This window comes from Allobosea sp. FG18 (assembly GCF_057809495.1).
In genome coordinates, this window is record NZ_JBMDKB010000020.1 from 56,432 (window position 1) to 146,531 (window position 90,100).

A 90,100-nucleotide genomic window follows, 5' to 3' on the forward strand; every position below is an offset into this window, starting at 1 on the left:
AGATGCAGAAGGCAGCCCCGAACCTTGGTCCGGCCGTCGGCGTCGACCTGGGCATAGATCAGCCGGTCACTCTCTCGGACGGGACTGTCTTCCAGCTGCCGCGCGTCTCGCCGCATGAGCGCCGGCGGCTCGCAGCAGCTCAGAAGAGTGTCGCCCGCCGGCGGAAGGGCTCCAGGAACCGCGCCAAGGCGCTGAGGCGCGTCGCGCGCCTGCAGGCGAGGTTCGCCAGACGAAGGAGGGATGCAGCTCACAAGGCCACGACGATTATCGCCAAGAACCACGGCACGATCGTCGTCGAGGACTTGAAAGTCTGGAACATGACGGCTTCCGCACGAGGCACTGTCGAGGAGCCTGGGTCAAGGACCCGGCAGAAGGCGGGGTTGAACCGGTCCCTTCTCGATATTGCGCCGGGCATGATCCGCTCGATGCTCGCCTACAAGGCGCCTTGGTACGGATCGAGGCTGGTCGCCGTCGATCCGGCCTACACCTCGCAGGAGTGCTCCTCCTGCCGCACGGTCGATGCAAAGAGCCGCATCAGCCGCTCGCAGTTCGTCTGCACGAATTGCGGCCTCATCGAGAATGCCGATGTCAACGCAGCCAGGTCGATCCTGGCGCGCGGGCTCGCATCAACCGGAGGACATCCGGGGGTGGCCTGTGGATCGAGCCGCGCTGGTGGCCGGAAACAGGAAATCAGGCCTGCGAAGGCACGAAGCTCGGTCCTTCAGGGCCGAGAGTAGTCACCGCCTGAGAACTTGTGCCTTTCAGGTACGCGCGGAAATCCTGCGGGATCACCTGCCAGGAATCCATCAATGCCGCACCCTCATCCGCTCGCCCTGGGAACCCATCTCCGCTTCAGCCGCCCCGTGATGGATGAGGGAGACTTCGGCGAGCGATATGCGCCGGCTGGAGCAGTTGGGGAGATCGTTGGCATCGATCCCGATGATGAGCACCGGTTCCGGTACCGCATCCAGTACCTTCCCAGCGGCATCCTCAACATCGACCTGGCCGGCGAGCTGGACCAGCACGGCACCGTTCTCCCGAGCCGATCCCCGGAGATCCCTTCAGCGAGCGCCAGGGAGCTCGCCAAAGCCGTCCTGGATGTCTTCTACGACTCGCAGGTGAATGAGGACGATGAGGTCGTCGACGTCGATCAGGAGGCGCTGTCTCGGCTGGAACGCGCCGCGAGCAATGCAGACCCTCACTCGCGCCCCGCAGTGAGCGCCATCCTGTCGGCGGACCGGACCGCTGTTCCCTTCGCGCTTCTCAACGATCTTGCGGCCGCAGCCGGTGTCGCCGATCGCCTCGCCCCCTCGACGCCGGGTCTCGTGCCGTGACCGAGCTCTCCGATCAGCAGTCGGCGATTTTGCTGGGCACTCGGGCGGCCGATGCCGCCGGCCGACCCCTGGTGCTCTGGCACGGGACACGACACGCTTTCGATCGCTTTGCATCCACCTCCGACCTGGGCTTCCATTTCGGATCCCGCCGACAGGCTCAGCGCCGGCTGCAGACATTGAACGTGGCCGAGATCAAGGCGGCGCCCGGTCCGGATCGGCTGATCCCAGTGGCGCTGAAAATTGCCAACCCCGTGTTTCTTCCCGACGATCCTCGTGCCTGGACCGGCGACTATCTGATCGGAGCCCTGCGTCGCTTCTTGCCGGCCGGCATCCAAGCCGAGATCCGCAAGCTTCTGCCGCGGGAGTTCTACGAGCGTCGAGCCATCCTTGACCTGTTCCGTCAGGGCCTCAAGGAGACCGGGCACGATGGCATCGTGTATCGCAACAGCTACGAGAGCTCGGCACGCTCGGTCTCCTGGAGCTGGCTGGCTCTCACCCCTGAGGACATCGTCATGCTTCCGCCGTGCACGGACGCCGCGGTTGTCGATTGGCCCGCTGGTGTCGTCAATGGGCCTGGTTTCGACGCCGACGCCGAGCTTGCTCGTGTCGGGGGCATTCGAACCCAGGCAGGGAAGCTGAAGCTGTCTTCTGACCGGCGGGCGGTTCTGGAAGCCGCCGCGGACGCGCTCGGCAAATCACTCCCTGGTGAGGTGCAGCTGATCGGCGACAAGGATCACGCCGAAGCGCGCTTCACGCACGCCGGTCGCCTCGTTCAGATCGAAGTCATGGGACGGATCGGGCGGCTGCGCGCCACCGTCGGCGCCTATCAGCAGGCTGAGATCGCCGAGCTCGGTCTGGTCTGGGGCACCCCCTCGTTCGACGAGTGGCGCCGCGCCGACACTTTCCTGGCATCGCTATCCGGCGCTCACTCGGACGACCGCGTGCGGACCGATCGCGACCACCACGGGATCTACCTGTCGTGGCAGCCTGGTCAGCCTCTCAAAGACTTCGTGAGAGAGTTCACGGAGCTGCTTAGCGTGTCCCTCGCCGCGTTGCCGCCTCCACCGGCACCAGGGCACGCCGCGCCCGCGCCGACCCTCTGAAACGCTTCCCTCGCAATTCACGGATCTCCCAATGACGAACTCGAATTGGCCCAGCTTCGAAACTGCGGACCTTGGCGACAGCGAGGCCGACGAAGTCGAGTTCACGCGCCGCTGGGAGGCCTATCGCGATGGCATGCAGGCGCTGATCGATAGCGGAACCGTACATCGAGACCAGGACGACTGGTGGGTCGATACCGCCACGGGAACCCTGATCGGGCCTGACCCAGAGCTCGTCCGAGCGCGATCTGCCGAAGAGCTTTCATCCTTCGGGCCTTGACTGACGCGGCTCGCATCCGACCCGCGAGGCTCGGATTTTTGGCAATAGCCGAAAGAGTGATGTACGGCGATTTTGGCAGACCCAATTAGATCTCCAGGTCGGCTTCCATCGCGTTGCTCAGCACCCCGTGGACGAGTTCGATGGTGTCGTCGACGGATCGCAGTGACTTCATATCCAGCCGCGCGAGCTGCCTGAACACCTCGTCGGCAAGGCTGCTGGACCCATGGACATTCAGCAGGAAGCTCGTCGTCGCCAGGGAGAGCGGAGAACCACTGCCGATCAGGGTACTGGCGACCGCATAGGAGACGCCACGGATCAGCGCCAGAAAGTCGTTGAAATCCTCTCCCTCGGAGCCGTCACGCGATGCGAGCGCGGCGCCCATCGCATAATCAGCAAGCATCTCACCTAGAGCGGCCTCCAGATTTGCCGGCGTCCAAGGGACGTCCGGAACCGTTACGATCCGGGATCGCTGCCCTCGACCAGGCTTCTCCTCGAGGCACCCAATGACGTGCCGGCGTTCAGCCGCGGGCATCCGCGCATCGACGATGATCTCTGAGATCACAGGCGAGCCCTGCAACGCCGTCGAGAAATAGGCCTGTTTGAAGGGCACCAATGAGAAGCGATCGTCGGGGAACGTCTTTGCGATGAGGTCGATGAAAGCGCGGGACTTGGACCTCGGTCGCGCCGGCGCCTTGCCTTCCCAAATGATCCCGCTGCCGGCCTCCATCATGCCGATCAGCGTAGCGGTGCCGAGATCACCGATCATTGATTTCCCGAGCGAGCTCGGGAGACCGGGCGCCTTCTTCGTCGACAGTGTCGAGTAGACGACCACCTCACCAGAGCGGTTGCTCTTGAAGACGATGAAGGGCAGGCGGGTCGGCTTGCCTGCGATTTCACCTGCGGTCAGCCAGCGGCCTTTCACGAAGGTCGTCGAGCTTGGATCCAGATCGAGCGCGTTCCAGCCCTCTCCTTCGACATCGCCGAGATCGTCAAGCCGCTCCTCAAGATCGAGGGGGAGGGAGACGATTTTCGGGAGAGCGTGAACGGCGAGTGGCGACATACCGTCATCGATAACGACCTTCGGCACGATATAATCGATGTCGAGGGATTCCAGCATGTTCTCGCCCGGGCAGAGGGCGGCGAAGGCCCGAACATCGACCTCAATCTCTTCGACGTACCCCTCGATCTCGTCGAGCAGCGCTTCATCGGCGTGAATTGTCAGGCGGAGCCTGCGCGGGACGCCGGTCGGACGCAGGAAGGCGTTCCGAGCGAGCTTTTTGGCGAACTCCGCCATGTGCTCAGCCATGTGGGCGATGAAATCCGGATCGTCGTGATCACCCCAAACCTGGTCGCATTCCAGCGAGAGATTGACCGCGTCCCAACTCTCATGGGTTTCGAATTCGAGCGAGAGCCTCTGGGCGTAGACCGCGATCGGATACGATCCGGCCCCTTCTCCCGACAACGAGGCGACGGCGATGTGATAGCTGCCGTCCTCCGTTGCCATCAACGCGCACGGGTTGCCATGACGCCATCCCGAGAGCGACCGGAGCTCGCCGAGCTCATCGTCGTTTGTCGCAACCCAGCTGCGGCAGCAATTCTCTTCGTCGATGTAGCCGAAGCGGGGGCTTCCTTCCGAGGTGATCGGGGACAGCCACTGCGTGGGAAGCGTCGTCTGCTGATGAAGGGCCTGCTGGCGCAGCTCTTCTGCCTGTCCTTGCGCGTCTCCTCCCCAATTGATCTCGTCGATGGTGACGAAGGGACCGGCTTGAGGGCCAAAGGAGCTGGCACCTTCGATGACCAGTCGCAGCACATCCCGCACCGCCTGCGCGAGCGTGGGTTCGAGGTCGGCCTTGGTGACGATATGGTGCTCCATAACCGCCGAGGCAGGTATCCCCTCTCCGATGACGTGCTTCCAGAGTTCGAGGACCGGGCTGACGCCGACAGCGAAGGCGAAGAGCGCGCGCAGTTCGGGCTGCACCCCATCTTCATCTTCGTCCTCGACTTCGATTTCCCCGAAGCCGCCCACCACCTGATAATCGCAGCGTGCGTGAACGAGCATACCCCGCTTGTCGAAGATCATCTCAAGGCGAGGAACGATCAGCATCGCCCATTGAGGGATATCGCTGTCGGTGTCAGACAGAACGATGCCGGCCTGCCCTTCATGGGCGCGGAGGGCCTCGATGAAATCGAGGACATCCTCTTGCTCGACGACCTCGTCCTCGAAATCGAGGCTTGCGACCACCTCAAAGCGGGCGATGTGCTCATCTCCGACCGTCGAGACGAAATTATCGATCGTCCCAGCGAACTCCTTCATGATCCCGACCAGCTGGTGGCCGTGGGATCCGGGAGCAAAGCTGTGGCGAACGGCAATTTCAACGGACATCAGACCTCCATTTCGGCAACGGCCGAAAGAACCAAGTGCATATTCCTTACCAATATGACCCGAGATCCATGAAGGGTTTCGTCCGGCCGTCCACGCAATTCTATCGAAGCGCAGGCTTTTCGCTCCTGCCTTTTCCCAGCCCTAATGTGGCTGGCGAGGGCTTCGAGCGCAGTCCAGATCGCTCGCCCGCATCACCTAGGGACATCCTGTTAGGGAACCAGGTGCGGGAAGCCTTCGATAATCATGGAATTACTGAGTGCGTCCCATTTGAGCTTTCAAAAGGTTAACAAAATATAAATGAACCAGAGCTGTTCGAGCTCGTTTTAGAGAATCCGTTTCTCCAGTTTTTCTCTTAGGTTTTAGGCTCTGTTGACTGGGATTCAGAGCGGGATGTCAGTCTCTTAGCGAAACGCCTCCGGATCGAAATACGGCGTTGCCGGATTGAAGTACGGCGCCGTCAGATCGAAGTACGGCGCCGCCCGGATTGAAGTACGGGCTTTTGGCAAACGTGAATGGGTCGGCGTGAAGGCCCATCGCAGCCGCTTGGAGCGACTCGGTCAGCTCCGAGACTCGATTTTGGCAATCGGAACGGGAGTGATCCACGGTATTTTTGACAGTCGCCGATTCTCGACCCCGTCCCGATTCGTTCGACCGAGCCTCGGACGGCTTTTTGGCAATGCCTCCTGGGCATCAAGTACGGTATTTTTGGCAATGTCCCTGGCCCGCCAAAGAGGCCGCATCCCAGCGCCAGAGTCCACTTTTCCGACGAATTGCCGTCGTTGAGCGGCCGAGGACATGATGCAGAGTCGGATTACCCGATCCGGCGGAGGCTCAGCTATCAAGGGAGTGTTCCACGGAATTTTTGACAGTGGCTTTGGGGACGATTTTGCGCCTTCCCATGGCGGCAATGACCCATTTTGGGGTCGGATGCGCCAGGTCACTCCCGGCGAACGACTCCAAATTCGGCCCGATGTACGGTATTTTTGGCAGCGGCGTCCTCGACCCCTTAAATTTGGCTCGCGCTTGAACCTGCGACACCTCGCACCGGAGCCAAATGCTCTCCCAACCACGGGCGCTCCGACGGCCGCATAGGGAGTGATGTACGGTTTGTCACACCCACTCTCTCTTTCTCGAATTCGTGCGTAAATCTCTGTTTTGAAGCGATTTTCTTAGCCGTCCGCGCCTTTTTGGCGCACGCTTTTGGCAATACCGGCCCGCGCTCCTCCTCAGGATTTTGGCAATTGCGGGGGAGTGAAATACGGATTTTTTGACGGCTCCCTTCACCCGCATCCCCGTCGATACCGTTCTCGTCAACCTCGAGGCAGGTGTGTCCGAAGAAGCCATCATAAAGGCCTACCCGACCTTGCCAAAGAACGCGGTGGCAGCTGCGAGGCGATGGGAACGCGAACTCAACCTCGCCGGTGGATCGGGCAAGAGCGATCCTTGATGCGCGCGTGATCCAGATGGATCATCCGTGATCCGGATTTGAAGGATCGCCCGTGCAGCTGCCTGATTGGATTGAGAAGGACGCGCATTTCAGCTCACCCCAGCACCGGGTTTGGCTGCGCCGGCGCCTCGGTGGGTTGTTCAGCAGCGGCCGACCGCTGGTGATGATCCTCCACAATCCGTCGACCGCGGGAGCGGATTCCGACGACCCAACCTCCCGGCGCGGGATCGGCTTCGCCAACACACTCGGCTACAGCGAGCTTGTCTTCGTGAACGCGGCGACCGGCGTGGCGACCGATGCCGACGATCTGGCCTCGATGGATGACCCGATCGGCCCGATGGCCGATGAGGCGCTGAGCGTCGCAGCCGAATTCTGCAGGCAGCAGGGCGGCGTTCTCGTTGCGGCTTGGGGGAGCGCAAAAGGCCGCGCGAAAACACGTCTCCTCATGGAGGAGCGCTTCGCGCATATCCGGCGATTGGGTCTCCCGCTTCACGCACTACGCTTGACGGCGAAGGGCGCGCCGGAGCACCCATTGTACCTGCCTTCCCACCTCGTCCCTTTCCCTTGGAATCCGGAATGACCAAGCCGTTGTTCGAAGGCGGCCGTGACGATGCCGACCGCTTCCTCGCCGGCCAGCGCGGCCTTTACTACGTCTACCTGCTCTGTCGCCCCGACGGACAGATTTTCTACGTCGGGAAAGGCACCAAGCGGCGTGCTCTGGAACACGAAGCTGAGGCTCGAAGGCCGCACACTGTCGGTCTCCAGAATCCGTTCAAAACGAACGTCATCCGCAAGATTCTTAGGCAGGGCGGATCGGTTACCTACCGTATCGACTCCGTCTACACGGAGGCGGAGCAGCTACGCTGCCTCCAACGCGAAGCCGAGCTGATCGGCTTGCACAAGCGGCTCCACGAAGGCGGCATTCTGACCAATCTGGCCGGCGGTGTCGGAAATCTCGCCGGCGCCGCGCCTTTCAGTCTAGAGCGGCACGCCGCCACTCTGTCCGGAGAGCCCGAGGACAATCCCGAGCGCCTGGTGCTGAACCGGTTCGCTCAGAGCGTGGGTGTCGTCAAAAGCGTCTACATCAAGCCTTCGAGCCAGCTCCTCGTTCGGAAGACCCATCCACACAGCCAGCCGCGATCGCCCAGTCCCCGGTGCGCCTACGCGCTGGTGGCCGCGGCGGCGGCCAACGGGGTGATGCTGACGCCTGGCGCAAAGATCCCGCGTTCGTTCCGCTTCCAGGACGTCGACGGCGTCATCGAGAACGGTGTGGCCTCCGACCTAGTTAAAGCCGACATGGCGGAGCTAATCCCTGCGGCGGACCCTCGTGACGAGGCATTCCGGCTGAACGAGCGACAGGCCAAGGCTCTCGTGAGCCTATACGGTCGCGAAAAGCTCGTCGCACTCGGCCTCCTGTAGTTGGACCAGCCGGCGCAGGCGCGCCGGCTGGCTTCTCGTCAACGATCCGGCTGGAAGCCGAGAAGTGCGGTCTTCGCGGCGGCATGTGCCGCCACTTGATCCGGCCACGCTCGTTCGAAAGCGCGCTCGCACGCATCGAAGATCTGTGCAGCAACCCGCCCGCCAGCTGGACCGGTCAGGAAGCGATCTTCGAATTCGAGCCAAGCATCACGCTTTCGATCCGCGGCGGCTTCTTCCGTAGCTCTTACCTTCTCCGCCGCCGCGATACCCGCCCTGAAGCCCTCGGCGAAGGCTCCAGGGGCATCCAGACGTCTCACGCGACCGCAGGCCGCCGAGCAGGCTCGACAGGCGCCACAGGCCTTGAGAGCTGCGGAGGAGGCCTGCGCCCCCTCCGCCAGCACACCGGGCGCCATCATGGCTCGATCCTCTTGAGGATCGCCTTGCCGCGGCGGTCGATCTGTTTCCACTTCGCCTTGAAGGAGTCAGTTTCGACGCCTCCAAAAAGAGCGCTATTGGCATGCACCTCGCTCAGGCCAGCAAGGATCAGAGCGATGGCCTGAGGGCGCTTCGCAAAGGCCTCGACTCCCGCATCCTTGAGGAGATGGATCGCCATATCGAGTCCCATCAATTCGGCCACCTCGGGGTCGCCCCCGATCTCTAGCCAGATGTCTCGACTCGCCTCAGCATGCCCGGGAAACCGGACACGGCCCTCTTCGTCGACCGTTCTCGTCGCCGTTTTTCCGATATCGTGGTACCGGAGATAGGTCCTGACCATCTCATCAGGCAGGAGCCGCTTGAGGATGATTGGATCATAAATCCAATCCGGCATCCGCCATTCGCTAATGAGCGGCACCCCGTCCCTGATGTGGGAGACGAGCTCAAGGTAACGAGCCTCGACCATTTCACCGTGAGCCAAAACGGATAGGCCCACCATCTGCTCGGTGTCCCGCATTTTCTGGATCAGGGAGGCGCACGGAACGGTCTGGTACTGCAACTGGTTCATGTTCATCTCCCTTCAAACGACCTGAAAGCGCTTCATCAGCGGACGCAGCTCTGCCTTCGTCCCGATGCAACCGAGTGCTGTCGGGATAGGAGATCCGTCGAAGAACGGCGGCAGGACGTGATCGCGGTCGATGATGAGAGCGTGCGGGACACCGGCTTCCTCGCATTCGCGCTTTGCGCGTTCGAGTGCTGCCAGGTTCTTCGCTTTGAGGGTGACTTTCGAACCACCAGCGCCTTCCCGCCGATAGCGGAGCGCGAGTTCGGGGTCCTGGTCGTATGCGGCCCACAGCGCGTCGGTGTAGGCGTGGCCGGCTTGGGAGCTCAGCTTCCCGGGCGGCATCTGGAGATCTGCGCGAACCAGCGCGTAGATGTAGAGCTTGTCGTCATTTTCCGTCTTCTCGACGGTGCGGCCGACCCGCGGCAGGTCAATGCGAGATCATGGTCATGGAAAACTCCTTTGGGTTGACGGTGCACCGCAAGGGATTCGAACCCTTGCAACCAAGTTCATTAGGCTTGGTGCTCTGAACCGCTAAGCTAGCGGTGCTTCCGTCCTTCCAAGCTGGAGCCTGGTGATCGAAGAATCAAGGGTGAGATTTCACGAAACGGTGGAGGAGCGTTAACGCGATCCTTTCAGCCCTCCCGGTTGTCGATTGCCTGCATCGAGACGATAGTCACCTCAGAACGAATCCGCGGAGACAACGCACCATGAAGACGATCCTGGAAACGGGGGCCGGGCGCTGGCACGAACTGGAAACCGAAGCAGACGGCTTCGAGGTCCAGACCGCCGGAGAGACCGCGATCGGAGTCTTCTTCCAGCGAGAACTCCAGGATCGCGGCGCCAACGAGGCCCGTGCAAGCAAGCCTGTCCGGTTTTTCGCGCTGGAGCAGCTCCTCAGCGAAGAGACCGCGTTCCCCGTCATGATCGGCGCGGACGCTCACGGCAACACGCCCTTGTTTCGGGGGTTCGAGAACACCCTCATCACCGGATACCAGAACCGCAATCCGTTCCCCGCCTTTGCCGAGGAAATCGAGGCTCTATCTACCGAGATCGGGATTCCCCTGACGCCTGACCACTACCCGTACCGGTCCCAGGAGAAAGAGCCGCTCGAACGCGGGGCCGCAGCCGAGAGCGTATCGGCTGCCCAGCGGCTCGCGACGGCAATCGAGACAATCCGCGATCGCTTGCTGGCGGAGGGCGTCGAGAGCGTGCAGGCGATCAATGCCGGGCGCTGTGCCTGCGTCGTCAGCGACGTCGCTGAGGAACTGGGTGGACTTGGCGATTTCTATGCGCTCGGCATGTCGGAAATGGGCATCGAGCAGCTCATGCTCCACTCCGACGATGAACCCTGCGGCTTCGACCGAGCTCTGATCGCTGAGCACTGGCCGAACATCCAGCCTCCGGACGGCATGGACTGGGACGACTTGGATGCGGTCGCGACGTTCTGCAATTTCGATGCGGGCACCCATGAATGGATCGTGTTCGACGGGAAGCACCACGATGCTGAAGCCCCAACCGGCGTTTCGAATCTTTGGTCCCTTCCTTTCTTCCGGCGTTGCATCGACGACTGGCAGGCTTCGCTTGCCCCGACGCCGGTCTAGCCGCGCAGCTGCCGGAAGCCGTACCAGGGCATGAGTGCGATCGCGTCCTGATACGGCTTGAACATGGCGCCGAAGCGCACGGCGCCCGCGCGGCCTCGGAAGCCGATAAACTCGCCGGCGATTGCGAATTCGAGATCCGCGCCGCGAGCCAGAAACACCTCACCGGGACGCCCGGCGTCGATGTGCCTAACCGAGCGGATGGCCTGGTCGAGTTGAACCGGCGTATCGCTCGCATCGACAGCGAGTTGCACCACACCACCGCTCAAAATGATCCGGAACGTGCGGCCGGCGCCGTTCGGCTTGGTGAGAGCTGCGCGCCACCCTGATCCCGCACGCGCAATGCGGACGTCGACTCCCGTAAAACAGGGAAGCCCATCGGGCTCGATTCGCGCGGGGTCGACGTGATGCATGGCGCCGCAAGTGTGCGGCGCAACAGAAGACCTTACAAGGTCTGGCGGGTCATTCCTTAGGGCGAAAGCGTCGGACCTGGGGCATCTTCATCCGCAGGAAGAGGAGGCGGATCGCCTTCGATGCCTTTGTCCTTTCGCAGCTTCCGCGCGAGCTTGCCCGCCTTGGCGAGCGCATCTCCCCGGTTGGTCGCGGATTGCCGCTTCTCAGGGTGCCAGACACCATCGGTGACCTCTCCACCACCGAGGACCTCGTATGTTCCGGAACGAGCACCCATCGCGGGTTTCGTCCACTCGGCGACCACGCGAACCGCGGGGTCGCTCCAGATGACAAGGCTGCCCATGACCAACTCCTGTTCGTTCCGCACTTTCAGCCGGACGGAGGCGAGGCACAAGGCCAACCGCCAGCCTGGAGGAGCCAGACTGGCGGCCGAGGGGATCAGACCGCCTTCTCGATGCGTGTCAGCCCACGCATATATGGCACCAGAACCGCAGGCACTGTGACCGATCCGTCGGCGTTCTGGTAATTCTCCATCACGGCGATCAGCGCGCGCCCGACCGCCGTGCCCGAGCCGTTGAGCGTATGGACGAAGCGGGGCACGCCGCCCTCTGCAGGACGAAACCGCGCATTCATCCGTCGAGCCTGGAAGTCGCCGCAGACCGAGCAAGAAGAGACCTCTCGGTATGCCTTCTGACCCGGCAGCCAGACCTCTATGTCCCACGTCTTCTGGGAAGAAAAGCCCATGTCGCCGGCGCAAAGCGTCATCACCCGATAGTGCAGATCGAGCTTCTTTAGCACCGTCTCGGCGGCCGCGAGCATGCGCTCGTGCTCTTCCCGGGACTTCTCCGGCGCCGTGATGGACACCAGCTCGACCTTCTCGAACTGGTGCTGACGCAGCATGCCGCGGACGTCTCGGCCGGCAGATCCGGCTTCCGCCCTGAAACACGGCGTCAGCGCAGTGTATCGGAGCGGCAGCTCTTCCTCATCAAGGACCGCCTCCCTGACGAGATTGGTCAGCGGCACCTCCGCGGTCGGAACAAGCCAGTGCTCCTCGCCAGCCCGGAACTGGTCATCCCGAAACTTCGGCAGCTGGGCCGTCCCGAACATCGCACCGTCGCGCACGAGCAGCGGTGGATTGACCTCGGTGTAGCCGTGCTCCTCGGTGTGGGTGTCGAGCATGAACTGACCGAGCGCCCGGGACAGCCGCGCGATTTGCGCCTGCAGCACCACGAAGCGAGATCCCGAGAGTTTGGCGGCTGCCTCGAAATCCATCTGGCCGAGCGCCTCGCCAAGCTCGAAGTGCTGCTTCGGCTCTGCGACATCGACAAGAAGCCCGCGTTCTTCCGGCTTCACGCCATGAACGTGAAGCACGACATTGCCGTGCTCGTCATCACCCTCGGGGACGTCTTCGAGCGGCATGTTCGGGATCGCCGTGAGCTTCTCATCGAGCGCTTCCTTCGCGGCCTTTTCCTGCGCTTCCAACGCCGGCTGCTGCTTCTTGAGCTCAGCAACCTCCGCCTTGAGCTTGTCGGCCAGCTCGACATCGTTCGCTGCCATTGCCCTGCCGATCTCCTCGGAAAGGGCGTTCCGGCGCTCTCGGGAATGCTCAGCTTGGCCAATCGAGGAGCGGCGAGCATCATCGAGTTCAAGCAGCGAGGACGACAGCGGCGCCAGGCCCCGTCGCATCAAGCTCCTGTCGAACGCGTAAGCGTTCGCGCGAATCCATCGAATATCGTACATGGCTCGACCACTAACTCGCTGCGGAATGCAGCTCGACCGGTCTAGGTCGCACCATTTGCAGATGCAAACGTCGGGCGTCCGCGATCCACCAAGATCTCGGTCTCAATCCGGCCCTCCGACTGGCTTCAGGAAGGATCAGTTAACGCGTCCACGCGGGTTAATGGCTCTGACCCTCGTGGCGAGCCAGACCTGACGCCTCAGGTTCCCAATCGTGGGCTGAAGACTACCACGCGAATTCGACCTATTCACCCTCTCCGGCAAGAACGCCGGCCTGCGATTGTTTGTTAGCGTTCCGCGAGTCAGAATAGCGTCGTGTTACGTGCGATCCTCACCGCTGCAATGGTTGCCATCGGAGCCTCTCAAGGCGCCGCGCAGGCTCCTGACTTTTCGGCAGCTCTGGATCCGAAAACTCGCGACTTCGTCAACTCGAACCATCCCGCCGCGCGCGCCGCCCGGTGCGTCGGCGAACTCGCTCACGAAGCCTATACTCAGCAGGATCTGTCTCTGCGGAAGAGGGCGGAAGAGCGGATGGCGAAGGTGTCAAAAGCGCTCCCCAGCATCGCCAAGGCGACGAATGTGCCACTAAACACGATGGCGGGGGCTATGGCGCTGGCGATGCTCCCAATGGGAGCCTCTTCGATTATGCCGGGAGCGCCGCGTGTGGCGCGCGAAGTCAGCGCAGCCTGTGTCGCGATCGCAGAGGACCCGGCGGCGTATATAGAGGCGATCCGCGAGGAACCTTAGACCCGACCGCCCTGGATGATCTGGAAGCGGCCGAGCGGCGCCGGCCGGGCCTGCTGAGCGCCGGCCGAGAACTCGGCGAAGTCGAGCAAGCGGGCGGGAGCGTCCCCGACGAACTCGGGCGAGATCGCCGACAGGCGCTGCGCGAAACCGAGGAGCCAGGCGGCCGGCTGAGCGAGCTCGCGAGCTTCGTTGGCGATCATCTTCGACTTGGTGTTCATGACAGGCACCCCTGCTGGGAAGCTTCGATACCCTGTCTTAGCGAACCGCGATGAAAGTCACGCCATGCCAGCAAACCCCCGTCCACGCTTTTTCGCCATGCGGTTTTGTGCCTTTCGAATCTGCCAGCCAGGGTGATGCCTGAAGGAGACTGCCCAATGCGTGACCCCATTCGCTATGAGATCGGTGACCAGGTCGTGATCACCGCCGAAAGCTTCGCTCGAATTCGAAACGACAACCGTAATCGAACAGCGGGGCGCTCGTGGACGGCAGACGGCGTAGTCGAAAATGCAGAGGCCATCCTCGCCGCGGGTGCAATTGGTGTGGTCACGCATGTCTTCCCGCCCGGCTACAGCACCAGTGTCCTCTTTGACAACGATCTCCACATGCATATGCGCGAGGACTTCATCGAACCTGCGTCGATCGAGCCACGCCCGGCCGCAGAACGCCTTTCAGAGCTCAGCGCTGAGATCGTGAAGGCGACCTCCCTCGGCAAGAATCCGGACCTGCGCGTTCTCTCGCTGATCGTTGCCGCGACGCGCGATCTGCAGAAGGAGCCGCGCCCCGAGGTTCTGATCGAGGTCTCCGACGGCATCGCGACGGTCGCAGCCGTGAGCGGATCCGTGACGGTCTCAATCGGCGATCTCGATGCCCAGGAGTTTCCTGATGATATCGACGACACGCTCGCCGGCGACGAATACACCGGCTCGGTAACCGAACTTGAAGCCGCGAAGGCGAAGTTCCGTGAGGAGCTCGAAGCGCGCACGGGTGGTCCAACTCCCTGACGAGTGACGCAACGAGAGATCCGTGGACGGGCAGCTAGTAAGGATTGAATTGCCCGTCCTGTCACGGAATCATCCCGCCTTTGATGACCAGCGCTTAACCTCTGGATCGAACGGGAATTCCCATGCGTCGCCGCGTCTCGCGACTCGCCATCCAACATCTTTCTGCCGGCTCGCGTATCCTTCTCGGATCCGCCAAGCCCTGGCCTGGCTTCGAGCACAGCCTCAAGTCGTATGTTCTGGTCGAGCGCGACGGCGACGCTATTAGCCTCCGCGACGACCATGGCGAGATCCACAAACATCCGCTCCAGGAAGGCCGGCCGACCGATCCGCTGACAAGCGAGATCTATTGGGCCGGCCCTCTGCCGACGCCGCAAACGGGGCTTTTCTCCATCGCGTGGGCCCGCCTTCTGAATTCGGCCGGACGTTCAGCTGTCATGCTGCACATGCTGCGCTTTGACGGCGCCCACGCAACCGCTGAGTTCGTCTTCCCAGCCTATGCTGCGCAATCGCATGAAGGATTGGATCACTTCACGAACTTGGTCTCCGAGAGAGACAAGCCGTTCGAGGGCGAGATCGTCGGGTCGGCCGCGTTCCACCGGCAGCACGTCCTTGTGACGTTGCCGAACGGCTTTCACGCTCGCCCAGGAGACTTGGTCGGCGCCACCTCGATCAAGCTGGAGATGACACCGGAAGGCGTCTTCCTCGCCGAGCTAGAGGCCCCCGTGATCCTTCGCTTCTTCAGGACCCGTGAGGAACTGGGCGAAGCGCTGCCCACTTGGTCCGTCTCGGCGGTCAATCCCTTCGAATTCGGCCCGGCGGACGACCGGGAGTTCGACCGTCTGCTCGGAGCCGCGCGCGCCAGGACGGAGCCAAACGAGGCGATCGTCTACCGGTTTGAGCACGATGGCACCCATATCGTAGCGGGGAGGGGAGCTCTCTTCTTCGATACCGGCGCGGCCGAGGACACGCTGTCGAATCATCGCTGCGCACCCGGCCTATGGATCGTCGAGCAGGCGACCGGCTGGTCGCATCAATGCCTCGAGGGCGAAGTCGATTTCGGGATCGACGCAACCTGGCGCCCGGCGACGTCGGCTAACGTGCTGCGCTTCGGTCTCACACCCGAACAGGTCTCGCAGACAATCGCCGAGCTGCGCGAGATCGATCCACTGCCCACGCTCTGTGATGAAGCGATCGACGCTGCATGCGCTGCCGGCGGACCCAGCCCGGGTCTCACGATCGGCTAATCAGGCAGCCGGCCTGCCATAGGCGTAGCGCGGCGTGCCGTACTGCAGCAGCTCCGGCGAGCCGACGACTTCCTTCCAAAGGGCAAGCGCCTCGGCAAGCGTGAATCGCGTCGCCTTCAGGTGCTCCTCGGTCCTCCCGGACGGAAGGCCTTCATAGACGAAGTCGCGATGCTCGCGATCAAGGACGAAGCCGTGTCGGGCGATCGCCCAGTAGTCCTCGTCGTGGTAGCCCCGACGTTCGAGGTAGACCTGTGGTGCTCCGCGGCTATCCGCGAGCAAAACGTAGGAGGCGACCGGCGGGAGCTCGGTTGCGGGGGCGTTGTCCTGTTGCATGGTACTCTCAGGCTAGTTTAGGGGCGTCTCGGCGCGGACGCTGACGGATGATCCTCGCGGGCATGCGAGGCTGCATGTGGCAGCAGCGAGGGTCGGGCGGCTCCATCACCGGGCCCAAAACGCAAGTTCGGAATACCCGGTCCGGATATCGTGGAGATCGAAGCCGAAGGGCGCGATGACCAGATAAATCAGGACAATCATCGCCTTCGCCATCGGATCGATCATGAAGATCAAGAATATCGCCGTGAACCCGGCGATCGACCGCGTCAGAGCGTCCGGCCGCCAAGCTTCCGGTAGCCACTGTTCGATCGCTCCAAAACCGTCGAAGGATGGCACCGGCAAAAGGTTGATCACGACCGAGCTCGCCTGAAGCCATGCCATGAGAACGACCGAAGACCGGAGTTCCACTGCAGCGTCATCCGACAGGCAGGCATGGAAAATGGCCAAAGCCCCCAGGAACGCGAAGTTCGCCGCCGGGCCGGCGAGATAGACGAGAGAGCGGTGCAGCCGCCGACTGATGGCGCCGAGATCGACATAGACCCGCGCGCCGGGCAACACGAAGAAGCCACCTAGCAGGAAAACCAGGGGAAGCAGGAACGTCCCGAGCGGGTCCGCAAAGCTCACAGGATCCAGCGCCAGATGCGATCTGTGACGACTTTCATCGTCGCCAAATCGTACCGCCGCCCAGGCATGCGCGCCCTCGTGGAAACAAAGACCGAGGAGCCAGCCGAAAACGACGAAGACAAAGACGAGCGGCATCCCTGGCAGCCAGCCGAGCGACAACGAGAGACCCGCTCCCGCGAAGACCCCAAGGACCAGCAGGAAATTCGGGCTCAACGAGCTGTCATCGCGGGTGACGGCGTCCACATGCGGCTCCGGCAAATCGAATCCACGCATCATCCATGAGAACTCTGAAAGCCAACAGGATTGCATATCGATTCCTTGAGGATTCGGTGGATAGCCGCTCTTCCCGGTGAATTTCTCCCCAGTCCACGTCTTTCTCCCCGTCACTCCTTGTGGCGCGCCCCGCAGCCACCGATGCTCGATTGCAACGAGTGAGGACCCATGCTGACTGACACCATCGAACTGGACGCCAACGCGAGCGACGAAATCCGCCGCTGCGCCGAGGAACTGAACCTGCCTCCGGAAGGCACGGCGCTGATCCTGGCGGCCGCACGCGCCGAGGCCGAATCCGAACCGGCTTCGGAGGCTTACGCTCGTCTCCTCGCTGAGATCGACGCGCGGACCGATCTCTCACCGATCGATCGAGATGCGCTGCTTCAGGCACTGAACTACTTCGGCCAGTTCGTGACGACGCTGCCGGTCATGGTGGTCGACCACGCCTGGCTTCCCGACACCGGGGGCGAGGGCATCTACATCGCTTCCAAGGCCATCCACGGGCCGCGCTGGCGCGATCTGCGCGCGTCTGGCGTTCCCATCATCTCGACCTGGATCGACGAGGCCGAGGTGGGGTTGACGAATGACTGGTCGGATCTCTGGGTCCGTTCGGCCACGGAGGCGGCCGCCGCGCGCGCACTCATCCTCTTCCGACTTCCGGACGAGCAGCACGCCGGCGCTCTCATCGAGGCTGGCTGCGCCATCCGGCAGGGGCGACCCGTCTTTGCCGTCGGCTGGGACCATGCCTCCTTCCGACACCACCCGCTCGTTCGAGCGGTTGACACGCTGGAGGAAGCGCTCGACCTGGCACTCGCTGTGTAGGACCAGAATTCGGCGCTTGATGCTCGCTTCAGGGCACCTCACCCTGAACGAAGGAAGAACGGCCTGAGAATCGACGGTGCCGGAACAACGAAGGCTTCATGACCATGACGCAGATCACCAATCAGATTGCCGCCGAGCTCGCGGTGCGGCCGGAGCAGGTCCAAGCGGTGATCGACCTCCTCGGCGAGGGCGCCACGGTTCCGTTTATTGCGAGGTACCGGAAGCATCTCCATGGCGATCTGGACGATCAGCAGATCCGCGTCATCGAGGAGCGTCGCGGCTACCTCGTCGAGATGAGTGAGCGCCGCGAGACCATTCTCGGAACCATCTCGGAGCAGGGAAAGCTCACCGACGAGCTCAAGGCAGCGATCCTTCGCGCCGCGACCAAGGCCGAGCTGGAGGATCTCTATCTGCCCTACCGCCCCAAGCGGCGCACCAAGGCACAGATCGCCCTGGAAGCGGGCCTGGGGCCGTTGGCGGATGCTCTGCTGGCTCACCCCGAGCGTGACCCGAATGTGCAGGCTGGCTGCTTCCTCAAGCCCGACGCGGCGATCGATACGCCGCAGGCGGCGCTCGAAGGCGCGCGTGCCATCCTCAGCGAACGCTTCTCGGAGGACGCCAAGCTGCTCGGCCGGCTGCGCGACCTCTACTGGCGCCAGGGCGAACTCGTCGCCAAGGTGAAGGAAGGCAAGGAGGAGGCTGGCTCGAAGTTCCGGGATCTCTTCGATTACGCCAGCCCGCTGATGAAGGCCCCTTCGCATCGCGTCCTCGCGGCATTCCGGGGCGAGAAGGAAGACTTCCTCGACGTCCGGCTGCGACCCGAGCCGGAGGAGGGCGCGGTCGGCTATATCTCGGCCATCGCAAGCCACTTCAAGATCGCCGACAAAGGGCGGCCGGGCGACCGCTGGCTTCTCGACACCGCCCGCTGGGCGTGGCGCACCAAGATCGAGCTCCACCTCAACGTGGCACTTCGCATGGATCTCTGGGAGCGAGCCGAACGCGAGGCGATCGAGCTCTTCGCTGTCAACCTCCGGAGCTTGCTGTTCGCTGCGCCGGCCGGATCCAAGCGTGTCCTGGCTCTCGATCCCGGCTTCAAGGCCGGTGTGAAGATGGCCGTGATGGATGCGACCGGTCGCGTTCTCGACTTCGCCACGGTCTATCCGTTCGTACCTCATCATCGGAGCGAGGAAGCGCAGCAGAGCATCCGCGCGCTCATCCGCAAGCACAGTGTCGAGCTCATCGCGATCGGCAACGGAACCGCGTCCCGCGAGACCGAGCGCCTGGTCGCCGAGATCCTCAAGCGCTGGCCGGAGATCAAGGCCACGAAAGTGGTGGTGTCTGAAGCCGGCGCCTCCGTCTACAGCGCCAGCGAATATGCTTCCCGAGAGCTTCCTGATCTGGACGTCTCGATCCGCGGGGCGGTGTCGATCGGACGCCGGCTTCAAGACCCGATGGCAGAACTGATCAAGATCGAACCGCGCAGCATCGGTGTCGGCAGCTACCAGCACGACGTCAGCCAGACCCTTCTCGCCAAGCGCCTCGATGCGACGGTTGAGGACACGGTCAATGCAGTCGGCGTGGAGCTTAACACCGCTTCTTCGAAGCTGCTCGCTCGTGTTTCAGGCATCGGCGAAAGCCTGGCCGAGAACATCGTCGCCTATCGCGACGCGAACGGCCCCTTCCGCAATCGCGAGGCGCTCCGGAACGTCCCGCGTCTCGGCCCCAAGGCGTTCGAGCTCGCGGCCGGCTTCCTGCGCATCCAGGATAGCGATCAGCCGCTCGATCGCTCCGGCGTCCACCCGGAAGCCTATCCCGTGGTGGACCGCATCCTCAGCAAGCTCGGCGACGAGCTGAAGTCGATCCTCGGCAACTCTGCCCGGCTCAGCAAGCTGCGCGCGTCCGACTTCGCCGACGAGAGGTTTCCGCCTGCGGCCGTGGCAGATATCCTGACCGAGCTGGCTAAGCCCGGGCGCGACCCGCGGCCCGATTTTCGGACCGTCGAATTCGCCGACGGCGTGGAGGACATCAAGGACCTGGAGCCCGGCATGGTCCTGCCCGGAATCGTGACAAACATCGTAAACTACGGCGTTTTCGTCGATTTGGGTGTTCATGAGGACGGCTTGGTACACATCTCCCAGCTCTCCTCGACGGGCTTCGTCAAGGACCCGAACTCGGTCGTGAAGATCGGCGAACCCGTGCGCGTTCGTGTGGTCGACGTTGACCTCCCTCGGAAACGCATCTCGCTCAGCATGCGCCTCGGCGAGGCGAACGAGCCGGCGCCGCCCAGAGCGGCCGCTGCCCCGGGCCGGATGCCGAAGAAGCCCATGCAGAGCCAGAGCTCCACCTCGGGCAATGCATTCGCAGAAGCGTTCGCCCGCGCGGGACTGCGCAAATGAGGGCGAAGGTTGAGCACGGCTTCTCGATCCGCTGGGGCGACAGAACGATCTCCGCCTCCGGCTTCGAAAGCCGCGAAGCCATGGAGGCAGCCCGCTCCGCCGAGTTCGCATCGATGCGCGAGCTCGGCTGGACTCTTCCGCGCTGGTGGCAGCTTTGGCGGCGCTGCGACACGCGACCCTGAGCCTCTTGCCGTTTGGCATATTTAAGACTACATTCTGCCAAAGTGAGGCAGAACGATGCTCGTTGAGATCCCCCGCACCGCTGCGCAACCGGACGTTCCGCAGATTTCCCCGGAAGAGGCCGCAGCAGCGGCCAGGGCCGTGATCAACCTCTTCGACAGGTGGAAGATCAGCGACGCGATCGCTCGCGAGATCCTGGGAGGCCTTCCCTCGCGGACCTACGCCAGGTGGAAGACGGGTGAGCTCGGTCGGATCGATCGCGATCTTGCCACCCGGCTCTCGCTTCTGATGGGCATCCACAAGGGGCTGCGCATCCTCTTCACGGATCCCGAGCGCGGCTACGCCTGGGTCAGCAAGCCCAACGACGCCTTCGGCGGCCGGACGCCGGTGGACATCATGGCCGAGGGCAGCATCTTCTCGCTGGCGCGCGTCCGCTCGTACCTCGACGCCGAGCGCGGTGGCTGGTGAGCACTGCAGCCCCCGCGATCACCCGCATCCAGTGGCCTCGCGCATACCGGATCATCCGCTCTGCCTTCCCGCCAATCGATCTGTTCGAGGACATCGCCGACCCGCGCGACTGGGAAGCGCTCGCCTCCATCGAGTCGAAGTCCAATCCACGCATTTGGGAGCAGCTCGGCCGGCTTGAGTTGGTGCCGCCCTCTCGCCGCGTGAACGGCCCAGGTGCCAGCCTGCTGATGGCACCTTTCGTCCATATCAGCACGGATCGGCCCGGCCGCTTCACCGATGGCACCTATGGCGTCTACAGCGCCGCCAATGCGGAGGAGGTCGCCATCCGTGAAGTCGCGCACCACTTCGGACGGGCGATGGCAAACAGCCGAGAGACGGCGGGCTGGACCTCGCAGTTTCGCGTTCTGATCAATGCTATCGATCTCGACTTGCACGATGTCCGAAGCTCGCCGGCGATGCATCATGCATCGAGCTACGAAGCGCCTCAGGCGCTCGCGCGCGGCCTGCGGGCAAACGGATCGAACGGAATCGTCTATCAGAGCGTACGGGCCGCCGGCGGGGAGTGTGCAGCCATCTTCTGGCCGAACCTGATCCCGATCCCGCTACAGGGCGACCACTACGATTATCACTGGGACGGCTCGCGCGTGGACATGGTCCGCAACTGCCGCACGCACGCGATCTTCGGGCTCTAGCTCAGAATCTGGGTGCCGGAGCTGGGCTTCGCTCTTTGATCAGCCCATATTTGACTCCGGATATGTAAACTGCGGCAGGCAGCATGTCTTCCGGCAGCGCGATCCTTGACCACTCACGAGCGGTCCGCGTCGTGCCCGGCTGGAAGGCGTCGCTCGGGCAGGTTTCGCCGGTCCTGAGAAGCTCGTAGCCGCGCTCGGTAATACTCACGACCTCCCATCCGCCTCGGAGAACCCCGCGGACGTAATCGAACAGACCCGCCCGGATCATCGGTAGGAAAGCCCTGTTCGAGACGCCCTCGGGATTCACATTGCCACGGCAGTAGACCAGCCATTCGTCGCGAGTGAGCGCGACTGCGATGCCATCGAGCGGCGGTCGCATGAACACGAACAGGCGTCCGCGATCCGGAAGAGCCTTGATATCGGGCACCGTCCATGCGTCGAAGAGGTGCTTGCGGAGGTAGCTCAGGCTCTCTCTCGACGTCGCCGGCAGATCCATCTCCGTGAACCTGGCACTCGGCAGCGGCGCGTCCCGCCCTGCTGTAAGATCCAGCTTGGCACCCTCCAGACCCGCCTTGTAGGCCTGCTCCATCATGCGCGCGATGGCTCCAGGCCCATCGGTGATCACACCCTCGCGCTTCGCGAGCAGAAAATCCTTCGCCATCGCGCGGAATACGTTCTTGCGGCGGCCGGCATCGGCAACATCCGGCGCGTCAATTTTATCTTTGAAATCGATATGGGTCATGACAGCTCCTGCTCGATGGCAGTGTGCTAGGCTTCCTTGCAAGTGACGATCTCTCGAACGCGCAGGATCGCCGCAACCAAGGCCCGCGCCAGCGTCTCGTCGGATCCAGGCCGCAGCTCGACCTCAAGCCCCTCGTTCCAGACATCGATCTCGGGCGGAAATTCTCGATGAAGACGCAGGGCATGCTCCGGAGAGCCATGATCCGGACAGATCCGAACCTCACTGGATACCCAGCACGAACCTCCCCGCCACCACCATCCCGGCAAAACCTCACGGAACAGTGCGAGGGCGGCATCGAAGCTCGTCAGGATCGCCGGTGAACTATCGTAGGCGACCAGGTCCTTCGGATCGCGCCGGAGCCAGCGATCCTCAAACTGGACCCAGACGTCGCCTTCCTTCGCGACGAGAACCCGCCACACGAGGGATTCCAGCTCAACGTCTGGCCCGCGGCCTTCCTCGACGCGCGAGATGAGGCTGGAAAGAGAGGATCTGCTCACTGGATCTCTCCGACGACCGGGAGAATGTCCTTGCGAGTTACCGCAATCGTCCCGGTGTAGCCCACGGCCCCGGCGATCGACAGCATCGCGCGCCAAGTCCAAGGCGCGTGACGCCATCTCGAAAAGCCTAAGAGATCGGCCGCGAACAGCCCGCGACCCGCGGACGGTCCGAGCTCAACGAACTTGTCCTCAAGGGTGAAGGCTGAGAGATCCAGGCGTTCGACGGGGATCGCGAAAACGATCGGGCGCGCGGCCTCGAACTCAGCCATGCAGAGCGCGTGATACTCAGCCGACTCGCGCTCGTCCGTCAGGCACGTCATCAGCACCGCCCCCGTCATATGGGACGGCAGCAGGCCCTCTCCGAGCTTCCGACGCAGGAATTTGGTCGAGGTGCCATGATAAAGGATTTGCGGAAGGCTCATTCGCCGATTGGCGCATGAAGCCGCGCCAAAGGCCACATCCCGCCCGGGCGCCATCCACGTCCTTCGCCCCTAATGCGTGGAGAATTCGCTGAGATCGAGACCCCATTCCAGTGCGCAGTACGCCTCAGCGAAGTGCTGCTCCAGCGGATCCTCTACCTCGACAAACTTGACCGTCATCGCGGCAACCAGCGCAACCTGGCGGCGGAACTCAATCGCGAAGGACTCCGTCTGCATAAGATGCCCTCGCGATCCTTCCTTCTTGTAGGTGGCGACATGCCCGAGAACACCTCTCGTCCTTTTGAAGGCATAGGTGGCTTTCAGGTGCGAGACGGCGCGATGCCCCTTGATGCGTTGCACGATATCGCGCGTCCGGCCGACGTGAACGCAAACTCCATCCTCGAAGAAGGCGTAGATCCCTGGCGCCTTGCGGCGACCGATCGATTTCAGATCGAGAGGCTCGCTGGCTTCGAGCTCGCGGAAAATTTCTGGGGCGCGAGCGACCGTCGCGGCGAATCGAGCATTCATTGGGGCCTCACTCCCCCATTCATGACGGGTGATGCTTCTTCGGCGCAAGCGGAGGGGAGAGGCGCGACGCCTAGTCGATGGATGATACTGATCTAAGGCGAAATCCGTGTCTGCCTTAGATCAGTATCACAGAGATGCCGGTCTCGCGCGGCCGAGCGCCTGCCCTTTCGACCGTCGCCAAAAAACAAGGGGACGACCGCTCGAAAACAGGAGCAGGGCCTGCGGGTACGCGCAATCTGACCTAATTGTTGCAAGCCGCCTGAAAGGATTGCCCGGCAATCCTTCACCCAGGAGCGCCTATCCTTGCCACTTCTGAAGAGCGCGAATTGACCCGCCCAGCCGACACTCCCGTAGCTCGCATCTTGCAGACGGTATTGCGTCTCGATGCAGACCAGGATCCGGCCACCCGCCGCATGTATCCTCGACACGACCTGCGCCTGAAGGGCCGCTGCATGTTCTGGAACATGAGCGAGCATCTTTGTGAGTCCGTGAACATCTCCGCGACAGGCCTTGCGGTTGCCTGCAGCCATCCAGCGCGCGCCGGCGACCGTGTCGTCATCTATCTGGATCGGCTTGGTCGTCTGGAAGGATCGATCATCAGGGCAACGAGTGGCGCCTTCGCCGTCACCCTGATCAATAGCGTGCGCAAACGCGTGAAACTCGCCAGCCAGATCGAGCATCTGGTGAGCCTCCCTGCTGCGCAGCGCGTCGAGCACCGCATGAACGATCGCTTCGTACCAGACGATCGTGCCGCAACCGTCGCGCACGGCAAAGACATCCGCGATGCCATGATCATCGACGTCTCCCGAACCGGCATCGCGCTCAAAACAACCCTATCCGCCGGCATCGGTGACACTGTGGTGGTCGGCAAGAGGCTGTTCGGTCGCGTCGCTCGCCAGTTCCCCGGCGGCTTCGCCATTGCCTTCTCCGTGCCCGTCCCGGAATCGATCCTGCTGGAGGGGAAGGCCTTCGTTGCCGACGACGACAGGATCGCCGCATGACCTCGATTTCAGTCGACAGCGAGATCAAGCGCAATCAGCTGCTGACCCGGGCTATCAGCGCAGCCTCGATGCTGCTCTCCGCAACCCGCGCCGCGGCGAACCGTACCCCGGCCTGGGCAACATCGATCGACCGAGCCACCTCCGACGCAACGTGCCTCGCCAAGGAAGTTCTGCCGCACGGCTATCCCGACGATGCGAGCGACCTCTGGTATGCGAGCGACCCGGACGAGGCCGGTCTGGTCGAGATCTGGCAGTGGAACTCCCAGGCGGCGGTTCAGGCCGGCTGCATGCCCATTTCAAGCATCGCCACGGGCATCCCCGGGGAAACCGCCGGCGCGCTGATTACCGCGCATAACGCGACAATCACACTCCGCCGCCTCGGCGCGTCTCCAGCTAGAGACGCGTAAAAATCGACACACCTGCGTAAAAACGCGAATATCTTCGCGACTCCGTGTAAAACTAATAATCTACCCGCTTACGGTTTGAACGTGTTCGAGGAAGCGTTATCGACGCTGTAGACTTCCTGCACCACGGCTTCCATGCCCTCAAGCTCATCGTCGGAGAGCTCCGAGAACATCTTCTCTCGCTTCGCCTTCGATAGCCGGCCATGGTTCTGCATCACGAGCTTGGCAAAGAGGTCGAGGCGCTCCGGTCGCATGTCGACCACCTCCCTCATGCCAGCGACCATCCTGTCTCGAAGCGCGATCGAGGTGATCTCCTCCGGGATGCTGTAGTCGAGACAATAGGTCAGGCGGTTCGTGATGAAGGCTGCCTGGTGGCTCGCGTCGAAATGCCCGTAGAGATCACGCGTGTCGTTCACGACCTCAACGTTTCCGTTTGCCGTTCGCTCCCATTTGATCAGTCCGATGCGCTTCTCGTCGAAGGCCGTCAGGGTTTCCCTGTAGCCATCCATGTCAGCGAAGATAGCGTTCGAGATCGGCAAGGTGATGCCCTGGGGCTTCAACCCGTGCTGATTGAGGATGTGGTTGAGGATGTAGCGGTGCGTTCGGCCGTTTCCGTCTGCGAGCGGGTGAACCATCAACCAGCCAAAACTGACCGCCGTCGCGTGCGCGACCGGGTCGAACCCAGGCGTGTCCAACATGCGGCCATCGGCTGCGAAGATGCCCTCGACGAGCTCCTTGAGGTCCTCCGGTTTCGCGCCAATCCAATTTGGGATCAGCGAGTTGTCGATTTCCTCGCCGAGCCACACCCCATTATGCCGAATTCCTGTGGTAATCCAGCGAGAGTCGACGATCATTTTCTGCAGCCCGACCAGGAACGGCAGGTCGAGACGCGTCTTGCCGGAGTCGCTGACGAGGTTGCTCCATTTTTCAAGCTTGTCGACGGACGGATTCTCGTTCTCGATCGCGAAAGTCGATCGTGAATCCCGCAGAAGAAGCCGACGCCGCAGACGCGTGATGATGCCTGGCGGACCTTCGGCCAAAGCTGCGCTGGCCTTCTTGTTACACTCCTCGCGCAGGTCCCCCTGAAAGGTTGCGGAGCGGCGAACGAGCGGTGCAAAAACCGGCGTACCGGGAATGTTGTCACGAACGCGATGTCGCGGCGAATTGATCGGGCTCGCCGTGTGCCAGACCTCTGGATCCAGCGCGTCGATGTAGCCGCCGCCGGCGGTGGGGACATCCAGCTTCAGCCCCGTCAGCCACTCGTAGAAGAAGAACGCCTGGCGTGCATAAGCCCCCGTCGGGCTCTGCCGGATCATTTCAGCGACGAGCTCGGGATCGACCTTTAGAAACAGCTTGCGGAGGACGTGGAGATCCGTCGCCTCGTGCTTCAACGCGAAGACCAGGTGCTCGGCGAACGTCATGTCGCCTCGCAAGAGCCGCCCTCGCTCGCGATCATCGGTCCCGCGATACGTGACTTCGTAGACGGCATAGCCGCCGGCGGCCATGGTGTGGTTTCGGCCTCGTTCCGTTCGCTGGCGCGCATCCGACGTCACCGCGAGGACATCCGGCATCGGGACTTCGAGATCGAAATGATGGATGAGCGCCGAATAGCCCGTCAAAACCGTCCCGGACGGCTGACGATACCCGTGGCGACCGGTCTCACGAATGGCGCGGATCAGCATGGCTTTCCCTCTGCGGAAAAATCGTAATCTCCGCGGAAAAAACGTAACACATCCCTTTGAAAGGCAGGAGGTGCCCTCCGAACCAGGCGACCGACACCGCGAAAGAGCCTGCTGCATCGGCACTGCGGAAGCTACGACCTCGCTCGCAGCCCGCCTAACTGATTTCCCGCACCTGCAGAACCGGACGCCCTAGACGCCGTCGCAGCTCGTTTCCTGGGTGGCGCAGATGCGGTTGAGCCATCCGCTGAAGCGGTGCTCAGGGCTCGACACCAATGCCCATTGCCCGACGCAGTCGTGCAGCCGCGCTGACCTGACGAAACTGTCACTGTCAAAGTCGACTGCAGCCCGCACCGGACGCCCTCTGGCGCTGGCGACGTCGCGCCCCATGGGTGCCTGCGACTTCACGCTCAGATGCCGTCCCGATACCCAGCCTGCGCCATTGAAGACCTTCCGCCCAGGTGGCGCGAGGAGCGCGTTGTCGCGCGCGTTGCGGATCCGAAACCAGCCGTTCTGCGCGGCAACGACCTCCACCTCGACGAAGGAACGGATGGGAGGGTCATCGTCCGAGAGTGCCGGCGGAGGGAGCTTACCAACGATCGGCGAGCTGACATCTGGCCCCGCGCGAACATTCAGACCAGCCGGATCACTGTCTGTCACGAATGCGCCGAACGAACAGCTCCTGAGGATGCCGATCTCGGTAGCCCGAGAGCTCACCGCTCCAACCACGCAGGCCAAAGAAATCAATACGGCGCATGCAATCTTCACAGGCAGATCCCGACTCGATGGCGACACCACAATGCTACCCGCTGTTTCGCCTTCGGCGAATGCGTCGGTGGATGAAGCCCACATGCCCACTAGATGCATTCAAGAATCGGGTCGACAATTCATGTCGCAGGCGGAAAGGAGCCTTCTCCATGCTCGCTACGGACTTCCATCTCACCCATGGGTCGTTCAAGGCCTACGACACGAGCCTGATCGCCTATATCGACATCCCGTATCGGGACGACGGCGAGAAGCGTCACAGAGAACTCGCCCACCGGACGATCGATCTGATGCGAGCCAACGGGTTTCACATCGAACCCGATCCAGAGGTTCTGAGGCGCCACCGCTGCATCAGCAAGAACTATTTTACCGGCCATCGCGGCGACCTGAAGGTCCGGGTCGAAATCTGCGCGGTGAGCGTCATCGTCGAGTTCTGGCAGGACTTGGTAGTCGTCAACCGCAACGGTGGCCGCTACGATTTCAATAAGGTCACTCGGATGCCCTACCTGGTCCGGAAGGCCTTTGAGGGCATTTCGCGCAAGATCCTGGCGAGCTGGGAGCGCGAAGGGATGGAATTGATCAATCCCCCTGCCTCGGCCAACCCAGACCCCCTCGCGTATTTCAACTCGACGTGGATCAGCAGGGATGACGTGCGCGCCGGCCGGAATCGCTTCCAGCGCCGAGAAGATGGATGGCCCGCCGACCGGGAGATCGACTGCTGGGATCGCAGCGATGCCGATGGCAACCGGCTGGAACACTGCGCGGTGCGCTATTTCCGGACGCGTAACGGATGCCTGGCGCGCGCGGTCGTCGCCGGCGGGATCAACTCCCGGTGGCTGGCTGTCTACGGCCCGGGCGAGCGGGATTTCACCTATCTCTCGCACTACGAGCTCTTCTCCTTCCGGCCTGATCTCCCGCGGCGCGACAAGGGCGCATCCCGGCGCGAATGCGGGCTTCGGCGCCAGCTGAAGAGATGCCTCGAGGCGGGTGAAGTCGCACGCGCGGAATCGATCTCTCGATTGCTCCGGACCGAAGGGTTCGAGGTCGCTTCCAGCGCTGCCTAGGGCCCTTGCGGTTGTCGGCAGAGCTTCGAACCGGCAATCTCGGCCTATGGATTCCGATTCGGCGACAACTTGGCTCCATGAGAGGCTTCTCTCCAGCGACTTGATGAGCCACTTCTTCGAGCTGCGCGACGAGCTCGGATTATCCGGTGATCTCGTCGCAAAGACCGTGTTCTCCCTGGCGCATAAATTCACCCTCGGGGACTGCCTCAAGCTCGCTGCAGTGCTGGGCGAGGTTTCAGGCGCCGATCATGTCGTCACGATCTCCCGACCGGACGGACGCCTCCTTCATGCCGTCTTCGCCTGCGCGCCGCAGTATCCGAACGAACGCCCGCGGGGCGACTGCGTCGACGTCATGGGCAGGATGAGCTTGAGCACCGCGATTGCTGGACTTGAGAAGGCCTTCGGCCAGGTAGAGATCGCCGTCGGCAAGCACTGGGACGACGACTTCCTCGACGCGGAAGAACGGGCGCGGATCCGCTCCATCGCCGCGGCCTTGCCGTGGACGAGGTCCTTCGCCCGGATCGAAGGGGTCACGCCGAAAGATCTGATGGATCTCACCGAGCCCTATCGCGCGGCCGCGAATGAGTTTTACGGCTTCGGAGAGGAGCCGGCGCCAACTCCCTCGTGGAGCGCCACAATCTGATCCGAGACATAGTCCTGGCGGTAAAAGCGATGCATGTCGCCGGCGTCGCAGTTGTTCGCCTCGCCATGAACAATGCAGCGGTAGACGCGATAGGCGCGGTCCAAGGTATCGACGAACGTTTCACCGGTCCGAGTCATCGCGAGAATCTCTTCCCACGCACTGCCGAATTCCGACGGATGCCGGTCGCCATATTTGAGCGAGAACAGAAACCCGTTCGAGGTGACCTTCACCGACATGCCGTGGAGCGTGCCGACGTCCTTGTGGACGGAATTGAGCGAGATCGCCATCTGCTTGCCGGCGTCATCCTTGCCGAACATCTCTTCGAGCCGCTTGTGGATGTCGGCCTCACAAGCGAATCCGAGATGCTTGGCACCATCGAACGGACGATAGACCCGATGCGAAATTACGAGCGACTGTGTGACGTCTATCTTATGGTCGCGACGCCACTGCGCTTGCCCATCGGAGGCGGCGCGCCCGAGCAACGCGCGATGAAATACATCACGAAGCCCGGCGATGCTGGTGATCGCTTCCAAGCCGGGGCTGCTCACGACGCCGCGCCCGTTCATGAGATCCCACGGCCCTGATCGGCCCCACTGACCGGGCGTTTGGTACTGAGGCTCACTGCCGGTCCGGACGAAGTGCTGCAGCGTGCAGAAGGCCTGCTCAAGGCTGTACGGGCTCGGCCAAAAACTGTCCGGCCTTACGAACTCGACCAGCTTCACCGAGAAACGGCGCAGGATATGAGGGCGCTCCGGCGCGGGCGAGAAAGGGCGATGCCTGGCGGCGGTAGCGTGAATTGCGTGCATCGACTCGGGTCCTTGGACTGCGATCAATGAAATCCCGCGGCCCTGAAAGGCACTAGGCTGAAGCGACCGAGCGTCGGCCGCGCTTTCGTCGATCCGCCTCGATCGCGTGGAGCATGCCTCGGCCGGCCGGGCTCAAAATGCTTGTCTGTGCTCCGATCGGGTAGGTCTCGGCGACATCGGCCGGCTCAAAGGTCAACCTGGCTCGCTTGAGCGCCCTCACGACCGCCGGCGTATTGTGCAGGACCGGTCCGGGGCCATCGATCGGCCTTTCCGGGATTGGCGGTGCGGCAAGCCTCCTGACGACTTCCGCGGGAACCGCCATGCGAACAATCCTGCGCCCCTCGCTCTTGCAGTAGGAACGCCGGCCGGACGCTATCTCTTCCAGGGCGTAGAGACCCGCCCAGGGCAACGACTGCGCGTAGCCCGCGTCATTCGCCCGCCACATGGTCAGGTAGGGCTCGGCTGCCCAGGCAGGGCGCACGTCGACGATGTAGAACTCAGACATCGGTGCCTCCGACTTTCTGCGCACGCGCGACCTTCTGCAGGATTCCATTGACGTCCGGCTGCGACAGAAACCCGTTCGAGAAATCCTCCAGCATCCCCCGCTCGAACTCGTTCGGCGCGTGCTCGGTGTCATCGGTCGAGTAGACGTAGCCGTCCAGGTAGCGCTCGGCCGCCTCCAGAAGATCCGAGCCGACCTGGCCTGGAGCAAAGACTGGGAGGAGGGGCTCTGACGTCGGCTCCGCCCCGCGCCGCCCGAACTTCTCGAAGTGATCGAGCAGCTGGCGCCGCGCCTGGTCTGTCGATGTCGAGGATTGATAGTGCGGCCGCAAGCGCGCGACCTCGCCGAGGAGAGCTGCGCTTCCGCCGGCGCCGGCCTTGTCGCCCTTCACCTTCGACGCAACCGCCGCGACCATGTCGATCAAATCAGCCTGGCCGCCCTGGAACTTCTGTCCTCCAAACTGCGCGTAGACCCACGGTCTGTGGCCGCGATCCGAAATGCGCCCGCGATCCATCCCGTTCCAGGCATATCCGATCCAGCTCGCGAGCGCCCTGGCCGCAGGCACAAGTTCCGCACGATCGACATGATCCGCCTGCGGAACCGGCTCGATCGCATAGTCGGCCACGAAGCGCTCGATCTCGTTGAGCGCTTCGTCGACCTCTGACTTCGCCTCCGAGGAAACGAACCGTTCCCTCAGACGACCAATCTCAGCAGTGAGATCTTCTCGCAAGGCCATTGGCGACCACTCTCCCGTCCAGGTGCTCAAAATGGTGTAGGCACGAAGGACCGGAGCCGCAATCAATCCGGTCTGCCCGTCCACGCCTTTCAAATTCAAGGAAACGCGCGGATGATCCATGACAGCCCCTCGAATCGTGGTTCGCCGAGGGCACCTATCATTGCTGCCATACTCGCGAACGCGAGGTGGCATTGCATAACCGAAGAGATTTCAGCTTGAGACATCAGGCCGCCTCCGCTGAACGCCCACACCCCTTGCGCTCGGAGGCGCTTCGGTTTGCAATTGCCTTTGGCTGCTTTGCCGCATTCGTCATTGCCAGCCAGATATTAGTGCCGGGTCTAGGCGTTCTCTGGCTCAAGGCGCTCTACTACGGCGCGATGCCAACCGTGTTCATCGGGATTGCCGCTGTCTCGGTTTGGCTTCGCTCGCCGGCGATCGCGGTCGCGCCGGTCATCTACACCCTCATCTCGACAATCGCGGTCGTCGGGCTATCCGGGCCTGGCCGTAACGCTTCCTCGGCGCCTCACCAAGTCCCGAACCTCCCGCAAGGCGTCGAGAGCGTTCTGGTGAAGTCGCAAGACGGCAAAGCGATCGCCCGCAAGATCGCCGAGAGCGGCAAGGTCGGGGCGGTATTCTATCTTCAGCGCCAGACCATTCTTAGGGTCCTGCCCACAATCGCCTGCGGCTCTGAGTGTGGCGACGAGGTCGAGGTCCCCTCGGTTTCGACCTCGAGGCTCGAATACTCGTCCCAGTGGCGCCCGGCATCCGGACTGGCCCGCGAGCGACTCATCGAAAGAATTGACCTTCGAACACCAACATCCCGGGTCAATGTCGCAACCGAAACGAGCTATGGCAGCCGCGACATCCTCTACCTCGCACCCATGCCAGTCTACGTTCTCGTCCCGTCGCTGGCGCGAGCTTTGCGCAAGCCGCAGATCCTGACGGCCGACCCGCCGCTCCTTCGAAACTGGCTTGCAAACCTCGGAAATCCTACGAAACCCGAAAGACCTCGTTAAGGGTTCTTGCTCGGCCTCTTGAACGCGACTGAGGATCCGGGAAACTTATGGGGACGCCACCGTGGAGAGCCTGCGTGCGTCCTCTGTTTTCCCGCTTCAAAGACACAATCACCCGCTTCGGGGTCGACGCCGCAACTATGCCTGGCGTTGTCGTCCAGCGCGACGCCGGGCATTATCTGGTTTACACGCCATTTGAGGGCGTGAATCCCCATGCACGGCTGTGCCTAGTTGGGATTACGCCGGGTCCCACCCAAGTCATCGACGCCTACGGATGCATTCGCTCGCTAGCGATCCGCGCCGAGGATCCCGCCGACTTCGAGAAGATCAAGCGCTACGCCACCTTCAGCGGCTCTGCTGTCCGCCCCAACCTGGTGAAACTTCTGGATGGGACCGGCGTAACCGACTTGATGGGCCTGGAATCCGGGCAGCAGCTCTGGGAGGACGCCGGCGCCCATCTTCTACACGCGACATCTGTCGTGCCACACGCCGCCTTCTCCCAGAGAGGCTCGCCATTCAACGGCTCCTTCGCCGAAGTCCTGAAATCGAAGGCGATGCGGTCGAGCTTCGAGAAGGACTTCGTACCCTCACTTCAGCAGCTGCCTGCCGATTGCCTCTTCATTGGCCTCGGGCCGACCCCGCATGAAGCGCTGAAATGGTGCGCCCAGCGAAAGCTGATCCCCGAGGGCAACATCCTCGGCTCATTCCCGCATCCGTCCGGAAACGGCGGATCGCAGACCGACCTTTATCTCGGCCTGCGATCCATGGATTCGCTGAAGCCCAACGACCCCGTTCGGCACCGCGGCTACCTATTGGAGTGGGCCGCGGAGCTTCGAGCTCGCGTCGATGAGCTCCGGGCAGCGCCTAGCCTCGCCCCGGCGGTTTGAGCCCATCCTGCGGCCCTTCGTCGTCGACGATGATGCGAGGCGGCGGCCGATCTCCGATCTTGATGAAGTGTGAGGCCCGTAGCACCGGCTTGGCCTCGGCTTCATCAAAGTGACCCGGAGGAAGCTCCGGGGGCACACCATCCGCCATGAAGACGACCCCGTCCGGCGATAGGACCTTGCAGCCCCGAAGTTGGAACAGGGTGCCCGGCGGGTTCACATCCAAATTGGTCGCGATCACCATGATACCCGACATCATGATCGGCAGGATCTCGGAGACCTCGCGCCCGGTCATGTCGACAATCACCGCATAGGCGTGACGACGCGCGGCCGACCTCAGGCCGGCGCTGAAGCCGTCGTCGGCAGGGATCACGGCGTAATCCAATCCCCCTGCCTCCAGCAGCTCGGCAGCCTTCGCCGCGCCGGCTCTATCCGTGGGCAACAGCTCCAGCTTGTCCCAATCGACCCCTTTGCCTGGTGCCAATGGGTCGAGCGCGTGAGAGGGGCGGATAAGCTGGCGTGCCTCTGACCATGAGACCACAGCTCCCGCGCCATTGACGATCCGAGTCCCGGCCGGCACACCGATACCAAGGGAGGCCTGCTGCAATCTCTCGGTCATCTGACGGAGCACCGCGTGCGAGACCCCGGTGCGCCAATGAGCCATCAGCGCCAGCCCGGTAAGATCGAGATAGGAGGCCTCGGCTTGCCCCGCCTCGAACAGGGAAAGCAGCTCTCCCGGCGCGAGCGACAACGAAATCGTCGGCACCTCCTTGATGCGAGGACGCTCGGGCTGGCCCACCGGCATGAGGCTCATCGGATCGACCGCCTGGTCCCAGGCAAGGCAAAGCGCATCGAGGTAGGCATTGATCCGGAAGCGCATGGCTTCGTAAATCCGATCTCCCCATTCAGCTTCCTCCTGCTCGCCGGCGGCAATGAGCCAATCGGCGAGGAAGGCCGAGATCTCCGGATCATAGTTCGGGTTGGCCTGGCAGGCCGCCGCGAGATGCAGATGGACAGGCACGATATCGGCATAGTCGGCGACGAAGTTCGCAATACCGGCGTTCATCATCCTCCAGCGCAACAGGAACGCCATGTACGCGAACCGCTCGGCATTGCTCATGTCCGGCGCGCGCCAGTCACCGACTTGGGACTGCCCGAAGAACTTCTCGCGCCCGGAATTCGAGAGCTCGTCATATCCCGCCGTGCGAACGGTCGCGCCCGCAGCATCCGCAGCTGCCGCAAGAGCCCCGTTGTCGCGGATCTCGGCTCCAGAGAGCTCGCTCAGCCGAGACTGGAAAGCTCCGTGGGCGACTTCGCGCACCCGCAGCTCGTGACGCGGCGTTGACGTCAGATAGACGAGGAGGGCCGCGTTGTTGCGGAAGCCGAGGCCAGCAGCGAGGGCTTCGGCACGATGGGACGCCTTTGTCCCGGGGAACGCCTTGCCGATCGACGCGCGAACGGAGGCAGCAATCTCATCAGAGAGCAGAATGCGCATGCAACACCTTTGAGGTCCGTCGTCTGCCGATTCCACAAAGGACCGCGAGGTCAAGTTGCAGCGAAATTCTTGGTGATCAGAAGGATCGTCTAACCCGGCAGCAGGTTGGGTGATCCAAAACCTGTTGCAAGGATGACAATCCTTCTGCGCGTGGTCAAGCCGGCGACCACCGAAAAGGTGGACGAGCAGTTCAGGCCGCGTGCGCCATCCGGGAGCGGCGCATGTTTTGCTGCGCGATTACTGCCATCACATCGGCCGCTTCGGCACCGATCTCGGCCGCGATCGACGAGGCACTCATGCCCAGCCCGAGGAAATGCCTCACCTTCACAGGGTCGACCTCCTCGTTCGCCGGCACAACCTCATGCTCAGCGATCTGGAAGCTCTTCCTGGCCGGCACGATCTTCTCGGCAGGCAGCTCAGCATGCGGCACCGGCTCAGGCTCCGCGGCCGCGCGGGAGAGGGCTCGTTTGAGCTTCTGCAACGCCTTCTGCTCGATCTGACGGATGCGTTCGCGGCTCACCCCGAATTCGAAGGAGAGCGTCTCCAGCGTCGCGACATCGTCGGAATCGACGAGGTAGCGCGCCTCGACCACCCGGCGGGAGCGCGCGTCGAGCTCGGCCACAGCCGACATGAGACCGGCGCCGCGGCGTTCATTGTCAATCTTGCGACCAACAACGACATCCGGCGTATCGGACGGGTCGACGAGGTAATCGCCGCGCTCAGCGCCATCCTCCGACTCACCCACCCGCAGATTCAGGGAAGTGTCGGCGTTGCTCAGCCGATCGAACATGGCAGCTGCCTCGGCGGGGAGGCAGTTAAGCTGCACAGCGGCCCGCTCGATGACCGCCCTACGGGGCAGGTGAGGGAACTCAGCCTCGATCGCGCGCACAGTCGCCTTCAGCTTGAAGAACAGCCGCTTCTGGACAGCGGTCGTGCCCATCTTCACGAGGCTCTGATTACGCATGATGAAGTCGTTGAGCATCGCCTTGACCCAGTACGAGGCATAGGTCGCGAAGCGATAGCCCGCCGCCGGTCCCGAAGCGCCTTCGACTTCCCCGCGCTTGCCGAGATCGAAACGCTTCAGCGCCTCGATCAGCCCAATCTGGCCTTCCTGGAAGAGATCAGTTTCCGACATGCCGTAGCCCGCCATCTTCTTGACGGCTTTCAGCACCAGGCGCCCATGAGACAGGACGATCCGATCGCGGGCACGGGTGCACCCGGTCTCCTGGAAGGCCTGAACGAGTTCGCGTTCTTCCTCGGGACCGAGGTACGGCGCGGACATGACCTGGGCGAGGACGAACTGGTCAATCGGTTCGAATACGGGCATCACGACACCTCTCAGGGCGCCGCAAGGAATGCGCCCTCAATCAATGATATTGATCTCTATCCCTATGCGAGACACAACCTGCCCGCCTCTGTTTGCCGGGGATGAGCATCACACGACGCCGACGAGGCGAGATGCCGCGATGAGCCGAGCGTCGCCTTCTCCACGACGCAGGCCTTGCCGGTAAACAGCGGTCAGAGCAGCCAAAAATCCGCGCTCGAACTCATTGGATGGTGGGTTCTTGAGAAAAATGTCGAGCGAAGTCAGCAGAAATCGCTCAGCTCTGCGTCCATCGAGGTCGACGATATTGGACTGCTCCGCGGAGATGACCCCGGGCTTCAGAGCAGGAAAGGGAACGACGGTCTGATTGAGCGCGGACATGGCTGGACCCTTAGCGAAGACCTTACCTTGGTAAAGGATTCGTTTCTTGGGTCCAACCAATGGCTGGAAGGTATCCACAGGAATGGGCGGACGATCCATGTAGGATGACAATCCATTCCTTCAAGCCCGTTCGCTCAAATTAAGATCTGGGGCGCAGACCTTCGCATTTGAGCTGAGCGCGCCCCGCCTCGTAACGGCGACGATTTCCGAAGCGCATATCCTTGCCGGGCCTGCTGCAGCCAGGCTGTTTGTGGGGCTTGCACAGCGCACAGCAGCGCCTGGTCGCCCGCGAAACACGTTTGTGATGCACGATGTCCTCCGACTTATGCCGGTGCGCCCCTATGGCGCCCGGCTGGCGAGCCGGGGAGAAGAACAAGAGCCATTGCCGAATCCCAGATTGAAACCTGCAACCAGAGTAGCGAGTATGGGTGAAACCTTGAAGCTCCCTGCTCGGAGACCCCATGATCGGCATCTATGTCCCGCGCCCCGGCTCGCCCACCGAGGCCTTGGTTCGTCCTCATAGTGCGCTTGTGGCCACGATCGAGGAGGGAGCCGAGATGACTTCATGCTTCTTCGAAGGCAACATCCACGGCGCACAGAATCTCCGCACGTTCCACGACCGGGTTGTCGTTGCCGCCGGCCGACTGACCTCCGACTATCCGACAACCGCGCGCGCCCTTGTATCCGTAAGCGATCTCATCAGGGTTGCCTCCTACGATCCCCGGTTCCTCGCAGTTCGTGACGTCACTGACGGTCAGCGCCTCTCCGAGTGGGCAGGTGAGCCAATCGAATCGATCACCGGCGTCACACTGCCTGTGGGCAGGAGAACCTGGTCCGAACTCTCGGCAGTCTCTGGGGAGCTCCGACCTGTCGGCGCGCGGTCCATGTTCGCGTTCCGCAGCCTGGCTGGCCAAATCTTGGTGTTCGGGCCCGACAAGGTCGCCGAGGTCCTCGCCGGCGACGACCCTCGCGCGCAGGCCTTCGCGATCGAGCCACACGCTCCCCAGCCCCGCTTCGGCTGATCGCCGCGGCCTGTTCTTTGCTGCTTTCGGATCTGCCCCATATCCTGCGCCCAAGGTAAGGAATCGATCCTGATTCCTTCGAATTGGTAGCGGGCGGCGAGATGGGCAGCTTCATGGTCAACGACGGCGTCACCGGCCTCGCCATCGACCGCGACGAGGAGGTCGTCGGCCTCATGGTCGAACGTCGCACTGGTGGCTATCCCGATGCGCTGACGGCTCTGGCGCTCGGTCCGCTCAAACCCACCGACATGTTCGAGCCCGCAAGCCTCCCGATCTTCGGGAAGATGGGCGACATGGGTGAAATCGTGCCGCATGCGGGGCAGGTCGCCGCTTCGCTTTTCACGAGCATGGTCGGTCTCCCCAAATTCGATGACGCCTTCGAGCTCGCAACCAATTTCCGCGACGGCGGCATCGCGTACCCGATCGATCGCATCTCTGCGATCATGGGCCAGAAGGAACCAATCAAGGAGATCCTCGGCCTTGCAGTGTTCGCTCGCTCGTCATGGGACAAGATTGTCTCGATGCGCTGGGCCCGGGGCGAGCGCGACGACGACGTCGATACCGTAATGGCCATTGCGGACGACCTCGCCCAACGTTCGGCGACGAAAGACGACCTCGCGACCATGCAACTCATCCTGCTGCGGGACCTGCGACTCGGCCGCGGTCGGCCCTACTCGTTCCTGAGTGGTCACGAGACCGAAATCCCGATGGTGGCCGGCGTGCTCGAACACCAGGAATGCGGCTCACCGGTGTCTGGGAATTTCGCTCGCTGGCTGACGACTGCGGGCCCGCTCGGAAAAACCCGGGACAAGCCAGACCGCGCTATCGTTGAAGGCCTGTGGGACCTCCTCGCCTTCGAACAGGGCCTCGACGTCATCGGCCGCACCCTTGGCCCTTCCAAGAAACACGGCCAGCGCGTCAACCATCTGGATGCGATCGAAGCCGGTCTCCTCGCAATCGAAAATGCCGGTGCGCAGATCATCGCTCGGGCTGAAGACGACCGCGAACTTCGAGATGGTGAAGTTGAGAGGCTTCAGGCCCAGCTCGCGAGCATGGACGAGATCCGCGAACGGCTTGAGATGGCGCTGACGAGGGCTGCGCCCCGGCCGTAAGCCGACACCCTATTTCCCAACCAGATGCCGCACATTCCGGCGATCGATCGCTTTCTCGACCTCCGCGCAGATCATGGGCAGGTCTCTCGCCGCTCCACCACGACACCAACGTCCAGCTTCGACGACGCCTTTTTCTGAGCCCCCGTTGAAGACGAACTGACCCATCCATTCGGTCGGCTCCCGCTTGTCAAACGAGACGACTTTCCCTCGAAGGGCGAACTGCACCCCGGTCGGCGCCGCGGGCCAGTCGATATTGACGAGCCACTGCGTCGCTTTCGGATGGGCCTGCCAGAGCTTTCTCGTCTGCTCGAAAGCCGCTGGGAACGCCGACGGTATCGGGTTCGTGTCGGAGGAGACCTTCACATTGACGACGGCCTCGCTTCCGATCACCCAGTCATCAGCCTGACCCGGCGATACCCAAGTCGCCAACGCGATTGAGATCAGGCCCCTCGATAGAGCGCGATTGTCCTTCGCCATCACGCACCCTCTCAGCGTTCCCTGCTATCGCTTCAAGCCATTCCTGAAGGCAATGCGGAGATCGAAGATTGCCCTGGTAAGCACCTCGATCTCGGCGTGCAAGGCATCTGCATGGGAGGCGAACCCCTCCCTCCCGAAAATGCGATCGAAGGCGTACATGATCAGAAGGCTCTCGCCTTCGCTGCGCTGCTTTCCGCCGCAGTGCAGGACTGCGTTTTCCCTCAAGGCGCCATGATCAGTGCCATAGCATCTCCGAGGCCGTCCTCGTCGAGACCCGGCTCGATCTTCTGAGGCGTCAGCGGCGAGCGATTGATCGACTCGATCGCGAGCTCGACGGTTCGGATGAGCTCGGCCATCGCCTCCCCACTCAGCCGCGGAATCCCCAGCCCGACGTTCCTGAAGCCTTCGAGCAGGGGGAGCGCATCGGACCCAGCCTCGATATCGCCGTCGCGAGCCCGGTCCCGCAACCGCGACATCTGCGCGAGCTGATCGATCCGTTCCGCCGGCATCTGCCCGATATAGGGACCGAAGCGATGGAGCATCACGCTCAGCATGCGTGCTGCATTGTGCTCCCGCTCACCCAACGGCCCGACCAGCTCGCGGTCCCATTTCCGGATTTCAAGCGTCCCCGGGAAAGGGGTGAAAATCTTGGCTCGGATCCCCGGCGCGCCCTCCTCGAGGAACTTGAACGCCTCTTGCGCCCTCAGGGGGCTGAACAGGACATCGGCTCGGTCCGGATCATCAGCAATCGTCGGGTAGCTCCCGTTTCGCATCTGGTGGTAGATCTCGATCTGCGGGGCCCGGCGCTCGCGGTGAAGCACTCCATCCACGAAGATGAAGCTCTCACCGAGAACCTTCATCACCAGATCGCGCGTCGAGGCTTCCTCGTCGTCAACGATTTTGGTCACGTTCGCGGGAAGAGCGTCGAGCGCGCCTTCGCCAGCCGGGAGAGGGGAGGTTCCCACGCGGTTTTCTTCGATAAGCGACCGTGTCAACTCCGCCGACCAAGCAGCGCTCAGGAACTCTCTCCAGTCGCCACCCTTTTCAAGGCGCTGAATTCGCCCGCCCGGCGCGGCCACCCCATACTGGACGCCGAGGTGAGGACCATAGAGCTTATCGTCCACCGCATATCGAACGTAGCGATTGATCTGCTTCCCCTCCTTGAGGTGGACGAGATCCACAGCCAGCTGAACCTGCTCCGCGGAGAAGCTTCGGATGTCGATATCGGCTTGGCCCTGCAGGACAAAGGTCACCGGCTCTCGCTTGCGCGGCTGTACGGCTCGGACGCGATAAGGGAAGCGAATTTTGAATCGAAGCGTGCTCATACCGGAAGCCTGCCATGCGAACATGCAAGTCTGAACGGCCGGCTGCTCTCGGGTGCGATCGTCCCTCTTAGACAAGGCGCGTCTGACCATTCGCCCAGGTGTCGAGCTCGCGCGCGATCGCATCCTCGATCGTGATGGGCGCTCCCCGATCCTCTGCGACAACGAAGGCGCGCATTGCGTTTCGAGTGAACAGCTCGGCGTCAGAGAAGTGGTCCGGCTGAATCCTCATGGCCGCGTCCAGCAGGTCGACCTTGCCTGGGTCGGGCTCGAAGCCATAGCGCTTGAATTCGTCTTCCATGAAGGGAGCGAAGCGCTCCAGCTTCGGACGCGGCAACTCGATGCGGATGTTGAAACGGCGCCAGATGGCCGAATCGAGCATTCCCGCGTGGTTCGTCGCGGCCATGCAGACGACGTGCGACGGCACGTCATCGAGCTGGACCAGCAGCGTGGAGACCACGCGCTTCATCTCGCCACTCTCCTGGTCGTTGTCGCGCTCGCGACCGAGAGCATCGAACTCGTCGAAGAAGAGCATGCTCGGCTGCCGCGCGGCGTACGAGAACAGGCGCAGGAGATTGCGCGATGTCTCACCTGGCGTCTTCGAGATCAGGTCGTCATAGCGGACCATGTAGGCCGGCAAACCGAGCTCCACCGCGATCGCCGTCGCCAACACCGTCTTACCGTTGCCGGGAGGACCGATCAGCAGCGCCTTGTGCCGCGGATCCAGCTTGCGCCGTTTCAATGCCTCCGCGTGGCGAACCTCGACCATGAACTCCTCGACGATCACCGCCACTTCGGGAGGCAGCTTCAAATCGGTGAGCGACTTCTTCGGCTTCAGGGGAGCCAGCCCGATCGGGAGCTCACGGCTCAACCCGAAGATCTCGTCGACCTCGGCCATCAGCTCGCGATCCCCCAGCTGCTCGGCCGCGGATTGAGCGAGCTCCTTCAGCAGGATCGTATCGCCGGCGACGCCAGCCGCGATCAGGTTCTTGAGCGTGTCGCGATTCATGCCTTCCTCGGTGTCGAGAAGAAGCGTCCGCTCAATCCTTCATGCCGTCAAGGATCACGCTCAAAATCGAGCAACCTAAAGCCCTTTCGCTTGCCCTTCATGCGCAACTGCATTTGGGCCCACCGACGACCATGCCCCTCACCACATTCGCCTCGGTGTCAACTGACCGACCTCGCGAACGCTGCCGTGTCAACTCGCTTTGCATCGCGCTTCCGTGTCAACACGGCAGCAATGACCACAATCCAGAAACGAGCCTCATAATCGGCCGCACAGCACCGTCGCCATGCTCTTTCGATCCAATCCTGTCGACACCGCCTGAGCCCCTCACGGGGCTTCTGTGGGGTTCCTCGCGCTCCTGCTCGCGCACACCCCATATCTCCAGACGCTCCATGCCATCGATCGGCCGGACGATGCGCTTTCGATCGCCACGAGCTCCCGGCCTCTCAATGTTGACTGCGCAGCTTTGCTCGCGACCTTTCGTCATGACGATGACGCGCTCGGCGCCCCGGATCTCTTCGACGGCCCCGCGACACCCCATCTTCGATAGGAGCCCTCGGTCCTGATCAACGACGATCTCAATGCGTGCTTGATCGCGCAATCCCGGCCAAGGCCTCGACCGCCTGCGTGAGAATCCGCCCGTCCCTGTGCGATTGCTCAGCTGGTGCGACGAATACCGTCCGGAGGGACGGCGTCAGCGATTACCCCGAAGCCCCGTCGGGCGCTCGATACCCATCGACGGGAGCCGAAAACGAAAACGCCGGCACGGCGCACCCGAGAGAGGGGCAGTCGCGCCGGCGCTATGGTTCGGCAGGTTGGTGGCGAGGCGACAACGCGCCTGTCTACAGCCTCAATCCGGCAAGGCGCCCTTGATCGCGTCGCTTCCGACCCTCTCGCCGCGAACGATACGGTCGAAGGTGATGCGATCCTGGTGGAACCTCAGCGTCCGCCTCACGCTCTGGACTTCCTCATGGATCGGGCGCGGACGCTCCAGGATACGATCGATCGACCAGGAGCTACGCTTCTTCCCATAGGTGTGCGCCGCCGTCTCATCGCTCACATGGCCGACCATCGCCGAAATCTCCTCAGGCAGGAGATCCAGCGCCTTCATGTTCGCGATGAACTGGTGCCGGAACGTGTAGAGGGAGATCTGGAGCTTCTTCTTCCGGAAGATCTGCTTGCCAGACAGATAGAGCGTCCTCGCCACATTCTCCATCTCGTCGCTGAAGCGCCCTTCGGCGTGCCAACGCCGGCCCGTTTCCGACATACGTCGGATCGCGCTGAGAGCAGCATCACTGCAGAAGGTCAGATCGAGTGTCCGGACCAGGCCGTTCCCGCGACCGTTCGTGGTCTTCGCGTTCATCACGAACAGGAAGGCCTTGCGCCGCTTGTCAGGCGGCACCCCGACGCCGGAAGACTCCGGCCCCGCCATCGGAAAGATGCGCAGCTCGGTCGCCTGCCACTCGCCCGGCCGCAAACCGGTGCTGATGCCCGCAATCATCCAGGCGCGGAGGATCTCCGCGTTCTTCGAGCGACGACGGACCTTGAGATAAAGCAGCAGGCGCTGGAACTCGTCGAAGCTGACCTGCTTGGCCTTCTTTGCCGAAGTCAGCCGCCGGCTCTCTTCCGGCACCGTATCGCTTGTGACCGCCTCCGCGGTTCCCATCTCGATGTCGCCGCGGTCATCGTTCTCGATAAGCGCGATCGCCTCCTCGACCTTCTCCGAGGCGAGCGGCTCCAGCACCATCAGGATCGCCTGCCGATACTGCCGCCAGGTTGACGGGGCGACGGAGTAGCGAAGCCCTCGGCACCAGTGGGCGAATTCGACAGGGTCGAAGGCCTCGACGTCGGAGCTGAGCCCGCGCTCGCGGCGGAACCGTTTGACGAGATCTTCCCCTCGCTTGTGATACATCGCGACCGTGCTCGCAGCCCGCTTAGGTGCAGTCGCGGTCCCGTCGTGGCCATCGCGACGCCTCTTCGCCGCGCGCTCCAGCTCGGCCTTGGCCGAATTCCTGATATCCCGCACGGCTTCGTCACTGGGCCGAACCGAAAACGGGGTCGGAGATCCCGGCTTCCGGGGCATGCCACCGGGAACGCGGCGAGGCTGAGGAGCCGATTCCGGCTTTACGTCTACGCCGCCCAGCCCGGGTATTCCCGGCACCTTGCCCGGCCGACCATTCGGCTTGGGCGAAGGCGAAGGCCTGTTATCAGAAGTCGCTGCACCTTCCGCATTCGTGTCAACATTGGGGAATTCCGCGCGCCCCTGGGCGACTTCCCGGCTTGCCGTGGTGTCAACATTGGAGAGATCGCGGCTGAGCTCGCCGCCGACGAGGGCGACGTCCCAGCCGATCGTGCCGGCACCGCGCAGCCGGGGCAGCAGGGCGCCTGCGACGGCCGGCCGGGCGGCGACAGCTGCCGGTCGTGGACGCGCCTGGCTGGGCGTGTTCGACGAAGGCTCTTGCTTGGGATTGCTGCTGCTCATGGGTCCTCGGAGAGGGGCCTAGGGGGCTGATTGATGAGGGCGATTTCGTGGGCTTCTTGGAAGCTCCATCGAAGAATCGTTTTCAGAGAGAAATTCTCGTCCCCCCGTTACTTCCCAAAAAAGTAACGCGTTTCCGCAATTGTGCAACAGATTACCGCATCCAATCCTTTACCGGGTCCTTCGGCACTCGCTCTCAGTCCTTGTCCATGGGGCGCCATGGCGGAAATCCGTTACAGATATGCGGAAACGCGTTACCGCTCCTCGACCTCCTCGACCCGCAAAGGATATGGAGCGGCACCACCTGGACCGATGAATCCATCGCCATGGGCGCCGAGATTGCTCCGAGATTCACGCATTGTTCTCATGGCGCCCATGGCCAAAAACACGAGGCTCTCGCGCCCCGTCAGGAGCTCATCGGACTCAGCCCCATCACCCCATGAGCGACCGATCCACTGCCACCATCGGACTCCGCAGCCACGAATTTCGCTCCGTGGCCCGAACGACCCCGACAGGATCGCTAAATCGGCACCGAGCGCCCATCGAAATCCCCATGAACTGCCATGGCTGGCCCATGGAATGACCCTAAAGCCCCATCACACGGCCGATTTTGGGTGCAAACCCCGTCGTTTCGTGAGGCGCAAATGCCGCGCCAGTTTGGCGTCGAAAAATCCGTGACGCACGGGCCCTCCAAGGGAATGAAGCCCCATGGAAGGCCCATGAGGTAACGCGTTTCCGCAACTTCGTAACGGGCTTCCGACAGAAGGAATCGGGTTCCCGCTAGTCTGCGCGAGATTTCCGGAACACTGCTCGGCTTTTCCGGCACATGGTAACGGCGCGCCGAGGGTTTGAATCGCGTTTCCATCAAACGGTAACGACATAGCCGAGGGTGCACATGTCGTGCACAGCACGCGCAGTGCGCAGGCACTGCGCGTGCTGTGCACCGGCTATCCACGGGGAGAAAGGAAATAAGGATTGCCAAATCGCGATCTTGCACGGACGATGAATCGTGAAATCGATCCTTCGTGATGAAGGATTGATCCTCGAATTTCGTTCGGTCCTCGAAGGACCAGGAGACTTGCATGATGCTCAACCGCAGAGCGCTTGTCGGCGCCGTGCTTTCGACAGTCGCCCTGACGGCGGCAGGATGCGCCAACAAGGTCCAGGTCGAACCGATCGCGGTCGAAGGGCCCGACGCCACCCAGCTCCTCGCCGAATCCGCTTCGCGTTCCGCTCGCGCCCAGGAGGAGCTCGCTCGCATCCAGACCGCCCGAACGGCTCCGGTGCCGAAGCCCGTTCAGGAGAGCCTCGCCGGCGTACCGGCCGATCTTCGTCGCACCACCACCATGGAATGGACGGGACCGGGTGAAGAGGCGGCGCGCCGCATGGCGGGTCTGGTCGGCTGGGACTTCCGCGTCATCGGCAACCCGCCGGCCACCCCCGTAATCGTCAACGTCTCGATGCGCGACGTCGCTGCGGTGAAGATCATGGAGAACATCGGCCTGCAGACCCAGCCCTTCGGCCAGGTCGCGGCAATCGAATCCGAGCGCCGTATCGAGTTCCGCTACCTGAATGCCGGTGTCCGGCCGCAGCGCGGCGGCTCGGCCTGGAAGATGACCAAGTGAGGCATCAGTGAGCGTTCGTCTCATTCCCACCGTTCGCACGTTCCTGCTGACCTCCGCCGCGGCGTTCGCCCTGGCTGGCTGCGCCGCGACGCCCATCAAGGTCGCTCCCGATCCGTCCGCGGTGAACCCGGGCTATCAAGCCGGCAAGCTTGAAATTCCGACCGAAGCGGTTCCGTCGCTGGAGGAGGTCGTCAACAAGGCGCCATCCGGCCAGAAGACCGTCAAGGAAGGCGAGGACAAGCTGCGTGGCGGCGCCATGAAGGACGCCGCCCTGTCCTACGGCGCTCGCGCCGGTCTGGCGTGGGAAAGCCGCACGATCAACCGAATGCTGCAGGAGCAGTCGAACAAGATCGCGCGGACCTATGATTTCCAGCGCACGATGATCAAGGGCCCTGACAACGTCATGATCCTGCCGCCGGTCATCGCCGAGGCCAAGGAGGCGTGGGAGACCAGCGAGGCGGGGAAGACGCTGCGCGTTGCCGACACCGTCTACGAAATCGTCGAGCAGGCACGCTTCACTGCCGTTCCGCCGATCTGGCAGTCATATCTCGTTCGCGACTACCGCACACCGGAGCCGCCGCCGGACAGCCTTCTGCCGCGCGACTCGACCGAGCGTGAGCAGTGGAAGCGCTGGGTCAGCGAAGGCTGGGCCATGGGCCAGAAGCAGGCTCGCGAGATCTTCCAGGCCGACCTGGAGCGGCTGGAGCGCGATTTCAACGGCATGGTCCGCTACAAGTCGCTGCTGGAGCAGAACAAGGTTTCGGCCCCGGTTGTCTCCGACGCCCGCCTCGGCACCACCGGCACCGGTCAGGACATGCGCGTCAACGATCGCGCCATCCGGATCACCCGCGATCCGAGCCTGAAGGTCGACGCGCCGAAGGACTGGCAGGCTGCGCCCACGACCCCGGGCCCGAACGGCACCACCACCGGGGCGACTCCGCCGAAGCCGGCGGCGAAACCGGCGTCGGAGCGCCCCAAGGCGCCGGCACACCGGCCTTCCGCGAACCGGAGGGTCTGGGACGGCCGTGCAGCGCCTTCCAAGCCTGCCACCGCGCCCGTGAAGGCAGCGCCCGCGAAACCCGCCCCTGCGGCCCCGGAGACGTTCTGATCGCCATGTCCCAGGAAGAGCTCACCGTCGAAGCCCCTGCTCCCGTTCCGCGCCGCGATGTTTTCGCGGGGCGGCACGATGGCAGCGTGCTGCCGATCACAGGGCGCTTCACCCGCGACAGCTTCGACGAGCTCCTGATTTGGGCCGGTGAGCGGAAGGCGTCTGACATCACCTTCCAGACGAACGAGTTCGTGAAGGCGGAAATCGGCTCGGAGATCGTTCGGATCACCCAGCGCCCGCTGACCAACGACGAGATGGAGGACTTGGTCCGCTACGTCTACCAGACGCACGGCCCCGGCATGGTTCAGGCCGGCTACGATCTCGACCCCTCGCACGAGGTTCGAATCCACGGGCGTCAGATGCGCTACCGTGTCAACGTCACGGGCATCCGCATCCCGCAGTCCACCGGCTACCAGATCACGGTTCGCACGCTGCCGAGCCGGCCGATCCCGCTTGTCGATCTCAATGTCGAGCCGGAGATCATCCAGAACATGCGCCCTGGCCAGGGCCTTGTGCTCGTCACCGGCCCGACGGGCTCGGGTAAGTCGACGCTGCTGTCCTCGCTGATTGGCGACATCGTGTCGAAGCCCAACGCGAACGAGAAGGTGCTCGAATACTCGTCGCCGATCGAATACGTCTACGACGGCATCGTCGATCCCTCGGCCTCGGTCGCGCAAACGGAAGTCGGTCGGCACCTGCGGCCGCACGACGGCGGCGGGGAGGACACGCAGGAGAGCCTCTACGCCTACGCGGTCCGCAACGCGCTGCGCCGCAAGCCCACGATCATCCTGATCGGCGAGGCCCGCGACAAGGCCACGATCTCAGGCTGCGTCGAGGCTGCGCTCACAGGCCATCTCGTCTACTCGACGACGCACGTCATTGGCGTGCCGGAAACGCTTCGGCGCCTGGTCCAGCCGTTCCCGGCCGAGGCCAAGCGAGCGGTCGGCTACGATATCATGCAGTCGCTGCGCATGGTCGTGACCCAGCTGCTGTTCCCGCGGGTCGGTGGCGGCCGCATCGCCTGCCGAGAATTCATGATCTTCGACAGCGCCACGCGCAACGCCTTCCTCGGCAAGGATCCGGACGACTGGCCAGCGCTTGCTCGGAAGATGATGCTCGGCAAGCGAGCCGTGTCCCGGACCCTCTCGGAATCGACCTATCTCGCCTACCGCGAGGGCTTGCTGTCGCAGGAGCACTGGCACGCCCGCGTCCGCGCCGATCGGGAGGCTGCATGATGTCCACGAGCAATCGCCACATCACTTGCGAAGCCTGCAACGACACGGGTTATCGCACCGTCCATTTTTCCTGCGGGACGCCGTGGCGAACCGACTGTGACCAGTGTGTCGCGGGCCGCCTCGCGCGGGCAAGGCGTGCGCGCCCCGTTCGTTCTGGTGCCACCGCGAAACGGAGTTCGCCTCTCATGCAAGTCGCCCCCTTCGCCGAGCAGGTTCGTAACGCGCTTCGTCGCGAGCCGTCGATCGTCAGGATCCTCGAGGCTCAGGACAAGGCAGTGATCGCCGGCTGCGTCGAGGCCGCCCTGACGGGACGTGTTGTCGGTCAGAGGTCCCCCTGATGGCTCACTGGCGCGAAACATCGAAGCCGGCGCGCTTCTGGAAGGTCGACGCCCGCGCGGGCGTCTTCGTTCTTTTCACCCTGATCCACTTTCGGGTCTGGACGGTCACGCTGACGGCGGCGGTCCTGTTCCTGTTCTGGTTCCTTGAGCGACGCGGAATGTCGCTCGGATCTGCCTTCCGGGCCCTGCGGGCCTGGCTCATCGGGGATCACCGCCCCGCTCTCGGCCGCTTCAAGGAACGCGGCCGCATCGATTTCCAACGCCGCCCGGACTGAGGGCTAGAGAGGACACCATGGCCAAGAATCCCTTTCTCGTCGCCATCGACGACGGCTACGCCCAGATCAAGATTTTCGGCTCGCCGCTCGATGGCAGCGAGCCCATCCGGAAGGTATTTCGCACCTCCGTTCGCTCGGGGCGCCATCGCATCGCATCGATCGACGGCGGCGGCTTCGTCGACTGCTACCGCGCCGAAGAGGGTGACGAGTACACCGTCTCGGAGGAGGTCGAGTCCGAGAACACGCAGTTCGACAGCTTCCACACCTCGACGATGAACCGGGTGCTGGCACATCACGGCCTCGCGCTCGCTGGCTATCGCGATCGCAATGTCGAGCTGATCACCGGCCTGCCGGTTGCTGACTACTTCTCGCCGGACGGCGCGATCAACGAGGAGAAGATCCGCACGAAAACGGGCAACCTGCTGAAGGCGGTCACCTCGATCTCTCCCGAGACGAAGCTCGCCCGCGTCGTCGGGGCTGATATCGGCTGCCAGGCGGTCGCGGCTCTTTTCGACTACGCGCTCGATGACAATCTGAAGCCGCGGCCTGGTGTCGATATCAGCGGCCCGGTCGCGATCGTCGACATCGGCGGGCGCACCACCGACATCGCCGTCATCTCCGGCGGCAGCAAGATCGACACCAAGCGTTCTGGCACCTCGAACCTCGGTGTGCTGGACGTCTACAAGGGGCTGGAGCAGGCGCTGCACAAGAAGTTCGGCTTCCGCGACAGCCTGCCGATCAAAGATCTCGACCTGGCGATCCGCACGCACAAGATCCGCATGTGGAACAAGGTCGAGGAGATCGGAGACCTCGTGAAGGCGGCCGTGCGCGAGATCGAGACGCAGATCGAGCGTGAGGTCGAGCGCAAGCTGTCCTCGGCCGCGACGATGAACGCTGTCGTATTCGTCGGCGGCGGCGCCGCGCTCTTCCCGAACGCGCCCAAGCAGCTGCGAAACGGCGTCACCGTGGAAGACCCGGAGTTCGCCAATGCGCGCGGTCTGTGGAAGTCCGCGCGCCTCCAGCAGCGCAAGCAGGGCCGCAACGCGGCCTGATCGAGAAGGCAGTCTCTTGACCAAGCGGACCATCAACCGGAAGGCCCAGCGCGTCAGCGTCTACTTCTGGCCCAATGTCGACGACGACAAGGCGGTCCTTGAGCTCGCGCAAGCCCTGTCGGCCGCCGGCAGGACTTCCGACATCATGCGCCAGGCCATCAAGCGTGGCCTGCGTGCCATGATCGAGGCCGGCGACATGCCGCCGAGCCTGGTCGATCGTCTCAGCCTGAAGCGCCGGCTCAATGCTCGCGAGAAGACGGACGGGATCACCATCGTCCCGCTCCCGGCGAGCTACATGCCCGTGGCACAACCCCATCCGGCTGCAGCTCAGCCGGCTCCCGCGCCCTACGACGCCGTCTCGGTCGCGCCGACTGCGGAGCTCCCGCCCGAGCCTGCTTTCAACATGCTCGACAGCCTCGCGAACCTGATGCCGTCGAGCCGTGTCGAGCTCCCGCAGGACGCGGACACCTGATCTGTCTCGACGCCCTTCCGGGCGTTGAGACCCAGCACGAAATCCCCAGGAGAGACTGATGGCAGCCCGCAACGACCAGACCGGCGGAAGTCATACCGAAGCCACCGGCATCGTCGCGATCATCGTCATCTCGATGGTGCTGATCGGCATCTGGATGCTTGCCAAGCCCGCGATCATCTACCCGGCTTTCGCCATCAATTGGGTTCTGATCAAGCTCATCCAGCTGACGATGGGGCTCGGCCAGACCGGGCAGAACATCCTCGCCTTCATCGAGGCGACGCTGAAGGGCAATCAGGACCCCTGGCTGATCAGCTTTTCCGACTTCTACACCTTCAAGTCGCTGATCGGAGAGCGCGCGAAATACATCGTTGCGACCATCACCGGGTCTCTCGCCCTTGTGGTGATGTTCCGGATGAAAGGCGATGGGTTCAAGCGCAAGCTCAACTTGGTCACGCTAGCGCAAGACAATGCCCGCCATTGGCGCACGGCGCTCTTTAGCGCTCGCTTCGATCCGAAGAAGCCCTGGACGGAGATGGCGCCTCAGCGCAAGCCCCACGACTGGCTCCTGGAGCGGAACATCGAGGTCGTCGACCGCAAGGTGAAGGATTACGCCAAGGCCGAGCAGGCGTTCATCGAACAGCTCGGTCTGCCGTGGCAGGGGATCGACAATCTCCCGCTCTACATGCAGTGCCTGGTCGCTATTATCGGGGCCCATTTCCATCTGCGCGGCAGCTCGGAGGCCGAGAAGCTTCGCGGCGACATCACCTACGTCTACGTCACCAAGGAAGGGGAGCAGCGGGACGAGGCGCTGAAGCTGCTGATCGACCCCTATCTGAAGAACCCGAAGATCCGCGAGCTCGTTGCCGAGCACACCGCGAACCATGCGTGGACCTCGACCGCGCTGATCCACCTGCTTTTCAAGGCCCGCGACGGCGCCGGCGTTCTGGCGACGAGCGATTTCCTTTGGCTGAAGCCGATCGATCGGAGCCTTTATTACGTCCTGAACAACGTCGGACGGCGCAAATTCCACATCGAGGGCGCAGGCGCGATCTCGCACTATTGGCACGAGAATATCGCCCGCAAGCCGATCAGCGAACCCAAAGTCGGCAAGGCCGTCGAGGGGATCACCCACTACATGGGTGAACGAGGCGTGGATGAGCTCAAGGTTCCGACCAAAAAGGAGTTGAACGCCCGCTCGTAGGGCGTCACCAAGGATAGATAGTGCGATCCTTCGGGTCGCGTCCGAATCGAACGGAGTCGCCGGTGTCCACCTCTCAGATCATCGAGCATGTCGCGGGCCAGCGCCTGACCATCATCGAGGCCGACGGCCTTCCGGCAGTGTTCTCGGTCTCCGGCGCCGACGGCCAGTGGGCCGTCGTTAAGAGCAAGGCCGGCGCCGAACAAAACGTCTTCAGCGGGCCTTCCGAGGCGGAGGCCGGCAAGACGCTCGATGGCATAGCGACGTTCCACGGTGCCTCGGTCGCATCGCAGAGCACCGAAAACACGCAGCCCTCGGTCTCGATTGCCCAGCCGCTGAGAACCGCCCGCTTCCCTCTGAAGGCGTCGACGGTGCTGCCCTGGGCTGCTGTGCTGATGCTCGGTGGCGTCCTGATTGCTGATCGCGTCATGCCCCGACAGTCTGCCGCTATTGCGGTCGCGACGGCGCCCGAGGTCATGACCCAGGCCAGCGAGCCCCTGCAGCAGCTTCCGGCCACCATTGCCCGGGTCAAGACGCCGGCGCCGGCCATCCCCCCGCTTCCCGGTCAGCCGGCCGCTGCGACCGCTCCCGAAAAGCCCACAGAGCCTGCAAAGGCCGCGGCCGATGGAAAGATCGATACCCAGACGGTCGTCGACAGCGCTCGCAAGCTGGTCGCCGAGAAGGGCGCCGAGGGTGCGAGCGGCGAGATGCAGCAGCTCCAGGCGGTGCTCGACCTCCTGAACAGTAACGAGAAGCTCACGCCGGAGCTGATCCGCAACGTGCCCCACGACCTCGCACAGAAGCTCAAGGAGGCGGGCGTCGTCGCGAGCCCTGAGGAGGCGGCTGCGGCAGCCAAGGCGCGCGGCCAGAAGGAGCTTCGCATTGTCCGCCTCGACAGCCTGACCCTCGACAGGATGCGCGACAAGGACGGCGTCTCGACGGTCCCAGAGGCCGGCACCTGGGCGCTGACCAACAATTCGGTCGTGATCCCGCTTCCAGGCGGCGGCGACATCCGCCGCCCGGATGACCTGAAAACCTTCCACCTGGAGCCGTGAGCCTACCATGTCACCCATCCAGTTCCTGGTCTTCCTGGCGATGATCGGTATCGGCTTCTTCTCAGTCTCGTCAGCACATGAGTTCGGAAGCCTGATGCGGCTCGGGAAGATCGCCTCGCCGGAGGCCATCGTTCACTTCCTGACGGCCGCAGCCGGGCTTGCCTGCATTACCGGCGGCTGCCGCTGGTTCCTGAAGCGCCTCTGAGGGCAACCGCGCATCTTCCCCTCTGGAAGACGTCGTTGAGCCCCTCAGCGCCTTCCAGCAGCTCTCAGCGGGCCACCGCCCCCTCGAACCGGACGCCTCCTACCGGAGCAGCTTTCTGGATCCGGGCGAAAACGAATCGTCGTTACCGGATAGTCCGTCTTCGACATTTCGCCCCGCATATGGCCGTCGATCCCGTAAAAGGCTCATCACATGAGGTACGCCGCTAACCCATGACCAAGGCACTCGCACCCCTCCTCGCGTCATTTTCGACACTCCTCACGCTCATCTGGTGGGCCGAAGGCGATGTCCGCGAACGAGCGATCTACGCTGTGGTTGGCATTGGGGTCGTCGTCGTCGGGTTGACGATCCACTTCGTGATTTCGGCCACTAAGCCGAATGAGATCGAGGATATCGGGGAAGGGCCCCGTGCCCGCCATGCGCGACGGCCATCATCCTCCGGCCGTACCCGCCCGCTGGCACCCTCCAGCTCCGATGGCGGCGCTCCTGTGACCTTCATGGCCTCCGATGGCTTCAGCGACTGCGGATCGGGCGGCTCCGATGGCGGCAGCTGTGGCGGCGGCGACGCCTGATACCCTGCCGCAGAACCGGCCCCTCGGGATCTGATCTGATCGCCATGGACACCATGGCTCCTCATGAGCATTGAGCCGAGGTCGAGGCGCTCCACCCGCGCGTCGCGATAATGCCATTTCGCGTAGAAAAATCCGTGTCACTCGCAGATTTCGACGACCCTCTGGCAGCCTCGCACAGCGCATCCTAGAGCTCGACCCACCCTTCGCTACCTGCCACAAAAGCCCCTCCAAAACGCCTTCCCATGGGGTTTTCATGGCGTTTTCTGCTGTGCACACCCTGTGCACCTGCAGTGCGCGTGCAGTGCAGGTGCAGTGCACCGCACTTTTCCCGAAGGCGACCTCAGGGCCGTTCGATCAGAGACCCGGATGGCCTTCATGGAGGGGGCTGAATAAAGGCGCTCCACCATGGCGAAGGCTACCATGAAGAGCGGCTCACTCATGGCGATCTGCGTCATCACCGGCCGATCGCAACCGGGCGGCGACTCGATCGTTGACTTGGCCTGGGGCGAGACCTGGCGGAAGCTTTGCGATGGCTGTCGCAGCTCAGGTTTCAGCGATGATGACACGGTAGCGCGCGCCGATCATGCGAAATGGAAGTGTGGAAGCGAAAAAATGCGATTTGCAAGGAAGAGCAAGCTAAGCCCGTTTAGCTTGTTCGATGAAATCGCCGGCATCGACACTGGCTATGGCGTCAAGATTGAAGCACGATGAGACCCGTCTGATGCGCCCTCTGCCCGAACTGACAGACGTCGACGACCCGGCCCTGCCGCTTATCCAGCAGTGGGCTGGATCCTCAGACGACGCGGTGATCCTCACACCTGATGAGGGCGCGCGCGAGAAGGTGCTTTGCGATTGCAGGTTACGACGCGATCGGTGCTCGGCGCGGTCGCCTACGAGACCGGCGGCATCTTGGTCGATGCCGGCCGCATCCGCCTGTTCGGCGCAGGAAGCGAGCGCTCACTTCTGACGGTCAACGAGGCGATCGATGGATTCGGAGATGTGGTGTTCGTCGCCAATGACGTGCTCGGCGGCATCTTCGCGCTGAACGGAGCGCGCTTTGGGCCAGCAGATCTCGGGCAGATCTTCCATCTGGCAGCCGACAGTGTCGCCTGGTCCTGCCTCGATATCGGTTACGCGGATTTCGTCGCCTGGTGCCTGACTGGCGACCGCGACGCACTCTATGATCGGTTCGCCCGGCTTCCGGCTTTCAGGGAGCCTGCGCCTGCCATCTCGATGGCTTGGTCGTTCTACCCGTTCCTCTGGACGAAAGAGGCGGGGGCTGCGCCGCCGGCGGCCCGGGTCGTGGCGGCGGATGAGGTTATGCGGCTCCGGATTGAGTTCTCCGGTTTCGAGATCGAGTCGGATGGCCCCTAAGCCGGCCGCGCCTGTCACATCGCCATTTCAGCCTGCGGCGCCGGCGCGAAGCGGGCTTCGAGCAGGGCCTGCGCCTCGGCGCTGACGTCGACAGCCAGGGGAGTGAAGTCGACAACAACATCCTCGCAGATTCGCGCGACGGCCTCGATACCTGTGCCCTTGCGCCGACGGAAGACAGCCAGATCGGTGCAGGAATCGGAGGGATCGAGATTGAGTTCTGTACGCAGCACCTGGCGCTCCGCCTCGCTGAAGGGCTTCATCCAGACACCGTTTTCGTCGCCCGCGACGACGGTCGCGACGCGAATCTCGCGGCGGTCTTCCGCCGGCGCCTGCACCCAGGCGCGGCGCAGGCCGTCAGTGCTGGTGAAGGCGCGGACGTGATCGACCTGGTGATGACGATTGAGGCCGGCGGCCGCATCTTCTGACGCCTTCCTCTCCGCGTCCTGGCCGCCATAGTAGCGGGTCGCGAACGTCGCGCCGACGGGGAAGGTTTCCGATGGGCCGGTCTCACGAAGGACGACGATGTGCTCGCGGCACACGGCGCGACGCTGGGTGGGTTCGTCAGCCTTCTGGCGCGTCTGGATCAGGAATGCGCGTTGCATATCGGGCTCCAATTCGGTCTCTGTGAGGACGATCAGATCGGAGCTCGAAAGTCACAAACCTACATCCCGGGCCGGCGTTCCTGAGGCTCGAACTGCGCCAGAGCCTCTTCGGCCTCCGCTTCGATCTCGGCAAGCTTTGCGCGCTCGTCAAAGAGGGCCTGGAGCTCCTCGCGCTTCTTGGCGATGTTCTCCTCGACCCGCAGCAGGTTGTTCGATGCAGCGATTGTCCCGGCTTCGGCAAAGGTGCGTGCGTTCTCCAGGGCAGCCGTTTCGACGGCCCCGCGCATCACTTCAAGCAGCTCACGAGATGTCCCGGCAGGGGCTTCTTCGTAGACGCGGTCGCTGCGCATTCCCTTGAAGGTGAAACGGGAGTTCGGCATCTCATTGCGGCCGGTGATCCCATCCTTCGTCATGACGAAGTGCTCGCTGCCGGTGACGGGAATCCCGCGGATCACGACGCCATCGTCATTCTCGACCCGGACATAGGCTTCGTTGCTGGCGATCGGCGTGACCTTTACCCGGCCCTTCGCGGTCTGGATCAGTAGCGGCTCGACCGTGTTGCGGAATTCGCGGGGCATCAGATTCTCCTTGCTTCCGGCAAGGTGGCGTGAGCCTCCGCATCCGACAATGGCCATTCTGGCTTGCAGCGCTGGATCGTAGGCTCCTTGCCGAACAGGGAGTCGAACACATGGCCAAGATCGTCGCCTGGGCGGACCACCGCTCCGCTGTCTTCGGACGGCGCAAGCGCGCCCGTCAGGAGCGCTGGCAGTTCATGCGCTCTTCGACCCCGGTTGAGATCCCGGTTGCCGAGGGTAACCCCATAAAGGCGCTGGAGCTGCAGTACGAGCGCCACACGGGTGAATGGGGCAAATCCCCGAAGCAGACTGTCTCGATCACTTTCGAAGGGCTCGATGGCGCCCTCCGCCGCGCCATGCGGCTTCAGGATCAGCGCCCGGTCACGCCCGACCTGCTTCACGACCCCAATGCATGGAGGTTCGAGAAATTCTGGCCCTTCGAGAAGCCGGTCGACCTCAAGGGCGACATTCTGCCCGATGAGGCCGTAGCGATCGCTCAGATGGCCGACATCTCGCGAGACGGGCGGGAATGGCAGCAGGCGAGGGCGGTTCGTGTCGCATCCGACCTGATGATGCGCGAGGGCAATCTCTGGAAGAGAGATCCCGAACCAGTCTGGCGAGTTGAGATGGTCGCCGGCAGGGGCGTTGTGGACTATGGGCGCGCCAACACGACGAAGACTGGCGCTTTCATCTTCCGGATCGACCAGCAGGCCGCGGCAAACGATCTCGCAAAGCAGCTCACGCTGAAAGGACGCCCCAAACTCAACTCGATGCGCCTGGCTCATGTCGACCCGGCCTACCTCACGGTCCCGGAAGCGGGCGCGACGCTCGAAACTGCGGCAATGGCGCTGCGCTCGAACCTTCGCAGGCTCATGAGCCACAAGAAGGTCGCCGAGGAGCTCAAGCCCTTCGAGCAGTCCCTGGTGAGCGCCTGGGCCAGCGGCGACACCGCAGATGTGATCGCCGCGCTTCAGACGCTCCTGCGGGTGTATGACGGCGTCTACGACCCTCGCTACGACGAGCGGAACGCGCATTCACCGTCCGAGGCTCTGTGCAGCTGGAGTGTCCTGCTGCAGATCGGGCTGGAGGCCAATCTCATCCCGTCGGCGCTCCCCGGCGAGACAACCATCGGTCGGCTCGATGAGGTTGCAGACGACGGCTTGGCCGAGCTCGGCATGGACCTGTGAAGGCCCGTCCACGGATTCCTTCATCAGACGGCGAGTTTGGTCTTCGAGATGGGCGGCGGTGACGGTAGCGTCCATGGATCGTCTGTTGGTTCTTGGTAAACGTCATGCCCTTCCTGGATTCTGCTACCCCGCAAGCCTCCCTCGCCGCGCTCATTCGCGCGGTCGAGTCAGCCCCTCAGGATTTCTCGGGCGGCGACTTCAACCAGGCGCTGGAGTTGGCTACGCTGGCGGCCGGCGCGTTCGGGCTCCGAGACGATGCATTCCGCTCGAACCTTCATCGCGCGCTCGCAGGCAACCTGATCTCCGCGACCAACCTGATGAGGGCGCTCCTCCCGAAAGGGAGCTGGTATCGCCTCGAAGGTCGGGACGATGCGATCGTCTGTTCGATCCACGATACCTCAGGTGCCACCCTCTCGGTCGGAGGCCATCTCGGCAACCCGGCGCTGGCCTTGTCACTCGCGACCTTCAAGGCGGTGAATATCGAAGCGGTCGCCCCGGCTCGCGTTGAGAAGCGCGTCCTGATGCCGGCACCCGTGTCAACACCGCCGCTCTCGAATGCCACCCCTCCAATCTCCGCCGCTCCGCCGACTGCAGATGGTCCGGCTCGTCCAGCTTCGGGTCCTGCCCCGCACGATCTCGGGCGCGTGGCCCCGGAGGTTCCTACGGCCAGCGCCGGCATTGTCGAGCAAATGGCCGCGCTCGAAGCCCTGCTTGGCCAGGATTTCGAGCAACGCCGCGCTTCCTGGCTCGCCTGAGGTGAGTACGATGACGCTTTCTTTCGAGGAGGCCAGGGCCGAGCATGCCCGCCTTGGCGCCGAGCTAGCTCGGCACGATGCGCTGTATCACGGCAATGACGCGCCGCTGATCACGGACGAGGCCTACGACGCGCTGCGGCGTAGCTTCAATGCACTGGAAGCGACCCATCCCGAGCTCGCCAACCTAACGTCTCCGGCACGCGCCGTCGGCGCGCCGGCCTCGACCGCGTTCGAACCGGTCCCGTATGCCGTGCCGATGCTGTCTCTCGGCAATCTGTTCGAGGAATCAGAGGTCGCCGAGTTTCTCGGCCGCATCGACCGCGGGCTTCGTCATCAATCCTCCGAGATGGTCGGCGAGCTCAAGATCGACGGCCTCTCTCTCTCGCTCAGATACGAGCGCGGCCTGCTCGTCCGCGCCTCCACGCGGGGCGATGGCTCGGTCGGCGAAGACGTCACAGCGAATGCCCGCACCATCGCTGATATTCCGCACCAGCTCCACGGCTCCGCGCCGGAGCTGCTCGAAGTCCGCGGAGAGGCCTTCATGACACGCGCCGATTTTGAGGCGCTCAATGCGCAGCAGGAGGCTGCCGGCAAGAAGACCTTCGCCAACCCTCGCAACGCGGCCGCTGGCAGCATTCGCCAGTCGCGAGAGGTCACGAAACGTCCCCTGCGCTTCTTCGCCTACAGCTGGGGTGAGGTGAGCGAAGAAGGTCTTCTCGCCACCCATCTCGACATGGTCCGCTCGTTTCGCGCGCTCGGCCTGCCGACGGCGCCGGAGACCTATCGCCTCGTCGGCGCCGAGCAGCTGATCGGCTACTATCGCCATATCGCCAAGGCGCGCGCGACACTCCCCTTCGACATCGACGGCGTCGTCTACAAGGTCAACGACCTCGCGGCGCGCGAGGTGCTCGGCTTCGTCTCGCGCGCGCCTCGCTGGGCAATCGCCCACAAATTCCCGGCAGAGCAGGTCACGACGATCCTGCGCGACATCGAGATCCAGGTGGGGCGCACTGGCGCCCTGACACCAGTCGCGCGCCTCGAACCGGTCATCGTCGGCGGCGTCGAAGTCAGCAACGCTACGCTTCACAACGAGGCTGAGATCCAGCGAAAGGACCTGAGGGTGGGCGACACCGTGGTCCTGCAGCGAGCTGGGGACGTCATCCCGCAGATCGTCGACCGGGTGCTGGAGAACCGCCCCGCCGGCAGCAAGCCCTACGTCTTCCCGAGCCACTGTCCGGTCTGCGGCAGCGCGGCCGAGCGTGAGGCCGATGTCGGGGACCAGGGCGGCGCAGTACGCCGCTGCACCGGCGGTCTCCTTTGCGAGGCGCAGGCGGTCGAAGGCCTGTTGCATCTCGTGTCGCGAGAGGCGCTGGACATCGATGGGCTCGGAGAGAAGCAGGTCTCTTTCCTTTTCGAGACCGGTCGCATCCGGACACCGGCGGACATCTTCCGCCTCGAAACGACCGATGCCTCGCGCGGAGATCCCCTGCATCGGTGTGAGGGCTTCGGCACGGTCTCCGTTCGCAAGCTCTTCGACTCGATCGCTTCGAAGCGGAAGTCGCCGCTCGAACGAATGATCTACGGGCTCGGCATCCGCCATGTCGGCCGCACGAACGCGCTGCGCCTCGCGCGCCATTTCGGCTCCTACCAGGCCTTCCTTGACGGGGCGTCGAGCTCCGAAGGCCGCGCCCGGCTCTACGGGGTCGAGGGTGTCGGCGATGCGGCGATCTCCTCGCTCTCGCGCTATTTCTCAGACCCGGCGAGCGCCGCGATCGCCATCGATCTCGGAAGCGTCGTCGAGGCAATTCCGTTGAAAGTCGCCCGGACTGACACGCCGGTTTCTGGCAAAACGGTCGTCTTCACTGGCACGCTCCAGCGCATGACGCGCGACCAGGCGAAGGCAGGAGCCGAAGAGCTCGGCGCCAAGGTCTCCGGATCGGTATCGAAGAAAACGAGCTACGTCGTCGCGGGCCCAGGCGCCGGCGACAAGCTGGAGAAGGCCGAGGCGCTCGGCGTCCCGGTGTTGACGGAAGATGCTTGGCTCGCGTTGATCGCTGATGCCGGCCCAGCCGCCGCAGAAGGATCCGAGGCATGAATTTCATCGACGAGCTCGGCCGCGCCATCGATCCAGAGGCGTTCGATACAGACCTCTTCAGCGTTCCCCTCGAAAAGGGTCAGGAACTAGCTGCGCGCCGGCAGAAGATCCTCACAGGCCTGACCACGGGCTTCGCCAGGCTCGATGAGCACTACAAGGTGGTGCAGCTCCCTGTCGCCGCGCATACGGGCGATTTCTACGAAATTGACGGCTATCGCGCCGGCAAGGGTCAGCATCTCGCCCTCAATGCAAAACGATTGGGAGAGTTCATGGTGACCCTCCTAAAAATGAAGGGCGATCTGGTCTCGGTCCACTGCCTTTCTCCAAATCACAGGAACGCACACGTCATGGCCATCGTGAAGCTTCATCCCGACCGAAAGGCCGAATTCGAGGCCGCCACGAACTTGGTCCTGAACGAGCCGACGCGGATCGCCCTCGCGTGACGATCCCGGCCAGCAGACCAACGCCTGTCGAGGCAGTCCAATAGATGGGCGCATCATTCGGCCATGGCTTCCGACTGCTGCCCGGTGTTGAAGCCGAAGAGTTCTTCGCACGCTTCCGGGGACAAGGCGATCAGCTAGCTTGCAAGCTGACGGCGGCTCGGCTCGCGCAACTTGCCCAGGCCACCGCTGATGACCGTTTTCTCGGTCGCGACCCGAAAACTTCCCCATCGCCCATCGAGCTCGCGATCGCACACATGAGGTCTCGGTACGAACAGTGCCAGGTTACGAAGCGGCGCGAGCCCGAGGACGATGTCCAGTGCGAAGCGTCCTATGTCGAGCGCGAAGGGCGCACATACGTTCTGCTCCACGCCGAGATGACGGACTATCACGACCTGCTGGCCGCGACCGATGGCATCGAGCGCTGGCCCTGGTACGATGCGGACAGCCCGCCCTCGGGTGTCTCCTGCGCGGAGTGGGACCGCCGGCGCGACGTTTGGTTCGAGATCATGAAGATCCATGGGTGGTCGATGCCGGGCGTCTTCAGACTCCTTGACGCTCTTCCCGAGGTCTCGGCTCACGACATCGTCGCGGCGGTGCCGAGCCTCGATCGACGTGCCCGCAGGGTTGCCTTGCCAAAATTGGTGGCCCGGCGTTGCGAAACACCTCCGAAGGACATGAGCGCTGCCATCGAAGCCGTTATCGAGGCGTCCAGCTGGATCAACGAAACCGAGGAGGGGCAGAAAGCCCTTAAGGCCGAAATTGCCTCAGTTGCCACACAGCTCGCTCGATCGACCTTTGGTCTCGACGGCGTCCCGGGGGAGAGCACAATGGATGCCGGCCATGTCCAACATGGACGCTGAGGTTTTCCGTGCGGCGTTCGAAGCGCACACGTCTGACCGGGTTCGCGGCGAGCCGAACTTCTTCACTCGCAGAATGGCTATCCTGCTGGCCGATATGGACGGAACGAAACCGCGCGACGCGGTCCTGCGCTGCGAGGCTCTCGGCCTGCTCAAAGCTGGCGCCTGGTCCTGGTTTGCCAGAAACGGAGGCATCACGGCCGCCCAGGTCGAGCAGGTGAGGATCGAAAGGATCGCCAGTGTCGCGTGAGAAGCTCCTATTCGACCACATCCCTCAGATGGCCGAGACCTTCGGTGAACCCTGCAGCAACTGCAATCTCTTCGACGGCCTCTGCCAGAAGGGGCACCGGACGAAGACCGTCGGCATCGCCACCGGGCACATCCCGGAAGCCTATGTGCGCCGCGTAGGCGGCTGCAGTGACCACGTCTTCCGAGAAGGCGACTGGTACGGCGAGGAGCCTGTCCGGCCGTTCAGTCGCGACTACGGAGGCACGAAGACCAATCTGTTGGCGTGACGATTTCGCCGCGCCTATATCAACGCAACCTCAAACGTGGCCCCGGTCGCTCCGGCCCTCGTGCCATGGTGATATCGAAGCCTTCAGGCAAGGGCTCCCGAGTTGGCCAAAAGGTCCCCTCGATCCAAAAGAGGGAGCCGCTGATGACCCGGTTGTACATCAGTCGGTAGAGGTTTTCGACGGTGACCTCGGTCTGATGGGGGTGAGACCTGTGAAGCTCGGGCGCCGACATGGGACGGCCCTCGTTCCGGATGATTTCAATCGCCTCTTCAACAAGGCGCTTATTGAATTGGCGCGAGTGATTCTGGTTGATTGGCAAAGGTTTCCGGCCGTGATCAGGGACCTCAGGCTTCTTTCTTCGCGGGATCCCGATGCGATGCTCGCCATCACGCTCGATGAGCCAGCCTGAATCTCGCCAACGAGCGTCAGGGTTCCTATCTCGCGCTCCTCCAAAGCGGCGGCCGCCTCTTGGTGCCGAAGGCGCCCCAATCCACGGGTGCGATCGGTGCGCTATTCCGTCCCGCCTATTCTCATAGTAGCCTGATCTCAGTTCGTGGCTAAGCCACGCTGAACCACCTACTCGTCGAGCAGGACATCATGAAAATCGTCGTCATCGCGGACAAACCGTCCGCCATTCGAGAATGGGCGCATACGGCCCGCATTGTGTTTCCCGAAATTGATGTGGAACGATCACTTTCGCTGAAAATCCACCCCTACTATGAGCGCATCTTTGCGTTTCCCAAACACTTGAAAGCGTCTGACTTCCCGTTTTCGGGGGCGCCGTCCTTCAACACCATCGATCTCGGCGCGCGCTCCGCGTATCACGGGACCCATGGCGAAATCAGCTCGCACAAGGTCGCTGATTTCGATGGAACGCCAATTCCGATAGGACATTCGGAGATCTTGGCTCGGCTTCGTGAAGCCGACGTGATCATCGACGGGGTCGATGCTTGGCCTTCTGACCAAGCGATGTTCGATTTGGTTTGGAACCAGGTATTCGGTGACGGCTCCGAGGATAAGATCGCGGCACCCTTTCTTACGAGCTATTCCTCCGACGCAATGGTCGCGGCGCTTGCCGTCGCGAGCCGGGAGCGCGGCAGATCTCGGGTCGCCCACCTCGTTCGTTACGGCCGTTCAAAATGGCGCTTCCAATATGGTTTCACGATCAACGCCAACGCGGTCCTCAGGCCTCTCCAGCGGTCGGCTGGAGTCGCGTCCGACGCACCTCCGTTATCGCCCTTTTCGCTGCAACTTCTCTACGCGCTCAAGAATTCTGGACCGCTCTCTGAGAGCAAAATCGTTGAGCTGATGTCGTACTGGACCGGGTCCGGCCGGTATCCGCGTCAGCGTGAAGGTTTCACCCGAATGACCCAATTCGGTAGCCCCGCTTCGAGGTCACTCATCATCAGGAACCTTCAGCTGGCCCAGCTCGTGACCAGCGGAGCAACCGAGCCCGTCGAGGTCTCGCCGCTTGGCAACCGCCTTCTCGAACTGCTTCATCCCGATTGCCAGGATCCAGACCTATCCTTCAGGCTCGACGAGTGGTTCAAGCTTCCGGAGCTTGAGGCACAGGTGAAGGTCGATCGCTACCTGCGGACATTCTTCGGCAAGCAGATGCGGTTTCAGGGCGGTCTATCGATCGCCTAGCCCTCACCGCGTGGTCGTTTCCGGCAGCGACCACCCGCCGGGTGAAGCGTTAGTGCAGAGAGGCCCCTGCCGATCTCGCACGGCCTTCGATCTTCTCCCGCCGTTCCACCGTCCCAGGCTTGCCTGCCCGCAGGCGAACAGTGCTGTCGGCGCCCATCGCGTTCGCCGCCAGCACAGGCTCGACGGCCGCGAACATGGCGTCGGCACTCGGCCCGTAGACGTATACGCTAGCACCGGTCAGACCGCCGCGAACGTCCGGCCCAAGCATCAGGCCGAAGTCATGGCCGTCGACGATCCCGAGACCATCTAGCGCAGCAGCGAGCTCAGCCTCGAGGCTTGCGATGTCGGTCACGACGCGATCCGCATCCGGGAGAGACGAGCGTGGGATTTCGATGATTAGCGCGTGCTCGTTCTCGTCAGCCATGTTGAGGCTCGCTCTTGTTGCGGGCCCCTACATTCGCCTGCCGATGCCGAGTCGATCAATGGCAGATCTCTGGCGGGATGATCGGGGGAGGAGGGTGCGATCACGGCGATGTCGACGCAGCCGATTTTTCCGCGCCGACTAGGTTCAGCATCGGGGCTGTGAAAGCAGCCCACGAATAATCGTCAGCCCATCTCCGGAGCAGGCACAAGGGCCGGCGCCGGCGCCATCGAAGCGTAGAGTCGAGCCAGCATCTTGTCCTGCGTCTGGGCGATGCGCTGGAGCTTCGCGATCGCAGTCGGCGACAGGCGCATCATGTTGTCGACCCACGCCTCGCCGAGGTGCTGCAGCTCCTCCTTCATGTTGCCAGTCCGGCGATGGAAGGCGGAGAAGAGGGCAAGGCGCGCGGCGTGGATCGGCAGCGTATCCCGGGCGTACTTCTCGATCCAGTCGACACCGGTGCCGTTTGGCACGACCTCATCGAGACCGCCGGCCTCGAAGAACGCACGCGCGGTCAATTCGTCGCCCGAATGGAGCAGCTTCAACGCCGCGCTGTTGCCCATCTTGCGACCGAGCACCGCGATCGCCGTGATCGGGAAGTGGTTGAACTTGACTTCAGGGTAGCTGAAGGACGCCTGCTCTTCGGCGATCATCAGGTTGCAGGAGCGGGGCGCGTCGATCCCGCCTCCGATCGCCTTGGCATGGATCGTCGAGAGCGTGATCGTCAGCCCGCCCAGGCAGCTGGCGTTGCGCGCGGCGTCCTTGCCCGAGACCCGTGCGTATTCCAGCATTGCCGGTCGATCGTTCTTGGCCAGGCAGTCGAGATAGAAATCGAGATCGCCGCCGAGCGTGAAGATCGGGCCGCGTCCGCGGAAGGCGAGGAACCGCACAGGGCAGTCGAGGTAGCGCGTGCCCCACAGATCCATGATGGCCTGCTGCACCTTCCCGAGGCTGTTGAGCAGCTCGAAGGTGAAGATCGGCTTTGGCTCGGGAACGATGGTCACCCAGAGGAGGCTCAGATCGGTGACGAAATCGAGCTCGACCTGCGGCAGGTGTCCGGCGTGCTGACGGATCATTCCGACGACGTCCTCGGCGAGCTGCGCCGGATTGGCTGCGACGGACTTGAGCAAGGCTGACCCCCAGGCAAACATCGACCAACCGGGCGATTCCCAGCGATCCTCCCAAAGGATCGATTCCCCATTCCTATCCGTCAAGCTCGCACATGCGAAATGGCGCGTCTCCGTCCGAGGATTTCTTCGGAACCGCACAACAATCCTGTCAGCGCACGCCGCAGACGCACCTCGTTCGCACTCGCTGCGCCGTCAACATCACGAAATCCGTGGGCGAGCGACAAGGATAGCTCGCGACATTCAAGGATTGAGGCGAGCCTATCATGAATTGCGGCCACGAATCCTCGCGGCGCTTCATGACCGGGCTGAATCATGCGAGCTCTCGATCTCTTTTGCGGCGGCGGCCTTTCCTCGGTAGGCGCCCACGCTGCCGGCTTCACAACCGTCGCCGGCGTCGACTTCAATCAGCACGCTCTGTCGGCCTTCGCCGTGAACAATCCTCAGGCCCGCACCTATTGCGCGCGTGTCGAGGAAATCGACATCCCGGCCCTTTCCGACGAGATCGGACCGATCGACGCCATCATCGCAAGCCCGGCGTGCACCGATCACAGCCGCGCCAAGGGCAGTCGCCCCCGCGACCTGGTCAACATGGAGACAGCGCTTGCGGTGCTGCCCTATGCGCGTCGCATGCTTCCTCCGATCCTGGTGATCGAGAACGTTCGCGAGATGCGGAACTGGCGCGGCTATCCGGAGCTGCTGCAGGGTCTGCGCGACATCGGCTACGGGGTCTCAGAGCACCTTCTGGATGCCAGCGACTATGGCGTCCCGCAGACCCGCACGCGTGTCTTCATCGTCTGCCTGCTCGGGCGCGCGGCACCGCTAACGATACCAGCACTCCGCACCGGCCGCCCCACCGTGCTCTCGATCCTGGATCCGAAGGGGACTTGGAAGACGCGCCCTCTCGCAGAGAAGGTCAAGGCGACGCGCGATCGCGTCGAAAAGGCCTTCGAGGCTCTCGGCCACGACAAGTCGTTCCTGACTGTTTTCTACGGGAGCGATGGCCTCGGCTATCTCCCCCTGGATCGCCAGCTGCGGACGATTACCACGCTCGGCAGATTCGCGCTCGTGGAGCCCGGCCCAGATGGACACACGATCCGAATGCTCCAGATCCCGGAGTTGAAGCGCGCCATGGGCGTGCCGGAGACCTTCCACGCCGGCAGCGGATCGAAGCGCGAACAGATCCGCGTCATCGGCAACGGGGTCTGCGCGCCGGTGATGGAGGCTATCCTGACACACTGCCGGGATCTGATCCGACCAGCGCTTGCCGCGTAGCTGGTGACTTTCAAGGTCATGATCCAAACCGCTCCTCAAGGAGATTGGATCATGACCAAGAACACCGGGCCCTACTGGGGCGATCAGCTGCAGCTCGACACCTGCGAGGATGCGCCTTTCGCAGGATACGCGCCCTTCCAGCTGCGGCCCGATCACGCTGGACTGCGACTGCTGTTCGGCTCGCACCGTGTTCGCGCCACGCGCATTCTCGTCCAGAACGGCCTGACGCCCAGGGCCTGGATCGAGTTCGAGGCAGGCGCCAGCGTCTGCCTTTCCGCTCTCGACGACGACTTTCTGGAAACCTTGTCCGCAACCGGCCGCTGCCACATCATCGCCCGGAGCGCGGATGACGACCGCTATTGGATCCCGGTTTGTGCCGGCCGGCACGGCCCGGCGCAGCATCGCCACGAGGCGAACTTGTCTGTCTTTGCGGTTCTGATGGCTGCAAGCTGACCCGCAGGCGCCCTCTCTGGGCCGGCGCGCTATCAACCTAGTCCGCCGTCCTGACGCTCGCAGCAAGCCGCTTGAAGCAGCCCGCTTCTTCCCAGACGGCCCGGTTGCCGACGACGTAGAAATTTTCTTTCGCCCTGGTAGCGGCCACGTTGAGCAGATTGACTTGCCCGCCCGCCCAACTCCGGGCACCGCCGTTCGCCGGCATCGGCGCCCCAAGCACCATGATGACGCTATCGGCCTCGCGCCCCTGAACGGTGTGAACCGTACCGATCCGCTCCTTCACCCACTCCGCGGGCTTTTCAGTCCATCGCCGGAGCGCTCCGGAGCGCAGAACAAGGTCGCGCAGCCGCTTCGACACCATGGTGAAGGGCGTCACGATGTAGAGGTCGAGCTCCTCCAGGCCGGCGCGATCAAGCCGCTGCAGCAGCTGCACCACCGCCTCGCCCTCGGCCGCGCACCATTTGTCCTCGGTGTGTGAGGAGCGAACGTCGACCCAATGCGACGGCCCGAGAATCTCGCGGATGTCCGAGGGCCGCGAGTGGACTGCATGAACCATCAGCCCTGCATAGGCGATCTCGTTCGAGATCGAGAACATGGGATTCGCACAGCGCCGATGCACGAGGAGAGGGAAGCCCACATCTACCGAGCCGTCGTCCTTCTCGAAGGTCGTGCCCCAGCGCGATGTCGTATCAGCCAGTGATTGCACGGACGACGCCGGCGCGCTCCATTTGTCGGAATCTATCCCGAAATCGCGACAGATCGCCTCCGTGAGCGCGGTCGGCAGCGAATTCACCGGTTCGATCTGCTGCGGATCGCCCACAATGATCGCGTTCTTCACCCGAGCTAAAGCACCCACGACCGCCTGCGGCGCAGCTTGACCGGCCTCGTCAACGAGCATCCACCCGAGCGCCTCGGCATCGAGGTGGCCGAGCATCCGCTCAGCCGACGCGAAGGTGGTCGACAACACCGGGACCACCAGGAATAAGCTCGACCAGAGATCCGGCATCATCGGGTTGATCTTCTCCGACCAGGCCAACCCGCCGCTGAAGGTCTGGAAGAAGACCTCCAGATTGTCTCGCAGCGGTCTCGCGGCGGCGTCGATGAAGGCCTTGTGGAGCGCCAGAGCGAGCTCGAAAACCTCGTCGCGCTTCCTGTGAAGCTCGTCGCTGATCCATGGCGAGTCGAGTTGGATCTCTTCTCGGCTGCGGGCAAAGAAGGCTGTGTTCAGAGCTCGGTCGCCGGCAAGCGCGAACATCTCCGAGACTTTCTCAGCCGACTGCCGGGCCGCTCGCTGGATTTCGTTGTAGCGAACCTGCGCGGCCTTCACGGCGAGCTCGGCATCCTGGGCGGATTTCATTGTTGAGGCCTGCGCTTCGACAGCCTTTAGCACCTCGTTGTGAGCGGCGATCGCCTGCTCGCTATATTCGAGGCTCTTGGACAGCCAGTCGCGGAAGGCCTTCGTGCGAAAGAGCTTCGCCAGAGGTCCAGGGCTCGTTTGCTCGAACAGTTTCTGAGCGCCTTCCAGCTGCTTCAATCGGGCCTGGTGCAGCGAGATCTGCTGCTGCCATTTCCCGGCGCCGGACGCCGCGTCAGCGTGCTTCGCCTCCGCCGCAGTGACCCCGGCCTCCGCCACTTCCAGGTCCTGCTTCAGCTCTTCGAACTTTCCGGAGCCCTGCCGGCCTTCCTCCAGCTTCGTCAGCAGCTTTGCGACCTCCAAATAGGCGAGGACGAAGCGCTCCCGCGCCACGCGCCACCGGTTAAGCGCCTCCGCATGATCGGCGGGAGGGTCCTCCCGCAGGACGATCTTCGGTCGACGCTTCAAAGCCTTGCCGGTTTTAGGGTCGGTGCCGTCGTCGATCAGCTGCCGGGTTCCCGATGCCTCGGCGAGATAGGTCCTGAGACCGTGGTCCTTTTCAAGCCAGGCGCGCTGGCGGAATGTCCGGCGATTGGCGGATTTACCCATCACCGCCGCGATCAGCCCCCAGGTGCTCTCGTCACCGGCGACATGGTCGCTCACGGTTTTGAAGTAGCGCATGCCGGGAGCATCGGTCGCAACAGCATTCAGCGAGGGGAGCTCTCGACTGACGTTCTCGACGGCAGCGTTGTTGGTAGAGGCCACGAGCATCTCGAAGCCGCGAAGGCTCGGGGCCAGCCGAGAAACCGTCAGGCGCACCTGCCCGGCCTTGTGGAAGGTGCCGCTCGTGAAAGCCTTGGCCGGATCGTCGAACTCGCACATCGCCTTGGCGCGCTCGACCACGAGCCCTGCGACCGCATCGCGGAGCAGCGTCGTCTTACCCGTCCCTGGCGGACCGTTGACCGGAAGAATGCCCGATGCCGAGGCCTTGCTGAGAGCGAGATTGACCGCGGCCTGCTGGAGCAGAACGAGCGGGTGACGTCCTTTCGACGGCCAGCGGCCCTTCGGCATCAGGATTGGCGAGAGCGTTGATGCGAGGACGTTGTCGTCCTTCAGGACGTCCTGACGCGCCGGCGGCGCCACCACGCCGAGATAGTGCTTCAGCGCGTTGGGCAGGTTCCCCCCGGCCTCAAGCTCGGCCGCCTCGGCCAAGTGCGTGAGGTAGAAGCTCCCGAGAAGCGGCGGCTCGGGCGGCTCCTTCGAAAACTCGAAGTGGTAGACGCGAATTGCGAAGGACGGCTTCACGACATGGGTCGGATGCAGACCGAGCTTGTCGACCAGCCAATCGAACGCGTCGGCGATCACCGCATAGGTCAGCGGCATGACCTGCAAATCTTCGTCTTTGGTGCGCAGCTTCTCGCCGAGCTGCGAAGCGAGTTCGCCCTCGGCCTTCAGCCAGCCGCCCAGTGCCGAGAGATCGCGATCGAGAGCCTTCGGGAGCCCCCAGGCGAAGCTCGAAATCGCGATCGGGAGCTCTTCCTGCGGCACGCCTTGCGCGTCGATCGTGACGGCGGCGATCGGCGCGAAGCCCTTGGCCTCTTGCCTATCCGCATTTTTGTCTTCGAAGGCTGTCAGCAGGGATTTGGTCGCCGAATCCATCCGGACGGACCCGAGGATCAGTTGGTAGAACAACTTGGTCTTCGGGCGCCCGTTGAGGAGGTATCCTTCGCCTTCGCCAGCCCAAGGCTCGCGCTTGTTGAAGTTGGCGATGCGCTTCTCGTCATCATCGGTGAGCGCCTTCGGGTACAGGTACGTCGTGGGCGACAGCACTTCGAGGGCGGTCCAGGCCGAGAGGATATCGGCTGGCTTGTCCCCGATCGCTCGCTTGGGTGTTAGCGTTCTCGATGGATCCGGTGCCCACGCGGCGACGTCCTTGGTGACCGGTTCGTCGTCTCGGCTCGCTGGCGAAGGCCTCCTGCTCGGCGGTGGGCGCGGGTTGAGGAGCGTTCTCGCGACAGGCGCAGGCTTGGCAACAGGCGGCTGCGGTCGGGGCTTCGGGAACGAGGTCTTCTCGCTTCCTGCGTCACGGCTTACGTCGCGGCCGGCGTCGCTGGTGGCGGGGGATCGTTTGTCGTCGGGACGGTAGGCCATCCCAGCAGGAGTAGGCGATTCCTGAGAAAGATCGATAGCGTTCAACGAGAAAAGGCAGCCAGATCCACTGACTGTGGCCTCATTCCTTGTGCCTTGGTCATCGAGAGATGAACAAAACGCCTGTCGGGAGCTTTGATGCTGCCTGCGTAACGATTCTCAGATATCTCAGAAGCCCGGCATCGGAGCGGCGTATTCGAGTTCCTCTTCGTGCGCCCCGACCGGCGCTTGCTCGGGCGGCGGGAGCGCCTCGAGGACGGGCTTGCGCTCCAGCAGCATGACCCGGTTGAGCTGCGTCCGGGGCCAGCCCTTGCGCTCGTCGTGCTTCTTCACCGTGCCGCGGATCAGCGCACGCTCCCCGCGCTCCATGGTGAAGGCAGCAGTGATGGTGACGAAGCAGTTACCGTCCTTGTCGGCCAGCTCGGTAAGGAAGATCTGCTCCATGCCGCTGCCCTTGAACTTCTTCGCCATGAAGGAGGTCCCGCCGCGGCATTCGACCTCGACCTCGATGCGGTCGCCGACCGTTCCGACATGCGTCGAGGTCGCGTAGAGCGCCTTTTCCTCGTCCTGACGCTGGAATGTGCTCTTCAGCGCTTCGAGCTGCTTCTCCGTAAGCCCGCCCCATTGTTGGCTCTTGACGATCAAATCCTGGACGAACTTGTCATCGCTGGCCTGCGCGCGCGCCCAGAGCTCCGGATTGGCGTCGACGAAGGCCTGGTGCCCAACGAGCGCGTTCGTCTCGCGCTCGACACGCTTGCTCTCACGGGTCGCGGCCGCCTTTCGCTGGCGTGCCTCCTTCGCTGAGATCTCCGCCTCGGTGTAGAGGCGAGCCTGGTCGAACACGACGCGCTCGCCATCGCATACCCGGCAGGGCCTGCGCTTGTTGAAGCGGAATCGGCCGGTGCCACCGCAGCTTCGGCAATCGACTTCGACCTCCCCGAACGGTTTGCTGTCGGGATCGGCAGTCTCGAAAACGCCACCGGTGTAACGCGTTCCATCCGCGAGGAACCAGGCCTCGCCGGCAAGCGTCGGATCGTCGGATTGTGCATCGTTCGTCATGGCGCGACCATCTCATGCGAGCATGCATGAAACGAACGGCGACTACGCGACCTCCAGCTCGCGCTCCTCGACGCCAGCCTCGGGCCCGGCGGGTTTCGGGATTTCAAGCCCGCGGCGCTGTAGCCAGGCCTTCGCCATCGCGGTGATGCGGCCCTCGTCCTGCTGGACGAATTCAACCTCGGCGTAAGGGTCGCTGATACCCTTGGCCTGCGCGGCCTTGAGCCCCATGAGTTCCATGATCGCCGGGTCGCTGCCAGAGTCGCAAAATGTGACGAACGAGTCGATGATTTCGGCCTCTTGACCGTCCCGATCCAGACGCCCCTCAAGCTGGTGGGTCACGGCGCGGCTCCACGGCAGCTCGCCGACGACGAGCGTGTTGCAGCAGGCCTGAAGCGAGTCGAGGCCGGCGCCCGACCCGAGCGAGATGATCAGCACACGGGAGTCCCCGCTGACGAACGCGTCTTCTGACGCATTCTTCTGCTTGGCGCCCTCGCTGCCGGTGTACAGAACAGGCTTGAAACGGGCGAGTTCGCGCTTCCAGATATCGATGACGTCGCGGTGCCATCCGGCGAGAACGACGCGCTCACGGCCAGATTCGAGCAGCATCGCGACGAGATCGGCGACACCCTTTGCCTTGGCAACGCCTGTCGACTGCCTCAGCAGCATATCCAGATCGCGAGCGGCCTTCCCTCGCTCCATGAAGGACCCCGACACCGTCTTGATCGCGAGAGTGCGTGCAAGCGCCTCGACGCGCTTCTCCTCGCCCTCGTCGTACGGCACCTCGATAGGAACGCGGTTGATGCGATCGCCCACGAGCGCATAAGCCAGCTCAGCACGAACTTCCTCGTCGGCCTTGGTCCGGCGCAGCATGAGATGATTTTCGCGAAGGAAGGCTCCAAGCGCGTCGGGATCGCGGACTTTCTGATCGCCGCCGCTGCACCACTCGCGAACGAACTCTTCGCGCGTCCCAAGCGGCTTGTCGTTGGGGAAGAGGAAGCTGATGATGTTGAAGATCTCGATGCCGTAGCCGAACACCGGGGTCGCACTGAGCCCCATCCGATACTCAGCCTTCTTCGAGAACTCCCAGCAGGCTTGCCCCTTGCTGGACTCCCGCCCGCGACGCAGCGACTGGATCTCGTCGTAGATGACGGTCTTGAACACCCCTTCCTTCGCGACAGGGCCCCATCCGAGGATGTTGCTGTAGCGGAAGATCACGACGTCGCAGTCGGTCGGCAGCGAATAGGGCTTGGTGCTGTCTACGACGTGGACACGCAGGTGCGTGGTTTCCTCTATGCGCCGCTTCCATTGCCGCACCAGATTGGGCTCGACCACAACGGCCGCAGGCAGGGCGCCGGGGTGCGTGGCTAGGAACGCCATCGCCGGGTGGGTTTTCCCGAGGCCGACGTCGTCCCCGAGCAAGAGGCCCTTCTTGATCCCGAGCAGGCTCATCGCCTTGCTCTGGTAGCGTCTGATCTCCACGCCCTCCTTCAAACCGGTGAGCGGACCTGGCTTCCAGTCGGGGAGCAGGATCTGTTCGCAGGCGTCCTTGAGTGCTTCGAATTCGCGATCCCGCTTTTCGAGGCGAGCCCGGTCCGCCTGAGACATCACCATCGGATAGCGCATCATAAACCAGACCAGCTCGCTGCACTGGGCCGGCTCGTCGTGGAAACGGAACGCGTCCGATCGTGCGACATCGATGCGGGAGAAGACGCGCTTGAGGCGGCCCACGACATGCGGCTCGACCTTGGTCAGCTCCCAGCGGCGAGCCTGGGGATTGAAGGCGGCCTCACCGTAGGTCCGGGTCATAGCCAACCCCTCCCGAGCGAGGCGACATAGCAGGGCTTGCCGTGGATCTCGGGCGGAAAGCCCATCGGCACGGCCGTCGCCAGCACGAGCGCCTTGATGCCGTCATGTTGACAGTAGCGCGCGCATTGATCGTAGATCCGGCGCTTCGCCCCCTTGATCTTCACCTCGACGGCGACGCCACTGATCATGAAGTCGACGATGTCGCCCGGCGCGAGGCGCACTTCGCGCTCGTGCTCGATCTCCTCCTTCACCAGACACTCGGCGATACGCGCCTGCAGGATTTTCTCATCCGTCAGGGGAAAGCGCCGTGCGTGGAAGAAGGCGACGATAGCTTCGGGGGACATTCTCAAATCAGTCCTTGTGGCCGAACCAGGTTCTGGATCACACTCGAAGGAATTCAGCACTGATCCTTTGCGACTCTCAAGCTCCGATTGTCCGCTATCCACCTTCTGGGTTGCATCATCGAGGATCAGATTGGGTCAAGGCTCATATCGGGAGATCGACCATGAACAGCAGCGGATCCACCAGAGGTCGCAGCAGAGCTCCGATGTCCCATCGCCGGTTCAGCGAGTTGGTCGAGGAAGTCTCGATCCAGACGGAGTCGCGACTGCCCTTCCACCTGCTCGGCTTCGATTTTGAGGCCGTCGTGGTCCCCCGGGAGGGCAACGGCGCCATGATCCCGGACGACGACGAGACGCTCATTTCCTTCCAGCAAGCCGAGGACGCTGACGAGGACGATCCGTTCGGCAATGACCTGGATGAGGACGAGGAGACCGATCTGACGCTTCCGGTCTATCTCGCCTGCGATCCGGTAGGCGGTGTGCAGGTTGTCGGCTTGCACCGGGACGGTTCGATCACCCAGTCGAGCAGCTTCGACTGGCGCGACTATGACGGCATCACGAAGGAGATGCTGGCCCAGCTGGACCTGGTCTCAACAGGTCTCCACTAGAAGCCTGGCATCATAGGAGCGGGCCGCATGTCGTCCCGCTCCTGAAGCATTGCTTCGGCGATCGCCAGCGAGACGTGTGGCCACTCCACCGTGAGATCGACCGTCTTAAGCCGCCCGGAGGCACCTGCGAAGGTTTCGGTGACGATCCCGCACAGCTCGCCTTCCAGCCACGCGTCGTGGCTCTCCAGCGCTTTCCTGGCCTCGTCCACCAGATTGTCGGCATCAGCGCCCGCCGGCGCACGCCACCAGGCGTCAGCGGCCTCGCCAGGGCCAGCAATCGCATAGCGCCCCTGCGACCTCACCAACCCAACGGAAAGCCCATCGGCAGCGTCTGCGATATGTCCCCGTTTGGACGTCGGAGCGAAGAAATGCATCGGCGGCCACGGGTCAAAAGCGAGATAGCGTACGACGATCCGGTCGCCGTCATCGCTCACGCGCAGGCTGCCCGCCACGGGCTCGTAAGCCGTGTCGATCCCGAGATCCCGGTAATCTGCCTGCTCGAATGCGCCGACGGCCGAAGCCATTTCGTATCGTCCTCTGGAGTCGCTTGATCCGAGGACGATCCTATGGCGGGACGAATGCGACAACCTCACGCGCCGGCTGCGAGCGCCGCGGATGAGGTCTCGCCCCAGCCTTCAAATGCGAGGAGCAGGGGCAGCAGCGCGGTCGACCAGCATTTGCTCGGCGATCGCGGGGAAATCGAGATTCCGGCGGTGCGCTTCCTCGATCAGAGTGAAAGCCAGGTGGAAGAGGCCGATCTCGGGGTCATCCTCATCCACGATGTCCGCAAGCTGCGTGTGGATCGCGACAGCAGCGGCCCCGGCTCGCGTGCTGGCTTCAGTGGGCCCAAGCAGCTCGCGGTCGAAGCCGAGATCCCCTAACGCCGGCGGGGCCCGGCCGGTGATGGTCTCGTAGTCGCATGAGATCGCATCCAGGACGTGCTGCAGGTTCACGTTGTTAGCGCGAGCGAAGTCGAGCATCGAGCCCAGGACGTTTTGAAGCGCGAGCGAAACGTCGCCGTTCTCATGTCGAGCAATGAGGTTGTGCAGACGCAGGGTCTCACCAGCGATCACATCCGGGCCAAGGCGCGCCTTGCCGAAATGCGCCATCGGCAACGTCTCCGGCTTGCCGGCGTGGATCTCGGCGAAGTCGCCGTAGCGAGCGCGATCGGGCTCGATCGCGATGCCGGTGTAAGGATCTCGGTGTTGGCGGTGGACAAGGCCCGCGGCGAGTGGCCCGGGTTCGCGAAACATCACCAACGTCGCCGCGGCGAGGACATCCGTCGCCTCGACTTCGACCTCGATGACTTGGTCTGCAGCGGCCACCGTCATCGGGCCAGGGATATGGCGCTCACGGATCAGAAAAAGGGGCATGCAAATCCTCGTGGGCTCTAAGCTCGAAGGCGCCGGCGGACGCGGTCACTTCATGTCATCCGCTAGAGCCGGCTGATGGGACGATCCTACGGCGCGACGAATGCGACAACCTTCAGACGCGGCCCGCAGCGAGTTCGGGGGAGGCGGCCTCATCCTTCTTCGGCTGGCGCGGGAAAGCGCAGAGCGAGAGCTCCTCGATAACGGCTGAGGCGCAGAACCAAGCGAAGATCCCGCCACCGAGGCCGGCGCAAGCTCCGAGCGAAATCAAGGCTGTCAGGACGAGGCCCCAAATTCGCGCTCGAAAGCGATTGACGCGGAAATGCACCGCCGTCTTGAGGTAAAGTTGGTGCTTGGCGTCCGTCCATTCGCCTTGGGCATCCCGCATCTGCACGCGAATACGCCTGGCGAAGGAGAACGCGGTCACAAGGGTCGCAAGGCCGATCATCAGCGAGGCCGATGCGATCGCAGCCCAGCGCGGCAATACATCGCCGAGATGAACAGCGATGTAGATCATGAAAATCCAGTAGGTCGCCGTGCTCAGCAGAACGAATCCGATCTGCACCGTCGGCAGGGACACACCCGCGCGCTCCTGAACCACCGCGATGGCTTGATCAGCCCGGTTTACGAGCCAACCGTCCAGGTAACCGAGCATCGAGTTGGCCATCGCGTTTCCTTTCGATCAGCCGGCGACCGGCGAGGGCGCAAGCCGATGCTCTGTCCGCTTGGTCGGCGTCCGCGGAAAGGCGCAGGCGAAGTACATGTTTGCCAGGAGGTTCAGCATGATCGGGACCATGATCGAGTATTCCCCTCCAAGAAGAAGCCAGGACACCATCGAGGGCGGCGTCAAACAGAGGGCTACCACGCGGAGAAATGCCTGGTTTTCACGATTGTAGACAGCGATCCCCGCGTATTTTCGGGTCTTCGCCTCCGTCCATTCGCCGCGAATGTCGGCGAGATAACGGCACGCCAGCTTCTTCCAGCCGAGTACGGTGATGAAGACCCCGAATGCAAGCGGCACGATGTTCCAGACCGTCAGACCGAGCAGAACCCACGCGACGGTCGCGAACAGCAGAAATAACGCGATCAGCGAGGTCAGGCCGATGAGAAGCACCGTCGGCAAGCTAATGCCGTGCTTGGTCTGGAGGTCGCCAACAAAGGCATCCGCCTCGTAGATGAGGAAGGTGTCGGCGGACTTGAAGGAAATGTGTCTCATACGCAAAGGATGGGCGGACTAGATCTCCGATGGCAACCCTCAACCAGCGCCCATCCACCACCTGAAAGGGCCCGCGACGCTTACGGCTTGGAGGTCGCGAGCAACGGATGCGCAACCCCGGAAGCGTCGATACCTGCGGCCTTGAGGGCGTCGCGGATCTGGTCGGACGTCACCCGAATTGCCCTCATGGTTGCCTGCTCTTCGCTCACCGCCATTTGCGTGTGGAACATCGGAATCGAGCTCAGAACACCAACCATGAGGATCAGCAGCATCAGGTGGTCCCGCAAAGGCTTGCCCTACCTGCTTTCCCACGCCCTCAGAGCCATCACAGCCGAGAGAGACAGCGCGGGTATGGCGATCGCCCAAACGGTGCTTCCCATCAGTCGACCGATGAATACCTTGTCGAGCGCCTCGTACGGACCAGCCATCATCTCGACGACCCGCTTCGCCGGCAGGGCCTCGTAGTAGACAGAATAATTCGGCGCTCCGGCATCTGAGGTTGATCGGCTCTTGACCGGGAGACGGAACCAGGCTGTCTTCGATAGGAACGTTTGAAGAACAATCGGATCTGATGCTGCTGACCTATCGCTACAAGCTGAAGCCGACGCGGGCGCAATATGCGGCTCTCGATCGCCTGCTTGAGGCTCAGCGGCAGCTGTACAACGCGGCGCGTCAAGAGCGCATTGAGGCCTGGCGCAAGGCAGGGAAGTCGATTTCGAAGATCGACCAGAACAAGTCTCTGACGCAGATCAGGAGCTTCGACGAGACCTACGCCTCGATGCCCGTCGCGCTCTCGCGCTGGTCACTGGCACGGCTCGACGACGCCATGGCGGGCTTCTTCGCCAGGGTGAAGCGAGGGCAGAGCCCTGGCTTCCCGAGGTTCAAGCCTCGATCGAGGTGGAGCAGCTTCGGTTTTGACGAGTGGAGCGGAATCCGACTGCGCTCCAGACGCCTGCTGTTCAAGCCGATTGCTGGAGGTCTGCGCCTCAACCTGCATCGACCGATCCCGGAAGGTTCGTCGATCAAGTCCTGCACCTTCACCCGGCGTGGACGGCACTGGTGGATCACCCTGGCCATCGACGTCGCCGTGGCTAAAGCTCACGCTGCGCCGGAGAGCACTGTCGGTGTTGATGTCGGGATCGAGTATCTCGCGACGCTGAGCGATGGTGTGCATATCGAGAACATTCGCCCGCGATCGCGCCGAGAGAAGGAACTGCGCCTTGCCCAGCGCGCTCTCGCCCGCTGCAAGCGCGGCTCTAAGCGGCGGCGCAAAGTTCGGGAACGTGTCGCGATCGGCCATCGGCGGATCCAGCAAGCGAGGAGCTCCCATCTCCATGAGGTCTCAGCCAAGCTGGCGCGGCGCTTTGCCTTCATCGCTGTGGAGGACTTGAAGCTGAGGAACATGACCAGGTCGGCGCGCGGAACAGCGAACGAGCCTGGCACGAATGTCCGGCAGAAGGCCGGCCTGAACCGGGCGCTGCTCGATGCAGGTCCCGCGCGTCTGATCCAGATGCTGACCTACAAGGCTGAGAGAGCCGGTGGGACGGTCGTCAGGGTCGATCCACGTCGCACCTCGTTGGAGTGCTCCTCCTGCGGAACAATCGTGGAGAAGACGCTCTCCGAGCGTCGCCATGCCTGCGGTTGCGGTGCTGACCTGCATCGCGATCACAACGCGGCGATCAATATTTTGACCCGGGCGCTGGTCGCCCACGGGCGGGCTATGCCGCCCGGAGACGGTAACGTGGGGCATCAGCCCGAGCGTCGTCTCGGAACCGCGGTCGCCAAGGCAGCCTAGCTGCCAACGTTCCCGTAAACCGGCGTAAGAGGATCAACCTCAGATCCCGGATAGCCAATAATTCCACGGCAGAAGGTCATGCTCGCCCCAGACGTACCAGAACCCATAGATAACGAGGGCCAGAACCGGGACGAAGAAACAGAGGATCCACTACAGGTCGGTGCGTTTCATGCGGCGGACCCGCTTGTCTTCCGCGGGCTTGATGTCGGTGATCGCTGTCATGATGCCTCACAAGATCCAAATGGCCGGAGATCAATCTCCGATCGCACGATTCTTTGGTGACAGCATCGCCTGAATGGAACGATGGTGCAATTCTATTGAGGAATGTCGTTCTCGCCGCTGACGCTCGCAACACGCGCCCTTAGCCGCGCGGTCATCGCCACAAGCGATTTGAGGCGATGCGGTGTTCCGTCCCCGACAACACCATAGCTTCGGATGACGTACCAGCCGGCCTTCGAGGGCTGCACCAGCGGCGGCACGCTGTCCGGGTTAGCCTCGGCGAAGGCTGCAAGATAGTCCTTGACAACCTGGGCCGGGTCGAGCCGCTTCGGCGGCGCTGGGGCTGCATCAACCAATTTCATGATCTGCCCCCTTGGCGGAACCTCACTGGCTGGCCCTGCGGAAATCTTGCTCACGCCGCTCAATTTGCGTTGCGATTGCGTTCGTGACCGCAGCCTGGATGGCCAACTCGATCGTGTCACCGAATTCGGTATGCCCGAGACCAGCGCTAGCGCCCCAGCGGCCGTCCACGGTCCTCCAGAATGTGACCGAATAGCAGGGGCGCTGCGTCTCCTCGGCGAGGCGCTCATAGCTTTCAACGATCGTGGCCATCGTGCCCTACCTCCCCATAAAAAAAAGGCGGAGAGCAGCGCCCTCCGCCTTTTGAACTTCTGGAGAAGCCGATCAGCCGGCGACGGTCCAGGCCATCGTGGTGGTGCCGCTGGTGCCGCAGCCGTTCTGGGCGTTGGCCGGGGTGAAGGGCGGCGGGGTGGTGGTCGAAGCGGTGGCGCCGCCGATCACGAGGCCGACGATCGCGCGGCCCATGTCCATGGTCGCGAGCTTCTGGCAGGCCTCGGCCGGAACACCGGTGAAGGAGACATAGAAGCCGGAGTCGGTGCCGCCGCCGGTGTTGGTCGGCAGGACGGTCACGGTGCCGTTGAAGGCGTGACGCAGCGCGCCGCCGCCGGCGTTCATCTTGGCGGGCAGGGTGTTGGCGATGGTCGAGTTCTGCAGCCCGGTGAAGCCGGCGGCGCCGGCGTAGGTCGAGCGGATGTTCTGCTGGATGGTCGCGAGCTGGCTTGCGGATTCAGCGACACGGCTGTTGGTGCTGGCATTCTGGTAGAGCAGCATCGCGCCGGCGACGACCAGCATCAGCAGACCGAGCACGGCGGCGGCTTCGATGAGGGAAAGGCCGCGACGAACGCGGCGAGCAGTGGCTCGTGCGCGGACCTTGAACGAGTTGGCAGTGATCGACGTCATCTGCTGGGTCTCCTGGTTGAACAAGCGGCGTCCGCGTGGAGCCGATCCTTACGAATCCATGCCAATCCAGCGCGGCCATGAAGGACGCATTGAATAAGCAGCCCACATTCAAGGAGTGTCAACCAGATTCTAACGATATTTGAAGGACTGAGCTTCCGTTGCGGCTCAGTCCTTCAGTGCGGGAGCATTCCCGGCTCCGGCGCCGCGTTCTCGAACTCGGCGATCGCGGCCGAGACCAAGGTCTCGTAGGCATCAGCAAAGGACCGCGCAGAACGATTCGAAGCGAACCATGCGCGAAGGGCGTGAAGATCCTTGGAGGTGAGATGCGGCATCCGCGTCGGCCGGATGCCACGCGTGATCATGAAATCCTCGCGCGCGTTGTCGAGCAGGATCTCGAAGTCCTGATCGCGCGGCGCCGGAACCTGAACCACTGAGAACCGATCGCGAAGAGCCGGCTGCACCGTCCTCAGATCGTTCGCCGTGGCGACGTAGGTCACATGCGAGATGTCGACCGGCGCCATCAGGCAGAGGTCGTGATAGGTCCCCGAGCCGATCAACTGCAGCAGAGCGTCGGCAGCGCTGCCATTCGCACTGGTCGAGCGCGAGGTCTTGTCGATCTCTTCGAGCACGAAGGCGGGATTGGCACAGTTGTGCTCATGCATCCCGAGCACGATCGCGCTGGGGCGCGTCGTGGCCCAGCTGCGCGTCACCGCGGATATGCCGGCACCGTCAGCCACACCACCAAGCGGGAGCACCGTGGTCGGCAGTCCGGTCGCCTCACAGACAAAGCGCGCCAGCGTGGATTTGCCGGACCCTGGAGGCCCGACGAAGAGCATAGGCGATAGCGTGATCGGACGATCACCCTCGGCAGCCCGCAGCACGGCAAATCGGTTCTCGATGCGTTCGGCAGCGATCTCGGCCCAGGGCCAGCGCTGGCGAATAGCGTCGCCGATGCGACGGGGCTCGGGAAGTTCGCCGAGGAACGGCAGCTTGCGCCCGATCAGAGCTCGGTACCGCTTAGAGATCTCGCCGCCTTCGCGGGATTCCTGATCCCCGATCTTGGTGATGACGGTCGTCCCGAACCCGATTTCTTCGAGCTCTTCGACGTCTTCGACGGCCGGTGCGAGGGTCGAGCTTTGCTTGTCCGCCATGCTTTTCGTACCTTGACCGGAATCCGTCAGGCGCCCGAGGGTTTCCAGCCACTCGGAAGACAAATTGTCCAGCGTCAGCCGTTGTTCCGCGAACTCCTTCGATAGCGCGCAGGCCTGGGTGATGACAACCATCTGCTGGATGGCTTCAACATGACCTTTCTGAGCCGCGAGCCACATCCAGGTGCGTATCTCGTCGCAGGCGAGGACGCTCAACCCGATCTTGGTAGGCTCCGATGCAGCCCTGTAGGCCACATCCTTGGGCGGCTTACCGGGAACGAAAAGCGTGCGGGCGAGACCCGGCACGCGCTCGATTGCACGCGTCCGCATCCAATCGAAGACGTTGTCGATCTGGCGTGTCGTGAACGCGTCCGGCAGGCGCCACGACGCGAGAAATCCGAGCTCACCACCAACCACCATTACCACCTTGCACCACAAAATGCTGTCGCGACGGTACAGGCCGTCCGCTTAAATCCAGATGAATTGAATTCGCTCGATCTTTAGGGACCGCAGGAATCGAGTGAGGAAATCCTTGATCAGGGCGCGATGCCCGCCTCCGGCAGGAAGCGAACGTGGTCATCCTCGATCTCGAAAGGCCGCTCCATGATCACTTGGACCTTGAATGTCGATCAGCCACGCGGGCCAGCCCGGCACGTTCGTGCCCCAGCATCCGATTGAAACCGCGGTTGGCTCACCAAGACCGGTCGGGCGCGCGAGCGGTTCCGACTTCTGGTCTGGCTCGGGTCACTTCGTGCTACCGATCACCAAGGACTGACCGCTCGAACCATTCAGGGCCGTGGTCTGCGTCCGACCAGGGATAAAGTACACTCCCAAAATGGTCACGTAGATGATCGCAGCAATGGCTCCCGACTTGAGGGGACCAAATGACTTCCCGCCCAACCTGGCGGTTCGCGCATCGGATGCCACGACGACCCACGCCGCGGACAGCGCGAATGTCAGCACCAGCGCGACAAGGAGAACTTTGGGATCCGGGTTCCCCGCCAACAAAAACAGCACGACGACGGCGTGCGCCATATAAAGCATCCCGAGAATCGTCGTCATATCAAAGTCCTTTCAGAGCTCAACCTACCTGCAGCCCCGGGGGCGGCATCAAATTCAGTACCACGATGGTATACGCTGTTCTATTTTTCGGCTTCGATATCCACGGGCGAGTTCCTTCATTCAAGGCGCGGCGCCCATCTCTGGTAGGAGGCGAACACGATCGTCTTCGATCTCGAACGGTCGCCCGAGCAGCACCGCTTCCTGGATTTCAGCAGCGAGCTCCGGGCGGCGTGCAATCGCTCGGCCGGCCGCGTTGATGGTGTAGCGTTCGGTCGCGCCGCCCGAGCTCTCGACGCTGACAGCCATGCAGCGGAGCAGGCCGAGCACCGTCCTCTTGGAAATGAGCACGACGTCGAGCCAGCATTCGCGGCCGGCGGTGACGATCTCCGCCTCCTCGAAGCGGCCTTCAGCCTCGGCCGCGGCCATGATCCTCAGCACTTCGAGTTCGCGCCTGGTGATCATCGAGCTCATAACGCTGGGCTGGCCGGCGCTGCGATAGGGGAGATTTCCGCGATAAAGTCGCGGATTTCACCCAGGGCAGCGCACTCCGGGATGTGATCCGAGTTCGCAGACCGGTACTTCCGCTCGCCGGCCGTCACGGTGATGAAACCCTCTTTCCCCCAGGTTCGCCATGACGGGCGTTCGATCTCGACCGTCGGTTCAGGGGTCTCGTAGACCGCGATCACGAGCTCGCAGAAGACAGCATCATCGAAGTAGCGCGACACCGTCGGCGCCGCCGACGCGATCTGCTTGGCGATCGCGTCGGCACGTTCTCGCGCGACGTGGTTGCGGGTGCCGAACTGAGAGTTCCTGGCTATTCTCATGGCGTGCGCCATCATCGCCAGATCGGCGATATTGAACTCCATCGAGACTGTCCGGGGATGGTTGCTCATCGCATTCCTCACAGCGGCGAAGCGATCGCAGCGCCCTGATTGGATAGCATGACCGATCCTTGCTTGTGTACGCCGGGCTTGCGCTCATCCACCGGATGGCGTCCTGTCGCGAATGCCTGCGATTCCTGCCTTCATGCCGTCTCTCGCCTCTCCCTGGTCCGATCAGGTCTCCGGAGCGTGATGCCGACCCACGAGATCCCTGACCTGGCGCCGACGCGCGCCCTGATGCGGGAGATCGGCTTCGACGACGAGGACCTCGCGGAGCTCTTCGTCAACCCGAAGACTGAGACGATCCTCGTCGATCCCAAGGCATGGTTCTGGACCGATCGAAAGTGGTGGAAGCATACGCGGCCAGAGACCATCGACAAGATGTATCGCGTCGCCGGCGGCTGCTTTGCGGAGTTGAGCCTGTCCGAACAGGCGGCGATGCTCGGGCTGGAGATCGAGGAGATCGCGGGACGACCGTCGAGGGCGGCTCGCGGCATGTGGGTGCTTCCCGACGGCTCGACCGGGACAGTCGAGGACCTCGCCCTGTCTCACTATCGAGAGCGCGGCTATTCAGGGACCGCCACCGAGGGCAAAGCGCTCAACGGCATCAACCTGATGAACGGCCAGGTCTTCCAGAAGCACTTCGGCCATTGGCTCGGGTTCGATGAGACCAACCAACGGCAGCATCAGCCAGGACCCGAATATGCGGCCAAAGTGCTGGTCTCGGCCCGAGAGGTGCTCGCGAACTTGCGCGCCGTCTACGAGGCACGGAAGTCGTATTACCTCGGCCTTCTGAAGGCGCCGATCGAGGAGATCGAGACCTATATCGCCACCGTCGGCTCCGAACATATCCTGCGCTGCCTGGAACACCGATACGTGCATCGCGCGATGGTGTTCAGCGGGCACTTCGACCTGACGCTGCGCGGCGACGGCCTGCGCTTCGTCGAGGTCAAAGCCAAGGACCGACTTCACGGCAACCAGGCCGATTGGGTGCGGAGCGTTGCTCGTCCGCTGGGTCTCGATGTCTCGATCGCGCGTGTCGTGGCGTCCTAGGCCTTTCCGAGCGCAATCCTAACAGTCTTCAAGAGCACTGCGGTTCGAGTGTCGGCCGGCCCGTGGAGCTCGCGTTCCAGGCCAGCCAATTTCTCCAAGCAGGTCGCTCGGACGCTGGCGTCAGCCCCCTTGCACTCGACTGCCCCGAGGCGCGCCTTCTCGAACGAGTCGAAATCCATGTGCCGGCGGAGCACCGAGGCCTGGTCGTTGAACGGCGAGGTCACAATCGCCTGCGCAAAACGGTTCAATGCCGCAAATTGAGCGCGCGGCTCGGGAGCGCCGTGCTTCGAAAGTTCGCCAAAGTCATCGAACAGGCGGCCTCCTGCCGCCGTTATGGCGACGGCCTCCTCCTGGAACCGGCTCGCGATATTCCACATTGGCGCGAGCGCGAAGCTCGCGGCCACGGCTCCTCCCAGGATGCCGACCGCGAAGCCCGGCAGTGATCGCGCGTGCATGGCAGTGGTGTAAAGCCGGCCGGACAGCGCTCCCATGAGGACCGCGGCGGCGAAGGCGTACGAGATCATCGCGCCCAATCCGCTCGTGTTGACGGCGATCAGAAGATGGAGCACCGCGACCCCGACCACCCATGACCAAAAGACCGTCGGCGCCCGGCTCGTGCTCCCGCCTGAGAAGGCCGCCGCAGCGAGGATCGTCGACCAGATGACCTGCTCGAAGATCGAACCGCCAGCATCGAGAAGCCCGAACTCGGAGCCCAGCTGCGCAATGCTCTTGTAGAGACCCGGCAAGAGCGCTGCGATGACCACCGTATTTGACCCGGAATCCGAGAACAGGACCTTCAGAGCGCTGGCTACGCGGGACATATCGACTCCTCAAACATCGGATCTACCCAAACATCTACACACCCGATCACGGCGCCGTCACCGCAATTTCGCCTCCGCCCACCAGAATTTCGGGAGCTTTCCTTGTTCCTGCAGCTCGGACCCCATAGTTTGTCGTCATGAAGCCGCCTGTCCTGCTCTCGCGCGACGAATTCAGCGCTGCCGTCCTTGCGAGGACTGGAGGCTGCTGCTGCGCGCCTGGGTGCCAGGAAGCAGCCACGGCCGCGCACCACATCATTGAGCGCCGGCTCTTCACTGATGGCGGCTACTATCTCGAAAACGGCGCACCGCTGTGCAAGGACCATCACCTTGCTGCGGAGTACACGACGATCTCGCCGAGCGAGCTGCGCGCGTGGCTCGGCATCAAGCGTTTGGTCCAGCCGCCGCAGTTCGAAGACGACGAAATCGTCGATAAATGGGGCAACCCGATCCTGGCGAATGGATCCCGCCTTCGGGGCGAGCTCTTCGACGAGGAGCCGGTTCAGAAAGCGCTGGCCGCCGGCGGTGTACTCAGCCTGTTTCGGACGCATGTGAAGCATCCGAAGACCTGGCACATGCCTGGGTCGCCCGGGCTTGGCCGCGGCGACCGCATGCTCAAGGACCTCAGCACCTTCAAGGGCGAGCGGGTCATCATGACCGAGAAGCGCGACGGCGAATGCAGCTCGCTCTATCGGGATCATACGCACGCGCGCTCCCTGGACAGCCGGCACCACCCGTCCCGAGATTGGCTCCGGGCCTATTGGAGCGCCATCCGGTGGGACATCCCGGAGTTATGGCGGGTCGTAGGCGAGGGCACCTATGCCCGCCATTCGATCGCCTACTCGGATCTGCCTTCGTATTTCGAGGGTTTCGGTATCTGGGACGAGCGCAACTTCTGCCTCAGCTGGGACGAGACGCTGGAGTGGTTCGACCTGATCGGCTGCAGCGCGGGGCTCTCGGTCAAGCCGGTGCCGGTGATCTACGACGGCCCTTACGATCCCGAGGCAATCGAGGAAGCCTGGCAGGCCTACCTCGCCCACGACATCGCCCAGGCGGAGGCCTCAGGCCGGCCGCTGCAGCAACGCGAGGGCTATGTGATCCGGACCGCCGCTGGGTTCGCGTATCGGGACTTCCGCAAGCACGTCGCGAAATGGGTGCGCCCTAACCACGTCAACACCAGCGAGCACTGGATGCATGCGGAGATCACGCCGAATGAGCTGGCGGAGAGTGAGAACGCTTATTCAACCAATTATGGCCTGAAGTAACTCTGCAGCCCGCCTTCTAGAACTATCTGCGTTGATGAGGCGGATGATGCGCTTCGAAACGGTGAGTAGCTCAACGAATTCGTCATGAGCGATAGGTCGCGAATGCGCGACCTCATTCCTAAGGAATATCAACCTCCCCAAGTTCAGCCTGAAGTCGTCTTGATCGCCGAAAACCTCCGAGAAGCACTCACTCCAATTGTCCCTCCGGATGATAATCTCCTTCAATTCCCCGAGGGTGGCGTATGCTAGCGGGCGTACGTCGACAGTACCACGTTTGACAGCTGCGGCTTTGAGCTGCGTTACCCGGCCGAATATGGCGCTGCCGCTCCTTTGTTTCAGCCATTTCGGCCCCGCTACCGCCTCCAGCTTATAGGCGACGACATTTCTCAAGCGGACTTCCACATCTGAAACGAGCTCACTCGCGCGCCCAAACATTTCGCTCTTGCGAAGGATCTGCCCCCGAAAAGTGATCTCATAAGCGAAGTCTTTAGCGGTTGGAGGCCACGGACCAGCCAGTGCTACCTTAAGCTCCTCGACAGTCATTCCCAGCAGTTGCCCGGGACGCACGCCGTGATCTGCTGGTTGCTGCTGAAGCGCTTCCCCCTTGTCGACGCGCAAAGGAGGGAGCGAATTATCGACAAAGATCGGACCAATGCCCGTCACGGACTGAGAGATCATTTCGATCGAGCGCCGATTTTCTTCCCAAATTTTCGCTATCGCGGTTTGACCCGCTTCCGACCTCAGGTAGTCCCTTAGTTCCTTCAAGCGCGCCTCTGAACTGAATTCAAGCGGTCTACGACATTGGGGTTGAACAAGAATTCCGCCGTCTATCCATTTCGAGCCTGGTTTGGCGCAACGTGCAAGCACATGCTGTCAACCGTGTTCCATCTCGAAGCTAGCCAGGCCTGCGAAAGGATTGCCATCCACTCCCGGCTACAGCCTGGGCGAAGGAGCCTCAGTCGACTCCGGTGACCCCGGCGCTCCACCCATAGAGGGATAAGCACCGGTGGCGATGCATGCTCGGCGCGAGCACGCGCTCGGGCGACCTTCGCTGCTGGCATAGGTTCTCCAAGCACGCAGCAAAAAGCCCCGCCTTCTGGCGGGGCTCGAAATGTTGTTTCCGGAGGAGCAAAGGGCTCGCCTACTGCCCACCCGTTATCCGGTTCGAACGCTTGGCTGATGCGATATCGTAGCCAGCCGGCAAGTCCTCACCCTCGGGCCAGAAGGCACCATTGATCGTCATCAGCACACCGGAGACCACGCGATTGTACATCAACCGATAGAGCATCTCCGTCGGGATTAGGGCGCGAGCGGAATGAGTTTGATTGATCTCAGGCGCGGATAGCGGCCGCCCCGCCGCCCGTATCATGTCAATCGCCTCGTCCACAGTCCGCTTATTGAATGCTCGACTGTGATAAGCCTTAATCTCGGGATTCCCGGCGACAGGAACTGGCTTCATCCCCGATTGATCTCCCGCTTTTGGGGGCAAATCAGGCTCATCGACCGAGAGGACATCCTCTCCCGTAAGTCGAGCAAGGTATGCGGAGACCGCCCTCCTTTCTGCCAGTAGTGGAGCCAGTTTCTCATCGAGGCTTTCCAGTTCCCCGCGCGCGAAGGCAATCGCCTGCGCCTTATCGTGATCCTTGGTCATTGTCTGAGGCTCCGATCGCCACGAATTGATTGGCACCGTTGGTGCTGCACACGTTTTAAGCGCGATGTGCTCTTTCGGCTGTTCCGCATGATCGAACTTGTACCGAAAGCACCGCAAAGCGCTCATTGAACATCAGGGCTCGTAGTCCGCAGGGTCTCGACCGGTCAGCTTCATCCACATTTGCAGGAAGGCAGATCGCTCGCTTTCGGTGTTCTCCCTTCGGGGGCACAGGCCGTTTTCGGCGCCTTCCACCTGATCTTCGAGCGTTTTGAAGAACGTTTCCGTATCCATAGGTTCGATCTGCAAATCGGGCTCCATCCAGTTGCGCCGGCTTTCCGCTGGCTGATAAGCTCTATCATGTGATATCGTTTATACGATATGCAAGTGGCGCGGATCCGAAATGGTGGGTGACGATTTGCTCCCAGCTCTCATCGAGCCTGCTTGTCCCATGCACGCGCTCGGGTGACCCTCAGCGTCGGAAGGATTCCGCCATGCGCTTCGACGTCCCGTTTGCCTACGAACTCGCCTACCTCAAGCCTCGAGGTCGAGTTCCGAAGACGGTCCTCATGAAGGACAGCGTCACGGTCGAGATCGCAGCGTATGGCGAGGCTGATGCGCCCGTCGTCATCGCAGGGTGTTTCAAGGCCGCCGAGCGGCTCCCCGGCCCGACTATGAGGCAACATCAGCCTTTCGAACGCCGCCTGGTGGGCGATCGCCTCTTCGAGGTCATGCACGTCCACGCGACGCCGGCGATGTCCGCCTACGAGCACCAAGAGCACGACCGCCGCGAAGGCTGGGATTGGTCCGAGGGTTACACCGGGGAAGCCCTGCGCAGGCGGCTCTACAATCCCGAGAACACGGCGAAGCTCCTCGCTGGCCTGACCGGCAGCGATGATTTGTACAAGCCGAAGATCCTCGACGAGCGGCCCGCGGGTATCGAACGGATCGTCCATGACGGCCGCGATGCGATGGCCCAGATGGTCCGCGACGCGTTCACCCGCCTCGTGCTGGTCGACGACCGGGTCCACTTCCAGACGCTCCCGCCGGCGATCGGGATCTCGACGACGGCGGCGCTGCAATGCCCGCTCGGTGAACGCGACTCCAAGATCAAGCTGGAGGCCTTCCATCGCTCCAGCCTTCCGGTTACGACGAACCTGGATTTCGCCTTCGACATTGGTCGCTACGAGCAAGCGCTCGACTTCGTCGCCCTCATCGGCCGCAAGGCGAAGTCGGCGATGCCTGGCATCGAAGTCGAGGTCCTCAATCGGCTGTCACCACAGATCGACCGCTATGATGTCACCCCGAGCTTTCCCGAGGCACGGGTCGCGGCTCTTGCTGCTATCAATCGCACCATGGACATGCTTCTCGGCCGTCTCGGTGGCCCGTTCGTTGGCTCCGCGAACCTCTCGCCGGAAGCGCTGAGGCTCGGCGCCGATCTAGCGGAAGCGCGTAATGACATCATCGCCGGCAATACCTACGCCGCCGGCCGCGCGGCGCGCCTGCTGGAGAAGGCAGCCGAGCAGCATTGGAACGGCTACAGCGCTCATCACCGTCTGTTCTCGAACTTTGCCCACCTGCGCGCGGATCTGACGACCGCCGCCGTCGATCAAGCCTGCCTCGAGGCCGCTCTCGTCGAGGGCGAAGAGCCTGACCTCGCTCACCTGGTGCCGATGTGAAGATCTCGATCCCTGCCATTTATCACGTCGAATGCGACATCCGGAACGGCCGCTATCCGCGTACCTATGCAATCCGGGAGGTGTTCGACGTCGAGATCGATGAAGCTGCTTCCGACGAGGCGCCCGAAGTCATCCGCGGCGCCTATCTTCCGAGTCATCGGGACGGACGGGTCGAATTCTCTCGCCGGCTTCACGGTCTTCACCTCTTTCAATGCCTGGACTGGACCCGATCTGGTTCCGGAGCGGCGACCTCGTACCTGAGTAACGTCATCGAGCGAGACTTCCCCGGTCAGCTCCCCGACGATGACGACGAGGTGCTCGGTGTCCTTCCTGCGAAGGCACGCCAGATCCACAGCAACACACGCGACGGCGTGGAAGCGCTGCTCATCAAGACGGCGAGCGAGCTGCTGCTCGTCGATGGTGTCCTGCATACCCGCGCGCCCGCGCCCTCAGTCAGCGTCGAGCTGCGAGGCGGGGCATTCCTGGCCTCCGGCGGTCTGGATCCCCGTGGCGAGATCACTCTCGGCCTGCCAAAGGGTGACACGACCGAGCGCGTGACCTTCCTCTTCGATGTCGCCCACCATGAACAGGCCAAGGATCTCGCGCTGCTTGCGGAGAACCTCGTTCCGAAGGCCACGTTGACGGAAAACGCTTGGATCGAAATCGACCGGTATGACGTGCCGGCATCCATCCACCAGGCGCGGCACGCAATCGGGGCAGCGCTTGCCGAATTTGAGTTCCGTCTGAAGTCGGCTCCCATGAAGCCGCCGAGGTTTCCAGGTGAAGTGAGGGGGCCGGCGGATCCTGAAGCAAGCAAGGAAGTCGTTCGCCTTCGTCGACTGTTGGCGATGGAGAACCGGGAACCGGATTCCCTGTTGCAGCAAGCCAAGGACCTGCTCGACAGTGTCACAGCCTCTGGCAACTTCAGCCGTGACCAGCTGACGGTGGTATCTCGGATTTTCACGCTCGCCGAATTCGCGTCCGAGAACAGCCCGGACGACCTTTCCCTGGTTTCCGCGAACGACCCCGAGCTCGCCAGCTTTAATTTCTAGATATGGATAACCGGGAAGTGTAATCATAATCCCGGTAAGCCACTGATAG

The 90,100-nt window shown here is 63.0% G+C and carries 102 protein-coding genes, 1 tRNA gene and 2 pseudogenes (1 of these 105 only partly in view); 54 read left to right on the forward strand and 51 right to left on the reverse strand.

What is annotated here, in order from left to right:
• From ACODTJ_RS21055 to ACODTJ_RS21070, 4 genes and pseudogenes are all read left to right on the forward strand, one after another.
• Positions 1-737, forward strand: a pseudogene (locus tag ACODTJ_RS21055) (RNA-guided endonuclease InsQ/TnpB family protein) (its annotated part extends 415 nt beyond the left edge of the window); the annotation flags it as partial.
• Positions 738-809: 72 nt separating this feature from the next.
• Positions 810-1,334: a hypothetical protein gene (locus tag ACODTJ_RS21060; protein ID WP_488849821.1), complete on the forward strand. Its 525-nt coding sequence runs from the start codon at positions 810-812 to the stop codon at positions 1,332-1,334.
• Positions 1,331-2,437 (forward strand): hypothetical protein, encoded by a 1,107-nt coding sequence (locus tag ACODTJ_RS21065; protein WP_488849824.1) that lies wholly within the window; start codon positions 1,331-1,333, stop codon positions 2,435-2,437. Before ACODTJ_RS21060 ends, ACODTJ_RS21065 begins: the two co-directional genes overlap by 4 nt.
• A gap of 31 nt (positions 2,438-2,468) precedes the next feature.
• Positions 2,469-2,714, forward strand: a complete 246-nt coding sequence (locus ACODTJ_RS21070; RefSeq protein WP_488849826.1) for a hypothetical protein — start codon at positions 2,469-2,471, stop codon at positions 2,712-2,714.
• An 85-nt stretch (positions 2,715-2,799) separates the two neighbouring features.
• Here the strand turns inward: ACODTJ_RS21070 and ACODTJ_RS21075 are convergent, their stop codons facing one another.
• A complete protein-coding gene (locus ACODTJ_RS21075) occupies positions 2,800-5,097 on the reverse strand; it encodes a hypothetical protein (RefSeq protein ID WP_488849828.1) in 2,298 nt (765 codons plus the stop codon).
• 1,267 nt (positions 5,098-6,364) lie between these two features.
• Between ACODTJ_RS21075 and ACODTJ_RS21080 the strand changes: the two genes are divergently transcribed.
• The 3 genes from ACODTJ_RS21080 to ACODTJ_RS21090 are packed head-to-tail and all read left to right on the forward strand — an operon-like array spanning position 6,365 to position 7,963.
• On the forward strand, positions 6,365-6,544 hold the full coding sequence (locus tag ACODTJ_RS21080; RefSeq protein ID WP_488849830.1) for a DUF433 domain-containing protein: 180 nt from the start codon (positions 6,365-6,367) through the stop codon (positions 6,542-6,544).
• A gap of 52 nt (positions 6,545-6,596) precedes the next feature.
• A complete protein-coding gene (locus ACODTJ_RS21085) occupies positions 6,597-7,124 on the forward strand; it encodes a DUF1643 domain-containing protein (RefSeq protein ID WP_488849832.1) in 528 nt (175 codons plus the stop codon).
• Positions 7,121-7,963, forward strand: coding sequence for a GIY-YIG nuclease family protein (locus ACODTJ_RS21090; protein WP_488849834.1), 843 nt, complete (start codon positions 7,121-7,123; stop codon positions 7,961-7,963). The genes ACODTJ_RS21085 and ACODTJ_RS21090 overlap by 4 nt, the downstream gene beginning before the upstream one ends.
• A 38-nt stretch (positions 7,964-8,001) precedes the next feature.
• Here ACODTJ_RS21090 and ACODTJ_RS21095 read toward each other — a convergent pair whose 3' ends face one another.
• The 4 genes from ACODTJ_RS21095 to ACODTJ_RS21110 form a co-directional block, all read right to left on the reverse strand.
• Positions 8,002-8,379, reverse strand: coding sequence for a hypothetical protein (locus tag ACODTJ_RS21095; protein ID WP_488849836.1), 378 nt, complete (start codon positions 8,377-8,379; stop codon positions 8,002-8,004).
• Entirely contained in the window at positions 8,376-8,966 is a 591-nt protein-coding gene (locus ACODTJ_RS21100) for an HD domain-containing protein (protein WP_488849838.1), read from the reverse strand. The genes ACODTJ_RS21095 and ACODTJ_RS21100 overlap by 4 nt, the downstream gene beginning before the upstream one ends.
• 12 nt (positions 8,967-8,978) lie before the next feature.
• On the reverse strand, positions 8,979-9,395 hold the full coding sequence (locus ACODTJ_RS21105; RefSeq protein ID WP_488850015.1) for an aminoacyl-tRNA hydrolase: 417 nt from the start codon (positions 9,393-9,395) through the stop codon (positions 8,979-8,981).
• Positions 9,396-9,434: 39 nt separating this feature from the next.
• A tRNA-Ile gene (locus ACODTJ_RS21110) sits at positions 9,435-9,509 on the reverse strand.
• A 161-nt stretch (positions 9,510-9,670) separates the two neighbouring features.
• On the opposite strand from ACODTJ_RS21110, the gene ACODTJ_RS21115 reads away from it, so the two are divergent.
• Positions 9,671-10,564: a hypothetical protein gene (locus tag ACODTJ_RS21115; RefSeq protein ID WP_488849840.1), complete on the forward strand. Its 894-nt coding sequence runs from the start codon at positions 9,671-9,673 to the stop codon at positions 10,562-10,564.
• On the opposite strand, the gene ACODTJ_RS21120 is transcribed toward ACODTJ_RS21115, so the two are convergent.
• The 3 genes from ACODTJ_RS21120 to serS all read right to left on the reverse strand — a co-directional run bounded on the left by ACODTJ_RS21120 (position 10,561) and on the right by serS (position 12,712).
• The gene (locus tag ACODTJ_RS21120) at positions 10,561-10,974 is read right to left on the reverse strand and encodes a hypothetical protein (RefSeq protein WP_488849842.1); all 414 of its coding nucleotides are present in this window, start codon (positions 10,972-10,974) and stop codon (positions 10,561-10,563) included. The two genes, ACODTJ_RS21115 and ACODTJ_RS21120, sit on opposite strands and share 4 nt — an antisense overlap.
• A gap of 56 nt (positions 10,975-11,030) precedes the next feature.
• A complete protein-coding gene (locus tag ACODTJ_RS21125) occupies positions 11,031-11,315 on the reverse strand; it encodes a hypothetical protein (RefSeq protein ID WP_488849844.1) in 285 nt (94 codons plus the stop codon).
• A 95-nt stretch (positions 11,316-11,410) separates the two neighbouring features.
• Positions 11,411-12,712, reverse strand: a complete 1,302-nt coding sequence (gene serS / locus ACODTJ_RS21130) for a serine--tRNA ligase (RefSeq protein ID WP_488849846.1) — start codon at positions 12,710-12,712, stop codon at positions 11,411-11,413.
• 312 nt (positions 12,713-13,024) lie between these two features.
• On the opposite strand from serS, the gene ACODTJ_RS21135 reads away from it, so the two are divergent.
• Positions 13,025-13,456 (forward strand): hypothetical protein, encoded by a 432-nt coding sequence (locus tag ACODTJ_RS21135; protein WP_488849848.1) that lies wholly within the window; start codon positions 13,025-13,027, stop codon positions 13,454-13,456.
• Here the strand turns inward: ACODTJ_RS21135 and ACODTJ_RS21140 are convergent.
• Entirely contained in the window at positions 13,453-13,674 is a 222-nt protein-coding gene (locus ACODTJ_RS21140) for a hypothetical protein (protein ID WP_488849850.1), read from the reverse strand. The genes ACODTJ_RS21135 and ACODTJ_RS21140 overlap by 4 nt on opposite strands.
• 156 nt (positions 13,675-13,830) lie before the next feature.
• Here ACODTJ_RS21140 and ACODTJ_RS21145 point away from each other — a divergent pair, with 156 nt between their 5' ends.
• Positions 13,831-14,457 (forward strand): hypothetical protein, encoded by a 627-nt coding sequence (locus ACODTJ_RS21145; RefSeq protein WP_488849852.1) that lies wholly within the window; start codon positions 13,831-13,833, stop codon positions 14,455-14,457.
• A gap of 122 nt (positions 14,458-14,579) precedes the next feature.
• Positions 14,580-15,701 carry a hypothetical protein gene (locus tag ACODTJ_RS21150; protein WP_488849854.1) on the forward strand — a complete coding sequence of 374 codons (1,122 nt, stop codon included), beginning with the start codon at positions 14,580-14,582 and terminating at the stop codon, positions 15,699-15,701.
• Here the strand turns inward: ACODTJ_RS21150 and ACODTJ_RS21155 are convergent, their stop codons facing one another.
• Together ACODTJ_RS21155 and ACODTJ_RS21160 are read right to left on the reverse strand one after the other, a co-directional pair.
• Complete coding sequence (locus ACODTJ_RS21155) at positions 15,702-16,034, reverse strand: hypothetical protein (RefSeq protein ID WP_488849856.1); 333 nt, start codon at positions 16,032-16,034, stop codon at positions 15,702-15,704.
• Positions 16,035-16,139: 105 nt separating this feature from the next.
• Positions 16,140-16,901: a site-2 protease family protein gene (locus ACODTJ_RS21160; RefSeq protein ID WP_488849858.1), complete on the reverse strand. Its 762-nt coding sequence runs from the start codon at positions 16,899-16,901 to the stop codon at positions 16,140-16,142.
• Between the two features lie 198 nt (positions 16,902-17,099).
• Here ACODTJ_RS21160 and ACODTJ_RS21165 point away from each other — a divergent pair, with 198 nt between their 5' ends.
• The 5 genes from ACODTJ_RS21165 to ACODTJ_RS21185 all read left to right on the forward strand — a co-directional run bounded on the left by ACODTJ_RS21165 (position 17,100) and on the right by ACODTJ_RS21185 (position 21,489).
• Positions 17,100-17,753, forward strand: a complete 654-nt coding sequence (locus ACODTJ_RS21165; RefSeq protein ID WP_488849860.1) for a hypothetical protein — start codon at positions 17,100-17,102, stop codon at positions 17,751-17,753.
• A gap of 104 nt (positions 17,754-17,857) precedes the next feature.
• Positions 17,858-20,149: a Tex family protein gene (locus tag ACODTJ_RS21170; RefSeq protein WP_488850017.1), complete on the forward strand. Its 2,292-nt coding sequence runs from the start codon at positions 17,858-17,860 to the stop codon at positions 20,147-20,149.
• On the forward strand, positions 20,146-20,331 hold the full coding sequence (locus tag ACODTJ_RS21175; RefSeq protein WP_488849862.1) for a hypothetical protein: 186 nt from the start codon (positions 20,146-20,148) through the stop codon (positions 20,329-20,331). Before ACODTJ_RS21170 ends, ACODTJ_RS21175 begins: the two co-directional genes overlap by 4 nt.
• A gap of 55 nt (positions 20,332-20,386) precedes the next feature.
• Positions 20,387-20,797 (forward strand): MbcA/ParS/Xre antitoxin family protein, encoded by a 411-nt coding sequence (locus ACODTJ_RS21180; RefSeq protein ID WP_488849864.1) that lies wholly within the window; start codon positions 20,387-20,389, stop codon positions 20,795-20,797.
• Complete coding sequence (locus tag ACODTJ_RS21185) at positions 20,794-21,489, forward strand: RES family NAD+ phosphorylase (protein WP_488849866.1); 696 nt, start codon at positions 20,794-20,796, stop codon at positions 21,487-21,489. The genes ACODTJ_RS21180 and ACODTJ_RS21185 overlap by 4 nt, the downstream gene beginning before the upstream one ends.
• Before the next feature lies 1 nt (position 21,490).
• Here the strand turns inward: ACODTJ_RS21185 and ACODTJ_RS21190 are convergent, their stop codons facing one another.
• From ACODTJ_RS21190 to ACODTJ_RS21205, 4 genes are all read right to left on the reverse strand, one after another.
• Positions 21,491-22,231: a hypothetical protein gene (locus ACODTJ_RS21190; protein WP_488849868.1), complete on the reverse strand. Its 741-nt coding sequence runs from the start codon at positions 22,229-22,231 to the stop codon at positions 21,491-21,493.
• Between the two features lie 26 nt (positions 22,232-22,257).
• Positions 22,258-22,650: a hypothetical protein gene (locus tag ACODTJ_RS21195; RefSeq protein WP_488849870.1), complete on the reverse strand. Its 393-nt coding sequence runs from the start codon at positions 22,648-22,650 to the stop codon at positions 22,258-22,260.
• 74 nt (positions 22,651-22,724) lie between these two features.
• Positions 22,725-23,204: a hypothetical protein gene (locus ACODTJ_RS21200; RefSeq protein WP_488849872.1), complete on the reverse strand. Its 480-nt coding sequence runs from the start codon at positions 23,202-23,204 to the stop codon at positions 22,725-22,727.
• A gap of 15 nt (positions 23,205-23,219) precedes the next feature.
• Entirely contained in the window at positions 23,220-23,675 is a 456-nt protein-coding gene (locus ACODTJ_RS21205) for a GIY-YIG nuclease family protein (protein ID WP_488849874.1), read from the reverse strand.
• Positions 23,676-24,001: 326 nt separating this feature from the next.
• Between ACODTJ_RS21205 and ACODTJ_RS21210 the strand changes: the two genes are divergently transcribed.
• Both ACODTJ_RS21210 and ACODTJ_RS21215 read left to right on the forward strand, forming a co-directional pair.
• The gene (locus ACODTJ_RS21210) at positions 24,002-24,676 is read left to right on the forward strand and encodes a hypothetical protein (protein WP_488849876.1); all 675 of its coding nucleotides are present in this window, start codon (positions 24,002-24,004) and stop codon (positions 24,674-24,676) included.
• The gene (locus ACODTJ_RS21215; RefSeq protein WP_488849878.1) at positions 24,673-25,083 is read left to right on the forward strand and encodes a hypothetical protein; all 411 of its coding nucleotides are present in this window, start codon (positions 24,673-24,675) and stop codon (positions 25,081-25,083) included. Before ACODTJ_RS21210 ends, ACODTJ_RS21215 begins: the two co-directional genes overlap by 4 nt.
• 68 nt (positions 25,084-25,151) lie before the next feature.
• Here the strand turns inward: ACODTJ_RS21215 and ACODTJ_RS21220 are convergent, their stop codons facing one another.
• The gene (locus ACODTJ_RS21220) at positions 25,152-26,762 is read right to left on the reverse strand and encodes a Fic family protein (RefSeq protein ID WP_488849880.1); all 1,611 of its coding nucleotides are present in this window, start codon (positions 26,760-26,762) and stop codon (positions 25,152-25,154) included.
• Positions 26,763-26,951: 189 nt separating this feature from the next.
• Positions 26,952-27,527 carry an SH3 domain-containing protein gene (locus tag ACODTJ_RS21225; RefSeq protein WP_488849882.1) on the reverse strand — a complete coding sequence of 192 codons (576 nt, stop codon included), beginning with the start codon at positions 27,525-27,527 and terminating at the stop codon, positions 26,952-26,954.
• A gap of 149 nt (positions 27,528-27,676) precedes the next feature.
• On the opposite strand from ACODTJ_RS21225, the gene ACODTJ_RS21230 reads away from it, so the two are divergent.
• Both ACODTJ_RS21230 and ACODTJ_RS21235 read left to right on the forward strand, forming a co-directional pair.
• Positions 27,677-28,588, forward strand: a complete 912-nt coding sequence (locus ACODTJ_RS21230) for a hypothetical protein (protein WP_488849884.1) — start codon at positions 27,677-27,679, stop codon at positions 28,586-28,588.
• 166 nt (positions 28,589-28,754) lie between these two features.
• Entirely contained in the window at positions 28,755-29,231 is a 477-nt protein-coding gene (locus ACODTJ_RS21235) for a hypothetical protein (RefSeq protein ID WP_488849886.1), read from the forward strand.
• Here the strand turns inward: ACODTJ_RS21235 and ACODTJ_RS21240 are convergent.
• The 3 genes from ACODTJ_RS21240 to ACODTJ_RS21250 are packed head-to-tail and all read right to left on the reverse strand — an operon-like array spanning position 29,177 to position 31,395.
• On the reverse strand, positions 29,177-30,037 hold the full coding sequence (locus tag ACODTJ_RS21240; RefSeq protein ID WP_488849887.1) for a hypothetical protein: 861 nt from the start codon (positions 30,035-30,037) through the stop codon (positions 29,177-29,179). The two genes, ACODTJ_RS21235 and ACODTJ_RS21240, sit on opposite strands and share 55 nt — an antisense overlap.
• A gap of 52 nt (positions 30,038-30,089) precedes the next feature.
• On the reverse strand, positions 30,090-30,542 hold the full coding sequence (locus ACODTJ_RS21245; protein WP_488849889.1) for a hypothetical protein: 453 nt from the start codon (positions 30,540-30,542) through the stop codon (positions 30,090-30,092).
• Positions 30,535-31,395, reverse strand: a complete 861-nt coding sequence (locus tag ACODTJ_RS21250) for a hypothetical protein (RefSeq protein ID WP_488849891.1) — start codon at positions 31,393-31,395, stop codon at positions 30,535-30,537. Before ACODTJ_RS21250 ends, ACODTJ_RS21245 begins: the two co-directional genes overlap by 8 nt.
• Before the next feature lie 95 nt (positions 31,396-31,490).
• On the opposite strand from ACODTJ_RS21250, the gene ACODTJ_RS21255 reads away from it, so the two are divergent.
• Together ACODTJ_RS21255 and ACODTJ_RS21260 are read left to right on the forward strand one after the other, a co-directional pair.
• The gene (locus ACODTJ_RS21255) at positions 31,491-32,291 is read left to right on the forward strand and encodes a hypothetical protein (RefSeq protein WP_488849893.1); all 801 of its coding nucleotides are present in this window, start codon (positions 31,491-31,493) and stop codon (positions 32,289-32,291) included.
• 74 nt (positions 32,292-32,365) lie between these two features.
• A complete protein-coding gene (locus tag ACODTJ_RS21260; protein WP_488849895.1) occupies positions 32,366-33,175 on the forward strand; it encodes a hypothetical protein in 810 nt (269 codons plus the stop codon).
• On the opposite strand, the gene ACODTJ_RS21265 is transcribed toward ACODTJ_RS21260, so the two are convergent.
• From ACODTJ_RS21265 to ACODTJ_RS21275, 3 genes are all read right to left on the reverse strand, one after another.
• Positions 33,153-34,667 carry a hypothetical protein gene (locus tag ACODTJ_RS21265; protein ID WP_488849897.1) on the reverse strand — a complete coding sequence of 505 codons (1,515 nt, stop codon included), beginning with the start codon at positions 34,665-34,667 and terminating at the stop codon, positions 33,153-33,155. The two genes, ACODTJ_RS21260 and ACODTJ_RS21265, sit on opposite strands and share 23 nt — an antisense overlap.
• A gap of 190 nt (positions 34,668-34,857) precedes the next feature.
• Positions 34,858-35,994 (reverse strand): sigma-70 family RNA polymerase sigma factor, encoded by a 1,137-nt coding sequence (locus ACODTJ_RS21270; RefSeq protein WP_488849899.1) that lies wholly within the window; start codon positions 35,992-35,994, stop codon positions 34,858-34,860.
• Positions 35,995-36,102: 108 nt separating this feature from the next.
• Positions 36,103-36,372, reverse strand: coding sequence for a hypothetical protein (locus ACODTJ_RS21275; RefSeq protein WP_488849901.1), 270 nt, complete (start codon positions 36,370-36,372; stop codon positions 36,103-36,105).
• Between the two features lie 461 nt (positions 36,373-36,833).
• Between ACODTJ_RS21275 and ACODTJ_RS21280 the strand changes: the two genes are divergently transcribed.
• Positions 36,834-37,394, forward strand: a complete 561-nt coding sequence (locus ACODTJ_RS21280) for a hypothetical protein (protein ID WP_488849903.1) — start codon at positions 36,834-36,836, stop codon at positions 37,392-37,394.
• Positions 37,395-37,495: 101 nt separating this feature from the next.
• The gene (locus ACODTJ_RS21285) at positions 37,496-38,506 is read left to right on the forward strand and encodes a hypothetical protein (RefSeq protein ID WP_488849905.1); all 1,011 of its coding nucleotides are present in this window, start codon (positions 37,496-37,498) and stop codon (positions 38,504-38,506) included.
• A gap of 9 nt (positions 38,507-38,515) precedes the next feature.
• Here the strand turns inward: ACODTJ_RS21285 and ACODTJ_RS21290 are convergent, their stop codons facing one another.
• The 4 genes from ACODTJ_RS21290 to ACODTJ_RS21305 form a co-directional block, all read right to left on the reverse strand.
• Positions 38,516-38,983: a hypothetical protein gene (locus ACODTJ_RS21290; RefSeq protein WP_488849907.1), complete on the reverse strand. Its 468-nt coding sequence runs from the start codon at positions 38,981-38,983 to the stop codon at positions 38,516-38,518.
• A gap of 221 nt (positions 38,984-39,204) precedes the next feature.
• The gene (locus ACODTJ_RS21295) at positions 39,205-40,431 is read right to left on the reverse strand and encodes a hypothetical protein (protein WP_488849909.1); all 1,227 of its coding nucleotides are present in this window, start codon (positions 40,429-40,431) and stop codon (positions 39,205-39,207) included.
• Complete coding sequence (locus ACODTJ_RS21300; protein ID WP_488849911.1) at positions 40,376-41,314, reverse strand: AAA family ATPase; 939 nt, start codon at positions 41,312-41,314, stop codon at positions 40,376-40,378. The genes ACODTJ_RS21295 and ACODTJ_RS21300 overlap by 56 nt, the downstream gene beginning before the upstream one ends.
• 847 nt (positions 41,315-42,161) lie before the next feature.
• Positions 42,162-43,337, reverse strand: coding sequence for a hypothetical protein (locus ACODTJ_RS21305; RefSeq protein ID WP_488849913.1), 1,176 nt, complete (start codon positions 43,335-43,337; stop codon positions 42,162-42,164).
• Between the two features lie 1,535 nt (positions 43,338-44,872).
• Here ACODTJ_RS21305 and ACODTJ_RS21310 point away from each other — a divergent pair.
• From ACODTJ_RS21310 to ACODTJ_RS21370, 13 genes and pseudogenes are all read left to right on the forward strand, one after another.
• Positions 44,873-45,415, forward strand: a complete 543-nt coding sequence (locus ACODTJ_RS21310; RefSeq protein ID WP_173050640.1) for a DotD/TraH family lipoprotein — start codon at positions 44,873-44,875, stop codon at positions 45,413-45,415.
• A 7-nt stretch (positions 45,416-45,422) separates the two neighbouring features.
• Positions 45,423-46,523 (forward strand): type IV secretory system conjugative DNA transfer family protein, encoded by a 1,101-nt coding sequence (locus ACODTJ_RS21315; RefSeq protein WP_488849915.1) that lies wholly within the window; start codon positions 45,423-45,425, stop codon positions 46,521-46,523.
• A 5-nt stretch (positions 46,524-46,528) separates the two neighbouring features.
• A complete protein-coding gene (locus ACODTJ_RS21320) occupies positions 46,529-47,758 on the forward strand; it encodes a type IV pilus twitching motility protein PilT (protein WP_488849917.1) in 1,230 nt (409 codons plus the stop codon).
• A 185-nt stretch (positions 47,759-47,943) separates the two neighbouring features.
• Positions 47,944-48,096, forward strand: coding sequence for a hypothetical protein (locus ACODTJ_RS21325; RefSeq protein WP_488849919.1), 153 nt, complete (start codon positions 47,944-47,946; stop codon positions 48,094-48,096).
• On the forward strand, positions 48,096-48,371 hold the full coding sequence (icmT, locus tag ACODTJ_RS21330; RefSeq protein ID WP_173050648.1) for an IcmT/TraK family protein: 276 nt from the start codon (positions 48,096-48,098) through the stop codon (positions 48,369-48,371). The genes ACODTJ_RS21325 and icmT overlap by 1 nt, the downstream gene beginning before the upstream one ends.
• 17 nt (positions 48,372-48,388) lie before the next feature.
• Positions 48,389-49,423 (forward strand): plasmid segregation protein ParM domain-containing protein, encoded by a 1,035-nt coding sequence (gene parM / locus ACODTJ_RS21335; RefSeq protein ID WP_488849921.1) that lies wholly within the window; start codon positions 48,389-48,391, stop codon positions 49,421-49,423.
• A gap of 16 nt (positions 49,424-49,439) precedes the next feature.
• Complete coding sequence (locus tag ACODTJ_RS21340) at positions 49,440-49,895, forward strand: hypothetical protein (protein ID WP_488849923.1); 456 nt, start codon at positions 49,440-49,442, stop codon at positions 49,893-49,895.
• A gap of 58 nt (positions 49,896-49,953) precedes the next feature.
• A complete protein-coding gene (locus ACODTJ_RS21345) occupies positions 49,954-51,096 on the forward strand; it encodes a secretion/conjugation apparatus DotM-related subunit (RefSeq protein ID WP_488849925.1) in 1,143 nt (380 codons plus the stop codon).
• Positions 51,097-51,158: 62 nt separating this feature from the next.
• The gene (locus ACODTJ_RS21350; protein ID WP_488849927.1) at positions 51,159-52,148 is read left to right on the forward strand and encodes a hypothetical protein; all 990 of its coding nucleotides are present in this window, start codon (positions 51,159-51,161) and stop codon (positions 52,146-52,148) included.
• A 7-nt stretch (positions 52,149-52,155) separates the two neighbouring features.
• A complete protein-coding gene (locus ACODTJ_RS21355; RefSeq protein ID WP_488849929.1) occupies positions 52,156-52,353 on the forward strand; it encodes a hypothetical protein in 198 nt (65 codons plus the stop codon).
• A gap of 230 nt (positions 52,354-52,583) precedes the next feature.
• Positions 52,584-52,943: a hypothetical protein gene (locus ACODTJ_RS21360; RefSeq protein ID WP_488849931.1), complete on the forward strand. Its 360-nt coding sequence runs from the start codon at positions 52,584-52,586 to the stop codon at positions 52,941-52,943.
• A 405-nt stretch (positions 52,944-53,348) separates the two neighbouring features.
• Positions 53,349-53,654, forward strand: coding sequence for a hypothetical protein (locus ACODTJ_RS21365; RefSeq protein ID WP_488849933.1), 306 nt, complete (start codon positions 53,349-53,351; stop codon positions 53,652-53,654).
• 132 nt (positions 53,655-53,786) lie between these two features.
• A pseudogene (locus ACODTJ_RS21370) lies at positions 53,787-54,317 on the forward strand (DUF2625 family protein); the annotation flags it as partial.
• Between the two features lie 14 nt (positions 54,318-54,331).
• On the opposite strand, the gene ACODTJ_RS21375 reads toward ACODTJ_RS21370, so the two are convergent.
• Both ACODTJ_RS21375 and ACODTJ_RS21380 read right to left on the reverse strand, forming a co-directional pair.
• A complete protein-coding gene (locus tag ACODTJ_RS21375) occupies positions 54,332-54,919 on the reverse strand; it encodes a hypothetical protein (RefSeq protein WP_488849935.1) in 588 nt (195 codons plus the stop codon).
• Positions 54,920-54,978: 59 nt separating this feature from the next.
• Positions 54,979-55,497 carry a hypothetical protein gene (locus ACODTJ_RS21380; RefSeq protein WP_488849937.1) on the reverse strand — a complete coding sequence of 173 codons (519 nt, stop codon included), beginning with the start codon at positions 55,495-55,497 and terminating at the stop codon, positions 54,979-54,981.
• Positions 55,498-55,607: 110 nt separating this feature from the next.
• On the opposite strand from ACODTJ_RS21380, the gene ACODTJ_RS21385 reads away from it, so the two are divergent.
• From ACODTJ_RS21385 to ACODTJ_RS21425, 9 genes are all read left to right on the forward strand, one after another.
• On the forward strand, positions 55,608-56,681 hold the full coding sequence (locus ACODTJ_RS21385) for a hypothetical protein (RefSeq protein ID WP_488849939.1): 1,074 nt from the start codon (positions 55,608-55,610) through the stop codon (positions 56,679-56,681).
• 104 nt (positions 56,682-56,785) lie between these two features.
• Positions 56,786-57,436, forward strand: a complete 651-nt coding sequence (locus ACODTJ_RS21390; RefSeq protein WP_488849941.1) for a hypothetical protein — start codon at positions 56,786-56,788, stop codon at positions 57,434-57,436.
• A gap of 10 nt (positions 57,437-57,446) precedes the next feature.
• Positions 57,447-59,531, forward strand: coding sequence for an NAD-dependent DNA ligase LigA (ligA, locus tag ACODTJ_RS21395; RefSeq protein WP_488849943.1), 2,085 nt, complete (start codon positions 57,447-57,449; stop codon positions 59,529-59,531).
• The gene (locus ACODTJ_RS21400; RefSeq protein WP_488849945.1) at positions 59,528-59,974 is read left to right on the forward strand and encodes a hypothetical protein; all 447 of its coding nucleotides are present in this window, start codon (positions 59,528-59,530) and stop codon (positions 59,972-59,974) included. Before ligA ends, ACODTJ_RS21400 begins: the two co-directional genes overlap by 4 nt.
• 44 nt (positions 59,975-60,018) lie before the next feature.
• Positions 60,019-60,834: a hypothetical protein gene (locus ACODTJ_RS21405; RefSeq protein WP_488849947.1), complete on the forward strand. Its 816-nt coding sequence runs from the start codon at positions 60,019-60,021 to the stop codon at positions 60,832-60,834.
• Positions 60,815-61,081, forward strand: a complete 267-nt coding sequence (locus tag ACODTJ_RS21410) for a hypothetical protein (protein WP_488849949.1) — start codon at positions 60,815-60,817, stop codon at positions 61,079-61,081. The genes ACODTJ_RS21405 and ACODTJ_RS21410 overlap by 20 nt, the downstream gene beginning before the upstream one ends.
• Entirely contained in the window at positions 61,071-61,346 is a 276-nt protein-coding gene (locus ACODTJ_RS21415) for a hypothetical protein (protein ID WP_488849951.1), read from the forward strand. The genes ACODTJ_RS21410 and ACODTJ_RS21415 overlap by 11 nt, the downstream gene beginning before the upstream one ends.
• A gap of 211 nt (positions 61,347-61,557) precedes the next feature.
• Positions 61,558-61,755, forward strand: a complete 198-nt coding sequence (locus tag ACODTJ_RS21420) for a hypothetical protein (RefSeq protein ID WP_488849953.1) — start codon at positions 61,558-61,560, stop codon at positions 61,753-61,755.
• A gap of 188 nt (positions 61,756-61,943) precedes the next feature.
• The gene (locus ACODTJ_RS21425) at positions 61,944-62,993 is read left to right on the forward strand and encodes a hypothetical protein (protein WP_488849955.1); all 1,050 of its coding nucleotides are present in this window, start codon (positions 61,944-61,946) and stop codon (positions 62,991-62,993) included.
• 49 nt (positions 62,994-63,042) lie between these two features.
• Here ACODTJ_RS21425 and ACODTJ_RS21430 read toward each other — a convergent pair whose 3' ends face one another.
• Entirely contained in the window at positions 63,043-63,417 is a 375-nt protein-coding gene (locus ACODTJ_RS21430; protein ID WP_488849957.1) for a hypothetical protein, read from the reverse strand.
• A gap of 182 nt (positions 63,418-63,599) precedes the next feature.
• Positions 63,600-64,544 carry an enoyl-CoA hydratase-related protein gene (locus tag ACODTJ_RS21435; protein ID WP_488849959.1) on the reverse strand — a complete coding sequence of 315 codons (945 nt, stop codon included), beginning with the start codon at positions 64,542-64,544 and terminating at the stop codon, positions 63,600-63,602.
• A 312-nt stretch (positions 64,545-64,856) separates the two neighbouring features.
• Here ACODTJ_RS21435 and ACODTJ_RS21440 point away from each other — a divergent pair, with 312 nt between their 5' ends.
• Together ACODTJ_RS21440 and ACODTJ_RS21445 are read left to right on the forward strand one after the other, a co-directional pair.
• Entirely contained in the window at positions 64,857-65,816 is a 960-nt protein-coding gene (locus tag ACODTJ_RS21440; RefSeq protein ID WP_488849961.1) for a DNA cytosine methyltransferase, read from the forward strand.
• 51 nt (positions 65,817-65,867) lie between these two features.
• Positions 65,868-66,269 carry a hypothetical protein gene (locus tag ACODTJ_RS21445; protein ID WP_488849964.1) on the forward strand — a complete coding sequence of 134 codons (402 nt, stop codon included), beginning with the start codon at positions 65,868-65,870 and terminating at the stop codon, positions 66,267-66,269.
• Positions 66,270-66,306: 37 nt separating this feature from the next.
• Here the strand turns inward: ACODTJ_RS21445 and ACODTJ_RS21450 are convergent, their stop codons facing one another.
• The 4 genes from ACODTJ_RS21450 to ACODTJ_RS21465 all read right to left on the reverse strand — a co-directional run bounded on the left by ACODTJ_RS21450 (position 66,307) and on the right by ACODTJ_RS21465 (position 72,980).
• Entirely contained in the window at positions 66,307-69,774 is a 3,468-nt protein-coding gene (locus ACODTJ_RS21450) for a DEAD/DEAH box helicase (RefSeq protein WP_488849966.1), read from the reverse strand.
• Positions 69,775-69,939: 165 nt separating this feature from the next.
• A complete protein-coding gene (locus ACODTJ_RS21455; RefSeq protein WP_488849968.1) occupies positions 69,940-70,830 on the reverse strand; it encodes a hypothetical protein in 891 nt (296 codons plus the stop codon).
• Between the two features lie 42 nt (positions 70,831-70,872).
• The gene (locus ACODTJ_RS21460) at positions 70,873-72,636 is read right to left on the reverse strand and encodes an SNF2-related protein (RefSeq protein ID WP_488849970.1); all 1,764 of its coding nucleotides are present in this window, start codon (positions 72,634-72,636) and stop codon (positions 70,873-70,875) included.
• Positions 72,633-72,980 (reverse strand): hypothetical protein, encoded by a 348-nt coding sequence (locus tag ACODTJ_RS21465; RefSeq protein WP_173050701.1) that lies wholly within the window; start codon positions 72,978-72,980, stop codon positions 72,633-72,635. The genes ACODTJ_RS21460 and ACODTJ_RS21465 overlap by 4 nt, the downstream gene beginning before the upstream one ends.
• Before the next feature lie 161 nt (positions 72,981-73,141).
• On the opposite strand from ACODTJ_RS21465, the gene ACODTJ_RS21470 reads away from it, so the two are divergent.
• Positions 73,142-73,585 (forward strand): hypothetical protein, encoded by a 444-nt coding sequence (locus ACODTJ_RS21470; protein WP_488849972.1) that lies wholly within the window; start codon positions 73,142-73,144, stop codon positions 73,583-73,585.
• On the opposite strand, the gene ACODTJ_RS21475 is transcribed toward ACODTJ_RS21470, so the two are convergent.
• The 5 genes from ACODTJ_RS21475 to ACODTJ_RS21495 all read right to left on the reverse strand — a co-directional run bounded on the left by ACODTJ_RS21475 (position 73,582) and on the right by ACODTJ_RS21495 (position 76,443).
• A complete protein-coding gene (locus tag ACODTJ_RS21475; protein WP_488849974.1) occupies positions 73,582-74,109 on the reverse strand; it encodes a hypothetical protein in 528 nt (175 codons plus the stop codon). The two genes, ACODTJ_RS21470 and ACODTJ_RS21475, sit on opposite strands and share 4 nt — an antisense overlap.
• A gap of 111 nt (positions 74,110-74,220) precedes the next feature.
• On the reverse strand, positions 74,221-74,958 hold the full coding sequence (locus ACODTJ_RS21480) for a hypothetical protein (RefSeq protein WP_488849976.1): 738 nt from the start codon (positions 74,956-74,958) through the stop codon (positions 74,221-74,223).
• 112 nt (positions 74,959-75,070) lie between these two features.
• Positions 75,071-75,622: a hypothetical protein gene (locus ACODTJ_RS21485; protein WP_488849978.1), complete on the reverse strand. Its 552-nt coding sequence runs from the start codon at positions 75,620-75,622 to the stop codon at positions 75,071-75,073.
• A 15-nt stretch (positions 75,623-75,637) separates the two neighbouring features.
• A complete protein-coding gene (locus tag ACODTJ_RS21490) occupies positions 75,638-76,171 on the reverse strand; it encodes a hypothetical protein (protein ID WP_488849980.1) in 534 nt (177 codons plus the stop codon).
• Positions 76,172-76,251: 80 nt separating this feature from the next.
• Positions 76,252-76,443, reverse strand: coding sequence for a hypothetical protein (locus ACODTJ_RS21495; protein WP_488849982.1), 192 nt, complete (start codon positions 76,441-76,443; stop codon positions 76,252-76,254).
• A 299-nt stretch (positions 76,444-76,742) separates the two neighbouring features.
• Between ACODTJ_RS21495 and ACODTJ_RS21500 the strand changes: the two genes are divergently transcribed.
• Entirely contained in the window at positions 76,743-77,966 is a 1,224-nt protein-coding gene (locus ACODTJ_RS21500) for an RNA-guided endonuclease InsQ/TnpB family protein (RefSeq protein ID WP_488849984.1), read from the forward strand.
• A gap of 314 nt (positions 77,967-78,280) precedes the next feature.
• Here ACODTJ_RS21500 and ACODTJ_RS21505 read toward each other — a convergent pair whose 3' ends face one another.
• From ACODTJ_RS21505 to ACODTJ_RS21535, 7 genes are all read right to left on the reverse strand, one after another.
• Entirely contained in the window at positions 78,281-78,547 is a 267-nt protein-coding gene (locus ACODTJ_RS21505) for a hypothetical protein (protein WP_488849986.1), read from the reverse strand.
• 22 nt (positions 78,548-78,569) lie between these two features.
• Complete coding sequence (locus ACODTJ_RS21510; RefSeq protein ID WP_488849988.1) at positions 78,570-78,797, reverse strand: hypothetical protein; 228 nt, start codon at positions 78,795-78,797, stop codon at positions 78,570-78,572.
• A 72-nt stretch (positions 78,798-78,869) separates the two neighbouring features.
• Entirely contained in the window at positions 78,870-79,445 is a 576-nt protein-coding gene (locus ACODTJ_RS21515) for a type 4 pilus major pilin (RefSeq protein ID WP_173050718.1), read from the reverse strand.
• Between the two features lie 173 nt (positions 79,446-79,618).
• Entirely contained in the window at positions 79,619-81,013 is a 1,395-nt protein-coding gene (locus ACODTJ_RS21520) for an AAA family ATPase (RefSeq protein ID WP_488849990.1), read from the reverse strand.
• A gap of 324 nt (positions 81,014-81,337) precedes the next feature.
• Positions 81,338-81,655, reverse strand: a complete 318-nt coding sequence (locus ACODTJ_RS21525; protein ID WP_488849992.1) for a hypothetical protein — start codon at positions 81,653-81,655, stop codon at positions 81,338-81,340.
• A 120-nt stretch (positions 81,656-81,775) separates the two neighbouring features.
• Complete coding sequence (locus ACODTJ_RS21530; protein ID WP_488849994.1) at positions 81,776-82,081, reverse strand: hypothetical protein; 306 nt, start codon at positions 82,079-82,081, stop codon at positions 81,776-81,778.
• Between the two features lie 41 nt (positions 82,082-82,122).
• The gene (locus ACODTJ_RS21535; protein ID WP_488849996.1) at positions 82,123-82,521 is read right to left on the reverse strand and encodes a hypothetical protein; all 399 of its coding nucleotides are present in this window, start codon (positions 82,519-82,521) and stop codon (positions 82,123-82,125) included.
• 207 nt (positions 82,522-82,728) lie between these two features.
• Here ACODTJ_RS21535 and ACODTJ_RS21540 point away from each other — a divergent pair, with 207 nt between their 5' ends.
• The gene (locus ACODTJ_RS21540) at positions 82,729-83,589 is read left to right on the forward strand and encodes a hypothetical protein (protein WP_488849997.1); all 861 of its coding nucleotides are present in this window, start codon (positions 82,729-82,731) and stop codon (positions 83,587-83,589) included.
• Here the strand turns inward: ACODTJ_RS21540 and ACODTJ_RS21545 are convergent.
• Positions 83,586-84,410 (reverse strand): hypothetical protein, encoded by an 825-nt coding sequence (locus ACODTJ_RS21545; protein WP_488849999.1) that lies wholly within the window; start codon positions 84,408-84,410, stop codon positions 83,586-83,588. The genes ACODTJ_RS21540 and ACODTJ_RS21545 overlap by 4 nt on opposite strands.
• A gap of 137 nt (positions 84,411-84,547) precedes the next feature.
• On the opposite strand from ACODTJ_RS21545, the gene ACODTJ_RS21550 reads away from it, so the two are divergent.
• Positions 84,548-85,672 carry an RNA ligase family protein gene (locus ACODTJ_RS21550; RefSeq protein ID WP_488850001.1) on the forward strand — a complete coding sequence of 375 codons (1,125 nt, stop codon included), beginning with the start codon at positions 84,548-84,550 and terminating at the stop codon, positions 85,670-85,672.
• Here ACODTJ_RS21550 and ACODTJ_RS21555 read toward each other — a convergent pair.
• The 3 genes from ACODTJ_RS21555 to ACODTJ_RS21565 form a co-directional block, all read right to left on the reverse strand.
• Positions 85,649-86,437 carry a hypothetical protein gene (locus ACODTJ_RS21555; RefSeq protein WP_488850003.1) on the reverse strand — a complete coding sequence of 263 codons (789 nt, stop codon included), beginning with the start codon at positions 86,435-86,437 and terminating at the stop codon, positions 85,649-85,651. The two genes, ACODTJ_RS21550 and ACODTJ_RS21555, sit on opposite strands and share 24 nt — an antisense overlap.
• A gap of 376 nt (positions 86,438-86,813) precedes the next feature.
• Positions 86,814-87,323: a hypothetical protein gene (locus ACODTJ_RS21560; RefSeq protein ID WP_488850005.1), complete on the reverse strand. Its 510-nt coding sequence runs from the start codon at positions 87,321-87,323 to the stop codon at positions 86,814-86,816.
• A gap of 132 nt (positions 87,324-87,455) precedes the next feature.
• Positions 87,456-87,629 carry a hypothetical protein gene (locus tag ACODTJ_RS21565; protein WP_488850007.1) on the reverse strand — a complete coding sequence of 58 codons (174 nt, stop codon included), beginning with the start codon at positions 87,627-87,629 and terminating at the stop codon, positions 87,456-87,458.
• Between the two features lie 185 nt (positions 87,630-87,814).
• Between ACODTJ_RS21565 and ACODTJ_RS21570 the strand changes: the two genes are divergently transcribed.
• Both ACODTJ_RS21570 and ACODTJ_RS21575 read left to right on the forward strand, forming a co-directional pair.
• Positions 87,815-88,999: a hypothetical protein gene (locus ACODTJ_RS21570; protein ID WP_488850009.1), complete on the forward strand. Its 1,185-nt coding sequence runs from the start codon at positions 87,815-87,817 to the stop codon at positions 88,997-88,999.
• A complete protein-coding gene (locus ACODTJ_RS21575; protein WP_488850011.1) occupies positions 88,996-90,051 on the forward strand; it encodes a hypothetical protein in 1,056 nt (351 codons plus the stop codon). The genes ACODTJ_RS21570 and ACODTJ_RS21575 overlap by 4 nt, the downstream gene beginning before the upstream one ends.
• Positions 90,052-90,100: the final 49 nt, after the last annotated feature.

Bases quoted from the DNA above. Each gene is read 5' to 3' on its own strand.
- ACODTJ_RS21060 (WP_488849821.1), top strand. From the start codon at position 810: ATGCCGCACCCTCATCCGCTCGCCCTGGGAACCCATCTCCGCTTCAGC.
- ACODTJ_RS21070 (WP_488849826.1), top strand. From the start codon at position 2,469: ATGACGAACTCGAATTGGCCCAGCTTCGAAACTGCGGACCTTGGCGAC.
- ACODTJ_RS21075 (WP_488849828.1), bottom strand. From the start codon at position 5,097: ATGTCCGTTGAAATTGCCGTTCGCCACAGCTTTGCTCCCGGATCCCAC.
- ACODTJ_RS21090 (WP_488849834.1), top strand. From the start codon at position 7,121: ATGACCAAGCCGTTGTTCGAAGGCGGCCGTGACGATGCCGACCGCTTC.
- ACODTJ_RS21095 (WP_488849836.1), bottom strand. From the start codon at position 8,379: ATGATGGCGCCCGGTGTGCTGGCGGAGGGGGCGCAGGCCTCCTCCGCA.
- ACODTJ_RS21100 (WP_488849838.1), bottom strand. From the start codon at position 8,966: ATGAACCAGTTGCAGTACCAGACCGTTCCGTGCGCCTCCCTGATCCAG.
- ACODTJ_RS21115 (WP_488849840.1), top strand. From the start codon at position 9,671: ATGAAGACGATCCTGGAAACGGGGGCCGGGCGCTGGCACGAACTGGAA.
- ACODTJ_RS21120 (WP_488849842.1), bottom strand. From the start codon at position 10,974: ATGCATCACGTCGACCCCGCGCGAATCGAGCCCGATGGGCTTCCCTGT.
- ACODTJ_RS21125 (WP_488849844.1), bottom strand. From the start codon at position 11,315: ATGGGCAGCCTTGTCATCTGGAGCGACCCCGCGGTTCGCGTGGTCGCC.
- serS (WP_488849846.1), bottom strand. From the start codon at position 12,712: ATGTACGATATTCGATGGATTCGCGCGAACGCTTACGCGTTCGACAGG.
- ACODTJ_RS21140 (WP_488849850.1), bottom strand. From the start codon at position 13,674: ATGAACACCAAGTCGAAGATGATCGCCAACGAAGCTCGCGAGCTCGCT.
- ACODTJ_RS21145 (WP_488849852.1), top strand. From the start codon at position 13,831: ATGCGTGACCCCATTCGCTATGAGATCGGTGACCAGGTCGTGATCACC.
- ACODTJ_RS21150 (WP_488849854.1), top strand. From the start codon at position 14,580: ATGCGTCGCCGCGTCTCGCGACTCGCCATCCAACATCTTTCTGCCGGC.
- ACODTJ_RS21155 (WP_488849856.1), bottom strand. From the start codon at position 16,034: ATGCAACAGGACAACGCCCCCGCAACCGAGCTCCCGCCGGTCGCCTCC.
- ACODTJ_RS21165 (WP_488849860.1), top strand. From the start codon at position 17,100: ATGCTGACTGACACCATCGAACTGGACGCCAACGCGAGCGACGAAATC.
- ACODTJ_RS21170 (WP_488850017.1), top strand. From the start codon at position 17,858: ATGACGCAGATCACCAATCAGATTGCCGCCGAGCTCGCGGTGCGGCCG.
- ACODTJ_RS21175 (WP_488849862.1), top strand. From the start codon at position 20,146: ATGAGGGCGAAGGTTGAGCACGGCTTCTCGATCCGCTGGGGCGACAGA.
- ACODTJ_RS21180 (WP_488849864.1), top strand. From the start codon at position 20,387: ATGCTCGTTGAGATCCCCCGCACCGCTGCGCAACCGGACGTTCCGCAG.
- ACODTJ_RS21190 (WP_488849868.1), bottom strand. From the start codon at position 22,231: ATGACCCATATCGATTTCAAAGATAAAATTGACGCGCCGGATGTTGCC.
- ACODTJ_RS21200 (WP_488849872.1), bottom strand. From the start codon at position 23,204: ATGGCGCCCGGGCGGGATGTGGCCTTTGGCGCGGCTTCATGCGCCAAT.
- ACODTJ_RS21205 (WP_488849874.1), bottom strand. From the start codon at position 23,675: ATGAATGCTCGATTCGCCGCGACGGTCGCTCGCGCCCCAGAAATTTTC.
- ACODTJ_RS21215 (WP_488849878.1), top strand. From the start codon at position 24,673: ATGACCTCGATTTCAGTCGACAGCGAGATCAAGCGCAATCAGCTGCTG.
- ACODTJ_RS21220 (WP_488849880.1), bottom strand. From the start codon at position 26,762: ATGCTGATCCGCGCCATTCGTGAGACCGGTCGCCACGGGTATCGTCAG.
- ACODTJ_RS21230 (WP_488849884.1), top strand. From the start codon at position 27,677: ATGCTCGCTACGGACTTCCATCTCACCCATGGGTCGTTCAAGGCCTAC.
- ACODTJ_RS21240 (WP_488849887.1), bottom strand. From the start codon at position 30,037: ATGCACGCAATTCACGCTACCGCCGCCAGGCATCGCCCTTTCTCGCCC.
- ACODTJ_RS21245 (WP_488849889.1), bottom strand. From the start codon at position 30,542: ATGTCTGAGTTCTACATCGTCGACGTGCGCCCTGCCTGGGCAGCCGAG.
- ACODTJ_RS21250 (WP_488849891.1), bottom strand. From the start codon at position 31,395: ATGGATCATCCGCGCGTTTCCTTGAATTTGAAAGGCGTGGACGGGCAG.
- ACODTJ_RS21265 (WP_488849897.1), bottom strand. From the start codon at position 34,667: ATGCGCATTCTGCTCTCTGATGAGATTGCTGCCTCCGTTCGCGCGTCG.
- ACODTJ_RS21270 (WP_488849899.1), bottom strand. From the start codon at position 35,994: ATGCCCGTATTCGAACCGATTGACCAGTTCGTCCTCGCCCAGGTCATG.
- ACODTJ_RS21275 (WP_488849901.1), bottom strand. From the start codon at position 36,372: ATGTCCGCGCTCAATCAGACCGTCGTTCCCTTTCCTGCTCTGAAGCCC.
- ACODTJ_RS21280 (WP_488849903.1), top strand. From the start codon at position 36,834: ATGATCGGCATCTATGTCCCGCGCCCCGGCTCGCCCACCGAGGCCTTG.
- ACODTJ_RS21285 (WP_488849905.1), top strand. From the start codon at position 37,496: ATGGGCAGCTTCATGGTCAACGACGGCGTCACCGGCCTCGCCATCGAC.
- ACODTJ_RS21290 (WP_488849907.1), bottom strand. From the start codon at position 38,983: ATGGCGAAGGACAATCGCGCTCTATCGAGGGGCCTGATCTCAATCGCG.
- ACODTJ_RS21295 (WP_488849909.1), bottom strand. From the start codon at position 40,431: ATGCGATCGCGCGCGAGCTCGACACCTGGGCGAATGGTCAGACGCGCC.
- ACODTJ_RS21300 (WP_488849911.1), bottom strand. From the start codon at position 41,314: ATGAATCGCGACACGCTCAAGAACCTGATCGCGGCTGGCGTCGCCGGC.
- ACODTJ_RS21310 (WP_173050640.1), top strand. From the start codon at position 44,873: ATGATGCTCAACCGCAGAGCGCTTGTCGGCGCCGTGCTTTCGACAGTC.
- ACODTJ_RS21320 (WP_488849917.1), top strand. From the start codon at position 46,529: ATGTCCCAGGAAGAGCTCACCGTCGAAGCCCCTGCTCCCGTTCCGCGC.
- ACODTJ_RS21325 (WP_488849919.1), top strand. From the start codon at position 47,944: ATGCAAGTCGCCCCCTTCGCCGAGCAGGTTCGTAACGCGCTTCGTCGC.
- icmT (WP_173050648.1), top strand. From the start codon at position 48,096: ATGGCTCACTGGCGCGAAACATCGAAGCCGGCGCGCTTCTGGAAGGTC.
- parM (WP_488849921.1), top strand. From the start codon at position 48,389: ATGGCCAAGAATCCCTTTCTCGTCGCCATCGACGACGGCTACGCCCAG.
- ACODTJ_RS21345 (WP_488849925.1), top strand. From the start codon at position 49,954: ATGGCAGCCCGCAACGACCAGACCGGCGGAAGTCATACCGAAGCCACC.
- ACODTJ_RS21355 (WP_488849929.1), top strand. From the start codon at position 52,156: ATGTCACCCATCCAGTTCCTGGTCTTCCTGGCGATGATCGGTATCGGC.
- ACODTJ_RS21360 (WP_488849931.1), top strand. From the start codon at position 52,584: ATGACCAAGGCACTCGCACCCCTCCTCGCGTCATTTTCGACACTCCTC.
- ACODTJ_RS21365 (WP_488849933.1), top strand. From the start codon at position 53,349: ATGGCGAAGGCTACCATGAAGAGCGGCTCACTCATGGCGATCTGCGTC.
- ACODTJ_RS21375 (WP_488849935.1), bottom strand. From the start codon at position 54,919: ATGCAACGCGCATTCCTGATCCAGACGCGCCAGAAGGCTGACGAACCC.
- ACODTJ_RS21380 (WP_488849937.1), bottom strand. From the start codon at position 55,497: ATGCCCCGCGAATTCCGCAACACGGTCGAGCCGCTACTGATCCAGACC.
- ACODTJ_RS21385 (WP_488849939.1), top strand. From the start codon at position 55,608: ATGGCCAAGATCGTCGCCTGGGCGGACCACCGCTCCGCTGTCTTCGGA.
- ACODTJ_RS21390 (WP_488849941.1), top strand. From the start codon at position 56,786: ATGCCCTTCCTGGATTCTGCTACCCCGCAAGCCTCCCTCGCCGCGCTC.
- ligA (WP_488849943.1), top strand. From the start codon at position 57,447: ATGACGCTTTCTTTCGAGGAGGCCAGGGCCGAGCATGCCCGCCTTGGC.
- ACODTJ_RS21400 (WP_488849945.1), top strand. From the start codon at position 59,528: ATGAATTTCATCGACGAGCTCGGCCGCGCCATCGATCCAGAGGCGTTC.
- ACODTJ_RS21405 (WP_488849947.1), top strand. From the start codon at position 60,019: ATGGGCGCATCATTCGGCCATGGCTTCCGACTGCTGCCCGGTGTTGAA.
- ACODTJ_RS21410 (WP_488849949.1), top strand. From the start codon at position 60,815: ATGTCCAACATGGACGCTGAGGTTTTCCGTGCGGCGTTCGAAGCGCAC.
- ACODTJ_RS21425 (WP_488849955.1), top strand. From the start codon at position 61,944: ATGAAAATCGTCGTCATCGCGGACAAACCGTCCGCCATTCGAGAATGG.
- ACODTJ_RS21430 (WP_488849957.1), bottom strand. From the start codon at position 63,417: ATGGCTGACGAGAACGAGCACGCGCTAATCATCGAAATCCCACGCTCG.
- ACODTJ_RS21440 (WP_488849961.1), top strand. From the start codon at position 64,857: ATGCGAGCTCTCGATCTCTTTTGCGGCGGCGGCCTTTCCTCGGTAGGC.
- ACODTJ_RS21445 (WP_488849964.1), top strand. From the start codon at position 65,868: ATGACCAAGAACACCGGGCCCTACTGGGGCGATCAGCTGCAGCTCGAC.
- ACODTJ_RS21450 (WP_488849966.1), bottom strand. From the start codon at position 69,774: ATGGCCTACCGTCCCGACGACAAACGATCCCCCGCCACCAGCGACGCC.
- ACODTJ_RS21455 (WP_488849968.1), bottom strand. From the start codon at position 70,830: ATGACGAACGATGCACAATCCGACGATCCGACGCTTGCCGGCGAGGCC.
- ACODTJ_RS21460 (WP_488849970.1), bottom strand. From the start codon at position 72,636: ATGACCCGGACCTACGGTGAGGCCGCCTTCAATCCCCAGGCTCGCCGC.
- ACODTJ_RS21465 (WP_173050701.1), bottom strand. From the start codon at position 72,980: ATGTCCCCCGAAGCTATCGTCGCCTTCTTCCACGCACGGCGCTTTCCC.
- ACODTJ_RS21470 (WP_488849972.1), top strand. From the start codon at position 73,142: ATGAACAGCAGCGGATCCACCAGAGGTCGCAGCAGAGCTCCGATGTCC.
- ACODTJ_RS21475 (WP_488849974.1), bottom strand. From the start codon at position 74,109: ATGGCTTCGGCCGTCGGCGCATTCGAGCAGGCAGATTACCGGGATCTC.
- ACODTJ_RS21480 (WP_488849976.1), bottom strand. From the start codon at position 74,958: ATGCCCCTTTTTCTGATCCGTGAGCGCCATATCCCTGGCCCGATGACG.
- ACODTJ_RS21485 (WP_488849978.1), bottom strand. From the start codon at position 75,622: ATGGCCAACTCGATGCTCGGTTACCTGGACGGTTGGCTCGTAAACCGG.
- ACODTJ_RS21490 (WP_488849980.1), bottom strand. From the start codon at position 76,171: ATGAGACACATTTCCTTCAAGTCCGCCGACACCTTCCTCATCTACGAG.
- ACODTJ_RS21495 (WP_488849982.1), bottom strand. From the start codon at position 76,443: ATGCTGCTGATCCTCATGGTTGGTGTTCTGAGCTCGATTCCGATGTTC.
- ACODTJ_RS21500 (WP_488849984.1), top strand. From the start codon at position 76,743: ATGCTGCTGACCTATCGCTACAAGCTGAAGCCGACGCGGGCGCAATAT.
- ACODTJ_RS21505 (WP_488849986.1), bottom strand. From the start codon at position 78,547: ATGAAATTGGTTGATGCAGCCCCAGCGCCGCCGAAGCGGCTCGACCCG.
- ACODTJ_RS21510 (WP_488849988.1), bottom strand. From the start codon at position 78,797: ATGGCCACGATCGTTGAAAGCTATGAGCGCCTCGCCGAGGAGACGCAG.
- ACODTJ_RS21515 (WP_173050718.1), bottom strand. From the start codon at position 79,445: ATGACGTCGATCACTGCCAACTCGTTCAAGGTCCGCGCACGAGCCACT.
- ACODTJ_RS21520 (WP_488849990.1), bottom strand. From the start codon at position 81,013: ATGGTGGTTGGTGGTGAGCTCGGATTTCTCGCGTCGTGGCGCCTGCCG.
- ACODTJ_RS21525 (WP_488849992.1), bottom strand. From the start codon at position 81,655: ATGACGACGATTCTCGGGATGCTTTATATGGCGCACGCCGTCGTCGTG.
- ACODTJ_RS21530 (WP_488849994.1), bottom strand. From the start codon at position 82,081: ATGGCCGCGGCCGAGGCTGAAGGCCGCTTCGAGGAGGCGGAGATCGTC.
- ACODTJ_RS21535 (WP_488849996.1), bottom strand. From the start codon at position 82,521: ATGGAGTTCAATATCGCCGATCTGGCGATGATGGCGCACGCCATGAGA.
- ACODTJ_RS21540 (WP_488849997.1), top strand. From the start codon at position 82,729: ATGCCGACCCACGAGATCCCTGACCTGGCGCCGACGCGCGCCCTGATG.
- ACODTJ_RS21545 (WP_488849999.1), bottom strand. From the start codon at position 84,410: ATGTCCCGCGTAGCCAGCGCTCTGAAGGTCCTGTTCTCGGATTCCGGG.
- ACODTJ_RS21550 (WP_488850001.1), top strand. From the start codon at position 84,548: ATGAAGCCGCCTGTCCTGCTCTCGCGCGACGAATTCAGCGCTGCCGTC.
- ACODTJ_RS21560 (WP_488850005.1), bottom strand. From the start codon at position 87,323: ATGACCAAGGATCACGATAAGGCGCAGGCGATTGCCTTCGCGCGCGGG.
- ACODTJ_RS21570 (WP_488850009.1), top strand. From the start codon at position 87,815: ATGCGCTTCGACGTCCCGTTTGCCTACGAACTCGCCTACCTCAAGCCT.